111 protein-coding genes (1 of these 111 cut by a window edge) are annotated in these 109,735 nt (G+C 67.5%); 63 read left to right on the forward strand and 48 right to left on the reverse strand.

Going from position 1 to position 109,735, the window contains the following annotated elements:
• Positions 1–371: 371 nt before the first annotated feature.
• Positions 372–788: a MarR family winged helix-turn-helix transcriptional regulator gene (locus QRN13_RS12325; protein WP_284878124.1), complete on the forward strand. Its 417-nt coding sequence runs from the start codon at positions 372–374 to the stop codon at positions 786–788.
• Here QRN13_RS12325 and nth read toward each other — a convergent pair.
• Both nth and QRN13_RS12335 read right to left on the reverse strand, forming a co-directional pair.
• Positions 785–1,528 (reverse strand): endonuclease III, encoded by a 744-nt coding sequence (gene nth / locus QRN13_RS12330; RefSeq protein ID WP_284878125.1) that lies wholly within the window; start codon positions 1,526–1,528, stop codon positions 785–787. The genes QRN13_RS12325 and nth overlap by 4 nt on opposite strands.
• The gene (locus QRN13_RS12335) at positions 1,525–2,856 is read right to left on the reverse strand and encodes a flavin monoamine oxidase family protein (RefSeq protein ID WP_284878126.1); all 1,332 of its coding nucleotides are present in this window, start codon (positions 2,854–2,856) and stop codon (positions 1,525–1,527) included. Before QRN13_RS12335 ends, nth begins: the two co-directional genes overlap by 4 nt.
• 121 nt (positions 2,857–2,977) lie before the next feature.
• On the opposite strand from QRN13_RS12335, the gene QRN13_RS12340 reads away from it, so the two are divergent.
• The 5 genes from QRN13_RS12340 (at position 2,978) to QRN13_RS12360 (ending at position 7,575) form a co-directional block, all read left to right on the forward strand.
• A complete protein-coding gene (locus QRN13_RS12340; RefSeq protein ID WP_165113973.1) occupies positions 2,978–4,063 on the forward strand; it encodes an HlyD family secretion protein in 1,086 nt (361 codons plus the stop codon).
• Positions 4,060–5,670, forward strand: a complete 1,611-nt coding sequence (locus tag QRN13_RS12345) for a DHA2 family efflux MFS transporter permease subunit (protein WP_502868593.1) — start codon at positions 4,060–4,062, stop codon at positions 5,668–5,670. The genes QRN13_RS12340 and QRN13_RS12345 overlap by 4 nt, the downstream gene beginning before the upstream one ends.
• The gene (locus QRN13_RS12350) at positions 5,670–6,287 is read left to right on the forward strand and encodes a TetR/AcrR family transcriptional regulator (RefSeq protein ID WP_066554093.1); all 618 of its coding nucleotides are present in this window, start codon (positions 5,670–5,672) and stop codon (positions 6,285–6,287) included. The genes QRN13_RS12345 and QRN13_RS12350 overlap by 1 nt, the downstream gene beginning before the upstream one ends.
• Positions 6,288–6,334: 47 nt before the next feature.
• Positions 6,335–7,108 carry a creatininase family protein gene (locus tag QRN13_RS12355; RefSeq protein WP_284878127.1) on the forward strand — a complete coding sequence of 258 codons (774 nt, stop codon included), beginning with the start codon at positions 6,335–6,337 and terminating at the stop codon, positions 7,106–7,108.
• Between the two features lie 68 nt (positions 7,109–7,176).
• Complete coding sequence (locus QRN13_RS12360) at positions 7,177–7,575, forward strand: phasin family protein (protein ID WP_284878128.1); 399 nt, start codon at positions 7,177–7,179, stop codon at positions 7,573–7,575.
• Here the strand turns inward: QRN13_RS12360 and QRN13_RS12365 are convergent.
• The 3 genes from QRN13_RS12365 to ftsY form a co-directional block, all read right to left on the reverse strand.
• Entirely contained in the window at positions 7,572–8,186 is a 615-nt protein-coding gene (locus tag QRN13_RS12365; protein ID WP_284878129.1) for a MarR family winged helix-turn-helix transcriptional regulator, read from the reverse strand. The genes QRN13_RS12360 and QRN13_RS12365 overlap by 4 nt on opposite strands.
• Before the next feature lie 98 nt (positions 8,187–8,284).
• On the reverse strand, positions 8,285–8,905 hold the full coding sequence (locus QRN13_RS12370) for an inner membrane-spanning protein YciB (RefSeq protein WP_284878130.1): 621 nt from the start codon (positions 8,903–8,905) through the stop codon (positions 8,285–8,287).
• 1 nt (position 8,906) lies between these two features.
• Positions 8,907–9,842, reverse strand: a complete 936-nt coding sequence (ftsY, locus tag QRN13_RS12375; protein ID WP_055808927.1) for a signal recognition particle-docking protein FtsY — start codon at positions 9,840–9,842, stop codon at positions 8,907–8,909.
• A 393-nt stretch (positions 9,843–10,235) separates the two neighbouring features.
• Here ftsY and QRN13_RS12380 point away from each other — a divergent pair, with 393 nt between their 5' ends.
• The 6 genes from QRN13_RS12380 (at position 10,236) to QRN13_RS12405 (ending at position 15,440) form a co-directional block, all read left to right on the forward strand.
• Positions 10,236–10,448: a ParD-like family protein gene (locus QRN13_RS12380; protein WP_091751087.1), complete on the forward strand. Its 213-nt coding sequence runs from the start codon at positions 10,236–10,238 to the stop codon at positions 10,446–10,448.
• Positions 10,445–11,212, forward strand: a complete 768-nt coding sequence (map, locus tag QRN13_RS12385) for a type I methionyl aminopeptidase (protein ID WP_284878131.1) — start codon at positions 10,445–10,447, stop codon at positions 11,210–11,212. Before QRN13_RS12380 ends, map begins: the two co-directional genes overlap by 4 nt.
• An 88-nt stretch (positions 11,213–11,300) precedes the next feature.
• On the forward strand, positions 11,301–13,340 hold the full coding sequence (locus QRN13_RS12390) for an NAD(+) synthase (protein WP_284878132.1): 2,040 nt from the start codon (positions 11,301–11,303) through the stop codon (positions 13,338–13,340).
• A gap of 209 nt (positions 13,341–13,549) precedes the next feature.
• Positions 13,550–13,774 carry an alkylphosphonate utilization protein gene (locus QRN13_RS12395; protein WP_284878133.1) on the forward strand — a complete coding sequence of 75 codons (225 nt, stop codon included), beginning with the start codon at positions 13,550–13,552 and terminating at the stop codon, positions 13,772–13,774.
• Positions 13,775–13,815: 41 nt separating this feature from the next.
• Positions 13,816–14,952: a CobW family GTP-binding protein gene (locus QRN13_RS12400; RefSeq protein WP_284878134.1), complete on the forward strand. Its 1,137-nt coding sequence runs from the start codon at positions 13,816–13,818 to the stop codon at positions 14,950–14,952.
• A 152-nt stretch (positions 14,953–15,104) separates the two neighbouring features.
• Positions 15,105–15,440, forward strand: a complete 336-nt coding sequence (locus tag QRN13_RS12405; RefSeq protein WP_284878213.1) for an endonuclease domain-containing protein — start codon at positions 15,105–15,107, stop codon at positions 15,438–15,440.
• Here the strand turns inward: QRN13_RS12405 and QRN13_RS12410 are convergent, their stop codons facing one another.
• Both QRN13_RS12410 and QRN13_RS12415 read right to left on the reverse strand, forming a co-directional pair.
• Positions 15,441–16,493 (reverse strand): 1,9-bis(guanidino)-5-aza-nonane synthase, encoded by a 1,053-nt coding sequence (locus tag QRN13_RS12410; RefSeq protein ID WP_284878135.1) that lies wholly within the window; start codon positions 16,491–16,493, stop codon positions 15,441–15,443. It abuts the gene before it with no gap.
• Between the two features lie 214 nt (positions 16,494–16,707).
• The gene (locus QRN13_RS12415) at positions 16,708–17,973 is read right to left on the reverse strand and encodes a type III PLP-dependent enzyme (protein WP_284878136.1); all 1,266 of its coding nucleotides are present in this window, start codon (positions 17,971–17,973) and stop codon (positions 16,708–16,710) included.
• A gap of 229 nt (positions 17,974–18,202) precedes the next feature.
• On the opposite strand from QRN13_RS12415, the gene QRN13_RS12420 reads away from it, so the two are divergent.
• The 8 genes from QRN13_RS12420 (at position 18,203) to QRN13_RS12455 (ending at position 26,433) form a co-directional block, all read left to right on the forward strand.
• Positions 18,203–19,432: a DUF2254 domain-containing protein gene (locus QRN13_RS12420; RefSeq protein WP_284878137.1), complete on the forward strand. Its 1,230-nt coding sequence runs from the start codon at positions 18,203–18,205 to the stop codon at positions 19,430–19,432.
• Positions 19,433–19,538: 106 nt separating this feature from the next.
• Positions 19,539–20,348: a phosphonate ABC transporter ATP-binding protein gene (gene phnC, locus QRN13_RS12425; protein ID WP_055808912.1), complete on the forward strand. Its 810-nt coding sequence runs from the start codon at positions 19,539–19,541 to the stop codon at positions 20,346–20,348.
• Complete coding sequence (gene phnD, locus QRN13_RS12430) at positions 20,345–21,361, forward strand: phosphate/phosphite/phosphonate ABC transporter substrate-binding protein (protein WP_055754543.1); 1,017 nt, start codon at positions 20,345–20,347, stop codon at positions 21,359–21,361. Before phnC ends, phnD begins: the two co-directional genes overlap by 4 nt.
• The gene (phnE, locus tag QRN13_RS12435) at positions 21,358–22,170 is read left to right on the forward strand and encodes a phosphonate ABC transporter, permease protein PhnE (RefSeq protein WP_284878138.1); all 813 of its coding nucleotides are present in this window, start codon (positions 21,358–21,360) and stop codon (positions 22,168–22,170) included. Before phnD ends, phnE begins: the two co-directional genes overlap by 4 nt.
• Positions 22,171–22,261: 91 nt before the next feature.
• Positions 22,262–23,329, forward strand: a complete 1,068-nt coding sequence (locus tag QRN13_RS12440; protein ID WP_066629283.1) for a substrate-binding domain-containing protein — start codon at positions 22,262–22,264, stop codon at positions 23,327–23,329.
• A gap of 83 nt (positions 23,330–23,412) precedes the next feature.
• Positions 23,413–24,291 carry a UTP--glucose-1-phosphate uridylyltransferase GalU gene (gene galU, locus QRN13_RS12445; protein ID WP_165114072.1) on the forward strand — a complete coding sequence of 293 codons (879 nt, stop codon included), beginning with the start codon at positions 23,413–23,415 and terminating at the stop codon, positions 24,289–24,291.
• 101 nt (positions 24,292–24,392) lie between these two features.
• Positions 24,393–25,190, forward strand: a complete 798-nt coding sequence (locus QRN13_RS12450) for an enoyl-ACP reductase FabI (protein ID WP_169802112.1) — start codon at positions 24,393–24,395, stop codon at positions 25,188–25,190.
• A 58-nt stretch (positions 25,191–25,248) separates the two neighbouring features.
• On the forward strand, positions 25,249–26,433 hold the full coding sequence (locus tag QRN13_RS12455; RefSeq protein ID WP_284878139.1) for a benzoate/H(+) symporter BenE family transporter: 1,185 nt from the start codon (positions 25,249–25,251) through the stop codon (positions 26,431–26,433).
• A gap of 14 nt (positions 26,434–26,447) precedes the next feature.
• Here QRN13_RS12455 and QRN13_RS12460 read toward each other — a convergent pair whose 3' ends face one another.
• From QRN13_RS12460 to ffh, 5 genes are all read right to left on the reverse strand, one after another.
• Entirely contained in the window at positions 26,448–26,843 is a 396-nt protein-coding gene (locus QRN13_RS12460) for a DUF3597 domain-containing protein (protein WP_284878140.1), read from the reverse strand.
• A 56-nt stretch (positions 26,844–26,899) separates the two neighbouring features.
• The gene (locus QRN13_RS12465; protein WP_055754549.1) at positions 26,900–27,616 is read right to left on the reverse strand and encodes a glutathione S-transferase N-terminal domain-containing protein; all 717 of its coding nucleotides are present in this window, start codon (positions 27,614–27,616) and stop codon (positions 26,900–26,902) included.
• A gap of 83 nt (positions 27,617–27,699) precedes the next feature.
• Entirely contained in the window at positions 27,700–28,227 is a 528-nt protein-coding gene (rimM, locus tag QRN13_RS12470) for a ribosome maturation factor RimM (protein WP_055754550.1), read from the reverse strand.
• A 69-nt stretch (positions 28,228–28,296) separates the two neighbouring features.
• Positions 28,297–28,848, reverse strand: a complete 552-nt coding sequence (gene rpsP, locus QRN13_RS12475) for a 30S ribosomal protein S16 (protein WP_055754551.1) — start codon at positions 28,846–28,848, stop codon at positions 28,297–28,299.
• 24 nt (positions 28,849–28,872) lie between these two features.
• Positions 28,873–30,411: a signal recognition particle protein gene (gene ffh / locus QRN13_RS12480; protein WP_153924579.1), complete on the reverse strand. Its 1,539-nt coding sequence runs from the start codon at positions 30,409–30,411 to the stop codon at positions 28,873–28,875.
• Positions 30,412–30,725: 314 nt separating this feature from the next.
• On the opposite strand from ffh, the gene QRN13_RS12485 reads away from it, so the two are divergent.
• Together QRN13_RS12485 and QRN13_RS12490 are read left to right on the forward strand one after the other, a co-directional pair.
• A complete protein-coding gene (locus QRN13_RS12485; protein ID WP_284878141.1) occupies positions 30,726–31,931 on the forward strand; it encodes a saccharopine dehydrogenase family protein in 1,206 nt (401 codons plus the stop codon).
• Positions 31,932–31,944: 13 nt separating this feature from the next.
• Entirely contained in the window at positions 31,945–33,117 is a 1,173-nt protein-coding gene (locus QRN13_RS12490; protein ID WP_284878142.1) for a carboxynorspermidine decarboxylase, read from the forward strand.
• 39 nt (positions 33,118–33,156) lie between these two features.
• Here the strand turns inward: QRN13_RS12490 and QRN13_RS12495 are convergent, their stop codons facing one another.
• From QRN13_RS12495 to QRN13_RS12525, 7 genes are all read right to left on the reverse strand, one after another.
• Positions 33,157–34,533 carry a S41 family peptidase gene (locus QRN13_RS12495; protein ID WP_284878143.1) on the reverse strand — a complete coding sequence of 459 codons (1,377 nt, stop codon included), beginning with the start codon at positions 34,531–34,533 and terminating at the stop codon, positions 33,157–33,159.
• Positions 34,534–34,672: 139 nt separating this feature from the next.
• Entirely contained in the window at positions 34,673–35,752 is a 1,080-nt protein-coding gene (locus QRN13_RS12500; protein ID WP_066554033.1) for a murein hydrolase activator EnvC family protein, read from the reverse strand.
• A 1-nt stretch (position 35,753) separates the two neighbouring features.
• Positions 35,754–36,218 (reverse strand): 23S rRNA (pseudouridine(1915)-N(3))-methyltransferase RlmH, encoded by a 465-nt coding sequence (gene rlmH, locus QRN13_RS12505; RefSeq protein ID WP_055808890.1) that lies wholly within the window; start codon positions 36,216–36,218, stop codon positions 35,754–35,756.
• A 4-nt stretch (positions 36,219–36,222) separates the two neighbouring features.
• Complete coding sequence (gene rsfS / locus QRN13_RS12510; protein ID WP_082064315.1) at positions 36,223–36,657, reverse strand: ribosome silencing factor; 435 nt, start codon at positions 36,655–36,657, stop codon at positions 36,223–36,225.
• Between the two features lie 144 nt (positions 36,658–36,801).
• Positions 36,802–37,467 carry a nicotinate-nucleotide adenylyltransferase gene (locus tag QRN13_RS12515; RefSeq protein ID WP_350224848.1) on the reverse strand — a complete coding sequence of 222 codons (666 nt, stop codon included), beginning with the start codon at positions 37,465–37,467 and terminating at the stop codon, positions 36,802–36,804.
• Positions 37,468–37,546: 79 nt separating this feature from the next.
• Positions 37,547–38,437, reverse strand: coding sequence for an alpha/beta fold hydrolase (locus QRN13_RS12520; protein ID WP_502868595.1), 891 nt, complete (start codon positions 38,435–38,437; stop codon positions 37,547–37,549).
• Between the two features lie 2 nt (positions 38,438–38,439).
• Positions 38,440–38,928, reverse strand: a complete 489-nt coding sequence (locus tag QRN13_RS12525; protein ID WP_066625374.1) for a Fur family transcriptional regulator — start codon at positions 38,926–38,928, stop codon at positions 38,440–38,442.
• Positions 38,929–39,045: 117 nt separating this feature from the next.
• Here QRN13_RS12525 and QRN13_RS12530 point away from each other — a divergent pair, with 117 nt between their 5' ends.
• Entirely contained in the window at positions 39,046–39,828 is a 783-nt protein-coding gene (locus tag QRN13_RS12530) for a SapC family protein (protein WP_055754556.1), read from the forward strand.
• Between the two features lie 61 nt (positions 39,829–39,889).
• On the opposite strand, the gene QRN13_RS12535 is transcribed toward QRN13_RS12530, so the two are convergent.
• The 3 genes from QRN13_RS12535 to phyR form a co-directional block, all read right to left on the reverse strand.
• On the reverse strand, positions 39,890–40,297 hold the full coding sequence (locus QRN13_RS12535) for a hotdog family protein (protein ID WP_055808883.1): 408 nt from the start codon (positions 40,295–40,297) through the stop codon (positions 39,890–39,892).
• 15 nt (positions 40,298–40,312) lie between these two features.
• Complete coding sequence (locus QRN13_RS12540) at positions 40,313–41,344, reverse strand: NADP-dependent oxidoreductase (protein ID WP_284878145.1); 1,032 nt, start codon at positions 41,342–41,344, stop codon at positions 40,313–40,315.
• A 337-nt stretch (positions 41,345–41,681) separates the two neighbouring features.
• Positions 41,682–42,476: an anti-anti sigma factor/receiver protein PhyR gene (phyR, locus tag QRN13_RS12545; protein ID WP_026108480.1), complete on the reverse strand. Its 795-nt coding sequence runs from the start codon at positions 42,474–42,476 to the stop codon at positions 41,682–41,684.
• Positions 42,477–42,677: 201 nt separating this feature from the next.
• Here phyR and nepR point away from each other — a divergent pair, with 201 nt between their 5' ends.
• The 7 genes from nepR (at position 42,678) to obgE (ending at position 48,484) form a co-directional block, all read left to right on the forward strand.
• Positions 42,678–42,878, forward strand: a complete 201-nt coding sequence (gene nepR, locus QRN13_RS12550; RefSeq protein ID WP_045809524.1) for an anti-sigma T factor NepR — start codon at positions 42,678–42,680, stop codon at positions 42,876–42,878.
• Positions 42,875–43,486, forward strand: a complete 612-nt coding sequence (locus tag QRN13_RS12555) for a sigma-70 family RNA polymerase sigma factor (RefSeq protein WP_055754558.1) — start codon at positions 42,875–42,877, stop codon at positions 43,484–43,486. The genes nepR and QRN13_RS12555 overlap by 4 nt, the downstream gene beginning before the upstream one ends.
• A gap of 102 nt (positions 43,487–43,588) precedes the next feature.
• Entirely contained in the window at positions 43,589–45,283 is a 1,695-nt protein-coding gene (gene phyK / locus QRN13_RS12560; RefSeq protein ID WP_284878146.1) for a sensor histidine kinase PhyK, read from the forward strand.
• Between the two features lie 50 nt (positions 45,284–45,333).
• Entirely contained in the window at positions 45,334–45,471 is a 138-nt protein-coding gene (locus tag QRN13_RS12565) for an entericidin A/B family lipoprotein (protein ID WP_017505506.1), read from the forward strand.
• Between the two features lie 93 nt (positions 45,472–45,564).
• Positions 45,565–47,025, forward strand: a complete 1,461-nt coding sequence (locus QRN13_RS12570; RefSeq protein WP_284878147.1) for an NAD-dependent succinate-semialdehyde dehydrogenase — start codon at positions 45,565–45,567, stop codon at positions 47,023–47,025.
• 146 nt (positions 47,026–47,171) lie between these two features.
• Complete coding sequence (locus QRN13_RS14685) at positions 47,172–47,387, forward strand: TonB family protein (protein ID WP_502868596.1); 216 nt, start codon at positions 47,172–47,174, stop codon at positions 47,385–47,387.
• Positions 47,388–47,437: 50 nt separating this feature from the next.
• Positions 47,438–48,484 (forward strand): GTPase ObgE, encoded by a 1,047-nt coding sequence (gene obgE, locus QRN13_RS12580; protein WP_284878149.1) that lies wholly within the window; start codon positions 47,438–47,440, stop codon positions 48,482–48,484.
• On the opposite strand, the gene QRN13_RS12585 is transcribed toward obgE, so the two are convergent.
• Positions 48,485–49,618 (reverse strand): AI-2E family transporter, encoded by a 1,134-nt coding sequence (locus QRN13_RS12585; protein ID WP_284878150.1) that lies wholly within the window; start codon positions 49,616–49,618, stop codon positions 48,485–48,487. It abuts the gene before it with no gap.
• Positions 49,619–49,716: 98 nt separating this feature from the next.
• Between QRN13_RS12585 and QRN13_RS12590 the strand changes: the two genes are divergently transcribed.
• The 10 genes from QRN13_RS12590 to QRN13_RS12635 are packed head-to-tail and all read left to right on the forward strand — an operon-like array spanning position 49,717 to position 58,550.
• Entirely contained in the window at positions 49,717–51,285 is a 1,569-nt protein-coding gene (locus tag QRN13_RS12590) for a helicase HerA-like domain-containing protein (protein WP_284878151.1), read from the forward strand.
• A gap of 49 nt (positions 51,286–51,334) precedes the next feature.
• Positions 51,335–51,895, forward strand: a complete 561-nt coding sequence (locus QRN13_RS12595; protein WP_284878152.1) for a NifU family protein — start codon at positions 51,335–51,337, stop codon at positions 51,893–51,895.
• A gap of 46 nt (positions 51,896–51,941) precedes the next feature.
• On the forward strand, positions 51,942–52,622 hold the full coding sequence (tsaB, locus tag QRN13_RS12600) for a tRNA (adenosine(37)-N6)-threonylcarbamoyltransferase complex dimerization subunit type 1 TsaB (RefSeq protein ID WP_284878153.1): 681 nt from the start codon (positions 51,942–51,944) through the stop codon (positions 52,620–52,622).
• Positions 52,619–53,062 carry a GNAT family N-acetyltransferase gene (locus QRN13_RS12605; RefSeq protein WP_284878154.1) on the forward strand — a complete coding sequence of 148 codons (444 nt, stop codon included), beginning with the start codon at positions 52,619–52,621 and terminating at the stop codon, positions 53,060–53,062. The genes tsaB and QRN13_RS12605 overlap by 4 nt, the downstream gene beginning before the upstream one ends.
• Before the next feature lie 27 nt (positions 53,063–53,089).
• On the forward strand, positions 53,090–53,575 hold the full coding sequence (locus tag QRN13_RS12610; RefSeq protein WP_017505496.1) for a Fur family transcriptional regulator: 486 nt from the start codon (positions 53,090–53,092) through the stop codon (positions 53,573–53,575).
• A 43-nt stretch (positions 53,576–53,618) separates the two neighbouring features.
• Entirely contained in the window at positions 53,619–55,055 is a 1,437-nt protein-coding gene (gene miaB, locus QRN13_RS12615; RefSeq protein ID WP_284878155.1) for a tRNA (N6-isopentenyl adenosine(37)-C2)-methylthiotransferase MiaB, read from the forward strand.
• Positions 55,055–56,041: a PhoH family protein gene (locus QRN13_RS12620; protein ID WP_284878156.1), complete on the forward strand. Its 987-nt coding sequence runs from the start codon at positions 55,055–55,057 to the stop codon at positions 56,039–56,041. Before miaB ends, QRN13_RS12620 begins: the two co-directional genes overlap by 1 nt.
• Complete coding sequence (gene ybeY / locus QRN13_RS12625) at positions 56,038–56,484, forward strand: rRNA maturation RNase YbeY (protein WP_284878157.1); 447 nt, start codon at positions 56,038–56,040, stop codon at positions 56,482–56,484. Before QRN13_RS12620 ends, ybeY begins: the two co-directional genes overlap by 4 nt.
• A gap of 4 nt (positions 56,485–56,488) precedes the next feature.
• Positions 56,489–58,126, forward strand: coding sequence for an apolipoprotein N-acyltransferase (gene lnt / locus QRN13_RS12630; protein WP_284878158.1), 1,638 nt, complete (start codon positions 56,489–56,491; stop codon positions 58,124–58,126).
• Positions 58,127–58,142: 16 nt separating this feature from the next.
• Positions 58,143–58,550: a helix-turn-helix domain-containing protein gene (locus tag QRN13_RS12635; RefSeq protein ID WP_066625335.1), complete on the forward strand. Its 408-nt coding sequence runs from the start codon at positions 58,143–58,145 to the stop codon at positions 58,548–58,550.
• A 3-nt stretch (positions 58,551–58,553) separates the two neighbouring features.
• Here QRN13_RS12635 and greA read toward each other — a convergent pair whose 3' ends face one another.
• Complete coding sequence (greA, locus tag QRN13_RS12640) at positions 58,554–59,033, reverse strand: transcription elongation factor GreA (protein WP_026108478.1); 480 nt, start codon at positions 59,031–59,033, stop codon at positions 58,554–58,556.
• Between the two features lie 64 nt (positions 59,034–59,097).
• Here greA and QRN13_RS12645 point away from each other — a divergent pair, with 64 nt between their 5' ends.
• Positions 59,098–60,327, forward strand: coding sequence for a TIGR03862 family flavoprotein (locus QRN13_RS12645; protein ID WP_284878159.1), 1,230 nt, complete (start codon positions 59,098–59,100; stop codon positions 60,325–60,327).
• Positions 60,328–60,364: 37 nt separating this feature from the next.
• The gene (locus QRN13_RS12650) at positions 60,365–62,011 is read left to right on the forward strand and encodes a M28 family metallopeptidase (protein ID WP_284878160.1); all 1,647 of its coding nucleotides are present in this window, start codon (positions 60,365–60,367) and stop codon (positions 62,009–62,011) included.
• Here QRN13_RS12650 and QRN13_RS12655 read toward each other — a convergent pair.
• Positions 62,008–64,329 (reverse strand): sensor histidine kinase, encoded by a 2,322-nt coding sequence (locus QRN13_RS12655; protein WP_284878161.1) that lies wholly within the window; start codon positions 64,327–64,329, stop codon positions 62,008–62,010. The two genes, QRN13_RS12650 and QRN13_RS12655, sit on opposite strands and share 4 nt — an antisense overlap.
• A gap of 130 nt (positions 64,330–64,459) precedes the next feature.
• On the opposite strand from QRN13_RS12655, the gene QRN13_RS12660 reads away from it, so the two are divergent.
• Positions 64,460–64,858, forward strand: coding sequence for a metallopeptidase family protein (locus tag QRN13_RS12660; protein WP_055808848.1), 399 nt, complete (start codon positions 64,460–64,462; stop codon positions 64,856–64,858).
• A gap of 7 nt (positions 64,859–64,865) precedes the next feature.
• Here QRN13_RS12660 and QRN13_RS12665 read toward each other — a convergent pair whose 3' ends face one another.
• Positions 64,866–65,561 (reverse strand): MarC family protein, encoded by a 696-nt coding sequence (locus QRN13_RS12665; protein WP_066553965.1) that lies wholly within the window; start codon positions 65,559–65,561, stop codon positions 64,866–64,868.
• A gap of 83 nt (positions 65,562–65,644) precedes the next feature.
• Here QRN13_RS12665 and pyrF point away from each other — a divergent pair, with 83 nt between their 5' ends.
• Positions 65,645–66,373, forward strand: coding sequence for an orotidine-5'-phosphate decarboxylase (pyrF, locus tag QRN13_RS12670; protein ID WP_284878162.1), 729 nt, complete (start codon positions 65,645–65,647; stop codon positions 66,371–66,373).
• A gap of 48 nt (positions 66,374–66,421) precedes the next feature.
• Here the strand turns inward: pyrF and QRN13_RS12675 are convergent, their stop codons facing one another.
• Together QRN13_RS12675 and QRN13_RS12680 are read right to left on the reverse strand one after the other, a co-directional pair.
• Positions 66,422–67,564, reverse strand: coding sequence for a ribosomal eL19 family protein (locus QRN13_RS12675; protein WP_284878163.1), 1,143 nt, complete (start codon positions 67,562–67,564; stop codon positions 66,422–66,424).
• Between the two features lie 98 nt (positions 67,565–67,662).
• Positions 67,663–67,920: a DUF1674 domain-containing protein gene (locus QRN13_RS12680; protein WP_284878164.1), complete on the reverse strand. Its 258-nt coding sequence runs from the start codon at positions 67,918–67,920 to the stop codon at positions 67,663–67,665.
• Positions 67,921–68,006: 86 nt separating this feature from the next.
• Between QRN13_RS12680 and htpX the strand changes: the two genes are divergently transcribed.
• Together htpX and QRN13_RS12690 are read left to right on the forward strand one after the other, a co-directional pair.
• Positions 68,007–68,972, forward strand: a complete 966-nt coding sequence (htpX, locus tag QRN13_RS12685) for a zinc metalloprotease HtpX (protein ID WP_284878165.1) — start codon at positions 68,007–68,009, stop codon at positions 68,970–68,972.
• A 120-nt stretch (positions 68,973–69,092) separates the two neighbouring features.
• Complete coding sequence (locus QRN13_RS12690; RefSeq protein ID WP_284878166.1) at positions 69,093–70,700, forward strand: M20/M25/M40 family metallo-hydrolase; 1,608 nt, start codon at positions 69,093–69,095, stop codon at positions 70,698–70,700.
• Between the two features lie 46 nt (positions 70,701–70,746).
• Here the strand turns inward: QRN13_RS12690 and QRN13_RS12695 are convergent, their stop codons facing one another.
• Positions 70,747–71,922 carry an acetyl-CoA C-acetyltransferase gene (locus QRN13_RS12695; RefSeq protein WP_284878167.1) on the reverse strand — a complete coding sequence of 392 codons (1,176 nt, stop codon included), beginning with the start codon at positions 71,920–71,922 and terminating at the stop codon, positions 70,747–70,749.
• Between the two features lie 160 nt (positions 71,923–72,082).
• On the opposite strand from QRN13_RS12695, the gene trhA reads away from it, so the two are divergent.
• From trhA to QRN13_RS12710, 3 genes are all read left to right on the forward strand, one after another.
• Complete coding sequence (trhA, locus tag QRN13_RS12700) at positions 72,083–72,796, forward strand: PAQR family membrane homeostasis protein TrhA (protein ID WP_284878168.1); 714 nt, start codon at positions 72,083–72,085, stop codon at positions 72,794–72,796.
• Between the two features lie 91 nt (positions 72,797–72,887).
• The gene (phaR, locus tag QRN13_RS12705) at positions 72,888–73,517 is read left to right on the forward strand and encodes a polyhydroxyalkanoate synthesis repressor PhaR (protein WP_284878169.1); all 630 of its coding nucleotides are present in this window, start codon (positions 72,888–72,890) and stop codon (positions 73,515–73,517) included.
• Positions 73,514–73,867: a hypothetical protein gene (locus QRN13_RS12710; protein ID WP_055808834.1), complete on the forward strand. Its 354-nt coding sequence runs from the start codon at positions 73,514–73,516 to the stop codon at positions 73,865–73,867. The genes phaR and QRN13_RS12710 overlap by 4 nt, the downstream gene beginning before the upstream one ends.
• 200 nt (positions 73,868–74,067) lie before the next feature.
• Here QRN13_RS12710 and QRN13_RS12715 read toward each other — a convergent pair whose 3' ends face one another.
• The 3 genes from QRN13_RS12715 to QRN13_RS12725 form a co-directional block, all read right to left on the reverse strand.
• Positions 74,068–74,493 (reverse strand): hypothetical protein, encoded by a 426-nt coding sequence (locus QRN13_RS12715; RefSeq protein ID WP_284878170.1) that lies wholly within the window; start codon positions 74,491–74,493, stop codon positions 74,068–74,070.
• A gap of 84 nt (positions 74,494–74,577) precedes the next feature.
• The gene (locus tag QRN13_RS12720; protein WP_284878171.1) at positions 74,578–75,492 is read right to left on the reverse strand and encodes a hydroxymethylglutaryl-CoA lyase; all 915 of its coding nucleotides are present in this window, start codon (positions 75,490–75,492) and stop codon (positions 74,578–74,580) included.
• The gene (locus tag QRN13_RS12725; RefSeq protein WP_284878172.1) at positions 75,492–77,180 is read right to left on the reverse strand and encodes an ArnT family glycosyltransferase; all 1,689 of its coding nucleotides are present in this window, start codon (positions 77,178–77,180) and stop codon (positions 75,492–75,494) included. Before QRN13_RS12725 ends, QRN13_RS12720 begins: the two co-directional genes overlap by 1 nt.
• Positions 77,181–77,256: 76 nt before the next feature.
• Here QRN13_RS12725 and QRN13_RS12730 point away from each other — a divergent pair, with 76 nt between their 5' ends.
• Positions 77,257–77,985 carry a glycosyltransferase family 2 protein gene (locus QRN13_RS12730; protein ID WP_284878173.1) on the forward strand — a complete coding sequence of 243 codons (729 nt, stop codon included), beginning with the start codon at positions 77,257–77,259 and terminating at the stop codon, positions 77,983–77,985.
• Here the strand turns inward: QRN13_RS12730 and QRN13_RS14705 are convergent.
• The 3 genes from QRN13_RS14705 to groES form a co-directional block, all read right to left on the reverse strand.
• The gene (locus QRN13_RS14705; protein ID WP_502868594.1) at positions 77,933–78,097 is read right to left on the reverse strand and encodes a hypothetical protein; all 165 of its coding nucleotides are present in this window, start codon (positions 78,095–78,097) and stop codon (positions 77,933–77,935) included. The genes QRN13_RS12730 and QRN13_RS14705 overlap by 53 nt on opposite strands.
• 104 nt (positions 78,098–78,201) lie before the next feature.
• A complete protein-coding gene (gene groL / locus QRN13_RS12735) occupies positions 78,202–79,848 on the reverse strand; it encodes a chaperonin GroEL (RefSeq protein WP_055754584.1) in 1,647 nt (548 codons plus the stop codon).
• Positions 79,849–79,901: 53 nt separating this feature from the next.
• A complete protein-coding gene (gene groES / locus QRN13_RS12740; RefSeq protein WP_055808823.1) occupies positions 79,902–80,189 on the reverse strand; it encodes a co-chaperone GroES in 288 nt (95 codons plus the stop codon).
• Between the two features lie 298 nt (positions 80,190–80,487).
• Between groES and QRN13_RS12745 the strand changes: the two genes are divergently transcribed.
• On the forward strand, positions 80,488–80,910 hold the full coding sequence (locus tag QRN13_RS12745; protein ID WP_165114280.1) for a YMGG-like glycine zipper-containing protein: 423 nt from the start codon (positions 80,488–80,490) through the stop codon (positions 80,908–80,910).
• A gap of 60 nt (positions 80,911–80,970) precedes the next feature.
• Here QRN13_RS12745 and pgi read toward each other — a convergent pair whose 3' ends face one another.
• On the reverse strand, positions 80,971–82,578 hold the full coding sequence (pgi, locus tag QRN13_RS12750; protein ID WP_284878174.1) for a glucose-6-phosphate isomerase: 1,608 nt from the start codon (positions 82,576–82,578) through the stop codon (positions 80,971–80,973).
• Positions 82,579–82,677: 99 nt separating this feature from the next.
• On the opposite strand from pgi, the gene QRN13_RS12755 reads away from it, so the two are divergent.
• Positions 82,678–83,154 carry a hypothetical protein gene (locus QRN13_RS12755; RefSeq protein WP_055808821.1) on the forward strand — a complete coding sequence of 159 codons (477 nt, stop codon included), beginning with the start codon at positions 82,678–82,680 and terminating at the stop codon, positions 83,152–83,154.
• Positions 83,155–83,160: 6 nt separating this feature from the next.
• On the opposite strand, the gene recQ is transcribed toward QRN13_RS12755, so the two are convergent.
• Positions 83,161–85,038 carry a DNA helicase RecQ gene (recQ, locus tag QRN13_RS12760; protein ID WP_153923528.1) on the reverse strand — a complete coding sequence of 626 codons (1,878 nt, stop codon included), beginning with the start codon at positions 85,036–85,038 and terminating at the stop codon, positions 83,161–83,163.
• An 84-nt stretch (positions 85,039–85,122) separates the two neighbouring features.
• A complete protein-coding gene (locus QRN13_RS12765; RefSeq protein WP_284878175.1) occupies positions 85,123–86,100 on the reverse strand; it encodes a complex I NDUFA9 subunit family protein in 978 nt (325 codons plus the stop codon).
• Positions 86,101–86,215: 115 nt separating this feature from the next.
• On the opposite strand from QRN13_RS12765, the gene QRN13_RS12770 reads away from it, so the two are divergent.
• Positions 86,216–86,647, forward strand: a complete 432-nt coding sequence (locus tag QRN13_RS12770; RefSeq protein ID WP_284878176.1) for a DUF488 domain-containing protein — start codon at positions 86,216–86,218, stop codon at positions 86,645–86,647.
• On the opposite strand, the gene QRN13_RS12775 is transcribed toward QRN13_RS12770, so the two are convergent.
• Positions 86,644–88,602, reverse strand: coding sequence for a M1 family metallopeptidase (locus QRN13_RS12775; RefSeq protein WP_284878177.1), 1,959 nt, complete (start codon positions 88,600–88,602; stop codon positions 86,644–86,646). The two genes, QRN13_RS12770 and QRN13_RS12775, sit on opposite strands and share 4 nt — an antisense overlap.
• A gap of 63 nt (positions 88,603–88,665) precedes the next feature.
• Entirely contained in the window at positions 88,666–89,916 is a 1,251-nt protein-coding gene (locus QRN13_RS12780; RefSeq protein ID WP_284878178.1) for a multidrug effflux MFS transporter, read from the reverse strand.
• Between the two features lie 128 nt (positions 89,917–90,044).
• Here QRN13_RS12780 and QRN13_RS12785 point away from each other — a divergent pair, with 128 nt between their 5' ends.
• Positions 90,045–91,490 carry an AMP nucleosidase gene (locus QRN13_RS12785; protein ID WP_055754590.1) on the forward strand — a complete coding sequence of 482 codons (1,446 nt, stop codon included), beginning with the start codon at positions 90,045–90,047 and terminating at the stop codon, positions 91,488–91,490.
• A 168-nt stretch (positions 91,491–91,658) separates the two neighbouring features.
• On the opposite strand, the gene QRN13_RS12790 is transcribed toward QRN13_RS12785, so the two are convergent.
• Positions 91,659–92,510 (reverse strand): metallophosphoesterase family protein, encoded by an 852-nt coding sequence (locus tag QRN13_RS12790; protein WP_284878179.1) that lies wholly within the window; start codon positions 92,508–92,510, stop codon positions 91,659–91,661.
• Positions 92,510–93,445, reverse strand: a complete 936-nt coding sequence (locus QRN13_RS12795; RefSeq protein WP_153923523.1) for a diacylglycerol/lipid kinase family protein — start codon at positions 93,443–93,445, stop codon at positions 92,510–92,512. The genes QRN13_RS12790 and QRN13_RS12795 overlap by 1 nt, the downstream gene beginning before the upstream one ends.
• Positions 93,446–93,587: 142 nt before the next feature.
• On the opposite strand from QRN13_RS12795, the gene QRN13_RS12800 reads away from it, so the two are divergent.
• The 3 genes from QRN13_RS12800 to QRN13_RS12810 all read left to right on the forward strand — a co-directional run bounded on the left by QRN13_RS12800 (position 93,588) and on the right by QRN13_RS12810 (position 96,758).
• Positions 93,588–93,938, forward strand: coding sequence for a YMGG-like glycine zipper-containing protein (locus QRN13_RS12800; RefSeq protein WP_055754593.1), 351 nt, complete (start codon positions 93,588–93,590; stop codon positions 93,936–93,938).
• Between the two features lie 119 nt (positions 93,939–94,057).
• Positions 94,058–94,498 (forward strand): OmpA family protein, encoded by a 441-nt coding sequence (locus tag QRN13_RS12805; protein ID WP_284878181.1) that lies wholly within the window; start codon positions 94,058–94,060, stop codon positions 94,496–94,498.
• An 85-nt stretch (positions 94,499–94,583) separates the two neighbouring features.
• Positions 94,584–96,758, forward strand: a complete 2,175-nt coding sequence (locus tag QRN13_RS12810) for a protein-disulfide reductase DsbD family protein (RefSeq protein ID WP_284878182.1) — start codon at positions 94,584–94,586, stop codon at positions 96,756–96,758.
• A 3-nt stretch (positions 96,759–96,761) separates the two neighbouring features.
• Here the strand turns inward: QRN13_RS12810 and QRN13_RS12815 are convergent, their stop codons facing one another.
• The 5 genes from QRN13_RS12815 to mutM are packed head-to-tail and all read right to left on the reverse strand — an operon-like array spanning position 96,762 to position 100,416.
• Positions 96,762–97,661 (reverse strand): alpha/beta fold hydrolase, encoded by a 900-nt coding sequence (locus QRN13_RS12815; RefSeq protein WP_284878183.1) that lies wholly within the window; start codon positions 97,659–97,661, stop codon positions 96,762–96,764.
• A 52-nt stretch (positions 97,662–97,713) separates the two neighbouring features.
• Complete coding sequence (locus QRN13_RS12820; RefSeq protein WP_284878184.1) at positions 97,714–98,502, reverse strand: enoyl-CoA hydratase-related protein; 789 nt, start codon at positions 98,500–98,502, stop codon at positions 97,714–97,716.
• Positions 98,503–98,561: 59 nt separating this feature from the next.
• The gene (locus QRN13_RS12825) at positions 98,562–99,005 is read right to left on the reverse strand and encodes a hypothetical protein (RefSeq protein WP_284878185.1); all 444 of its coding nucleotides are present in this window, start codon (positions 99,003–99,005) and stop codon (positions 98,562–98,564) included.
• A 3-nt stretch (positions 99,006–99,008) separates the two neighbouring features.
• A complete protein-coding gene (locus QRN13_RS12830) occupies positions 99,009–99,548 on the reverse strand; it encodes a DUF1697 domain-containing protein (RefSeq protein ID WP_284878186.1) in 540 nt (179 codons plus the stop codon).
• A 4-nt stretch (positions 99,549–99,552) separates the two neighbouring features.
• The gene (gene mutM / locus QRN13_RS12835) at positions 99,553–100,416 is read right to left on the reverse strand and encodes a bifunctional DNA-formamidopyrimidine glycosylase/DNA-(apurinic or apyrimidinic site) lyase (RefSeq protein ID WP_284878187.1); all 864 of its coding nucleotides are present in this window, start codon (positions 100,414–100,416) and stop codon (positions 99,553–99,555) included.
• 122 nt (positions 100,417–100,538) lie between these two features.
• On the opposite strand from mutM, the gene QRN13_RS12840 reads away from it, so the two are divergent.
• A complete protein-coding gene (locus QRN13_RS12840) occupies positions 100,539–102,590 on the forward strand; it encodes an OPT family oligopeptide transporter (RefSeq protein ID WP_284878188.1) in 2,052 nt (683 codons plus the stop codon).
• A gap of 54 nt (positions 102,591–102,644) precedes the next feature.
• Here QRN13_RS12840 and ubiG read toward each other — a convergent pair whose 3' ends face one another.
• Positions 102,645–103,466, reverse strand: coding sequence for a bifunctional 2-polyprenyl-6-hydroxyphenol methylase/3-demethylubiquinol 3-O-methyltransferase UbiG (gene ubiG / locus QRN13_RS12845; protein WP_284878189.1), 822 nt, complete (start codon positions 103,464–103,466; stop codon positions 102,645–102,647).
• Positions 103,467–103,522: 56 nt separating this feature from the next.
• On the opposite strand from ubiG, the gene QRN13_RS12850 reads away from it, so the two are divergent.
• From QRN13_RS12850 to QRN13_RS12870, 5 genes are all read left to right on the forward strand, one after another.
• Positions 103,523–104,797: an aspartate kinase gene (locus tag QRN13_RS12850; RefSeq protein ID WP_017505449.1), complete on the forward strand. Its 1,275-nt coding sequence runs from the start codon at positions 103,523–103,525 to the stop codon at positions 104,795–104,797.
• A gap of 62 nt (positions 104,798–104,859) precedes the next feature.
• On the forward strand, positions 104,860–107,118 hold the full coding sequence (ptsP, locus tag QRN13_RS12855; protein ID WP_420197030.1) for a phosphoenolpyruvate--protein phosphotransferase: 2,259 nt from the start codon (positions 104,860–104,862) through the stop codon (positions 107,116–107,118).
• A gap of 112 nt (positions 107,119–107,230) precedes the next feature.
• Positions 107,231–108,346: a helix-turn-helix domain-containing protein gene (locus QRN13_RS12860; protein ID WP_284878190.1), complete on the forward strand. Its 1,116-nt coding sequence runs from the start codon at positions 107,231–107,233 to the stop codon at positions 108,344–108,346.
• 48 nt (positions 108,347–108,394) lie between these two features.
• Entirely contained in the window at positions 108,395–109,558 is a 1,164-nt protein-coding gene (ispG, locus tag QRN13_RS12865; RefSeq protein WP_284878191.1) for a flavodoxin-dependent (E)-4-hydroxy-3-methylbut-2-enyl-diphosphate synthase, read from the forward strand.
• 77 nt (positions 109,559–109,635) lie between these two features.
• A protein-coding gene (locus QRN13_RS12870) for a YajG family lipoprotein (RefSeq protein WP_284878192.1) crosses the window boundary here: on the forward strand, positions 109,636–109,735 show its 5' end (the start). 485 nt of this gene lie beyond the right edge of the window; the window shows 100 of its 585 coding nt (coding positions 1–100); the start codon lies at positions 109,636–109,638; the stop codon falls past the right edge of the window.

Consider the following 109,735-nt stretch of genomic DNA (forward strand, 5'->3'; position numbering starts at 1 on the left):
AGTTCTGGTTCGCGTCCCGGATCGTGCCGTCCAGATCGAACTGAATCACCGCCTGGGAGCGATCGACCGCCGCCAACATGCTGCGCAGTTCAATAAGCTTACTGTCGTCTCTCGGCTTACTAAAAATACGCATGGGCAGATAACCTCTCAGTTGAATCTGGGAGCTTAATGCCACCTAAGCCGTTTAAAATATTAGCGATCTTGGTTAGCACGCTAACGCTCAACCTAGACGTTTATTAGTTCGCGTCTCCACCCTCCCCATCGAACAGACCGTCTTTTAAATGGCGGAAGAGATCGTCTTGGCTCCGAACCAATCAAAATCAGCAGATGTCTCGCGCGAGACGTTGCAGCTCAAAGTCGCGATGCAGGTCATGCTGACCGCACGGCGATGGAAATCCTGGGTCGCGGAGAAGTTTCGCGACTCCGGCCACACCGGCGCGCCCACGCTCGTCCTCTATTATCTCGTTGACCAGCCCAAGGGCCTGACGCTGTCGGAACTGTCGAGCCGAATGGAGCTGTCCGGCGCGTCGCTGACCAGGCTGGTTCAACGGCTGGAGAAGGACGGCATGGTCAGTCGGCGACGGATGGTCGGCGACGGACGCTCTTGGCTGATCGTCATGGAGCCGGCCGGTCGCGCAGAGATGGAGGCGTTCGAGGTTCACGCCGCCGCCATGCGTCAGCGCGTGTTCGAGGGCGTGTCCGAAGACGACATGGCTGCCGCGCTCAGGGTGCTGGATGCCGTGGCGGCCAGACTGGCGGCCGGTCCGGACGCGCCCGCCCGCCCCTAGCCCGCCTCGCCCAGCGCCATCAGGCCCGCCCGCGACGGGCACAGGTCGGCGATGATGCAGGATAGGCATTTGGGTTTGCGCGCGGTGCAGGTGTAGCGGCCGTGCAGGATCAGCCAGTGGTGCGCCTTGGGCAGCCAGTCCTCCGGCACGACCTTGAACAGCTGGGCCTCGACCTTGTCCGGAGTCCCGGCATTGGCCAAGCCCAGCCGATGCGAGACGCGAAAGACGTGGGTGTCCACGGCGATGGCCGCCTCGATCCCCAGCTCGTTCAGCACCACCGAGGCCGTCTTGCGACCCACGCCGGGCAGGGCCTGAAGATCGGCGCGGTTGAGTGGGACCTCGCCGCCATGCTGCTCCAGCACGATGCGGCTCAGCGCGATGACGTTCCGCGCCTTGCCGCGATAAAGGCCGATGGAGGCGATGTAGGGGATCAGCCCCTCCTCGCCGAGGGCCAGCATCTTCTCCGGCGTGTCCGCGACCTTGAACAGCCGCTCGGTCGCCTTGTTGACCGAAACGTCCGTGGCCTGGGCCGACAGGGCGACGGCGACGACGAGGGTGAAAGGATTGGAGAAATCCAGCTCGGTCTTGGGCTCCGGCATGACGCTGGACAGGCGTTCGAAGATCGCCTCGACACGGTCCTCATTTGGCGGCCAGCGCAGCACGGGAATGGCCGCCCCGGTCATCACGGCCGGGCGTTTGACAGGCTTGGCGGCGGGCTTTTTGGCCTTGGCGGGCTTCATGCCTCGCTGTCGTCCCGGGGGCGACGCGGGTCAAGACCCAGGCCCTTGAGCGCTTGGGCAGTCAGGGCGGCGTCGGCGGCGCGCTCGCCCTCCATCCAGGCGCCGTGGGCTGTGCCGTAATAGACCGGCGCCGTGGCCTCGCCGGCCAGGAAAATGCGGTCCTCGACCGACGTGCGCAGCTTGGCCCGGTCCGCCGCATGGCCCGGCAAGGCGTGGGAATAGGCGCCGCGCGACCAGGGATCGACGCCCCAGCCGCTGACCGCGACCGCCTCCAGCCGCCGGCGCATGTCCGATCCCAGAGCCGCGACCAGTTCGGACACGGCGAAGTCGAACAGGGCGGCCGGCCCTTGCGCCTCCAGCCCCCATGCCAGGTCGGCGCCGAAATAGGCCTCGATCATCGGTCGCCCGAACGGCCGCAGGTGATAGCCGCCGGTCTCGGCCGTATCGGTGCGGGTCCACAACTGGGTGTCGGGCTGAAAATCGCCGGCGCCGCGCACCGTCATATGAACCTTGGACGCCAGCCCCAGCGGCACGCCCGCCGTCGCCTCAAGCAGAGCCGGAACCGGCGGATCGATGCGGATCGCCTCGCTGGCGATCAGGCTGTTGGGCACGGTCAGGATGACGATCCGCGCGGTCAACTCGCCGCGATTGGTCTCCAGGCGCAGCACAGGTCCGGAACGGTCGATGCGGCTGACGGCGCAGTCCGTGATCGTGATGGGCGACACAGCCTCGCCCAGCCGCGCGATCAGGCGGCCATAGCCCTCGCGCACCCGCCAGTTCACGCCGGTGTCGCCATAGGCGTCGTAATCCAGGCTGGACACCTCGGCGAACCGCGCGCCGTTCAGGGCGCCCGAGATGGCGTCCATGCGCGGGTTCCAGCGACAGTCGGGATCGAAGAAGTCCGACGCCGGACGATCCTCCCCCACACCCGCGCGGACGAGCGACGCCGCCTCGGTCACCCGCTGGTCGAAGGCGGCGAAGGCCTCGCCGAACTCGGCCTGATCCGCGCGGGTCATCTCGTGATCGAAGGCCTGGGTGCGCCAGGGCGGCGGGGTCTGGTCCAGCGTCAGCCCCTCGGCCTCGACCCGTCCCGCCAGCACATTGTCATCGGCGGAATGCAGCCAGCCGCAGCCCATGTCCAACCCTTCGCCCTCGGCCCGAACCGTCCAGGCGCGCCCGCCGATCCGGCCGCGGGCCTCCAGCACCAGAACCGACAGGCCGGGTCGCATCAGACGACGCGCGGCGGCGATGCCGGCGGCGCCTGCGCCGATCACCACGACATCGACCTGTGACGGCAGCGGCTGGGAGGCGGAGATGCGGGCGTTCATGGCGTCAGGACATACACGAAAACCGGTCGTGATCGGCGCCGTCCCGATCGCCTATTGATTTTTGGACGGCGGGGTCCATTTTAGCGCCGCTTCAAAACGCCGCACCTCCCCCGGATTTTCCATGTCGCCTGAACTCAAGAAACGTCTGCCGCTGTTCGCAGCCGCCCTCGTCGGCCTGGCCCTGATCGTGGGCGGCATCGTCTGGTGGGTGAACGGCCAGCGTTGGGAAAGCACCGACAACGCCTTCGTCCAGGCGGACACAACCCTGGTCAGCCCGCAACTGTCCGGTCGGGTCACCGAGGTTCTGGTGGGCGACAACCAGCGGGTCGCGGCAGGCCAGATCCTGGTCAAGCTGGACGATTCCGACCAGAAGGCCCAACTGGCACAGGCCGAGGCCAATCTGGCCGCCGCCATCGCCGCCGTCGGCCATGTCGACGCCCAGGCCGAGCAGGAACAGGCCACCATCGCCGCCCGAGCCGCCTCCGTCGCCCAGGCCAACGCCCAGGCCGGCCTGGCCCGCGCCGAGGTCGATCGTTACGGCAAGCTGGCCGAACAGGGCTGGGTCTCGCAACAGCGCATCCAGACCGAGCGCGCCTCGGCCGCCACCGCCGCCGCCAGCGTCCAGCAGGCCCAGGCCGCCCTGGTCGCCGAACAACGCACCGCCGGGGTTCTGGGCTCGACCCGCCAGCAGAGCGTCGCCGCTGTCGAACAGGCCCGCGCCGTCGTCGATCAGGCTCGCATCGCGCTGGAGCGCACCGTCATCCGCGCTCCGGTCGCCGGCGTCGTCGGCGCCCGCAGCGTGCGGCCCGGCCAGTATGTCAACGCCGGCACGCAACTGCTGTCGGTCGTGCCCCTGACCAACACCTACATCGTCGCCAACTTCAAGGAGACGCAGCTGGACAAGGTGCGCCTGGGCCAGACCGTCGAGATTTCCGCCGACGCCTTCCCCGGCCGCAAGATCGAGGGCCGCGTGGACAGCTTCGCCCCCGCCACCGGGTCCGAGTTCGCACTGATCCCGGTCGAGAACGCCACGGGCAACTTCACCAAGATCACCCAGCGCGTGCCCGTCCGCATCGTCGTCAGCGGCGCAGACCGCAGCCTGGCCCTGCGTCCGGGCCTGTCGGTGGACGTCAAGATCGACCTGAAGAGCCAGGGCGGCCAGAGCTTTGCCGAAGCCGCCACGACGACCGGAGCCGCAGGCCAGTGACCGCCGCCAACCCCGCCGCAGATGGCGGGGCCCCCGTCGCGCAAAAGGGCCCCGTCGCCGGCCATCCCGAGATCAACTGGACCATGCTGCTGCTGGGCTTCGCCGGCATGGTGGTGGGCCAGTTCATGGCCATTCTGGACATCCAGATCGTCGCCGCCTCCCTGCCCCAGATCCAGGCGGGGGTAGGCGCCTCGGCTGACGAGATCAGCTGGATCCAGACCGCCTATCTGATCCCCGAGGTGGTGATGATCCCTCTGTCGGGCTTCCTGTCGCGGCTGTGGGGGACGCAGCGGCTGTTTCTGGTCTCGTGCGCTGGCTTCGTGCTGATGAGCATCGCCACAGGTCTGTCGTCGTCGATCGACATGATGATCCTGTTCCGGGCCATCCAAGGTTTCGTGGGCGGGGCCATGATCCCGACCGTCTTCGCCGTCGCCTTCACCGCCTTTCCGCCCCACAAGCGGGTCACCGCCAGCGTGGTCATGGGCCTGATCGTCACCCTGGCGCCGACCGTCGGCCCCACGCTGGGCGGACACCTGACGGAGTGGCTGAGCTGGCGCTGGCTGTTCTTCATCAACGTCGGGCCGGGCCTGCTGGTGCTGTTCCTGGTCGGGCGGTACGGCAACTTCGACAAGGGCGATTCATCGCTGGCCAAGGGCTTCGATTGGTGGGGCCTGGGCCTGATGGCCGCCTTTCTGATGTCGATGCAGTTCGTGCTGGAAGAGGGCGCCAAGAACGACTGGTTCGACGACACCCACATCCTGTTGCTGACCGTCGTGGCGGCGGTCGCCGGACCGATCTTCATCTGGCGGTCCCTGACCTATCATCAGCCGATCGTGGAACTGCGCGCCTTTGGCAATCGCAACTTCCTGGTCGGGTTCATCATGACCTTCATCGTCGGTTTCGCCCTGTTCGGCGGCACCTTCCTTCTGCCGCTCTTCCTGGGCCGGGTGCTCGGCTATTCGTCGTCAGAGGTCGGCACCACCATGGTCGTGTCGGGCCTAGCCATGTTCGCCACCGGCCCCTTTGCTGGACGACTGGTGCGCAAGCTGGATGCGCGGGTGCTGATGTTCGGCGGCTTCATGCTGTGCGCCTGGGGCATGTGGGAGGCGCGCGTCGTCACCGATGACTGGGGCTTCTGGAACTTCGCCTCGGTCCAGGCTTTCCGCGGCGTCGGCGTTATGCTGGCCATGATCGCGTCCCAGCAGGTGACGATGGCGACCCTGCCGCCGCACATGGTCAAGAACGCCTCGGGGCTGGTGAACCTGTCGCGCAACGTCGGCGGGGCCTTCGGCCTGGCGATCCTGAACACCAGCCTGACGTCCAACACCGCCCTGCACATGAGCGAACTGACCAGCGCCATCGGTCAGGGCGACCAGGCGATGCGCAACATGATGGCCGGCATGGCCCAGCGGTTCGCCGGCTCCATCGATCCGGCCGCCTCGGCGATGAAGGCCATCTATGGGATGTTGCAGAAGCAGGCGACGACGATGGCGTTCGGCGACGCCTTCGCCCTGCTGGCCATCCTGTGCGCAGGCGCGGCCTTCGTCACGCTGGCCGCCCAGCCGGTGAAGGCCCAGGCTGGCGCACCGCCCTCGGACGTCCACTGATGGCGCGCCGTCGCGGACAGGTCGACGAACGAAAGAGCGAGGCGATCCTGGACGCCGCCGCGACCCTGTTCGCCGACAAGGGGCTGCAGGCCAAGATGGACGAGATCGCCAAACTGGCCGGCGTCTCCAAACAGACGGTCTATAACCGCTTCGCCTCCAAGCTGGAGATCGCCCAGGCCCTGGCGTCAAAGCGCGTCGAGGATATCGTCGCCCCCCTGCGCGGCGCCGGCGATCCGCAGACGGTGCTGGAGGCCCTGGCCCTGACGCTGCTGAACCGGGTGTGCAGCGGCGACAAGGTCGGCTCGATGCGCGGGGTCGCCCTGGTCTCGGTCGAAGCGCCTGACATCGCCCACGCCATCTATGAGGCCGGCCCGCGTCGCAGCCTGCGCGAACTGGGCGCCTGGCTGGCGGAACAGACGCGGTTGGGCCGGATGAACGTCGCCGATCCGGAAGAGGCGGCCGAGATGTTCGCCGGCCTCGTGCTGGGCCACGGCCATCTGCGCGCCATGCTGGACGTGCCGCAGCTGGAGGCTGACAAGCGCGCAGGCCGCGCCAGAGAGGCCGCCCGCATCTTCATGGCCGCCCATCCGCCCGCTACGGCCGCCAAGACTTCCTGAGCCCGGCGCGCTACAGTCGTCCCACCCTGTCGCTTGAGACCGCCTTCATGCTGATCCACCTGTCCTCCTGGCCCGAAATCGACGCCCGACTGAACGACGGCGGTCCGCTGTCCAGGACGGTGGTCGTGCCCATAGGCTCCAACGAGCAGCACGGACCGACAGGGCTTCTGGGCACCGACTGGCTGTGCCCGGAGATCATCGCCCACGCGGCCGAGAAGACCGACGCCAACCTGATGGTGGCCCCGACCTTCAACATCGGCATGGCCCAGCATCACCTGGCCTTCGCCGGCACCATCAGCTTGCGCCCCTCGACCTTCATGGCCGCGATCACGGACTGGGTGTCGTCCCTGAGCCGTCACGGGTTCGAGCGGATTTACTTCCTGAACGGTCACGGCGGGAACGTCGCGACCATCGAGACGACGATCTCGGAAATCTACGCCGAGTGGAGCTTCGTCGAGGACAGCCCGCCCTTCATCCTGAAGCTGAAGAACTGGTGGGACCTGCCCGGCGTCAATGGCCTGTGCAACCGCCTGTTTCCGACCGGTCACGGCATGCACGCCACCCCGTCCGAGATCGCGGTCACGCAAGCCGCCTATCCCGAGCGGATCAAGACCGCCGACTACAGCCCGCAGATCGCGCCAAACGGGCCGATCCGCGATGCCCTGGACTATCGCGCCCGCTTCCCCGACGGCCGGATCGGCTCGGACCCGGCCCAGGCCAGCCCCGAGAAGGGCCAACAGATCATCGACGCGGCGATCCCCGCCCTGCTCGGCGACATCGCGGCCTTCGCCGCAGAGACCCAACCTGGAGGTCCTCACTGACCCGCAAAACCCCCACAGCCGTCAGCGCAGCCGTCGTCGGCGCCGAGATCCTGGCCGCCTCGGCCGAGGTGATCGCGGCCCGCACCGGGCTGATGGCGCAGGGCCTGACCAGCGCCAAGGGGCAGGACTTCAAGGAGCTGTCGCTGATGAGTTCCGAGAAGACCGAGGCGATGTCCGCCTCCGCCGACGCCATGGCCGCCAGCGCCGGGGCCATCGGTCAGCGGCTTGGGCGTGTGGCGATGGACGAGAGCGCCCATGCCCTGCGAGCGGCGGCGGCTGTGGCCCAGGCCCGCACCCCGGCCAAGGCGGCCGAGGCCCAGTTCAGCTATGCCATGGGCTGGTGGAGCCGGGCGGCGGCCCAGGCCATGACCCTGAACGGCGAACTTTTGAAGGCCCAGGCCGAGGCGCTGGCCCCGATCCACAAGACGGCGACCGCCAACGCCAAACGGCTGCGCAAGACGCGCTAGGCCGGCTCCGCCAGCTTCAGCTTGGGCTTCTTGATCTTGGCGGGCTTGGCGGGACGGTCGGCCTTTTTGGCGGCCTTCTCGGCCTTGCGCGCTTCCTTCTCGACCGCCTTCAGCGCCTTCTTCGCGGCCTTGGCCTCGGCCTTGGCAGCGTCGGGAGCGGCGTCGGCGGCGGCGGCCAGATCGGCCAACTGATTGAGGAAGGTCTCGCGCTGGCCCTTGGGCAGCAAGGCCATGATCCGCTTGTCGGCGGCCTCGACCAGCGGACGGGCGGCCTCCAACCGGGCCGCGCCTTCAGCCGACAAACGAACGGCCTTGGCGCGGGCGTCCAGGGTCGAGCGTTCCCGCTCCAGAAGGCCCTTGCTGGTCATGCGCGTGACCAGATCCGCCAGGGTCGAGCGGTCGATGCCGGTCATCCGCACCAGTTCAGTCTGGGTCAGGCCGGCCTTGAGCGACACCGCCTCCAGCACCGCAAACTGGCGCTGGGTCAGGCCGTCGGCGCCGGTCTCCTCGGCATAGATGTCGAGCGCCAGTTGCAGGGCGCGGTGCATCAGGTGGCTGGGCGAGGTGGCCAGGGGGCCGACCTTCCTTGCCGCTTTTCCCGCCTTCACCATCGCGCCGCTCCCCTGAAGTTTCGTCCGAACACGTATCAGCTCTGCTTTACGATTTGACGGGGAAAGCGCGTCGGTTCCGTGACAGTTCCGCTTGGCGCCTAGAGCCCGGTATCGGGCGAGACGGGCGTCGGCTCGTCGTCCTTGATCAGGTGCTTCATGATGAAGAAGACCTGCCAGACGCCAAACACGGCCGAGGCGATCCACAGGCCGCCGCGGAAGGCGACCCACGCATCATCCGACTGGGTGCGCCAGACGATCTCGTTGATTATGCAGACGGCGGCGAAATACAGGCCGTAACGCAGGGTCAGGCCGCGCCAGCCCGCGTCGGTAATGCGGATCGCCTCGCCCAGCAGATATTTGAACGGATAGCGGTTCAGCGGCAGCGATCCCAACAGCACGACCGCCAGCAAGCCGTTCTGGATCGACAGCTTGATCTTCAACAGGTTCGGATCGTGGAAGACGATGGTCAGCACGCCGAAGATCAAGGCGAAGCCGCCGGTCAGCAGCGGCAGGGGCGCCAGACGACGCTCGACCACATAGCCGACGATCAGGGCGATCAGCGAGGCGCCGACCAGGACCCACGTCGCCTGAACCAGGGCTTCCTGCCCGTCCAGACCGCGCGCGAACCGGTTGACCGCATAGGCGGCCATGAAGGCCACAAGCGCGCCGAAATCGACGGCCTGGCGGATGTTGGAAGCCTTTTTCGGCGTCTCGGTCATGTCAGTCTTCCAGTCCCACCAGCGAGCGGGAGAAGGCGCGGGCGTCGAACGGTTGCAGGTCCTCGACCCCTTCGCCGACGCCGATCAGCATCAGGGGGGCGTCGGACGCCTGGGCCACCGGCACCAGCACGCCGCCGCGCGCCGTACCGTCCAGCTTGGTCATGACCACGCCGGTCACGAAGGCGGTGCGGCCGAAGATCTGTTCCTGAGCCAGGGCGTTGCGGCCGACGGTCGCGTCCAGCACCAGCAGGGTGTCGTGCGGCGCTTCGGGATCGACCTTCTTCAGCACGCGGACGATCTTGAGCAGTTCGTCCATCAGGGCGGACTTGTTTTGCAGTCGGCCGGCGGTGTCGATCAGGACGACGTCATAGCCTTCGGCTCGCGCCTTGGTATAGGCGTCAAAGGCGAGGCCCGCGGCATCGGCGCCGTCGCGACGGCTTTCGAAGTCGGCGCCCGCGCGCTCGGCCCAGACCTTCAGCTGTTCGCGCGCGGCGGCGCGGAAGGTGTCGCCGGCGACGATCATCACCTTGGCGCCCTTGCCCGTCAGATCGGCGGCGATCTTGCCGAGCGTCGTGGTCTTGCCCGAACCGTTCACCCCGACGAACAGGACGACATAGGGCTTGGGGCCGGACAGGGGGTCGAAGGTCGCTTGGCGCGGCGACAGTTCGGCGGCCACCGCCTCGGCCAGGGCCTCCTTGACCTCGCGCTCGGGCGCGTCCTTGCCGAACTTCAGCCCGCGAAAGCGTTCGACAATGCGGGCCGAGGCGGCAGGGCCGAGATCGCTCTCCAGCAGATGCTCTTCCAGCTGCTCCAGCGACGCCTCGGACAGGGGCTCCTTGACGAAGGTGGCGACGACCTGATCGGTCATCTGTTTGGAGGAGCGCGAGAGCCCAGCGGACAGGCGCTGGAACCAGCCCTTTTTCGGCGTATCGTTCATGCAGTGGCTTTAGCGGGGGCGAAGGCTAACGTCATCCGCATTCGCGAGGGTCGTCCCCGACGTTTCAGACGGTCGGCGACAAAAACACCGTCTAATTCGTCTAATTGATCTGAAATCGAGACCTCCCTGTTAGCGTCAGTGCGAAGGCGAGGATTATAGGCCCGCGCAAAATCGACGATGGCAGCAGGCCGTGAGAAATCGGCAAACCGTTGAAAGCGCGAGGGTTGGAGCCGCCAGTTTGGATGGCTGTCGATCATTTTCTTCCGTCATCCTGTGCAAGCCTCTGGCGGCGCAGACGGCAGCGGCGAAGATCATCGAGCGGCGCTTGCGCTTGTGGAGCGGATCAACAAAGAATATGCGCTGCGCATACGTTTCATATAGAGCGAGAGTATCATGGGCATCGTCAATATTGAGGACGAACTGCACGAGCAGCTGCGGCGCGCTGCGAAGGCGTCCTATCGGTCGATTAACGCTCAGGCGGCGTTCTGGATCAGGATCGGCATGTTGTGTGAGATGCATCCCGGCGTGACGTTCCAGGAACTGGTGGCGCGCGAGTTGCGGGCGGCGGGCGTCGATGCGTCCGTGCCGACGGGCGCCGCCGCATGATCAAGACGCCGGCCGAGATTGCGCTGATGGCCGAAGCGGGGCGACTGCTGGCCTCGGTCTTCACCCATCTGAATGCGATGACGCTGGAGGGGTTGAGCACGCTGGAAATCGACCGACGGGTCGAGGCCTTCATCGTCGACGAGCTGAAGGCGCGGCCGGCCAGCAAGGGTCAGTACGGCTACGGCTTCGTGCTGAACAGCTCGATCAACCAAGTCGTCTGCCACGGCGTGCCCTCGGCGAACGACATCCTGAAGAGCGGCGACATCGTCAATCTGGACATCACGCTGGAGAAGGACGGCTTCATCGCCGATTCCTCCAAGACCTATCTCATCGGCTCGGTGGGACCGCAGGCCCGACGGCTGGTCCGCACCACCTATGAGGCGATGTGGAAGGGCATTCAGGCGGTGCGCCCGGGCGCGAAACTGGGCGACATCGGTTTCGCCATCGAAAAACACGCCAAGCAGGCCGGCTATTCGGTGGTGCGCGACTATTGCGGGCACGGCATCGGGCGCGAGATGCATGAAGAGCCGCAGGTGCTGCATTTCGGCAAGGCCGGGACCGGCGTAACCCTGCGCGAAGGCATGACCTTCACCATCGAACCGATGCTGAACCAGGGCGTGCGCACAGTCCTGACCGAGGACGACGGCTGGACCGTGGTCACCTCCGACGGAAAACTGTCGGCCCAGTTCGAACATACGGTGGCGGTGACGAAGGACGGCGTGCGGGTCCTGACCCTGAGGCCGGACGAGAAGCGGGGCGCGTAGATGCGCGAAGGAGAGTTTCCGTCCCTTCATCATTCGCGCCTATATGAAGGCCGACGACCGGCGCGGGCCGGGTGATGCGGACGATCCGATGGCTGATGCTCTGTTCCATTCTCCCAAGACCCACGGCTTCGTGCGCGTAGCGGCGGCGACGCCGGTCAGCCATGTGGGCGACCCCAGGGCGAACGGGCAAGAGCACGTCGCGCTGATCCGTCAGGCGGGCGAGCAGGGTGTGGACCTGATGGTGTTCCCCGAGCTGTCGCTGTCGGCCTACGCCATCGACGATCTGCATATGCAGGCGGCGCTGCTGGACGAGGTCGAGCGGCAGATCGCCGTAGTGGCCGCAGCGACGGCCGAGGCGGATGTCGTGGCGGTGGTCGGGGCGCCGATCCGCAACGGCGACGCCCTGTATAATTGCGCGGTGGTGATCGGGTCCGGCGAGGTTCTGGGCGTCGTGCCCAAGACCTATCTGCCCAACTACCGGGAATATTACGAGAAACGCTGGTTCGCGCCGGCGACGGCGCGCGCCGAGGACGTGATCGCGCTGAACGGCGAGACGGTGGACTTCGCGCCGGGTCTGTTGTTTGAGGCGGTCAACCGGCCGGGCTTCGTCTTCTCGGTCGAGATCTGTGAGGACTATTGGGCGCCGCTGCCGCCCTCGACGAGGGCCGCCCTGGCGGGGGCGCGGATACTGCTGAACCTGTCGGCGTCCAACATCGTCATCGGCAAGGCGGACGAGCGGGCGATGCTGAGCGCCAGCCATTCGGCCCGCACCCTGTCGGCCTATGTCTTTGCCGCCTCGGGCTGGGGCGAGAGCACCACCGACCTGGCATGGGACGGTCAGGCGACGATCCACGAACTGGGGTCCAAGTTGACCGAGGGCGAGCGGTTCGCCTTGGAGAGCCATCTGACGATCGCAGACGTGGACGTGGACCGAATCGGACTGGACCGGTTGCGCAACGGCACATTCGCCGAGTGCGCCAGAAACGAAGGCGAGTCGGCGACGGTCGTGCCCTTTATGGCGCGCGAGGATCATGAGGCCAGCGAGCTGATCCGGCCGCTGGACCGGTTCCCGTTCGTACCGGACGACGCCGGGCGGCTGGATCAGGACTGCTATGAGGCGTTCAACATCCAGGTTCAGGGGCTGATGCGCCGGATGACGGCGACGGGGGCCAAGTCGCTGGTGATCGGGGTGTCGGGCGGGCTGGATTCGACCCAAGCCCTGCTGGTCGCCTGTCGCGCCTTCGACCGGCTGGATCTGCCGCGGACCAATATCCTGGGCTTCACCATGCCGGGCTTCGCGACCTCGGACGGGACCAAGTCCAACGCCTGGGCGCTGATGACCGCGTTGGGCGTCACGGGCGCAGAGATCGACATCCGCCCCGCCGCCGAACAGATGTTCAAGGACATCGGCCACCCCTACGCCGAAGGTCAGCCGGTGCACGACATCACCTTCGAGAACGTGCAGGCGGGTCTGAGGACTGACTATCTGTTCCGGCTGGCGAACCAGCACAGGGCCTTCGTGCTGGGGACCGGGGATCTGTCGGAACTGGCGCTGGGTTGGGCCACATACGGCGTCGGCGACCATATGAGCCACTACAACGTCAACGGCGGGGTGGCGAAGACGTTGATCCGGCACCTGATCCGCTGGGTGGCGGCGGGCGACCTGATCGGCGCGGGCGCGCGTGACACGCTGCACGCCATTCTGAACACCGAGATTTCGCCCGAGCTGGTGCCGGCCAAGGATGGGGTGATCCAATCGACGGAAGGCACCGTCGGCCCCTATGCGCTGAACGACTTCTTCCTGTTCTACATCAGCCGGTTCGGGATGACGCCGTCCAAGGTCGCCTTCCTGGCGCATCAGGCCTGGGGCGATGCGGGCGCAGGGCATTGGCCGGCGAATACGCCGGACGACGAGAAGGTCGAATACGATCTAGCGACGATCAAGGGCTGGCTGAGGAAGTTCCTGATCCGCTTCTTCCAGACCGCCCAGTTCAAGCGCTCGGCCCTGCCGAACGGGCCCAAGGTCGTCACCGGCGGATCGCTGTCGCCGCGCGGCGACTGGCGCGCGCCGTCGGACGGCAATGCGCGGGTGTGGCTGGACGAGCTTGAGGCGAACGTGCCGGACTGAACCGTCTCCTCCCCATTTTATGGGGAGGTGGCGCGGCGCTCTTGCGCCGTGACGGAGGGCTGTGTCCGCATCGCAAGCCTTAGTGGGACCTCAAAGAGCCCCTCCACCGCTTCGCGGTCCCCCTCCCCGCAAAGCGGGGAGGAGACGATGCGTGAATTCCCATAGGTTGAGTGTGGATATTCGCCGAACCAGTCGCTAGAAGCTTGGCCATGACCGGCGACGTGACCAAAGATTCCAACGGCAACATCTTGGCTGATGGCGACAGCGTGACCCTGATCAAGGATCTGAAGGTCAAGGGATCGGGCGGGGTTACGCTGAAGCGCGGGACGCTGGTCAAGAACATCCGCCTAACCGGCGATCCGGAGGAGATCGAGGCCAATGTGGAGAAGGTGCGCGGCCTGGTCCTTCGCACCGAGTTCGTGAAGAAAGTCTGACCCTCTTCCCTTCGCGCGATGCAGCCGCCATCTAGCGGCCTATGACCGACACCCTCGCCGCCCCCGCCTCGACCGCTTCCGCCAACAGCAAAATCCCCGTCACCGTCCTGACCGGCTATCTCGGCGCGGGCAAGACGACGCTGCTGAACCGGATCCTGACCGAGGATCACGGCAAGCGCTACGCCGTCATCGTCAACGAGTTCGGCGAGATCGGCATCGACAACGACCTGGTGGTCGGCGCCGACGAGGACGTGTTCGAGATGAACAACGGCTGCGTCTGCTGCACGGTGCGGGGCGACCTGATCCGCGTGGTCGCCGGCCTGATGAAGCGCCAGCGTCCCGGCAAGCCGGCCTTCGACGCCATCATCGTGGAGACGACGGGCCTGGCCGACCCCGGTCCGGTGGCCCAGACCTTCTTCGTGGACGAGGACGTCAAGGCCAAGACCCAACTGGACAGCGTCACGACCCTGGTCGACGCCAAACATGTGATGGCGCGCCTGGACGACTCCAGGGAGGCGCGCGAGCAGGTGGCCTTCGCCGACCGCATCATCCTGAACAAGGTCGATCTGGCGACCGCCGACGAACTGGACGCGGTCGAGGCGCGTCTGCGGGCGCTGAACCCGCTGGCGCCCATCGTGCGGGCCGAGCGGTCGAACGTGCCGCTGGATCAGGTGCTGGGCCTTCACGCCTTCGACCTGGATCGTATTCTGGAGGTCAAGCCGGACTTCGTGAACCCGCCCCACGGCGCCGACGGCCATGTCCACGACGAGCATTGCGGCCACGACCACCATCATCATGACCATGACCACAAGCATGACCATGATCATCACGACCACGCCCACGGCGCGCACTCCCATGGCGCGCGCGGTCACGCCCACCAGGACGACATCAAGGGCATCTCCCTGTCGCTGGATCGGCCGCTGGACGGGGCCAAGTTCACCGCTTGGCTGGACCGGCTGCTGGGCGAGCAGGGTCAGAACATCCTGCGCGCCAAGGGCATCATCGACGTCAAAGGCGAGAACCGCCGCCTGGTCTTCCAGGCCGTCCACATGATCCTGGAAGGCGACATGCAACGCGAATGGGGCGCCGCCGAACGCCGCTGGAGCCGCGCCGTCTTCATCGGCCGCGATCTGGACGAGGCCGCGCTGAAGGCCGGCTTCGAAGCCTGCGCGGCCTGAATTGACCCTTCTCCCCTCGGGGGAGAAGGTGGCCCGCAGCGCGGGTCGGATGAGGGGGCTGTTGGATACTGATGTGGCAGACGCCGCCGAGAACCCGACAGTCACGCCGTCTTCGCGCCGACATGACAGGCGCGGAAGCGATCCTGTGGGCGATGCTGCGGAACCGGCAACTGGATGGATTGAAGTTCAGGCGGCAGGCCCCAGTCGCTGGCGCCATCGCCGATTTCGCCTGTCATGAGATCAGACTGATCATAGAGCTGGATGGCGGGGTGCACGATCTGCACGAGGCGCGAGACGCCGTGCGGGATGAGCGGCTTCGCGTCGCGGGCTACACGGTCATGCGATTCAGGAACGCCGACTTTTCGAAAAATCCGGCGGTTGTGCTGGACGCGATACGGCGACATGCGGGCATACGGACACAGCCCCCTCATCCGACCGGCTCCGCCGGCCACCTTCTCCCCCGAGGGGAGAAGGCAAGCGACGGCTGACTACTTCTCGAACAACTTGTTCCAGCGGCGCTTGTCGCGGGCCTTCCAGGCGCCGCGGTGGTAGGCGTCGGAGCCGATCAGGGGGACGACCGTGGTGGCCTCGGCGAAGACCATCTGTTCGTGGGTCGTCTGGACCTTGCCCCAGGAGGCCGCCTCTTTCAGCGTCGAGGACGAGCAGGCGCCGTCGCGGACGTCGGCGACGGTGATCTGAACCGCATAGCGATGCATCTCGGCCTCGACGCCCAGGATTTCGGCGCAGACGACGGTGTCCTGGGCGAAGTTCTTGGGCACGCCGCCGCCGACCATGAACAGGCCGGTGACGCCGGCGGCGATCTTGATGTCGGTCAGTTCGCGGAAGTCGGCGATGGCGTCCAGCATCAGATAGGGCTGGCCGGCGGCGGCCCGTTCCTTCTGGTGTTTCACCAGACCAAAGCCGGCCGAGGAGTCGACGAAGGCCGGGCAGAAGATCGGCACGCCCTGTTCATAGGCGGTCTGGATCAGCGAGCCGGGCTTTTTCGCATTGCCCTCACTCAGCCACTTGCCCATCTCCCAGATGAACTCGCGGCTGGAATAGCCGCGCGGCTCCAGGCGGTTGGCGATCTCCAGGATGGTGTGGTCGCAGGCCTGGAGTTCTTCCTCGTCGATATAGGTGTCGTAGATCCGGTCGATGTAGTTGTCGCGCAGGACGTTGTCGTCCACCTCGCCGGCCGCCTGATAGTGTTTGAAACCCAGGGCCTCGAAGAAATCCATGTCGACGATCGAGGCGCCGGTGGCGACCACGGCGTCGACCATGCCGAACTTCACCATATCGCGGTAGACGTGCATGCAGCCGCCGGCCGAGGTCGAACCGGCCAGGATCAGCCAGGGCGAGCAGTCCTTGTCCTCGATGGCCATCGAGAAGATGTCCGCAGCGCGGGCGGTGTCGCGCGACGAGAAGGACATCTTGCGCATCGAGTCGATGATCGGGCGCGCGTCGAAGCTGGTGATGTCGACGTGCTCGACGACATTCTGCAGCAGTTGGGCCTTGGTGTTCGATTGAACGGGAGCGTTCATTTCGGCGGTTTCCCTGTGATTTGAGCGCCCGTCGAAGAAGCAGACGTGCCGGGACGGAGCGACCGACAGGACCGATAGACGCCCAACCATCGGCCGTCACCCTCGGACTTGATCCGAGGGTCGGACGTTCCGCCGCGCGTTCCTTGCAAGGAAGACGCAGAGGGGGCCGATCCTCGGGTCGAGCCCGAGGATGACGATTACAGGTGCGGGCGTCCTACTTCCGGCGCGACTTGCGCTGACCGGCCTTACCCTTGGGGCGTGACAGACGCACGACCTTGCGGGCGTTCTCTTCCGCCGTGGTGCGCACGGTGGGGATGGAACGCGGGGCCAGACCGTACAGCGAGGCCATCGGGGCGTCCTCGACAGCGGCGATGTCGTGTTCGCCATAGCCGTTGAAGCCCGTCGACATGGCCACGCCGTAAGCGCCCAGCATGCCGATCTCTATGAAGTCGCCTTCGCGCACATCGGCCGGCAGCCAGAAGGGGCCCGGCATATGGTCGATGGAATCGCAGGTCGGGCCGTAGAACTGGAACGCCTTCAGCTCACCCGCGCTTTCACCGACCCGCACCAGCTTGGTCGGGAAGGGCCAGCGCGAATGGGTCGCGTCGAACAGCGAACCGTAAGAGCCGTCGTTCAGATAAAGGGCGTCGCCCTTGCGCAGGTCGACACGGGCCAGGATCGACGAGCTTTCGGCGACCAGCGCCCGGCCAGGCTCGCACCACAGCTCGGTCGTTTCCGACACCGGCATCTCGTTGAAGCCGCGATGGATGGCGTCGGCGTATTCGCTCATGTCCGGCGGAACCATGCCCGGATAAACGGACGGGAAGCCGCCGCCGACATCGACGATATCGACGATCACGCCCGCACGGCTGATCGATCGGCCGACCTGGGCCATGGCGGCCTGATAGGCGGTCGGGCGCATGCACTGGCTGCCGACGTGGAAGGAGACGCCCATCAGGCCGTCCTTGACCGCCTGGCGCGTCGCCATCAGCAGGGCCGGCGCCTGATCCGACGAGACGCCGAACTTGCCCGACAGCGTATAGGCGGCGCCGTCGGCCGAGACGGCCATGCGCACGATCAGGTTCAGGTCGTCCGCGCCGCCGGTGGCGTCGAGAATCTTGTTCAGCTCGTCGATGCAGTCGAGCGAGAAGGTGCGCACGCCGTGATCGAAATAGGCCTTGGTGATCGCAGACCGGCTCTTGACCGGGTGCATGAAGGCCAGGCGCACGTCATGGCTGACAGAGCGAACCAGCTCGATCTCGGCGATGGACGCCACGTCGAAGCCGCGAACGCCGGCCTCGATCAGGGTTTCGACGACCCAGCGCGAAGGGTTGGCCTTCACAGCGTAGAAGACGTCGGCCTTTAGATTATCCTGGAACCAGCGCGCCGCTACGGAAACCGAACGCGGCCGCACGAGGGCGACGGGACGTTCAGGGGACCGCTCACGGACCAGGTCCAGGGGAAGCTGATACGTGCGCAATTCACGTAACCCCCTGCTAATTGTTAAACCCAGACCGGCGTTAGCGGCGCAGACAGGACCTACGGGGTCCGCCGGAGAGCGCGATATGGGGACGCGCGACTGTCATGTAAAGAGGTTTTTTCGTGGCGGGGCTTAGGTTTGACTGTCACAAATCCGCTCTGCGCCCTCCACGACACGATCCAGCGGCAACCTTGACCGTTCTGCGCCGTTGCGATGATCGGAGGGTTTCATGAACCGATGGCTGTTCTTTTGGCGCAAGATGCGGCGTCAGCTGTGGGTGCGCGCCACGGCCTATGCCGTCGCGGGCGTCGCCGCAGCCTTGCTGGCCGCCGCCCTGGCCCCCTGGGTGCCGCAGGAGATGGCCGAGCGTCTGGGCGGAGAGTCTGTAGAATCAATCCTGACGATCCTGGCGTCCAGCCTGCTGGGCGTGGCGACCTTTTCGGTCGGCGCCATGGTCACGGCCTATACGTCGGTGTCGTCGGCGGCCAGTCCGCGCGTCGCGGCCCTGGTCACCAGCGATGACGAGACCCAGAAGTCACTGGCGACCTTCGTCGGCGCCTTTCTCTACGCCATCGTCGCCGTCACCGCGATCAACGCCCATTATTACGGCCAGAACGGCAGGGCGATCCTGTTCCTGGTCAGCCTCGTCATGGTGGGTCTGGTGGCGTTTCGCCTCCTGGCCTGGATCAATCGTCTGTCCAGCCTGGCGCGGGTCGGTCACATGATCGATCTGGTCGAGGCCCGGGCCCGCGAGGCGTTGGAGCAGCGACGCGACAATCCGTTTCTGGGCGGGCGGGCAGGCCGTCTTGAAAACGGCGCGGACGTGACAGCGCCGGAAACCGGCTACGTCCAGAACGTCGATCCCGATCGCCTGCAGGCCATGGCCGAGAAACGAGACTGCCAGGTCGAGGTGGTCGCTGCGCCCGGCGCTTTCGTGCAACGCGGCGAGGTCCTCGCCCGGATCAGCCTGCCGGCCTGCGACAAAGAGGCCCAGGACGCCTTCTGCTCCGCCTTCGCGATCGGAGACTCGCGCTCCTATGATCAAGACCCCCGCTTTGGCCTGATCGTTTTGGGCGAGATCGCCGCCAAGGCCCTGTCGCCTGGTATCAACGATCCCGGAACGGCCATTCAGGTGGTGTCGACCGGCGTGAGGCTGATGGACATCTGGGCCCGCGAGCGCGAGGAAGACGAGAAGCGGACCCTGCGCGATCGCCTGATGATGCCGGGCGTCTCCGAAGACGATCTGCTCGACGATCTGTTCGGCCCGATCGCCCGTTATGGGGCCGGCGACGTAGCGGTCGCCATCAGACTGCAAAAGGGGCTGAGGGCGCTGGCCTCGATCCCTTGTCTGGCCGCGCCGGTCCGGACAATGGCCGATCAGGCGCTGGAGCGATCGCGCGCCGCCTTGCCGATTCCGGCGGACTACGCCCGGGTGAAGGGTGCGGCAGAAGGCTCCTGAACGGCTCGGGTCTGGACGAGATTGCGCCCGACGTGCGATTAGGACTTGCCCGAGCGCGATTTCAGCTTATTGCGGCGCCCCTTCGCCATAGCCTCCTAGCGAGTTCATGAGTTCATCCGCAGCCGCCGCCGCCCCTGGGCTAGTCCTGGCGCGTGACGTGTCGAAGACCTTCGGATCGCGAAAGGCGCTGGACGGCGTCTCGATTTCCGTGGCCTCCGGCGAAATGGTCGCCCTGATCGGTCCGTCCGGTTCGGGCAAGTCCACCCTGCTCCGCTCCATCACCGGTCTGCAGTCGATCGACGCCGGCGCCGGCACGATCCAGGTGTTCGGCGAGACCGTGCAGAAGGACGGCCGGGTCACCGGCGCCGTGCGCAAGGCGCGCGGCAAGCTGGGCATGATCTTCCAGCAGTTCAATCTGGTCGGGCGACTGAGCCTGTTCTCCAACGTCATGCTGGGCGCGCTGGGCCGTCTGCCCGGATGGAAGGGCCTGCTGGGCCTGTGGCCCCAGGCGGACAAGGACAAGGCCATGGCGGCCCTGCACCGCGTCGGCGTCAGCGACTACGCCGCCCAGCGCGCCAACACCCTGTCCGGCGGTCAGCAACAGCGCGGCGCCATCGCCCGCGCCATCGTGCAGGGCGCCAAGGCCATTCTGGCCGACGAACCTGTCGCCTCGCTGGACCCTGTGTCAGCCCGCAAGGTGATGGAACTGCTGGTCGAGTTGAACAAACGCGACGGCATGGGTGTGATCGTCACCCTGCACCAGGTCGACTACGCCATCCGCTACTGTGACCGCGTCATCGCCCTGCAAGGCGGCAAGATCGTCTATGACGGCCCGTCCACGGCGCTGGACCAAAAGCGCCTGATCGAAATCTACGGTCCCGAGTTCGAGGACGCGTTCTGGGAGACCAAGGCATGAGCCTGTCGCGCATTTCCCCCACCCGCCGTCTAATCGCTGCGGCCGGCGCCGCCGTCATGATCCTGGGCCTGGCGGCCTGCGGCGGCGGCGAGGACAAGAAGGCTGCGGGCGGCGCGCCCAGCGAGATCACTTTCTCGATCCTGTCCGCCGAAGGCCAAGCCTCGGCCGGCCCGCTGTGGCAGCCGCTGCTGGACGACATGTCCAAGGCCATCGGCGTGCCGGTGAAGCCCTATTTCGGTTCGAACTACACCGTCCTGGTCGAGGCCATGCGCGGCAACCACACCCAGGTGGGCTGGTTCTCGGCCAAGCCTGAGGTCGAGGCCATCGACCGCGCCAAAGCCGAAGTCATCGCCCGCACCGTCAACCGCGAAGGTCTGGACAGCTATCAGTCCACGCTGATCGTCAAGAAGGGATCGGGCATCACGCTGGATCAGGTCATGGCGTGCGGCAAGAAGTACAACTTCGGCATCGGCGACGCCCAGTCGACGTCGGGCACCCTGGCCCCGCTGACCTTCCTGTTCAATCCGCGCGGCGTGGTCCCCAGCCAGTGCTTCAAGACCGTGCGCTCGGCGAACCACCAGGCCAACGCCTTCGGCGTGGCGACCGGCGTGATCGACGTGGCGACCTCCAACAGCGTGAACACCATCTTCATGCGCAAGGAGAACCCGCAGCTGGCCGGCCAGATCGAGGAAATCTGGACCTCGCCGCCGATCCCCGAGAGCGGCATCGTCGTGCGCGAGGATCTGGATCCGGCGCTGAAGGAAAAGATCCGCAGCTTCTTCCTGACCTATGGCCAGGGCGAAGGCGCCGAGGCCGAGCGGCAGCGCAAGGTTCTGGCGGACCTGGAATATTCCCGCTTCACCGCCGCCGACGACAGCTATCTGGACCCGATCCGCGAAATGATCGCCGACCAGAAACTGGGCGAGGCCCGCGCCAAGGGCGATACGGCCGCCGCCGCCGCCGCCGAGCGCGAGCTTCAACGCCTGCGCAGCCTGCGTGAGGTCCGGCCTTGACCGCAGTCGCGTCTTCCGCCGTCGCGATTCCGGCGGCCCCCAAGAAGTCCGCCCTCGCCTGGGTCGCCGACGTCCTGGTCTGGGGCGGCGTCGCCGCCGTCCTGCTGTACAGCATTGACGCCGTCGATCTGGGCAACATCTCGCGTCTGTTCGCCGGCAACGACAGCACCCAGCTGTTCGTCCACGACCTGCTGCGTCCCGACTTCAGCGACTGGAAGATGTTCGTCGCCAAGATGTGGGAGACGGTGCAGATCGCCCTGTGGGGCACCTTCCTGGCCGTGATTCTGGGTATCCCGCTGGGTCTGGCGGCGGCGCGCAACATCGCGCCCGTCTGGGTCGTGACGCCGGTGCGCTGGATCATGAACCTGCTGCGTTCTGTGCCGGATTTGGTGATCGGCCTGCTATTCGTCACCGCCGTGGGCCTGGGGCCTCTGGCGGGCGTCCTGGCCATCACCCTGAATACGGCCGGGGTTCTGGCCAAGCTGTTCTCGGAAGCGGTCGAGTCGATCGACAAGGGTCCGGTCGAGGGCGTGCGCGCCACCGGCGCCGGCAAGCTGCACGAGATCGTCTGGGGCGTCCTGCCTCAGGTCGCGCCGCTGTGGACCTCGTTCGCCCTGTACCGTTTCGAATCCAACAGCCGGTCCGCGACCGTGCTGGGTCTGATCGGCGCGGGCGGCATCGGCCAGGTGCTGTTCGACAGCATGAACGCCTTCGATTTCCGCGCCGTCTCGGCCATCGTCATCGTCGTCGTGGTCGCCGTGACCCTGATCGACACCCTGTCGCAGGTCATGCGCCGCCGCCTGCTGTAGCGGCGGCGGTCCCTTTCGCGGGCCCATTCTCGGGACTGTCATAATCCTCTGCTCTAAGCATCGCGAAATCGATGCTCAGGGAGAGCCTTGGATGATCCGCACACTGAAACTGGCGGCTTCGGCCGCCGCCCTTCTGGCCCTGGCGGCCTGTGGCGACAACGGCGGCGGCGGCTCCGCCTCCGGCGCGCGCTCCGGCATCTGGGCGGCCGGTTCGTCGACCGTCTTCCCCTTCGCCACGCGGGTCGCCGAGACTTTCGCGCGCGGTTCGGGCGGCGCGGCGCCGCGCGTCGAATCGCTGGGCACCGGCGGCGGCATTCAGGCCTTCTGCCAGGGCGTCGGCCCGACCACCCCGGACATCGCCAACGCCTCGCGTCAGATGAAACAGTCCGAGTTCGACCTGTGCGCCAAGAACGGCGTCACCGACATCGTCGAGATCAAGATCGGCTTCGACGGCATCGTCATCGCCACTGCCCGTAACGGCAACGGCTTCAACTTCGAACTGAACGACCTGTACGAGGGCCTGGCCAAGGAAGTGCCGGGCGCCAACGGTCAATTCGTCGCCAATCCGGCCAAGACCTGGAACCAGGTCAACGCCGGCCTGCCGAACCAGCGAATCCAGGTCTATGGCCCGCCGCCCACCTCGGGCACGCGCGACGCCTTCCTGGAGCTGGGCATGACGCCGGGCGCCAAGCTGGTGCCGGCGGTCAAGGCGATCGAAGGCGACAAGGACCGGTTTGAAGGCATCGCCCACACCCTGCGCGAGGACGGCGCCTGGATCGATTCCGGCGAGAACGACAACGCCATCGTCCAGACCCTGACCCGCACGCCGGGTTCGCTGGGCGTGTTCGGCTATTCGTTCCTGGAACAGAACCTGGACACGGTGAAGGCCGAGACCATCGACGGCGTGGCCCCGACCGCCGACACCATCGCCAGCGGTGAATACCCGCTGTCGCGCAGCCTCTACATCTATGTGAAGAAGGCCCATATCGGCGTCATTCCGGGCCTGCAGCAGTTCGTGCAGGAGTTCCTGTCGGAAGGCGCCGCCGGCAAGGGCGGCTATCTGGCCGACCGCGGCCTGATCCCGCTGCCGGAAGACCAATTGCTGGCCCAGCGCGCGACCATCGCCGCCATGACGCCTATGGCCCGCCCCGCCAAGTAAGGGGGAACCCGACCGCCGTTCCGCCCCTTCTTTCGCCGGTCCGCACCGGTTAGAAGGGGCGGGATAGCTGTCAGGATGATTTGATGACCACCACGCCCGCGCGCCTGCGCAAGGCCGTACTGCCCGTCGCGGGCCTCGGCACCCGGGTCCTGCCCGGCACCAAGACGACCCCCAAGGAACTGCTGAACGTCGTCGACCGGCCAATCCTGTCCTACATCGTCGAAGAGGCGCGCGAGGCCGGGATCGAGCACATCGTCTTCGTCACCGGCCGCTCCAAGGGCGCCATCGAGGACTATTTCGATCACCAGATCGAGCTGGAAGCCCAGCTTCTGGCCAAGGGCAAGACCGACATCCTGGAGATGATGAACGCCGAACTGGCCTCGGCCGGGGAGATGAGCTTCACCCGCCAGATGCAGCCCAAGGGCCTGGGCCACGCCGTCTGGTGCGCGCGCGACATCATCGGCCACGAGCCGTTCGCCGTCATCCTGCCCGACGTCATCGTGGATTCTCAGCCCGGCGCCCTGAAGCAGTTGGCCGAGGTCTATGCCGAAACCGGCGGCAACATCATCGGCGTGGAATCCGTCCCGGAAGATCAGACCCACAAATACGGCATCGTCGATCCGGTCAGCCGCGACGGTTCGCGCATCGTCATGAAGGGCATGGTCGAAAAGCCCGCCGCCGGAACCGCGCCGTCCAACCTGTCGATCTCGGGCCGTTACATCCTGCAGCCGGAAATCTTCGACCTGTTGGCGACGCAGGAAAAGGGCGCGGGCGGCGAAATCCAGCTGACCGACGCCATGGCGCGACTGATGGCGGACCAGAGCTTCACCGCCGTCGAATACGCGGGCGTGACCCACGACTGCGGCGACAAGATCGGCCTGTTGCGCGCCAACGTCGCCCTGGCCCTGAAACGCCCCGACCTGGGCGACGCGGCGCGCCAGGCGATCGCGGGCCTGCTGTAACGCAAGGGAAGGCGGCGGGGGTTCCGGTTTACGCCCGCCCCTGCTAACCCTCCGCGCAAATCATCAGGAGACGAACCATGGCGACTTCCGAAGGCTGGAACATGCCGACCGGCGACCTCATGAAGGGCAAGAAGGGCCTGATCATGGGCGTGGCCAACTCCAGCTCCATCGCCTGGGGCATCGCCTCGCAGCTGGCCGCCCAGGGCGCCGAGCTGGCCTTCACCTATCTGGGCGAGAGCCTGGAGCGCCGCGTGCGTCCGCTGGCGGAAAGCGTCGGCGCCAAGCTGCTGATCCCGGCCGACGTCACTGACGACGCCTCGATGGATGCGGCCTTCGCCGAACTGGAAAAGACCTTCGGCACGATCGACTTCGTCGTCCATTCGGTGGCCTTCGCCAACAAGGATGAGTTGAAGGGCAGCTTCGTGGACAACACCACGCGCGACAGCTTCCTGCTGGCCATGAACATCTCGGCCTTCAGCTTCGTGGACGTGTCCAAGCGCGCCGCCAAGCTGATGCCGAACGGCGGCAGCCTGATCACCCTGACCTATCTGGGGTCCGAGCGGGTCATTCCGAACTACAACACCATGGGCGTGGCCAAGGCCGCACTGGAAGCGGCGACTCGCTATATCGCGCGCGACCTGGGTCCCAAGAACATCCGCGTCAACGCCATCTCGGCCGGGGCAATGCGCACCCTGTCGCTGGCCGGCATTTCGGGCGGGCGCGGCCTGCACTCCAAGTCGGCGCAGTTCTCGCTGATCAAGGAAGAGACCTCGATGGAGGGCGTCGCGGGCGCGGCCCTGTGGCTGTGTTCGGACCTGGGGCGTTCGACCACTGGCGAAGTCGTCCACGTCGATGCCGGCTTCCACGCCGTGGGCCTGCCGGAAGACATCGAGGGCTGATCAAGGAGGGCTGGATCCCAGCCTTCCGCCATCCAAGACGACGGTTTAAGGCCGGGGCATGACTGCTCCGGCCTTTGCCATGCGCGCCCTGCCCGCCTCGGCCTTTTCGTCCGCCGCCGTGGCGACGGTGATCGGATTTGGCGGGACGGTCGCCCTGGTGGTTCAGGCGGGCCAGGCCTTGGGCGCGGACGCGGGCCAGATCGGGTCGATGGTGACGGCTTTGTGCCTCGGCATCGGGGCGCCGGGCGCCTTTCTGAGCTGGCGGCTGAAGATCCCCGTCGTGCTGGCCTGGTCCACGCCGGGGGCGGCCCTGCTGGCGGCCTCGACCCTGGGCCTGTCGTGGCCGACGGCGATTGGCGCCTTCGTCTTCGCCGCTCTGCTGATGATCCTGACCGGCTTGATCCCGGTGCTGGGGCGGCTGGCGGCGCGGATCCCGGCGGCCATCGCCTCGGCCATGCTGGCCGGGGTGCTGCTGCCCTTTGTGCTGAGACTGTTCAAGGTCGTGCCGGACGAGACGGCCTTGGTCGTAGGGCTGATCGCAGTGTTCCTAATTTTCCGACGTCTGTGGCCGACCTGGACCTTGCCCGCCGTGCTGGCGGCGGCTTTTGCGGTGCTGGCGATGCGGGGGCAGTTGGCCCTGCCCGCCGGCACCGGCCTGTTCGGCCACCTGGAGCCGGTCGCGCCCGTCTTCGACTGGAAGGCGGCGGTCAGCCTGGGCTTTCCGTTGTTTCTGGTGACGCTGGCGGCGCAGAACCTGCCCGGGCTGGTGGTGCTGCAGAGCGCCGGCTATCCGCCGCCCGCCAACCGACTGATCCTGTCGACCGGCGTCGCCAGCCTGCTGATCGCGCCGTTCGGCGGGCATGGGGTCAATCTGGCGGCGATCACGGCGGCGATCTGCACGGGGCCGGACGCCCATCCCGACCCCGCCAGGCGCTGGATCGTGGGCGTGATCTACGGCGGTCTTTATCTGGTCGTGGCTCTGTTCGCCGCGCCGCTGGCCGGGCTGTTCATCGCCATGCCGCCAGCCGTGCTCGCGGCGGTGACGGGTCTGGCGCTGATCGCGCCGCTGACCGGCGCGCTGCACAACATGATTATGGATGTCGGATCGCGCGAGGCGGCCGTGCTGACGTTTGCGGGGACGGCTTCGGGCCTGCCCCTGTTCGGCGTCGGATCGGCCTTCTGGGGTCTGGTTGTGGGATTTGCCGCGCTGGCCGCGATGCGCTGGATCAGACCGCCGGCCTGATCTAGCTGAGGGGGCTAGTCGCGCAGCGAAGCCGGGACCTGACCACCGTTTTCGGCCAGCTTCTTCCAGACGGCCTTGGACAGGGCGATGTTCTGTTCGGCCGAGCCGTGCTCGCCGGCGTGGACGTTCAGTTCCTCGGCCAGCTCCTTACGGGCGGCCAAGCCGGAATCCAAGTCCAGCAGCTTCAGCAGGTCGACGATCGAGGTGCGCCAGTTGCCGCCGCCGCCCTTGGACGCCGCCAGATCGCTGAGGACCGCCTCGACATCGACGGGCGGCAAGGCCGGCGCGGCGGTCGGGGCAGGCGCAGCGCTGGGCGCAGGAATTCCGGCCGTCGAGGTTGGCGGCGGAACGGGGGCCGCCTTCGGCTTGTGGCCCGTGATCTTGTTCCAGATAGAAGAGAAGATGCCCATCGGTCGCGCTCCTGTTGGTGTGAGCAGACAACGCGACCGACGGGGCGAGGTTCAGATCAGTCGCGCGCCGGGATGTTGAGGCCGCGCTGGACCGCGGGGCGGGCCAAGCCGCGCTCCAGCCAGGCGGCGACGCGCGGGAAGTCGGCGAAGCCGACGATTTCGCCCGCTTCGTAGAAGCCGATCAGGTTGCGGACCCAGCCCAGGGTGGCGACATCGGCGATGGAATAGTCGCCGACAAGCCAGTCGCGGGGCTCTCCCCCGTCGTTGGCGAGCCGCGTCTCCAGCACGCCCAGCAGGCGGCGGCTTTCGGCGACGTAGCGGTCGCGCGGGCGCTTGTCCTCGTATTCCTTGCCCGCGAAGCGGTGGAAGAAACCCAGCTGGCCGAACATCGGGCCGATCGCGCCCATCTGGAACATGACCCACTGGATCGTCTCGTAGCGGGTCGCCGGGTCGGCCGAGAGCAGTTTGCCGGTCTTTTCCGCCAGATAAATCAGGATGGCGCCGGATTCGAACAGGGCCAGCGGCTGTCCGTTCGGGCCGTTGGGATCGAGGATGGCGGGGATCTTGCCGTTGGGGTTCAGCGACAGAAACTCCGGCCCCCAGGTCTCGTTTTTGGTGATGTCGATCAGGTGCGGCTCATAGGCCAGGCCGACCTCCTCCAGCATGATCGAGACCTTCACCCCATTGGGCGTCGGCAGGGAATACAACTGGATGCGATCGGGGTGCTGGGCCGGCCAGCGTTGCGTGATCGGGAAGGCGGACAAGTCGGTCATGGGTGCGGCCTCGGCTATTGCGATAGGCCTATGTCGGCGCCGTTCGGCCCATCCGCAACACCGACGGGAGCGGTGACGAGACTTCAGTCCGGCTCGCGCTCGCCCACCTCGGTCGGCGGCACGGCCAGAAGCCAGCCGTCGGCCAGGTGCAGTTCCGGCGTCGCTTCCTTGGTGAACGGCAGATACCAGGTCGGGCCGCCGGCGGCGGGCGCGATCTCCAGCATGTCGTCGGCGCCGAAGTTCTGGACCGACTTCACCGTGCCCATGACCGCGCCCCCCATATCGCGAACCTGAACGCCCAAGAGGTCGGCGAGGTAGAATTCGTCCTCGTCCGGCTCGGGGAACCGAGCGCGAGGGACGTGCAGCTTCAGGCCGCGCAGTGCGTCGGCCTGTTCCTTGGACGTGATCTCCTTGGCCCGGCCAACGACGCCGTTCTTGTCGGGCCGCGTCGAGGTCAGGGTCAGGGCCACGGTCCCGTCGGCGCGCAGCAGAGGGCCATAGGCGGTCAGGGCCAGGGGGTCGGCGGTGAAGGCGGTCACCCGCACCTCGCCCCGCACGCCAAAGCCGCCGCCGACCTGGCCGACGAGGATCAATCTGCTGTCCGTGGTCATGCGTGTTCTTAACCCATGAAAAAGGCGGCGTCGAAAGACGCCGCCCTGATCATCGTCAAACCGAAAGGCTTAGCCTTCGGCCTTTTCCTCGGTCGCTTCAGCAGCCGGGGCTTCCTCGGCGGCGGCGTCAGCGGCCGGAGCCTCTTCGGCAGGCGCTTCTTCAGCAGCGGGAGCGTTCTTGGCGGCTTCGGCGGCGGCGGCGGCCTCTTCCTTGGCGCGGGCGGCGGCTTCAGCGGCCTCGACCTTGGCGGCGGCTTCGGCTTCCAGGCGGTCGGCTTCGCGCTGGGCGCGTTCAGCGGCGCGCTCTTGCGCCTTCTTGCCCGGAGCGCCCTTGTTCGGGTTGTTCGATTGCGTCCACTTGACCTTCTGACCCAGGGTCTCGTCCTGCGACAGGAAGCGGGCGACGCGGTCGGTCGGCTGGGCGCCCTTGCCGAGCCATTCGGCGATGCGCTCGACCTTCAGGGCGACGCGCGGGGTGGCGCCGTCCTTGGGCAGCATCGGGTTGTAGCTGCCGACCTTCTCGATGAACTTGCCGTCGCGGGGCGAGTGCGAGTCGGCGATGACGATGTGGTAGTAGGGGCGCTTCTTGGCGCCGCCGCGGGCCAGACGAATCTTCAGCATTTCAGGTCTCTTTCTAGGAAGTCGTTATTTCTTGGGAGGGAAGCCCGGCAGGCCAGGAAGACCTCCCGGAAGTTGTCCGCCGCCCAGTCCGGCGAGCCGGTCCTGGATGGCTTTCAGATCGTCGGCGGAGGGTTCGGCCATCTTGCCGCCGCCCAACGCCTTGAGGCGGGCCATGTCGGGGCCGCCGCCGCCCATTCCGGGCATGCCGCCGCCGCCAAGGCCGCCCAGCATGGCGGCCATCTGCTGCATCTTCTTGGGTCCGCCGCGCGCCATCGACTTAACCACGTCGGCCATCTGGCGGTGCTGTTTCAGAACCCGATTCACGTCCTGCACATCGACGCCGGCGCCGGCGGCGATGCGCTTCTTGCGCGAGGCGTTCAGCAGGTCGGGCTTCTTGCGCTCGGCCTTGGTCATCGAGGAGATGATCGCTTCCTGACGCAGGATCATGCGGTCGTCGATGCCGCTCTCGGCCATCTGACCCTTCATCTTGGCCACGCCGGGCAGCATGCCCATGATGCCCTGAAGCCCGCCCATCCGCTTCATCTGCTGAAGCTGGCCGGCCAGATCATCCAGATCGAACTGACCCTTGGCCAGTTTGCGGGCCATCTTCTCGGCCTTGGCCTGGTCCAGATCCTGGCTGGCCTTTTCGACCAGGGCGACGATATCGCCCTGACCCAGAATGCGGCCGGCGACGCGGCGGGCGTCGAACACGTCCAGCGCATCGACCTTTTCGCCGGCGCCCAGATATTTGATCGGCAGGCCGGTGACGGCCCGCATCGACAGCATGGCGCCGCCACGACCGTCGCCGTCGGCGCGGGTCAAGACCAGGCCGGTCAGGGGCAGGCGCTCGTGGAAGGCCTTGGCGGTGCGAACGGCGTCCTGGCCGGTCAGGCTGTCGGCGACCAGCAGGGTCTCGACGGGCTTGGCGATGTCGGCGACCTCGGCGACCTCGTTCATCAGCCCTTCGTCCAGGGTGATGCGGCCGGCGGTGTCGAGGATCAGGACGTCGAAACCCTGAAGCTTGGCCGATTGCAGCGCCCGGCGCGTGATCTGGACGGCGCTTTCGCCCGCCACGATCGGCAGAGTGGCGACCTCGATCTGCTTGCCCAGGGTGGCCAGTTGCTCCATCGCGGCCGGACGACGCGTGTCCAGCGAGGCCATCATGACCTTCTTGCGATCGAACTTGGTCAGGCGCAGCGCCAGCTTGGCCGAGGTCGTGGTCTTGCCCGAGCCCTGGAGGCCGGCCATCAGCACCACGGCGGGCGGATTGGCGTTGGTGTTCAGCGGGACCGGCTCTTCGCCGCCCAGCATCTCGATCAGGCCGTCATAGACGATCTTGACCACCTGATCGGCCGGCTTGACCGAACGGATGACCTCTTCACCGGTCGCGCGCTCGGTGGCGAAAGCGATGAATTCCTTGACGACCGGCAGGGCGACGTCGGCCTCGAGCAGGGCCACGCGCACTTCGCGCATCGCCTCGGCGACATCCTTTTCGGACAGGGCGCCGCGCCCGGTGATCCGGTCAAAGACGCCTGTCAGCCGCTCGTTCAGAGCCTCGAACATTCACTACCTCATAGCGACGGGTGAAACGGCTCCATACGACAACGGCCCCCGGCGACGATCACGTCGGCGGAGGGTTCTCGCCGGGCTCGTCTCATCGAAATGAGGGTCGTCCCGGTGGAGACGCAGGTTCACTTGCGTCGGAAGCGGCGGCTTATGGCGGAAAAACCTTACAAAGGCAACCGGAGCGATCCGGTCACGCTATAAGAGCCAATATCGGCGCAGGGATTTAGCGGATTGTCATCATCGTGCTAAGAGCCGCGCCCTTTATAGGGGCGGCGCTGTCGCCAGGGTTTCAGACTTCGGGAGAAGCACAGATGAGCAAGGTGCTGGTTATCGGCGCGGGCGGCGTCAGTTCGGTGGCCGTCCACAAGATGGCGATGAACGCGGACATCTTCTCGCATATCACCCTGGCGAGCCGCACCAAGTCCAAGTGCGATGCGATCGCCCAGTCCGTGAAATCGCGCTTCGGCGTCGACATCGACACGGCGGCCATCGACGCCGACGACGTGGCGGCGACCACGGCGCTGATCCAGAAGGTGCAGCCCGAACTGGTCGTGAACCTGGCCCTGCCCTATCAGGACCTGTCGATCATGGACGCCTGCCTGGCCGCCGGCGTCGACTATCTGGACACCGCCAACTACGAGCCGCGCGACGAGGCCAAGTTCGAATACAAGTGGCAGTGGGCCTATCAGGACCGCTTCAAGGACGCCGGTCTGATGGCGCTGCTGGGTTCGGGCTTCGACCCCGGCGTGACCTCGGTCTTCACAACCTACGTCAAGAAGCACCTGCTGGATTCCATCGAGACGCTGGACATCCTGGACTGCAACGGCGGCGACACCGGCTTGCCCTTCGCGACCAACTTCAATCCCGAGATCAACCTGCGCGAAGTGACGGCGAACTCGCGTCACTGGGAGAACGGCCAGTGGGTCGAGGGCCCGGCGCTGAGCCACAAACAGACCTTCGACTTCGAGGGCGTGGGTCCGAAGAACATGTACCTCATGTACCATGAGGAGCTGGAATCGCTGGCGAAATTCTATCCCGAGATCAAGCGCATCCGCTTCTGGATGACGTTCGGCGACAGCTATCTGAAGCACCTCGAAGTGCTGGAAAACATCGGCATGACCTCGATCGAGCCGATGCAGTTCCAGGGCCGCGAGATCATTCCGATCGAGTTCCTGAAGGCCCTGCTGCCCGAGCCGGCCTCGCTGGGTCCGATCACCAAGGGCAAGACCAACATCGGCGTCATCGCCACCGGCCTCAAGGACGGGGTCAAGAAGACGGTCTACGTCAACAACATCTGCGACCACGAAGAGGCCTATGCCGAGACCGGCAATCAAGCCGTCAGCTACACCACCGGCGTGCCGGCCATGATCGGCGCGGCCCTGATGGTGACCTGCCAGTGGAAGGGCGACGGCGTGTTCAACATGGAGCAGCTGGACCCCGATCCCTTCATGGACATGCTGAACAAGCACGGCCTGCCGTGGAAGGTTCAGGACCTGGACGCCCCTCTGGACTTCTGATCGGACCGACTAAATGCAGACCCAGGCCGGCGATCCGGGCGCCTTTGCGCATTTCGACCTGAACCGCGTCGCGTCGCCCGCCTTCGTGGTGGACGAGGCGGCCATCCGCCGCAATCTGTCCGTGCTGAAAGGCGTGCGCGACGGAGCGGAGGCGCGTGTTCTTCTGGCGTTGAAGGCGTTTTCGATGTGGTCGCTGGCCGATGTGGTGGGCGAATACCTCGACGGGGTCTGCGCCTCGGGCCTGTGGGAGGCGCGGCTGGCGCGCGAGTTCTACAAGGGCGAGCTGACCACCTATTCGCCGGCCTATACGGCCAAGGACCTGCCCGAGATCCTGCGTCTGTCGGATCACGTCATCTTCAACAACCCGGCCCAGATCGCCCGTTTCGCGGACCTGATCGCCAAAGCGCGGGCTGAAGGGCAGGTGTTCGAGATCGGCCTGCGGCTCAACCCCGAACATTCCGAAGGGGAGGTCGCCAAATACGACCCGGCCCAGCCCTGTTCGCGCCTGGGCTTTCCGGTGTCGCAACTGACCGCCGAACATCTGATCGGCGTCGACGGTTTGCATATCCATGCGCTGTGCGAGCAGGATTTCCAGCCCCTGTCGCGCATCTGGGCGGCGGTGGAGCCCAAGCTTTCGCCGCTGCTGGGCGGGATCAAATGGCTGAACCTGGGCGGGGGGCACCACATCACCCGCGCCGACTATCAGACCGACGATCTGATCGCCTTCGTACGCGATCTGCAGGCCCGGCACGGGGTTCAGGTCTATCTGGAGCCGGGCGAGGCCGTGGCGCTGGACGCCGGCATCCTGATCGGCGAGGTGCTGGACGTCTTCCACAACGGCATGCCCATCGGCATCACCGACATCTCCGCCACCTGCCATATGCCCGATGTGATCGAGGCGCCCTATCGCCCCGCGCTGCTGAAAGAGCCTGAGCATGGGGTGACGGTGCGGCTGGGCGGGCCGTCGTGCCTGGCCGGAGACATCATCGGCGACTACGTCTTCGCCGAGCGGCCGACGCCGGGGACGCGCATCGCGTTTCTGGACCAGGCCCACTATTCGATGGTGAAGACCAACACCTTCAACGGCGTGCCGCTGCCGTCCATCGTGCTGTGGAACTCCCAGACGGATGCGCTGAGAACGGTGCGCGCGTTCGACTATTCGGCCTTCCGCGACCGCCTGTCCTGATCGCAAAGAAAAGGGCGGCTCGCGCCGCCCTTCCCTGACCTATTCGTCTTTCGGTTCGTCCGCCGTCAGTTCGGCGTCGGGCTTGGGCGTCGAGCCCGGCTCGGTGACGACGATGCCTTCGGGCGGGGCCGACAGTTTCGACAGGTCGCCGCCGGCGCGCAGGACGTCCAGCGCGCGCTGAAGCTGATAGTCCTTGTCCTTGTCGAACTTTTCGCCCGGGGCTTCGCGCGGGGTGTGCGGACCCTTGCGCTCGGCGCCGATGGAGGCGTCCAGGGCCGTGGCGTAGGCGGCCTCGGAATAGATGAAGCTGGAGCGCGAGACGATGCGGGCCTCGGCCTCGTTGCGGGCGACTTCCAGATCCGGCTCGATGCCGATCTTCTGAATCGAGGCGCCCGAGGGAGTGTAGTAGCGCGCGGTCGTGATCGACAAGGCGCCGTCCTGGCCCTGACGCAGCGGGATCACGGTCTGGACCGAACCCTTGCCGAAGCTGGTCAGGCCCACGATGGTCGCGCGCTGGTGATCCTTCAGGGCGCCGGCGACGATTTCCGACGCCGAGGCCGAGCCGTAGTTGACCAGAACGACCAGCGGAAGGCCGCCGGTGATGTCGCCGGGCTTGGCGGAATAACGCTGGATCTGCTCGGGCTTCCGGCCCCGCTGGCTGACGATCTCGCCGCGTTCCAGGAAGGCGTCGGACACGTCGATGGCGGCGTTCAGCAGGCCGCCGCCGTTGTTGCGCAGGTCCAAGACATAGCCCTTCACGCCTGGCTTCTCGGCCTTGATCTTGGCGATGGCCTCGTTCAGCTCGCGGCCGGTGTTCTCGTTGAAGGTCGAGACGCGCAGATAACCAAAGTCGCCCTCGACACGGCCGGTGACCGACTGAACCTTGATGACCTCGCGGGTCAGGGTCACTTCCAGCGGGTCTGAACCGTCGCGCAGGAAGGTCACCTTCACGCTGGTGCCCACGGCGCCGCGCAGCTTTTCGGACACCTGGCTGACCGTCAGGCCCGCCGCGTTCTGGCCCTCGATCGAAGAGATCACGTCGCCCGCCTGGACCCCGGCCTTGGCGGCGGGGCTGTCGTCCATTGGCGAGATGACCTTCACCATGCCGCCGTCGGCGCTGATGGTCAGGCCGACGCCCGAATACTGGCCCTCGGTGCGCTCGCGCAGGTCGTCGTAGTTGGAGGGCGGCAGATAGTTGGAGTGCGGGTCCAGCGCCGTCATCATGCCGGCCAGCGCGGCCTCGATCAGCTTCTTGTTGTCGACCGGGACGACGTAGGCCTGCTCGACGATGCCGACCACGTCGCCGAACAGCTCCAGCATGCGGAAGGTTTCGTTTCGCGGGGTCTGGCTGCTGACAGCAGCGGCGGATCCGCCGAGCACCAGAGCGGCGCAGCCGACGAGGAGCAGTTTACGCATTCGGTCTCTTTCGGTCGGGCCGATCACTGTGGGCGCCCGTGGGAAGGTTAAGGCCCCGTCCTCACGACCAAATCGTGGCGACGCGGCGTCCCGCCGATAAAATCAGCGTCAGACGAGAATGCAAAGGACTATTGCGGGTTCAACGCAACCACGGTCCCGGATCGATCGGCCGTTCGTCACGGCGCAGTTCGAAATAGACATCGCCGTCCGGGCCGCTGCGCCCCAGAGTCTGGCCGTCCGAGACCCGGGCGTCCGGGCCCACATCAACGCTTTCCAACCCGGCGATGACGGCGCGCCAGCCGGGACCGAGGTCCAGCACCACCACATTGCCCCACCCCGTCAGCGGCCCGGCATAGGCGACCTTGGCGTCGGCGGGCGCGGTGACGGCCGCGCGGTCGGCCCGCCAGCGCCAGCCGGAGGTTCCGGCGCCCCAGGTCTGGCTTGGCGCGCCGGCGACGGGCGAACTGAGGCGGCCGCGCCCGGCCGGAAGGCGAGCGGTCGGCGTCTCTTCGGCCTGGGTGGTCGGGACCGCGCCGCCCAGTTCGCGAATGCGGCGCTCCAGCACGGCGGCGGCGCGTTCGGCGGCGCGGGCCTCAGCGTTCAGAACGGCGGTCAAGGCGGTCTTGCGCGCCGTCAGCCCCTCGATCTCGCCGCGCCGGTCGCCTTGCTCGCTCTCGGTCGTCAGCAGTCGCTCCGAGGACAGGACGGCGAGGCGGCGGATGCGCATGATCTCGGCTTGACGGGCGGCCAGCACCTTGGCGCGGCTTTCCAGATCCGGCGTCATGGCTTTGAGCAGGATGGAGGCGCGCACCGTGTCGATGGCCTTGTCGGCGGGCACCAGCAAGGGCGGCGGCGGCCGGCGGCTCATCATCTGCAGCGCGCTGAGCAGACGGCCCTGGGCGCCGCGCTCACGCGCCAGGTCCGTGACCAGTTCGGCCTCGCGTTCGGTCAGTTGCTGGAGGCGGGCGCGCTGATCGTCGATCTGACGGTCGCCGGTCTGTTCGTCGGCCCGCAGCGAGGCCAGGCGGCGCTCCAATTGGGCTAGTTCGGTCTTGGCGGCGTCGGCGTCGGCGCGCAGACGACGGGCGCGCACCGTCTCGTCACGGTATTCGGCCTGGATGCGCGACAGTTCGCTCTCGGGCGCCTGGTTGCTCATCGCCGGGGCAGCGCAGACGAAACCCGTCAGCAGGGCCAGCGATAAGGGTATGGCGCGACGCATGTCAGTCGCGATGATAGGGCGATCCGGCCAGGATGGTCACGGCCCGATACAGTTGTTCGGCCAGCATGGCGCGCGCCAGGGCGTGGGGCCAGGTCTGGGGACCGAAGGCCAGGGTCGAAGACGCGGCGTCGCGCACGCTGGCGTCCAGCCCGTCCGCCCCGCCGATGGCGAAGACCAGACGGCGCTCGCCCTGATCCCTCAGTTTGGCGATGTGGTCGGCGAAGGCGCGCGACGAATAGGTCTTGCCGCGTTCGTCGCAGGCGATCAGGTGCGACCCTTCCGCGGCGGCCAGAATCAGCTCGGCCTCCGGCGCCTTGCCGGGTCTGCGGGCTTCCAGATCGATCAGTTCAAGGGGACCGAGGCCAAGCGCGCGTCCCGACAGGGTGGCGCGCTTGGCGTAGTCGTCAGCGAGCGTCGCTTCAGGCCCTCGGCCCGGTCGGCCGATGGCGACGATGCTCAGCTTCATGGTGTCAGTCGCGGACCATGCGGTGGGCGGAATCGACCGCCCAGATTTTTTCGATGTTGTAGAAGGTGCGCACTTCCGGACGGAACAGGTGCACGATCACATCGCCGGCGTCGATAAGAACCCAGTCGCAGTGCGGCAGGCCCTCGACCTTGGCCTTGCCGAGGCCCTGTTCCTTGAGCGTGCGCAGCAGGTGATCGGCGATGGCGCCGACGTGACGGTGCGAACGACCGGACGCCACGATCATGGTGTCGGCCATGGCGCTTTTGCCCTTAAGGTCGATCAGAACCATGTCCTGGGCCTTGTCCTCGTCGAGGCGGCTCAGCAGGGCTTCTTCCAGCGGCGTGGAGCCGACGGGGCGGGGAGCGGAATCGTCGAAGCCGCGCGGGGAGGCGTCGGATTCAAAGCCGTCTTCGGAATGGAGAGGTTCGATAGGGTCCATCTCGTGCGCCGTATTCGAGACGGCGGCGTCTTGCGTATCATACGCGGGCGAGGGGGTCAGCGGAGGGCTCCGGGAGCGTTGACTAAAGAAGCCCTCTAGCACGGATGGGCCGCAACGTGAACCGCCGCCCGAATCATCCGGCGATCACGAGGTCGCGCGCACGCCTGCGCCGGTCCTGATCGCCGTGGACGACAGGGGGTTGAGCGGCGCCGTCAGATAGGTCCAGGCGGGCGCCTGAAGCGTCGGCAGAAGCCCCGCCTGCTGAGCCGGAATGCGGAAACCGGCGAAGCGGGCGGCGGCCGGCGCCGTGCGGCTGTCCAGCAGCGAACCCGGCCGGGCGATGACCGCCACCGGCATCAGCCGCATAATGTCGGTCCAGCCGCGCCAGCGGTGGAAGCTGGCCAGATTGTCCGACCCCATCAGCCAGACGAAATGCACGCCCGGATGCCGCGCGACCAGAAGGCGCAAGGTATCGACGGTCCAGGCGACGCCGGCCCGGCTCTCGAAATCCGAGACGATCATCGACGGTCCGCGCGCATGCTGACGCGCCGAGGCCATGCGGTCCGCCAGCGGCGCGCTGTGACGGGCGTCCTTCAACGGGTTCTGCGGCGACACCAGCCAGACGACCCGGTCGAGATCCAGACGGCGCATGGCGGTCTCGGCGACATGGGCGTGACCGTCGTGGGCGGGATTGAAGGAGCCGCCGAACAGACCAACCTTCATGCCCGGAGCGAGGATCAAACCGTCGCGCAGCGCCCCGGAGCGGGGGCCGGCGCCTCTGGGCGCGGGACCGGCGTGGAAGAAGGACAAGCGGCGTCTCGGGCGGCGGGCGTTATGCTCAGCGGCGCCCTTATAGCGCGCGCCCATGCTCCGCCTACAGAATTCGTTCTCAGACGGCGGCGTCGAACAGGGCGTCGCGCGCCACGTCAGCATGGGTCATGGGAAACAGATGCCCGCCGCCGAACACGACCTCGACCGAAACATTGGGCAGCCCTGGGGGCTGAACCGGCACATGGGTCAGGGCGCCGTGTTCGGCCTTCAGGATGCGGACCGGGCCGGGATAGCGTTTCATGGCCCGCCACGGATCGTGCGCCTGGGCCGCGTAGTTGGCCGCCTCCCAGGCCGGCGCGGCGGTCAGGCTGAACCCGCCGTCGCCTTCGTTCAGGCCTTCGGACAGATAGTCGGCCAGAACCATGTCGGGCCAACCCTTGAAGGCGCCGCGCCCGCGATAGGCGGCCATGGCCTGTTCGCGGCTGTCGAACTGGCTGCGACGGCGCAGGGTGGCCTTGGCGATGGGGATCGCCTTCATCAGCTTGTGGGCGAAGGGCAGGTTGAAGGCGAAGACCGCCGAGCGTTTCCAGATCACCGGATCGAACAGCACCAGGCTGGACACCCGATCCGGCCGAACGGCAGCCGCCAGAAGCGAGGCCGTGCCGCCCATCGAATGGCCGGCCATGACCACGGGCGGGCCGTCGATGGCCTCCAGCAGCGCCAGCAGGTCGTCGCGGTGGTCCAGCCAGCTGGTCTTGGGCCGCGCGAAGGTCGGCAGGGCCGATCGGCCATGGCCGCGCAGATCCGGCGCCCAGATCCGCAAGGACGACGACAGCGGCGACAACAGGCTGCGATAGGTGGCGGCGTTGAAGCCGTTGGCGTGAGAGAATATCAGGTCGACAGGCCGGTTCGGATCGCCGAAGTCCAGCACGGCCATCTTGCCGGCGCCCCAGCGATTGTCGATCGGCACGGACAGGCGACGCGGTGGGGACATCAACGCCGCATCCATGGTCATGCGACGTCGCGACAGGCGGCGCAGCGACCGTGCGCCTCGATCGTCGTGCGGACGATGGCGTAACCGGCGGCTGAGGCGGCGGCGTTCATGGCGCTCTGGTCCGGGCCGCTGACCTCGCGCGTCGCGCCGCAGCAGTCGCAGATCAAGAAGGCGGCCGCGTGGGCGGCCTCGCCATCGTCGGTGCAGGCGACATAGGCGCTGATGGAAGCGATGCGGTGGACCATGCCCAGCCGTTCCAGAAACTCCAGCGCCCGATAGACGGTCGGCGGCTTGGCGGCCTGGCCGTCTTCGCCGAAGCGCGCGATCAGATCGTAGGCCTTCACCGGCTCGCCGCTTTCCAGCAGCAGGGCCAGGACTCGCCGGCGCTGGGCGGTCATCCGCTCGCCCTGCTGGACCGCGCGCGCCTCGGCCGCAGCCAGCGCGCGGTCCAGCGCCCCGCCATTCAGGCCGGAGTGGTCATGGTCGTGATCGCAGGCGGAACCCATACGCCACAGCTAATGGCTGGCGACCCCCACTGCAACCGACGCATCGCGGGTTTGCCGGTTGCGCGGCGTTGGGCTAGAAGGCGCGCCTCCGATCTTTAACCAGAGCGTCCTCGCTTCATGACCGACACGAACAATTCGCCGCTTGAAGGCAACGTCCTCTTCTACACCAACCCCGAACCGCTGGATCAGAGCGTCCACGGCGGCCTGGGCGTGAACCCGAGCGACAAGCCCTACGCCTTCGTGGCCCAGACCAATATCGTGCCGCTGACTGTCACCGAATTCTCGGCCGCCGCCCTGTCCTATCCGATCATCTTCACCGGCGATAACCGCCAGCCGGTCGCCGTGATGGGCCTGAGCTCCAACGAGAACCTGTTCGTCGCGCCCGACGGCGAGTTCCGCGCCGACGCCTATGTGCCAGCCTATGTGCGCCGCTATCCGTTCGTCTTCGCCGACGACAAGCAGAACCAGCGCCTGATCCTGTGCATCGACCGCGGCGCGTCGATCGTCGCCGAAGGCGGCCAGAACCCGCTGTTCGTCGACGGCCAGCCCAGCGACTACACGAACATGGCGATGGAGTTCTGCAACAACTTCGAACAGGAGCGCCAGCGCACCGAGGGCTTCGTCGCCCTGGTCAAGGATCTGGACCTGCTGGACATCCGCGAAGCCCACTTCACGCCGCGCAATCCCGACGGCACGCCGGGTCAGCCGCAGAAGCTGGCCGAATACTATGCGGTGTCGGAAGACAAGCTGCGCGCCCTGCCCGCCGAGAAGCTGGTCGAGCTGCGCGACAACGGCGCCCTGGGCCAGATCTATGCCCACCTGGTGTCGCTGGTCGGTTGGGATCGCCTGATCGCGATGGCCGTGATGCGTCAGGCTCAGGCCCCGACCTCGGTCAACTAAAACCTCATCTGTCGACGATCGATCAACGCCCCGCCGGTTCGCCGGCGGGGCGTTTTTCGTTTCAGCGGCGCGAGAACAGCGCCCGGGTCAGGCAGGAAAAAACCAGACGCCCGGCCTCGTCCAGCAGGTCATGCGAGGCGATGACGATGCCCTTGTCGTCGCCGACCGGATCCTTGCCCATCACCGTCATGCGACCCCGCAGCAGTTCGCCCGCCGGGGGATTGCGCATGTAACGCAGCCCATCGACGGCCAGGACCTTGGTCTGGGCCCAGCCGCCGGACTTGTCGGCCGCCAGTCGACTCCACAGCACATAGACCATGGCGTCCGGCGCGCCGTAGGCCACGTCCCAGCCCGGCGAGAACCGCTCGATGAAGACGTCCAGCGCCCCCTGATCGACCGCACAGGCGCCCAGCGGCACGACTTGCCCCACCTCCAGGTCTTCGAAATGGATGTGCAGCGGATCGCTCATGCGCAGACCTTGGGTTCAGGCGGGTTCTTCGGAAACGCGAACCAGCAGCTTGCCGTCGTGATCGCCGGTGAACAAGCGATTCAACGATCCCACCGCGCCTTCCAGCCCATCGTCGACATGAACCTTCCATTTCACCCGGCCGTCCGCCAGCCACGGGCCCATTTCCGCGACCATCTCGCGAGCGCGCGGGGCGTAGTCCAGGACCAGGAAGCCCTGGACGTGCAGGCGATGGGTGATGATGCGCGCGAAGTTCGGCGACGGCGGCGCCTTGGTCGCATTGTAGGAGGACACCAGGCCGCAGACCGCCATCCGGCCGTGGACCTTCAGCCGGTTGAACACCGCGATCATGATGTCGCCGCCGACGTTCTCGAAGTTCAGATCGACGCCGTCGGGGGCCAGACGGTCCAGCGCCTCGCCGACATCCTCGTTCTTGTAATCAATGGCCGCGTCGAAGCCGAGTTCGTCGGTCAGCCAGGCGCACTTCTGCGGGCCGCCCGCGATGCCGAGGACGCGACACCCGCGCTGTTTGGCGATCTGCCCCGCGATAGAGCCGACCGCACCGGCGGCGGCCGAGATGACGATGGTCTCGCCTTCCTTGGCCTTCAACACATCGGTGACGCCGAAATAGGCGGTCAGGCCGGTCATGCCGAGCACGGACATATTGGCCGTCAACGGCAGGCCGGGCGCACGGTGAACCGGGCGAAGACCGCCTTCCGGCACGACCGCATAGTCGGCCCAGCCGCCCGACGTCGGCATGACGACATCGCCGGCCTTGAAGCGGCTGGATCGCGAGGCTTCGACCACGCCCAGCGTCAGGCCGCGCATGACCTCGCCCAGGCCGACCGGCGGCAGATAGCCCTCGGAATCGTTCATCCAGGTGCGATTGGTCGGGTCCAGCGACAGATAGACGGTGCGGACCAGCACCTCGTTCTCCTTCAGATCAGGGATGGCCGTCTCGACCAGTTCCAGATCGCCGGGCTGGATCAGGCCCTTGGGGCGCTGGCGCAGCACCCATTGACGGTTCGTCTTGCCGCTTGTCGAAGCCATTGGCGTCTCTCCGTGCGTTTTCTTTGGCCACCATCTTGGCCGCGACGGCGGCCTCGGTCGAGGTGTGCGCCAAGAAAAAAGCGACCCTTGCGGATCGCTTTGAAGTGGCATCATCGAGAATGAGGCGCGGAGGCGGCATGATCAGCTTTCGCAGATCAAGTCGGGGGGCGTCGCCGCCTCCACGGACCGATAACGACGGCGCCTGAAGCCGGTTCCCGACCTCGATCGCTTTTTTTGCGCCTTCGTACTTTCGCCCATCGATGCTGGCGTAAAACAAAGAAAAGGCCTCGATCCCGAAGGACCGAGGCCAATCTTGTCGCCGGCGAACGACCGCGTTTTAAGCGGCTTCCTTCTGGCGGGACGGATGGAAGAACAGCGCCTGGCTGATCGCCGCCTTCACCGTTTCCGGCTGGAAGGGCTTGGTGATCAGGAAGGTCGGCTCAGGACGCTCGCCGGTCAGCAGGCGTTCCGGGAAGGCGGTGATGAAGATCACCGGCACATCCATGGTCTTCAAGATATCCTTGACCGCATCAATGCCCGACGAGCCGTCGGCCAGTTGGATGTCGGCCAAAACCAGACCCGGCTTGTGGCGGGCGACGGCGTCGATCGCCTCGTCGTGCGTCGTGGCGGTGCCGGTGACGCGGTGACCCAGTTCCGTGACGAGGCTCTGGATATCGGCAGAGATGATGGCCTCGTCTTCGATGACCAGAACATCGGTGGCCAGTTCGGCGTCGATGTCGGCCTGGGCGTCGGCGATCAGACGCTCCACGTCGCGCGGATCGGCGGACAGGATTTGTGCGGCTTCCGAAGGGGTGAAGCCTTCAAGGGCGGTCAGCAGGAAGGCCTGACGCGAGCGCGGTGCAATACGCAGCAGACGCTGCGAGGCGTCGCTGCCCGTGGTTTCCAGCGTACCGGTTTCCAGTTGCGCGCCGGTCGAGGACCAGATGGCGTGGAAAACATGATAGAGGGCGACCCGAGGCGTCATATCGGCCGACAGCTGCTGCTCGCCGGCCGCCAGGGCCTCCAGAGCGACACGGACATAGTTGTCGCCCGTGGATTGATCGCCGGTCAGGGCGCGTGCGTAACGGCGCACATAAGGAAGATGCGGCGCGAGTCTGGCCAGAAGGCTCATTCAGATAGTCCCCGACAAATCACAGCCCGACCGGCAAGGCAGGGCGTTATAGCCAGCTTAAACGTCACATTCGCATCACGGTTCCGCCGCCGCGAACAAGCTTTAGCATTAAAAGCCGTTCATGCAGGAACCCCGCCGGTCTGATGACGTTTGAGACCGACATCTCTTCGCGATGACAGTTGGGTGGGCTTGGCTCTGTCTATGATCGATTCTCCGGACTCCTCTCGTCCCAAAGGCGACCAGAAGGGGGAGGCAGGGCTTGAAGAAGCTCGCCTTCGCCAGCAGGCCATTGGCGTGAAGCTGCGGCACATGTTCGACGAGGTCGTCAACGAACCCGTGCCCGATGAGTTTCTCGATATCCTGAAACGCGCCGACGCCAAGTCTTCGGACAGCGCCGCATGAGCACCTCACGCCTGGGGGCAGCCCCCAAACCCGCGTCGGCCGACGACGAGGGCTTCAAGCGCGAACTGGTGCTGTTGATCCCGCATCTGCGCGCCTTCGCCCGGACCCTGACCGGCGACCCGACCGCCGCCGACGATCTGGCGCAGGACGCCATGATGAAGGCATGGGACGCGCGCGCCAGCTATCAGATGGGCACGAACATGAAGGCCTGGACCTTCATGATCCTGCGCAATCAGTTCTATTCCGAAAAGCGCCGCTCGTGGCGTCAGTCGCAGCTGGATCAGGAAGCCGCCGAGCGGACTTTGGTCGCCGTGGATGATCCCGAGGCGCCCGTCGCCTTGGACGAACTGCGTCAAGCTTTGAAGACATTGCCCGAAGAACAACGCGAGGCCTTGATCCTGGTTGGCGCTGGCGGCTTCGCCTATGAAGAAGCGGCCGAAATCTGCGGCTGCGCCGTCGGCACGGTGAAGAGCCGCGTCAGCCGCGCGCGGCGTGCGCTGCAAGCCACGCTGGAACGGGGCGGCTACGGACGCGACGGCAAGGCGGCGGGTGACGCCATGCGCTCGATTCTCGGCGAGGCCGACAGGCTGGCCGGCGCCCGGAGCTGATCTGCGGTGAATGAGACGACCAGGGAGGCGTCAAGGTCGCGGCTCGGTCGCACTTGGAAATCGGATCGCTTTCAGGGCATCCGGTTTCGACTGGGCGCGGCCATGGCCATGGCCCTCTTGCCGATCTTTGTCCTCAGCCTGATCCAGACCCAGGCGGACTTCCAAAGACAGGCCGACGACCGACAGGTGGATCTGCAACTGGCGGCCGAACGCAGCGCCTCCAGCGCCAAGGCCCAGCTGGACAGCGCCCAGGTGCTGTTGCGCGCGCTCAGCCCCGATGCGGTCGGCCCCTATTGCGCACCGCGCCTGACGGCGCTTGTCGGACGTCTGGAAGGCTATGAGGGCCTCTATCGCATCAGCCCGACGGGCGAGGCGGTCTGCGCCTCGGGTCGGGCGGACGGCGTCAGATCCGGCGTGGCGCCCGCCGCCCAGGCGACGTGGTTCCAGCGACTGCGCAATGGCGAAGAACTGGTCGTGATGCGCGCGCCCGACGGTGCGGGCTATGAAGGCGCGCTGATCGTGGCCACCCGCGCCGAGCGGCCGATGGGCCGGTTCGACGGCGCCATGGTCGCCGTGATCCCCTTCTCCGCCCTGCAACCCGATGTGGCCGACCCCGCCCTGCCCTCGGGCGCGGAAGCGGCATTGACCGACGGCGCAGGCCGCATTCTGACGGCCAGCAACGCCGACGTCTTCAAACTGTCGGCCGGCGACGACATCGCCGGTTGGGTTGGCCGTGCGCGCGACCAGGGGTCCGCCGTGTTTGAAGCAAAGGATGCGCAGAACCAGCGTCGCGACTATGCGGGCGCGGCCTTGGCCGGCGGCGATCTTTACGCCCTGCTGTCGGCCCCGGCGCCGGGGTGGCTGTCGTGGGCGCGGCTCAATCCGATCGGCACGCTGCTGTTGCCGCTGGGCGCGTGGCTGACGGCATTCGCGGCGGTGATGCTGCTATCCGAGCGCATCTTCATCCGCTGGCTGGATTATCTGGAGCGGGTCGCGGCCATCTACGCCAAGGGCCGTTTCTCGGTGCGTCCGCTGCAGGCGATGAACGCCCCGTCCGAAATCCGCACCATGGCGCGCACCCTGGATGAGATGGCCGAGGCCATCACCCTGCGCGACCGCGAGCTGACAGATGCCTTGGTGGAAAAGGATGCGCTGATGCGCGAGATCCACCACCGGGTGAAGAACAACCTTCAGATCATCTCGTCGCTGCTGTCGATGCAGCAGCGCGCTCTGACCGATGCGCCGGCCAAGGCGGCGCTGGGCGATACGCGGCAACGCATCTCGGCCTTGGCCCTGATCTACCGCACCCTGTATCAGAGCAACGACATTCGCCACGCTGATGCGCGCGAGTTCCTGAACGAACTGGTGGGGCAACTGGTCGCCAGCGAAGCCGGGCGCGGACCGGTGGTCATCAGTTCGGTGGACGCCGACTCCCTACACGTCGATCCGGACAAGCTGGCGCCCCTGGCGCTGTGGCTGGTCGAGGCGGTCAGCAATGCGCAGAAGCACGCCTTCGCCCACAGCGGGGGGGAGCTGAAGGTGCGCTTCCGCGTCCAGGGCGAAAAATCGGTTTTGGAAGTCGAGGACAATGGCCCGGGCGCCCAGGCCGGCGCCGAGGTCGGAGTGGGTCGCACCCTGATGAGCGCCTTCGCCAAACAGTTGCGCGGCGAGACCGAGTTCGCCACTCCGCGCGGCGGCGGCACCATCGCCCGCATGATCTTCGCCACGCCGGAAGCCCTCGCGCCCGTCGATCCGGCGGACAAGACGCCCGGAACCGCAGCGCTGGCGTCGCGTTGATGAGGCGAGACCGGCGGAGTTTCACCCCGGCCAACCCTGGAGCTTCCCCTATGCGCAAGATTTTCGTTCTGGTCGCCGCCGCCGCCGCCCTGACCACCGCCGCCTGCAACACCGTCGAAGGCGTGGGCCGCGACACCCAGGCCGCCGGCCAGGCCGTGACCGGCGCCGCCCAAGACGCCAAGAACTAATCGACGACCGCAGCCCAGGCTGCAGCATTCGACCGGCAAGGCCCCGCATCGTCGGGGCCTTGTTCGTTTCAGGACCGCGATAGGAGCCATCCCGTGAACCACACCGCCCGCGACGCCGGCCTCAAACTCTTGCGCCAGCACGCCCTGATCGCCGGCAAGGCCATTCCGGCCAACGGCGGCGGCATCGCCGTCGATGATCCGGCGACAGGTGATGTGATCGGCCATGTCCCCGATCTCGGCGCCGCCGAGACCGAACAGGCCATCGCGGCGGCGAGCGAGACGTTCAAGACCTGGTCGCGATCCGATCCGCACGCGCGTGCGGCCTTCCTGCGCAAATGGGCGGCGCTGATCGACGACAATCTGGAGGGTCTGGGCGCCCTGATGGCGCTGGAGAACGGCAAACCCTTCGAGGAGGCCAAGGGCGAGGTCACCTACGCCAACGGTTTCCTGAAATGGTTCGCGGGCCAGGCCGAACGGTTGATCGGCGAGACCCAGGACAGTCCGCTGGGTCATCTGATTCTGACCTATCGCGAGGCGGTTGGGCCATGCGCCCTGATCACGCCTTGGAACTTCCCCGCCGCCATGCTGACCCGCAAGCTGGGTCCCGCCTTCGCCGCCGGCTGCACCGCCGTGGTCAAGCCGGCCAGCCAGACCCCCTTCACCGCCATCGCCCTGGCCGAACTGGCCTATCAGGCGGGTCTGCCCAAGGGCGCCCTGTCCATCGTGACGGGCGACGCGGCCACCATCGGCAAGGTGCTGACCGACAGCCCGGCGATCCGCAAACTGTCCTTCACCGGCTCGACCGGCGTGGGCCGCAAACTGGCGGAACAATGCGCCCCGACGCTGAAGCGGGTGTCGATGGAACTGGGCGGGGCCGCGCCGCTGATCGTCTTCGCCGACGCCGATCTGGATATGGCCGTCGCCGAGACCATCAAGGGCAAGTTCAGGAACTCGGGCCAGACCTGCGTCTGTCCCAACCGCGTCTATGTCGAACGGTCGGTCGCCGAGACCTATGCCGAAAAGCTGGCCGCCGAGGTGGCCAAGATCTTGGTCGGCAACGCCTTCGAAGACGGCGTGAAGGTCGGTCCGCTGATCGAGGACAAGGCCATCGACAAGGTCGAGAAACATGTGGCGGCGGTCAAGGCCGACGGCGGCCGGGTCCTGACCGGCGGATCGCGCCACGAGCTGGGCGGCCGCTTCTTCCAGCCGACCGTGACCCTGGGCGGCGACGACGCCCTGTTCCGCGAGGAAGAGACCTTCGGCCCGATGATCCCGGTCTTCGCGTTCGACACCGAGGACGAGGCGCTGGAGAAGGCCAACGCCAGCGACTATGGCCTGGCCTCCTATCTGTTTACCCGCGACCTGGACCGCGCCATGCGGTTTTCGCGTCGGATCGAGGCGGGCATGTGCGGGGTCAACACCGGCCTGATCTCGACCGCCGTCGCGCCGTTCGGCGGGGTCAAACAGTCGGGCTATGGCCGCGAGGGGTCGATCCACGGCATCGACGAATATGTGGACATCAAGACGGTGACCCTGGCGCTGAAGCCGGCTTGACGGAGGCGCTTGGGCTTGGTTGCAGGCCGACCGAAGGTTGCTAAGATGCGCTCATGTTGACCGCCTTGCTCGCCGCCGCCCTTGTCCAGACCGCGCCCGCGCCGTCGCTTCCGCCGGTCGTATGGGCCGAGCCACCCAGGATGGAAATGCCGCCCAAGGCGCTTGAAGCCGGCGCTTCCGGATCGGTAGTGTTGCGGTGCGACTTCATGGAAAACGGCGCGGCGACGAACTGTGTCGTGGTTTCCGAGACGCCGGCGGGTCTGGGATTCGGTCGCGAGGCCATCCGCGGAGTCAGGATGGCGCGCGCTCGACCCGGCCAGACCGGACCTCACGAAGTCAGGCTGAACTTCTCCACACGCTGATCCTGAGGTCACGCCTGTAATTCGCCGCGCTTCTGCGGCATAAGCCCGCGATGAAGTTCCTCGACCAGGCCAAGATCTATATCCGCTCCGGCAACGGCGGCGCGGGCTCCGTGTCGTTTCGACGCGAGAAATTCATTCCCAACGGCGGCCCGGACGGCGGCGACGGCGGCAAGGGCGGCGACGTCTGGATCGAGGCGGTCGACGGGCTGAACACCCTGATCGACTATCGCTACCAGCAGCATTTCAAGGCTCAAACCGGCCACCACGGCCAGGGCCGCCAGATGCACGGCGGCAAGGGCGAGGACGTCCATCTGAAGGTGCCGGTCGGCACCCAGGTGCTGGACGAGGACAAGGAAACGGTCCTGCTGGACATGGACACGGCCGGCAAGATCGAGCTGTTGCTGAAGGGCGGCAACGGCGGCTGGGGCAATGTGCGCTTCAAGGGCCCGACCAACCAGGCGCCGACCTACGCCAACCCCGGCCAGGAGGGCCAGGAACGCTGGATCTGGCTGCGGCTGAAGCTGATCGCCGACATCGGCCTGGCGGGCTTGCCGAACGCGGGCAAGTCGACCTTCCTGTCGGCCGCCAGCGCCGCCAAGCCCAAGATCGCCGACTATCCCTTCACCACCCTGGCGCCGAACCTGGGGATGGTGGACCTGTCGCCGTCCGAGCGGTTCGTCATCGCCGACATTCCCGGCCTGATCGAGGGCGCCAGCGAGGGCGCAGGGCTGGGCACGCGGTTCCTGGGCCATGTCGAACGCTCGGCCAGCCTGATCCATCTGATCGACGGGACCCAGGACGACGTGGTCGAGGCCTACCGCATCATTCGGGGGGAGCTTGAAGCCTATGGCGAGGGTCTGGCGGACAAGGCCGAGATCCTGGCCCTGAACAAGATCGACGCCCTGACGCCCGAGGCGCGCGAGGAGAAGGCCGCTGAACTGGAGGCCGTCGCCGGTCGCCGTCCCATGCTGGTGTCCGGCGTGTCGGGCGAGGGCGTGCCCGCCCTGCTTCGCGCCGCCTGGGCCGAGGTGAAGAAGACGCGCGGCGCCCTGGCCGGCGACAGCGACGCGGACCAGATCAGCGGCTGGCAGCCCTGATCAGGCCTCCGCTGCGGGTTCCGGTTTGGGTTTGCGGCGAGTCGATTTGGGCCTGTCGGTCGTCTTGCCGTCGTTCGCATAGGGCTCGCCGTCGCCCGACAGCAGGATCGCCATCCACCGCGAGCCCTTGAACTCGGCCAGGATCGCCATGGCCATGACCGCCAGCGGCGTCGACAGGAACATGCCGACCACGCCCCACAGCTTGCCCCAGAAGGCCAGGGCAAGCAGCACCACGACCGGGTCGATGTTCTGGTTGTCGCCCTGCATGCGCGGCTGGATGAAGTTGCCGACGACGAACAGGATCACCTGCAACCCGACCAGCAGGATGGCGGCGGGCCAGTAACTTTCGAACTGGACCAAGGCGAACAGCGGCGGGGCCAGACCGGCCACCGCCCCGCCCAGCACGGGGATGAAGCCGACAATGAAGATGACGAAGGTCCAGAACTCGGCGTTCTGAAGCCCGACGGCCCGCATCAGGATCCAGGCGACGACGCAGATCATCGCGCCGGTCACCGACTGCACCCAGATATAGCCCTCGACCCCGCCGCGCACGCGCTGGAACACCGCGACCGCCTCGTCGCGCTGGGCTTCTGATGGGAACATGGCGACGATCTTGCGCCGGAAGCCGACCTGGGAGGCCAGCAGAAAGCCCAGATAGATCAGGACGAAGAAGGCGCCCGAGGCGATGCCCTGCACCTGGAAAGCCATGGAGGTCAGCCAGCCGCGCACATCGACGCCGTTGATCAGGTCCTGCGCCGTGGGCGGATTGGCCAGGCGCACCAGCCCATAGGCGTCGCGAATGATCTGATCGATGCGCGGGCCGATGTTCTGGGACACGCCGGACGCTTCGCCGAAGAAGCCCGCCGCCCCGTTTACGATGATGGCGATGGAGGCGAAGAAGGCCAGCACCACCAGCGTCAGGGCCGCGATTCCGGCCATGCGGCTGTTCAATGGCGTGCGCGCCTCGACCGACCGCTTCACCCCATCGATCATGATCAGCAGGAAGATGGCCATCGCCAGCGGCGTCAGGATGTCCCGCAGCCAGTAGATCGCCGCCCCGGCCGCGACCGTGGCGATGACGCCGAGGGCGTTGCGAGCGGCGACCGAAGAGGGCGTGGCGATGGGGTTTTTCATGACCGTGTTGTCGAACCGCCCGCCGTCGCCGTCAATCGCTGTTCCGAGCGCGCAGGGAACGCGCTAGACCTTTGCCGGAGACGCCATCGGAGACCCCAATGCCCGACGCCATGCCCGGCCTGTTCCTCGGCCAGTCCGACGCCGCCCAGCCTGAAAACCTGCTGTTCAACCGCGCCAACCGTCACGGCGTCGTCGCCGGCGCGACCGGGACAGGCAAGACGGTCACGCTGCAGATCATGGCCCAGGGCTTTTCCGACGCCGGGGTGCCGGTCTTCTGCGCCGATGTGAAGGGCGACCTGTCGGGCATCTCCCAGGTCGGTGCGCCCAACGAGAAGCTGGTCGCCCGCGCCACCGAGATGGGCCTGACCCTGACACCGCGCGCCGCGCCAACGGTCTTCTGGGACCTGTACGGCCAGAAGGGCCACCCGATCCGCACCACCGTGTCGGAAATCGGTCCGGTGCTGATGGCGCGGATGCTGAACCTGAACGACGTGCAGGAAGGCGTGCTGACCGTCGTCTTCCACGTCGCGGACAAGGAGGGCCTGCTGCTGCTGGACCTCGACGATCTGAGAAGCCTGCTGGTCTATGTCGGTGAGAACGCCGAGCGGATCGGGCGCGAGGTCGGCAACGTCGCCCCCGCCTCCATCGCCGCCATCCAGCGTGCACTGTTGCAGGTCGAGCAACAGGGCGGCGACGCCTTCTTCGGCGAACCGGCGCTGAAGCTGGAGGACATGATCCGCGTCGGCCTGGACGGCCGGGGCCAGGTCAATGTGCTGGATTCGACCCGGCTGATGAACAGTCCGCGCCTGTATGCGGCCTTCCTGCTGTGGCTGCTGTCTGAGCTGTTCGAACAGCTCCCAGAGGTGGGCGATCCGGAAAAGCCGCGCCTGGTCTTCTTCTTCGACGAGGCGCACCTGCTGTTCAACGACGCCCCGCGCGCCCTGCTGGAAAAGGTCGAGCAGGTCGTCCGCCTGATCCGATCCAAGGGGGTCGGGGTCTATTTCGTGACACAAAACCCGGCCGATATTCCCGACAGCGTTCTGGCCCAGCTGGGCAACCGCATTCAGCACGCGCTTCGCGCCTATACGCCGTCGGAACAGAAGGGGCTGAAGGCCGCCTCGCAGAGCTTCCGCGCCAACGCCGCCTTCGACACGGCCGAGGCCATTCAAGGCTTGGGCGTGGGCGAGGCCCTGGTGTCCGTGCTGGACGAAAAGGGCGCGCCGACCATCGTGGCCCGCACGAAGATCCGCCCGCCGGCCTCGCGCCTGGGTCCGGCGACCGACGCCGAGCGTGCGACGATCATGGCCGCCAGCCCGGTGCGGGGCCTTTACGAGCAGGTACTGAACCGCGAATCCGCCGCCGAAATCCTGGCCAATCGCCACAGCGCCGCCGATCAGGCTGAAGTTCAGGCCAAGGCGCAGGCCGAGGCCGACAAGGCCGCCGCCATCCAAGCCAAGGCCGATCAGAAGGCCGCCGAAGCGCGGGCGAGGGCTCAGGCTCAGGCTCAGGCCGAGGCGCGGGCGTCGCGCGAGGCCGCGAAGCCTGCGCGCCGGTCCACCCGCGAAACGCCGGTCGAGGCGCTGACCAAGTCGGTCCTGCGCACCGCTGGGTCGACTCTGACCCGCGAGCTGATGCGCGGTCTGCTGGGCGGGTTGAAGCGGCGCTAGGCTCTGCTCGGGTCTTGCAACGGGGCGGGGGCGAGCGCATCTCCCGCCCATGTTCATCCAGACCGAACCCACGCCCAATCCGAACGTGCTGAAGTTCCTGCCCGGCCGCGACGTGTCGCCGACCGCCGCGCTGGAATATCGCACCATTGACGAGGCGACGGCCTCTCCGCTTGCGGAGGCGCTGTTCGAAGTTGAAGGCGTCGACGGCGTCTTCTTCGGCGCCGACTATGTGTCCGTGACCCGCCAGCCCCAAGGGCCGGAGTGGTCCGAGATGAAGGCGCCGATCCTGGGCGTCGTCATGGATCACTTCGTCTCGGGTCAGGCGCTGACGCGCGGCGTTGGCGGCGAAACCGACGGCCATGCCGAGGACGACAGCGAGATCGTCGCCGAGATCAAGGCCCTGCTGGACAGCCGCATTCGCCCCGCCGTGGCCCAGGACGGCGGCGACATCCTGTTCGATTCCTTTGACGAGGCGACCGGCGTTCTGAACCTGCGGATGCGCGGCGCCTGCGCCGGCTGTCCGTCGTCGTCGGCGACCTTGAAGGCCGGGGTCGAGCAGATGATGCGCCACTATGTGCCCGAGGTGACGCGGGTCGAGCAGACCCTCTGATCCGGACGCGGTGGCGGTTCTGCGACGCGCCGCCTAGAAGACTCCCATGAGACTTCTGGTGATCGATACGGCGCTCGGCGCCTGCACGGCGGCGGTGTTCGAGGACGATCGCGCGCTCGCCGTGCGCTTTGAGCCGATGACCAAGGGACATCAGGAACGGATCGGCGGCTTGGTGCGCGACGTCATGGTTGAGGCGGGCGGTGGTTTCGACAGCTTGGACCGGATCGGCGTCACGGTTGGACCGGGCTCGTTCACCGGTCTGCGCGTCGGTCTGGCCTTTGCTCAGGGTCTGGGCGCGGCGCTGGATCGGCCGGTCGTCGGTCTGTCGGCGCTGGACGCGCTCGCCGCCTCGCTCGCCAATCACGACGGCCCCATCGCGGCCCTGATCGATGCGCGGCGCGGTCAGGTCTATGCGCGGCTCTTCGCCGACGGTGGGCCGCTTGGCCCCGAGGAAGCGTTGTCGCTGGAAGAGGCCGGGCGGCGGATCGCCGACATCGGACCGGGCGTCGCCCTGGTCGGCAATGGCGCGGCGGTCGTGACTCAGGCCTTCCCCGATCTGCCCTTCGGCCATCTGGACGACCGGGTCGCACCGTCGCCGGAGGCGCTGGCGCGCCTGGCCGCCGTCGCCGATCCGGCGATCCAGCCGCCCCGTCCGCTCTATCTGCGCGCGCCCGACGCCACGCCGCCCAGCCGCCTGCCGGGCCAGCCGCGCCAGCCTGCATCATGACGGCGGCGGACCCCGCCTTACTCGCCGCCCTGCACGCCCAGGCCTTTGCCGCGCCGTGGAGCGCCGACACTTTCGCCGATCTGCTGTCGCAACCGGGCGTGCTGGCGGTCAGCGAGCCCGACGGCTTCACCCTGATCCGGACCGTCGTCGACGAGGCGGAAATCCTGACCCTGGCCGTGGTCCCGTCCGCGCGCCGCCACGGACTGGGGCGACGTCTGGTCGAGGAGGCGGCCGTCGCTGCAGTCCAGGCCGGCGCGACGCGGCTGTTTCTGGAGGTCGCCGACGATAATACCGCCGCGCGCAGCCTGTATGAGGGCGCCGGGTTCGACCCGATCGGTCGCCGCAAAGCCTATTATGCGGGCGCCGACGGATCGCGGACCGATGCGCTGGTGATGAGCCGCGACCTCTGTGCGCCTGACGCCAACCTGACGCTTCCCTGATGCGATCCAAGCCCCTATTCTAGGCGCATGGACCGGATCGAAAAACTCTGCGCCGAGCGCGGCATGCGTATGACCGAACAGCGCCGGGTGATCGCCCGCGTGCTGTCCAACGCCGCGGACCACCCGGATGTCGAGGAGCTGTATCGCCGCGCCTCGGCCATCGATCCGCACATCTCCATCGCCACCGTCTATCGCACCGTGCGCCTGTTCGAAGAGGCGGGCGTGGTCGAGAAGCATGATTTCGGCGACGGCCGCAGCCGCTATGAAGAGGCCGGCGACGACCACCACGACCACCTGATCGACACCAAGTCGGGCGAGGTGATCGAATTCTTCGATGCCGAGATCGAGCGGCTGAAGAACGAGATCGCGGAACGGCTGGGCTTCCAGCTGATCGGCCACAAGTTGGAGCTCTATGGCGTTGCTATCGAAGGCGCAGAGCCGTCCAAGCGCGAAGGCCTGATCTTCACCCGCCATGCGGCGCGCGTCGATCCCGCCGATGTGGATGCAGGCTGACGCTCGGCTTGTCGCGGCGCTTGCGGGCGATCATAAGCCCACGATGACCGAGACCCTGGTTCCTCAAGTCGAGACGGCGCCCCAAAAGCGTCTGTTCATCAAGACCTACGGCTGTCAGATGAACGTCTATGACTCCGAGCGCATGGCCGATGTGCTGCGCCCGTTGGGATATGGCGTCACCGACGACGTGAAGGCCGCCGACTTCGTCATTCTGAACACCTGCCACATCCGCGAGAAGGCGGCCGAGAAGATCTATTCCGAGCTCGGCAAGCTGCGCGAGATGCGCGACATCCGGCGCGAGACCGGCGGGGACCTGACCATCGCCGTCGCCGGCTGCGTCGCCCAGGCCGAGGGCGAAGAGATCATGCGGCGTCAGCCGGCGGTCGATATCGTCGTCGGTCCCCAGGCCTACCACCAACTGCCCGAACTGCTGACCCGCACGGCGCGGGCGCGGGGCGAGCGGATCGGCGCCGACTTCGCTCCTGACGACAAGTTCGACGCCCTGCCCGCAGCCCGCCTCACCGAGGGGCCGACCGCCTTCCTGACTGTGCAGGAGGGTTGCGACAAGTTCTGCACCTTCTGCGTGGTGCCCTATACGCGCGGCGCCGAATGGTCGCGGCCGATGGCGGCGGTGCTGGAAGAGGCGCGGCAGTTGGCGGATCGGGGCGTGCGCGAGGTCACCCTGCTGGGCCAGAACGTCAACGCCTATGACGGCGAGCGGCCGGACGGGCGAAAGGCGACCCTGGCCGAACTGGCCTATGCCCTGGCCGAGATCCCCGGCCTGGACCGCATCCGCTATACCACCAGCCATCCCAACGACATGGCCGATGAGTTGATCGCCGCGCATGGCGATCTGGACGCCTTGATGCCCTATCTGCACCTTCCGGTTCAGGCGGGGTCGGATCGCATTTTGCGGGCGATGAACCGCAAGCACGGGCGTCAGAAATATTTCGACCTGATCGACCGGATCCGTGCGGCACGGCCGGATATAGCCATCGCGGGCGACTTCATCGTCGGCTTCCCCGGTGAGACGGATCGGGAGTTCGAGGACACGCTCGATCTGGTGCGGCGCGTGAACTACGCCGGGGCCTTCGCCTTCGCCTATTCGCCGCGACCGGGCACGCCGGCGGCGGGCATGGGCAAACAGGTGGAGCCGGAAATCGTCAAGGACCGACTGCATCGACTGATCGCCCTGCTGACGGAACAGCAGACCGCCTTCAACGCGGCGCAGGCCGGCCGGACGCTGAACGTGCTGTTCGACAAGCCGGGGCGGCACGGCCACCGTCGCCAAGCGATCGGTCGATCCCCATATCTTCAATCGGTCCACGTCGATAACGCGGATCATCTGATCGGGCAGATCGTTCCGGTCGAGATCATCGCCGGCCAGCAGAACAGTCTGTCAGGCCGGCTCATAGCAGACGGGCTCAGGCAGCCGGGTCCCGCGGGCTCAGCGCTAGCCCAAGCAGAAAAGGCCGCTTGATGGCGCGTGAGTCTGAATTCGTCCCCTTGAACGATGCCGAACTGCGGGCGGTCATCGGGCCGAACAGTCGCCACGTCGCCCTGATCGAGGACGCGTTCAAGGTGCTGGTCGAGGCCCCGGGCGGCGGGGTCTCCGTCAACGGCGGCGCACGCGACCGCACGGACGCCCGCCAGGTGATCGAGGACTTGGCCAAGCGCGCGGCCCTGGGCGCCGAAGTCACCGAGGCCGACGTGCGCGCAGCCCTGGGCCAGGCGCGCGGCGGTCGCGGCACGCCGGGCATGGCGGCGGCGGGCGTGTCGCTGCCGGGCGGCAAGCGCGGCGCCATCGTGCCCAAGACCAAGGCGCAGGCCGCCTATCTGGACATGCTGGGCCGGTGCGAACTGAGCTTCGGCGTTGGCCCGGCGGGCACCGGCAAGACCTTTCTGGCGGCGGCCTATGGCGCATCGCTGCTGCGGCGGGGGCAGGTGGACCGGCTGGTTATCACCCGCCCGGCGGTCGAGGCGGGCGAGAAGCTGGGCTTCCTGCCCGGCGACCTGAACGAAAAGGTCGATCCCTATCTGGCGCCGATCTGGGAGGCGCTGAACGACATTCTGGGCGCCGAGGACGTGCAGCGTCGCCGCGACAAGGGCGAGATCGAGGCCGCCCCGATCGCCTTCATGCGCGGCCGCACGCTCAGCCACGCCTTCTTCATCGTCGATGAGGCCCAGAACACCAGTCGTCTGCAGATGAAGATGGTGCTGACGCGCCTGGGCGAGGGCGCACGGATGGTGGTGACGGGCGACCCGTCGCAGATCGACCTGCTGAACCCGCGCGACTCCGGCCTGGCCCACGCCCTGCGTATCCTGGACGGGGTCCAGGGTGTCGGCATCCTGAAGTTCGAGGCGTCCGACGTGGTGCGTCACGCCATGGTGGAGCGGATCGTGCGCGCCTATGACGCCGACGCCGCGCGCGGACGCCCCGCCCCCGACCTCGAAGACCCCGCATGATCGAGATTGAAGTCGAGGCCGAGGCCTGGACCGTCGCCCTGCCGGCCGCCGAGGCCGTCGTCGAACGCGCGGCGCAAGCGTCGCTGGGCACGGTGGAGGGCGACATCGTCGTCCTGCTGACCGACAACGCCGCCGTGCGCGAGCTGAACGGCCGGTTTCGCGACAAGGACAGGCCGACCAATGTCCTTTCCTTCCCGGCGCCGGAAAACGCGTTTCCGCATCTGGGCGACCTCGTCCTGGCCTACGGCGTCTGCGCGACCGAGGCCGAGGCGCAGGGTAAGACTCTGGCCGATCATCTGAGCCATCTGGTCGTCCACGGCGTGCTGCACCTCTTGGGCCGCGACCACGAAGACGACGCCGAGGCCGAGGAGATGGAGGCCGAGGAGCGCGAAATCCTGGCCCAGATCGGCGTCGCCGACCCCTATATCGCCGAGCAGGACTGACCCGATGTTCCCCGACGCCCTGCTGGACCGTTTCGCGGCCCCGATCCGCGCCCTGCCCGACAGGAAACGCGCCCTGACGTGGCGGCTGATCCGCATCGTTCTGGCGCTGCTGGCCGGCGCCGGGACGGCCTTCGCTCATCCGCCGTTCGGAGTGCTGATCGGGCTTTTGGGCTATCCGCTGCTGATGATCCTGTCGGAGCGGTCCGACACGACGCGCGGCGCCTTCTGGATGGGCTGGCTGGCGGGGTTCGCCTATTTCTTCGTCGGCTGCTGGTGGGTGGCCGAGGCGTTTTTCGTCAATCCTGAACAGGCGTGGATGGCGCCGTTTGCGGCCAGCCTGCTGCCGGCGGGCCTGGGGCTGTTTTGGGGGACGGCCTGCGCCCTCTATCGCAGGTTCGCGCCGCTAGGCGCCGTGCGAGTGCTGTTGTTCGCCGCCCTGTTCTGCGCTGCCGAATGGTTGCGCGGTCATGTGCTGACGGGCTTTCCTTGGAATCCGGCCGGCGCGACCTGGCGCGCGGGCGGCGGCATGTCTCAATTCGCCTCGGTCGTCGGCGTCTATGGGCTGAGCCTCGTGACGGTCGCGGCGACGGCGGCTTTCGCGCCTGTGATCGGGCCTGGCGACAGGCGGAGCCGGTTGATCTCGGCGGGCTTGGGCGCCCTGGCCCTGATCGCCGTCGGCGGCTTCGGCGCTGTCAGATTGGCGCAGTCGGATCTTCAGTTCACCGACACAGTCGTGCGGCTGGTTCAGGCTGATGTGAAGCAGGAAACCAAATGGTCGCCCGAGGCCTATCGTTCCATCGTCGATCGCTATGTCGCCCTGACCGGTCAGGCGGCGGCGCGGACGCCCAACGTCGTGGTCTGGCCCGAAGGCGCCCTGCCCGCCTCGGCCAACGACGTTTTCGCCTCAGCCGACGCCCAGGCCATTGCGGGGGCCCTGCGTCCCGGACAGACCTTGCTGATGGGCCTGGCGCGCGGCGAGCCGGACCTGACTGCGCCCGAGGGCGCGCGCTATTACAACAGCCTGTTCGCCCTGGCCGACGAAGGCGGGGCGGGACTAAGGGTCGCCGCCGTCTATGACAAGCACCGACTGGTGCCGTTCGGCGAGTACCTGCCCTTGGGGTCGATCATGACCTCCATCGGCCTGCGCAGCCTGGTGCACATGCCCAGCGACTTTTCCGCCGGACCGACGCCGGCCCCTATTTCGGTTCCAGGGGCCCCGCCGGCGCAGGTGCTGATCTGCTATGAGAGCCTGTATCCCGGCTTCACGCCCGGCGCGACCGGGCGGCCCGAGTGGATCGTCAATGCGTCAAACGACGCCTGGTTCGGCGCGACCTCGGGCCCGCGCCAGCACCTGAACCTGGCAAGCTATCGCGCCATAGAGACCGGCCTGCCCATCGCGCGGGCCACCCCGACCGGGATTTCGGCCATGATCGACCCGTGGGGCCGGATCGTCGAGGGCCAACGGCTGGAGCCGGGCGTCATGGGCGTCATCGACGCCCCCCTGCCCCGTCCGACGGGCGTCACGCCCTACGGTCGATTTGGCGATTTCCTGTTCTTTTTCTCAGTGCTAACAGCGTTCATCCTGTCCTTGTGGCCGTCGAGCCGGCGATCTAGGGTCCAGGGGAATCAAGCAGCAATCTAGGTGAAGGGTGACGGCGATGGCGCGTGAAAAGGACGAGGATCCGCATCCCGTCGATCGCCATGTCGGCCGTCGCGTTCAGGAAAAGCGTCTCGACCTTGGCCTGACCCAGACCGCCCTCGCCAAAGCCGTCGGCGTCAGCTTCCAGCAGGTGCAAAAGTACGAGAAGGGCACGAACCGCGTCTCGGCCTCGAAACTGTTCGAAATGGCCGAGTTCATGAAGGTCGGCATCCCCTTCTTCTTCGACGGCTACAGCAGCGCGACGGTCGGCGTCGCCGAAGAGGCGCCCGCCTTCGACCACGAGCATCGCCCCACCAAGACCAGCGTTGAGATCACCCGCCTGGCGCCACGCCTGCCCGCGCGCAAGCAGAAGCTGATCCTGGACATGATGCGGGATATGCTGGGCGACGACGACGCCCAGAACTGAGGTCTAGCCGACCGCGACGATCTCGGCCGACTGACCGGCCACCGTCACCTCGTCGCCGACCCTTTTGCCCATGACGGCGCGGGCGAGGGGCGAGACATGGCTGACCGAGCCTGCGGCCGGATCGGCCTCGTCTTCGCCGACGATGCGCCAGGTCTGGGCGCGCCCATCCTCGCGCTCGATGGAGACCGAACCCCCGAACCGCACGGCCCCATCATCCTCGGTCGGCGCGATCAGTTGGGCCGAAGCGCGCCGTGCGGACCAGTAGCGGAGGTCCCGCGTCGCGCGCGCCATGGCGGTGCGGTCGCTCTCGATCGAGCCTTGCACCTGGGCGGCCGTATAGGCGGCGCGGGCCGAGGCCAGTTCGGCCTCGATCGCGGCCAGCCCTTCGGGCGTGACCAGATTGGGATGGGGCGAGATCGGGCGGTCCGCCAGGTCGGCGGCGGTGGCTTCCAGATCTTCTTCGCGGGTGAAGGCAACGCTCATGGTAGGGAACATAGCGATGACGACGCCTATAGCCAGCGCGGCCGCAAGCGCGCAAAGCCACGCCATGCAACAGTCCCCCAGTCTTACGACCTCCCGCACCGTCCATGTGATCGGCGCCGGTCCCGCCGGATTGATGGCGGCCGAACGGCTGGCGCAGGCGGGGACGACGGTCGTGGTGCACGACCGGATGCCGTCCGTGGCCCGCAAGCTGCTGATGGCCGGGCGCGGCGGGCTGAACCTGACGCATTCGGAACCGCTGGACCGGTTCATGACGCGCTATGGTCCCGCCCAGCCGACGGCCGCCGCCTGGATCGACCGGTTCACGCCTGCCGACCTGACCGCCTGGGTCGAGGCCCTGGGGCAGGAAACCTTCGTCGGCTCAAGCGGGCGGGTGTTTCCGAGGGCCATGAAGGCGTCCCCCCTGGTGCGGGCCTGGCTGGCGCGGCTGGAGGCGCAGGGCGTCGACGTCCGCACGCGCTCGCGCTGGACCGGTTGGCGCGACGGGGCGCTGGCGTTCGAGACGCCGGAGGGCGAGCGGCTGGAACGGCCCGACGCCGTGGTTCTGGCTCTGGGCGGCGCCAGCTGGCCGCGTCTGGGTTCGGACGGGGCCTGGGCGCCTTGGCTGGAAGCGCAGGGCGCGTCAGTGTCGCCGTTCCGACCGGCCAATGTCGGCTTCGATGTGACCTGGTCGGCGCTGTTCCGTGATCGGTTCGCGGGCCAGCCGCTGAAAGGCGTCTCTGTCACCCATGGCGAGCGGACGGCGCGGGGCGAGGCGATGATCGCCCGTTACGGCATCGAGGGCGGCGCCATCTATGCGCTGTCCGCCGCGCTCAGGACGACGGTCGAGACGGAGGGGCGCGCCGAGATCCAGATCGACCTGAAGCCGGATGTGGCGGTCGGAAAACTGACCGACCGTCTGTCGAAGCCGCGCGGCAAAGCCAGCCTGTCGAACCATCTGCGCAAGGTGGTCGGACTGGAGTCGGCCGCCGTCGCCCTGCTGTATGAGGCCGGTCCCCTGCCCGCCTCGCCTCGGGCCCTGGCCGAGCGGATCAAGGCCATGCCGCTGACCCTGACCGGCGTTCAGGGACTGGAACGGGCGATCTCCTCGGCGGGCGGCGTCGTATTGGACGGCGTGGACGAGCGGCTGATGCTGGTCGCGCGACCGGGTGTCTTCGTCGCCGGCGAGATGCTGGATTGGGAGGCGCCGACCGGCGGCTATCTGCTTCAGGCCAGCTTCGCCTCCGCCGTCGTCGCGGCCCAGGGCGTCATCGACTGGCTCGACAGCCGGGACTGAGAAAGGCAGGGTCGCGCGGTTCGATCAGGAGTATCCGATGCGCCACGCACTCCCCGCTGTTTCCATCCTGGCCCTGATGATGGCCTGCTCGCCGGCCCTGGCGCAGGAGACGGCGCCGAACATCGACGCCGCGCGGATGAATGAGTCGGTTCGGGTTCTGGCGTCGGACGAATTCGAAGGCCGCGCCCCCGCCTCGGCCGGCGAGGAAAAGACCGTCGCCTGGTTGGTCGAACAGTTCAAGGCCGCAGGGGCCGAGGGCGGCGGGCCGGACGGCGCCTTCGTCCAGGTCGCTCATCTTTCGCGCACGCGCCAGGACGGTCCGGCGACCGTCGCCGCGACCGTTGGCGGCAAGACCATCAGCCTGGAGCGCGGTCCCGACGTTCTGGTGTCCAGCGACCGGCCGACCAACCACATCACGGTGACCGACGCGCCTGTGGTCTTCGTCGGCTACGGCGCGACGGCGCCCGAGCGCCAGTGGGACGATTTCAAGGACGTGGACGTGCGCGGCAAGGTCATCGTCGTCCTGGTCAACGATCCCGACTTCCAGGCGCCCGACGGCGACCCGGTCGCAGGCAAGTTCGACGGAAACGCCATGACCTTCTATGGCCGCTGGACCTACAAGTTCCAGGAGGCGGGTCGTCGTGGCGCGGCGGGCGTGCTGGTGGTGCATGAGACGGCCGGCGCCGGCTATCCCTGGTCCACGCTACAGAACTCATCGGCCGCGCCCAAGTTCGACATCGTGCGCGCCAACCCCGACGCCGAACGCGCAGCGTTCCAGGGCTGGATCCAGCGCGCCAAGGCGGAAGAGCTGTTCAGCGCCGCCGGCCTGGACTTCGCCGCCCTGAAGGACAGAGCGCGCAGCGCCGATTTCAAGCCCGTCGTCCTGCCCGGCCTGACGATGAGCGTCGATTTCGGCCAGATCGCAGACAAGGTGGAGACCAGGAACGTCATCGCCCGCATTCCCGGTTCGGAACGCCCGGACGAGACCGTCATGTATGGCGCCCATTGGGACGGCTACGGCGTCGGCACGCCGAACGCCCAAGGCGACAAGATCTATAATGCGGCGGTGGACAATGCGACCGGCGTCGCGGCCCTGCTGGAACTGGCCCACGCCTTCGCCGACGGTCCGCCTCCGAAACGATCGGTCGTCTTCGCCGCCTGGTCGGGAGAAGAGGCGGGCCTTCTGGGCTCGACCTATTACGCCGCCAATCCGGTCTGGCCGCTGGAGACAACGGTCGCCAACATCAACGTCGACAGCCTGCTGCCGGGCACGGAGATCGACCCCAACGTCGTCGTCATCGGCAAGGGCAAGAACCAGCTGGACGAGATTCTGGCGCGCCACGCGACCGAGACGGGCCGCACCCTGATCGCCGATCCGGCGCCCCAGGCCGGGGCCTTCTATCGTTCGGACCACTTCCCGCTGGCGCTGAAGGGCGTACCGGCCCTGTTCCCGGCGGCGGGCTTCACCGGCGCCAGCGCGGCCAGCCGCGACTACGTCCAGAACCGCTATCATCAGCCCACGGACGAATGGGATTCGACTTGGACGATGGACGCCGCCGCCGCCGATGTCGCCCTCATCTACGCGGTCGGTTGCGAGCTGGCGGACGGCGACCAATGGCCGGAATGGAACGCAGGCGCCGAGTTCGGCCCGGCGCGCGATACCTCGAAAGCGTCGCGGCGCTAGAGTTCCAGCTGAAGCTCGGGCGCGGCGGCGGTGGTCGCGGCGCCCAGCGGCAGATGCAGGATGAAGGCGGCGCCCTTGCCCGGCTCGCTTTCGACCTCGGCCCAGCCGCCGTGCAGTTCGACCAGGGCCTTGACCAGAGCCAGACCCACGCCGGGACCGCCGCGCTCGCGCCGCACGAAGCGGTCGAAGACGTGGGCCTGCAGGTGATAGGGGATTCCGCGCCCGGTGTCGGACACCGTCAGGCGGATTTCGGACGGGCCCGTCTCCGCCTTCAGCTCCACCGCCCCGCCTTCGGACACGGCGCGCGCCGCGTTCTCCAGCAGATGATCCAGCGCCTGGCCGATGCGGTGTTCGTCGGCGCGGATGGGTTTGAGATCGGCGGGACAGGACACGGTCAGGGTGGCGCCGCGTCCCTCGACCCGCGCCCGTACCTTTTCGGCCGCCTGGCTCAACAGGTCGCAGACCCTGAGGTCGCCCAGCGAAAGCTCCATCTCGCCGGCGTCGATCTGGGCCATGTCCAGCACGTCGTCGATGGAGCGAGCCAGTTGGCTGGCGGCGATGCGGATGGCGCCCGCGTGCTGGCGGCTGCGCTCGGGCAGATCGCCCATCGTCTCCAGCAGTTCGGAATAGCCGACGATGGTCGTCAGCGGCGTGCGCAGCTCATAGGAGACGCTACCCACGAACTCGCGCTTTAGCGCCTGGCTTTCGGCCAGGGCTTGTTCGCGCTGCACCAGCGCCTGCTCCAGCCCGCGTCGGGCCGTCACGTCCGAGAAGGCGACCAGGGTGGCGCCGTCCGGCAGGGGGCGGGTCTGCCAGGCGGCGACGCGACCGTCTACCGTCCGGCCCTCGCCGGAAATGGCGACGCGGCTTTCGGGGTCGGGATCGGCGACGCGCGCCTTCAGCCCCAGCCACAGGGCGGGATCGGGCAGCACGGCCTTGCACAGTTCGGCCAGGGCGTCGAAGTCCGAGGCCGTCGCGATCTTGTCCGTCGACAGGTTCCAGAAGGTCTCGAACGCCTCATTGTGCAACCGCAGTCGGCCGTCCGAACCGAACACCGCGACCGCGTCGTTCAGCTTGTCCAGCGTGGCGCGCTGGACCTGGATCTGGGCGTTGAAGCGGCTGCGCAGCTTCAGCTCGTCGGTGATGTCCGAGAAGATCAGCAGAATGCCGCCAAGCGGGTGCGGCTGGCGTACCACGCGCAAGGTGCGCCCGTCCGGCAGAGACCAGCTGTCGTCCGGCGAGGCCTCCGACGCGCCATAGAACTCAAGCTCGCGCGCCTTCCAGCCGGCGTAATCGACGACCTCGGGCAGGCTGCGACGCTGGCGCAGGCGATCCAGCAGCTCGGCATGGGTCGGACGTTCGTCCAGCCAGGCCGCGTCGATGTCGAACAGGGTCTGGAAGGCGGTGTTGTGGAAGGCCAGCCGCTTTTGCGGGCCGAAGATCGCCACGGCGTCGGCCAGGTGATTCAGGGTCTCGTCATGGGCATCGACGTGGCGGCGCAGGGTGTCGCGCGTCTCTTCCGCCTCGGTCACCTCGATGGCGAAGGCGGTGACGGCGCCGCCGCCCGCCGGCTCGGCGATGATGCGCCAAGCGCGCCGTGCGCCGCCGCCGGTCGTCCAGCGGAAGCCCTCCTGGCGCACGCCCAGCCGCGCGGCCTCGGCGACCAGGGCGTCGGCGCCGCGGTCGAATGACACGCCCTTTTCGACGGCGTCGTCGATGCTCTCGGCACTGGTCTCGTTCAGCCAGGCGCGGTTGGCCCAGGCCAGCTTGCCGGTCCCGTCCACGACCCAGGTCGGGGTCGGCGAGGCGTCGCCCAACAGGGCCAGGCCGCTTTCGGTCGCATCCGCCCCGGTCAGGGTGAAGCGCGAGGCGGGGGACAGCCGTAGCCAGGCGGAACCGCCCGCAACCCGGCCCTCGATTCGCCAGGGCTCCACATCGTCCAGCGCGACCAGACCTTCGAACGCCTGACCTTCGTGAACCAGAGCGTCGATCAAGGCGCCGTGGGTGATCCGGAGCTTGTTCAGGACGGCGGCCCCGGCCTCGGCGTCTTCACTCGCCAGCCGCGCGATCAGTTCGGCCGAACCGATCGGCAGACCGGCGGCCTGCCCGTCCGGCGTCAGGGCCAGGCTGACATCGTCGAAGGCGCGCAACATGGCGTCATGGCGGCTGAGGTCGGCCAAGGCCTCGACCCGCTCGCGCTCGGCGGCGACGGCGGTCTCATGCAACCGCCCACGCAGCAGCAAGGCCCAGGCGCTGACGGCCATGGCCAGTCCGGCTGCGCCCGCTGTGGCGACATAGGCGATGTCGGCCTCGGCCATTCGTGTCCCTGGAGAAGAGTCTCAGCCCCGATTCGCTAACCATACTCCAAGCGCGCGAAAAAGCGGCAGTCTCGTAATCGCGGCATCGCGCCCCGTTGCGGCAGAGCGTCGGGGCGGCGATATCGCGGGCATGACCGACCCGATCGCCCCCTCCCTCGACGACTTCGCCCGCCTGGCGCAAGAGGCGTTCGACGCCCTGCCCGGACCGTTCAAACAGGCGGCGGGCGAGGTGGTCATCCGCATCGACGACTTCGCCGACGAGGCGACTCTGGCGGAGATGGAGATCGAGGATCCGTTCGAGCTGACGGGCCTGTACCATGGCGTGGACATCGGCCGGCGCGACAGCCTGGGCCCGGCGGCCGAGCCGTCGCGCGTCTTCCTCTATCGCCGCCCTATCCTGGATGAATGGTGCGAACGCGGCGACGTGGGGATCGGCGAACTTATCGCCCACGTCCTGATCCACGAGATCGGCCACCACCTCGGCCTGACCGATGACGACATCCACGCCATCGAGGACGACGCCGACTGAACCCGGCCTATTTCGCCGCCGGATAAGGCGTCGTCACTGCGCCGGAGATCATGCCGGGGATGGCCTCGCCCAGGCCCAGCAGGATGAACTGGATCGCCAGGGCGCACAGGATCAGGCCCAGCACCTTAACGATGATCGCCATGCCGACCTCGCCCAGCAGGCGGCTGAGCGACCCGGTCAGGGCGAAACAGACGAAGGAGACGGCGCAGGCCGCCGCGATCGCGACCAGCGAGCCCATGGTCCCAGCGTAGCCCAGCTTGGCCGCCTCCCCCGCCTGGATGATGACCGCCGAAATGGCGCCGGGGCCGATCATCAACGGAATGGCGAAGGGCACGACCAGACGCTGGAAACGCCTGCGGGCATAGCCGCGCACGTCCTTGGAATCGGCCAGCGCATCCTTGTCGGCGAACATGGCCAGGAAGTCGCCGCGCGCCATGTCCAGACCCAGGAACAGCAGCAATATGCCGCCCGCGATGCGAAACGCCGCCAGCGAAATGCCAAAGAACTGCAACAGGCCCAGGCCCGTGAACAGGAAGAAGGCCAGAAAGACGGCGGCGAAGGCGCAGATCAGGGCCGAGACCGAAATCCGCTGGCGCAAAGTCGCCCCGGCCGTCGCGGCGGCGAAGATCGGCAGATTGCCGATCGGGTCCAGCAGGGCGAACAGGGTCACGAACAGGTTGACACCCAAATCGACTGCGTTCATCGCCTGCCCTCGCCCTCAATCCATCACGCCGCCCTGCCGACGCGCCCTCGTGTCCGGCATAGCCGCTCAGCGCGAGTCCGTCGATGACCGATCCCCAAACCTCCTCCGATCGCGCGCCCGACGAGCGGATCATCTGCGCCCTGGATGTGCCGACGACGGCTGAGGCGGCCGCTCTGGCCGAGCGGATCGGCGATGCGATCGGCTTCTACAAGGTTGGACTGCAACTGTTCGCGGTCGACGGCATGGCGCTGGCGCGGGAACTGAAGGCGCAGGGGCGAAAAATCTTTCTGGACTGGAAGCTGCACGACATCGGCGCGACCGTGGAGAAGGCGACGGCCAATCTGGCGGGCACCGACTGCGACCTGCTGACGGTCCATGCGCGGCCCCAGGTCATGGCGGCGGCGGCGCGCGGCGCGGCGGGATCGAAGATGAAGGTGCTGGGGGTTACGGTCCTGACCAGCCTGACGGCCGACGATTTGGCCGCCGACGACCACAGCCTGTCGCCGGCCGATCTGGTCGAACGGCGCGTGCGGCAGGCGCTGGAGGCCGGGATCGACGGCGTCGTCTCCAGCCCGCATGAGGCGGCGCGTGCCCGGGCTCTGGCGGTCGAGGCGGGCCGGCCCGACTTTCTGATCGTCACGCCCGGCGTACGACCGGTCGGCGCCGCGCTGGACGACCAGGCGCGAGCGGCGACGCCACAGGCGGCCCTTCAGGCCGGCGCGACCCATCTAGTCATCGGTCGGCCGATCACGGCTTCGAGCGATCCGCGCGCGGCGGCGCAAGAGATCGCACAGCAGATCGCCCTGATCTGAGACAGACCAGGGCGACCGTTCGTCTTCAGTTATTCCAGCGCGAAGCGATCAGCCGCGCTCGCCCGGCTCCTGGGCGTAGCCGTGACGCGGCGGGGCGTGCGGCGCAGGCGCCTCGGGCGGCGGCAGATCGCCGTAGTAGCCCGACGGCGGCGGGGGGGGCGGAGGCGGCGGGGCGGTGTTCACTTCCGGCGGCGCGACATAGACCTGGGCCGGGGCCACATTGACCGGTGCGGACTGCACATATACCGGCGACTGATCGACATAGACCGGGCCGCCGACCTCGACCTGGGCGGGCGCGACATTGACCTGGGCCGGGGCGACCTGGATGTGTTGCGGGCCGATGTTGACGGGCGCCGACTGCACATAGACCGGGGCCTGATCGACGTAGACGGGCGGGCCGACATCGACCTGGGCCGGGGCCAGGTTCACCTGCGACGGAGCCACCTGAACGCGCTGCGGCCCGATGTTCACCGGCGGCGCCTGCACATAGATGGGCGGCTGTTCGATATAGGTGGGCGGTCCCATCTCGATCTGGGGCGGGGCCATGCTGACCTGCGAAGGCGCGACATAGATGCGCTGCGGCGCGATCTGGACGGGCGGCGCCTGGACATAGACCGGCGGCTGATCGACGTAGCTCTGCTCGTAACGGTGTTCGTAGCGTTGTTCGTAGCGAACCGGCGGGCGAACGGGCGGACGGCAGTTGCAGTCGACCGGACGTCCCGGATACGGACGCCAGCCGATGTAGTCACGGCCGAACCCATAGACCGGATAGCCGACTGGAGCGCTGACCGGCGGGCGACCGACCAGAACCGAGGTCGCACTGACGCCGCCGACATAGCCGCCGCCGTAATAGCCGTCCGAATAGCCGCCGCTTCCGACGTAGGTCGTGCCGCCGCCGACATAGCCGCGCTGGAAGCTGGACGAACTGGAATAGGACCGGGCGCTGCTCGCCGAATAGCTGGAGGCGCTCGCATAGGCGTTGGCGTTGGCATTGGCGTAAGCGCCGCCGTTCACATTCACATTAACGTTGTGATTGGCGTTGTAATTGCCGCCGCCGCCGCATCCCCCGCCGCAGCCGCCGCCGGGATGGCCGCCACCATAACCCCCGTGACCGGGACCACCGGCCAGAGCGGGCGCTGCGGAGAGCAGCAGAGCCGCCGACGCGGCGGTAAGTATCGACTGTATCGTCACGGGACAGACTCCTCTGAGTTGTCCCGTGACTGGCAAGTCCGGCGCCTGTTTCTTAAGGCGTGGTTAACCTTTGCGCCCGTCGCAGCAGGCTCGGCGGGTCAGAAATCGACCGCCAGCCCCTTCTTCTCCCAGTCGCCGAAACGGGTCGGTTCGGGACCGGTCGGACCGCCGTATTCCGTGTCCGCCTGAACGGTCGTTTCCGCCGCGCGACGATCCGCCGCTTCCTGAAGCGCGCGGCGCGCGGCCTCGCTGAGCGGCCGTTCAGGCGTGGCGTGGGGCACGTCGGCATTGAAAACCGGCGCCGCAACCGGCGTTTCTTCAGCGTCATTCGGCGTGAGGGTGGGATGTTCGGTCACAGGGCGGCTCCCTTGAGGCTTGATGCGCCTTCTCTCAAATAGAGGTTCAAGCCCGTGACGCCAGACGGATCGGGAATGGAACCGCGATGAACCATCTGAAGACCTTCATTCTGTTGGCGGCGATGACGGCCCTGTTCGCAGGGGTCGGCTATCTGATCGGCGGCGCGACCGGCATGGCGATCGCACTGCTGTTCGCGGGCGGGATGAATCTGTTCAGCTACTGGAACGCCGACAAGATCGTGCTGAAGATGTACCGGGCCCAGCCGGTCGATGAGCAGCACCCCAACGCCGTGGTCAGGAATTATGTCGCCGACGTGCGTCAGATGGCCCGCGACGCCGGCCTGCCCCAGCCGCAGGTCGCCATCATCCCCAATGATCAGCCCAACGCCTTCGCCACGGGCCGAAACCCCGAGAACGCCGCCGTCTGCGCCACCACCGGCCTGCTGGACATGCTGACGCGCGAGGAGGTGCGCGGGGTGATGGCGCATGAGCTGGCCCATGTGAAGAACCGCGACACCCTGATCATGACGGTGACCGCGACCATCGCCGGCGCCATCGCGGCGCTCGCCAACTTCGCCCTGTTCTTCGGCGGCAACGACCGCGAGCGGCCGGGCGGCATCATCGGCACGATCGCCCTGATGCTGCTGGCGCCGATGGCCGCCGGTCTGGTGCAGATGGCCATCAGCCGGGGCCGCGAATATGAGGCCGACCGCGTCGGCGCCGAGATTGCCGGCGATCCCCAGGCCCTGGCTTCGGCCCTGCAGAAGATCGACGCCTACGCGAGGCGGATCACCAATCAGACGGCCGAGCGCAATCCGGCCTCGGGTCAGATGTTCATCATCAATCCGCTGGCGGGCCGCGGCGCGGACAATCTGTTTTCGACCCATCCGGCGACGGGAAACCGCGTCCGGGCCTTGATGGAGCTGGGCGCGAAGATGGGCATGCAGCCGCGGGCCCGAACGCCGGACCTGACCCAGCCGCGACCGGCCGCTGGTTTCACGACCACCGGCGTCCCGACTACCCCGACGGAGCCGCGCGGCCCCTGGGGGTGACGATGCGGGTGAACATGGGGCTGATCGTCGCGGCCTGAACGCCGTTTGCGGTTTGCACTCCGCGACCGGATCACATCAGATGCGCCCCTGTTCAGCCATCGGGCTTTCTTGGGGAAATCCATGTCGCGTCTGCTCGCCTTCGTCTCCGCCGCCGCTCTTCTCGCCACGCCGGTCGCCGCCCAGTCGGTGGACCGCGTCGCCGTCAACGGCATCATCGATCAGGGGCTGAACCACAGCCAGGTGATGCAGACCGCCGCCTATCTGACCGACCGGATCGGTGGGCGAATGACCAACTCGCCCCAGATGCGCGAAGCCGAACGCTGGGCGCAGCAGCAGTTCCGCGACTACGGTCTGTCCGACGTGCGCGCCGAAGGGTTCGAGTTCGGCCGGGGCTGGTCCATCGTCCGCTCCAGCGCCCGCATGACCGCGCCGCGCCCGCTGGATCTGCGCGCCATCCCGGTGGCCTGGACGCCCTCGACCAATGGCGTGATCAGCGGCGGCGTGATCGTGGCCCCGATCTCCAAGGTCGAGGATTTCGACAAATGGCGCGGTAAGCTGTCGGGCAAGATCGTCATGCTGTCCCAGCCGGGCACGGGATCGGAGCCGACCGAGCCGGCCTTCCGCCGCTGGACCAGCGCCGAACTGGCCGAGCGCAACACCTATAATCAGCCTCAACATTCGCCGGCCGCCATCGAACGCTCGCTGAAGACCGTCAACTTCGCCAATCAGCTGGACGCCTTCCTGGCTGAACAAGGCGCCCTGGCCTGGGTGCGGATTTCCCAGCGTGACGGCGGCCTGCTGCACGGCACGGGCTACACCTATCAGGTGGGCGCCACGCCCAAGCTGGCGGGGATGGAGCTGGCGGCCGAGGACTATCGCCGTCTGGCGCGCCTCGCACTGACCGACGCGCCGCCGACGCTGGAGCTGATGAGCGAGGTCCGGTTCCACGACGAGGACGTCAACGCCTACAACATCCTGGCCGACATCCCCGGCACGGCGCGCGGAACCGAATACGTCATGGCGGGCGCCCATCTGGACAGTTGGGTCGCCTCGGACGGGGCTGTCGACAACGCCGCCGGCAGCGCGGTGGTCATGGAGGCCGCCCGCATCCTGAAGGCCCTGAACGTCAAGCCCAAGCGCACCATCCGTTTCGCCCTGTGGAACGGCGAAGAGCAAGGCATCCTGGGCTCGCTGGCCTATGTGGACCGGCATCTGGCGACGCGGGCTGCGTCGAACGATCCGGCGCTGGCGGGCCTGCCGGACAACCGCACCTGGCGCAGCCGCTGGCCGATCGAGCCGCGCGCCGGCTATCGCGATCTGGTCGCCTATTTCAATCTGGACAACGGCTCGGGCAAGATCCGCGGCATCAACGCCGAGGGCAATGTCGCCGCCGCCCCGATCTTCCAGGAATGGCTGGCGCCCTTCGCCAGCATGGGGGCGACGACGGTGTCGCTGCGCAACTCTGGCGGCACCGACCACGTCTATATGCAGACCGTCGGCGTGCCGGGATATCAGTTCATCCAGGACCCGCTCGACTATTCCAGCCGCCTGCACCACACCAGCATCGACAGCTATGACCACCTGAAGGCCGAGGACCTGCGTCAGGCGGCCGTCATCCTGGCCAGTTTCCTGCTGAACGCCGCCAACCGCGACGAACCCCTGCCCCGCATGCCGCTGCCGACCCAGCCCACGCCGAGCGATCCGTTCGAATATCCCGCGGCGGATTAAGATTTGAGGGGGCGAGGGAGACCTCGCCCCTTTTCTTCTTATCGGATCACGCGCGCTCGACGCACATCGCCACGCCCATGCCGCCGCCGATGCACAGGGTCGCCAGACCCTTCTTCGCGCCCGAGCGCTTCATCTCGAACAGAAGCGTCGTCAGGATGCGCGCGCCCGAGGCGCCGATGGGATGGCCGATGGCGATGGCGCCGCCGTTGACGTTGACCTTGGCTGGGTCGAGACCCAGTTCCTTGACCACGCACAGGCTCTGGGCGGCGAAGGCCTCGTTGGACTCTACCAGATCCAGATCGGAAACGTCCCAGCCCGCCTTCTCCAGCGCTTTCCTGGACGCCGGGATCGGGCCGGTCCCCATGATCGACGGATCGACGCCGGCGGTGGCGTAGGAGGCGATGCGGGCCAGAGGCTCCAGCCCGCGCGCCTTGGCCTCGTCGGCGCTCATCAGCACCAGGGCGGCGGCGCCGTCGTTCAGCCCGGATGCATTGGCGGCGGTGACGCTGCCGTCCTTGGTGAAGGCCGGTTTGAGCTTCTGCATCAGCTCCAGCGTCGCGCCGTGGCGGATGTATTCGTCCTTGTCGACCGTCACATCGCCCTTGCGGCCGGGGATGACGACCGGCGTGATCTCGTCATCGAACTTGCCGGCGTTCTGGGCCGCCTCGGCCTTGTGTTGGCTGGCCAGCCCGAACTCGTCCTGCGCCTCGCGGCTGATGGACCATTTTTCGGCGATGTTCTCGGCCGTCTGACCCATGTGATAGCCGTTGAAGGCGTCCCACAGACCGTCCTTGACCATGGTGTCGACCAGGGCGACGTCGCCCATCTTGTATCCGTTGCGAAGCTGTTGGGCATGCGGCGCCTGGCTCATGCTCTCCTGTCCGCCGGCGACAACGATCCTGGCGTCGCCCAAAGCGATCTGCTGGGCGGCGATGGCGACGGCGCGAAGGCCCGAGCCGCAGATCTGGTTCAGGCTCCAGGCGGCCGCTTCCTTTCGAACGCCCGCGCCAACGGCGGCTTGGCGCGCAGGGCCCTGACCCGCAGCGGCCTGCAGCACATGACCCAGGATCACCTCATCGACCTCGTCGCCGGAGACACCGGCCCGCTCCAGCGCCGCCTTGATGGCGATCTCGCCCAGCTTGGACGCCGGAAGCGACGACAGGGCGCCCAGGAAGGAGCCGACCGGGGTGCGCGCGGCGGAAACGATGACGACGTCGGTCATGGGATTTCACTCTTTGGAGAATAACTCGGCGTGACCGTTTTGCCGCATTGCAGCGCGTTCGTCACCTGCGACGACATGGACAGGGCGCGATTCAGCCAATCGTCACCCTGTCGGCGCATTGTCGGGGAACGATAGAGGCGATCGACGGATTGGAAGGTCCATGCTGCGCACGCTGAAACGTCTTGTCGCCCACGTCTGCACGCCGGACGAGCTGGACATGGTCGAGCACTATCCGACGCGCGCGGAAAAGCTGGCGGATCTGTGGGTCCATGTCGTCGGCCTGATGCTGGCGGCGGTCGGCGGCATCATCCTGGCGGGTCTGGCCGGGGTCTATGCGGGGATCGGCGGCGTGATGGCCACCGCCATCTACGCCCTGTGCCTCGTCGGCATGCTAACCGCCTCGACCATCTACAACTGGACCAACCCCTGCGCTGCGCGCCCGGTGCTACGGCGGCTGGACGAGGCGGCGATCTTCCTGATGATCGCTGGCAGCTATACCCCTTTCACGACCCAACGGTTCGAGGGTCTGTGGGCCATCGGCTTCACCACCCTGATCTGGACCCTGGCCTTCCTCGGCGCCGGGGTGAAGCTGTTCGCGCCGCGCATCTCGGACAAGTTCTGGAGCGGCGTCTATGTCGTCTTCGGCTGGCTGGCGGTCGCGGCCCTGAAGCCGATGGTCGAGACCGTCCATCCCGTCGCCCTGGCCCTGCTGGTCATCGGCGGCCTGATCTACACCGCCGGCGTCTTCGTCTTCATCAGCCCGCGCGTGAAGTTCCGTCGCGCCATCTGGCACGGGTTCGTCGTCACCGGAGCGACCGTGCATTGGACAGCCGTGTTGGTCGGCGTCGTGCTGGCCCCGGCCATGAGCCACTGATCGACCGTCCGTTCCCCGCGGTTTTCTCCCCCTCTGGCGCATCGCGTCGCAACGGAGGATAGTGACGCGTTGCAACATCGCGAGAACAAGCGTGGCTGACGAAAAGACCAAGGGTGGAAAGACCGGCGACAGCGCTCAGGTCGTCATCAAGAAGTATGCGAACCGCAGGCTCTACAACACGCGGACCAGCGCCTATGTGACGCTGGAAGATCTGGCGACCATGGTGCGCGAGGGCACGGAGTTCGTCGTCTATGACGCCAAGACCAACGACGACCTGACCCGCCAGATCCTGACCCAGATCATTTTCGAGGAAGAGAGCCGGGGCGAGGCCTTGCTGCCGGTTCAGTTCCTGCGCCAGCTGATCGGCTTCTACGGCGGTCAGATGCAGGGCGTCCTGCCCTCCTATCTGGAGATGTCCTTGGCCAACTTCGGTCGCCAGCAGGAGCAGTTCGCCAGTCAGATGGGCCGCGCCTTCGGCACTGGCGCGGGCGCGACGCTGATGGAGGACGCCGCGCGCGCCAATATGGCGATGTTCGAGCGCGCCATGCAGATGTTCCCGGCCTTCACCTACCCCCGCGCCGAGCCGACGCCCTCCGCCTCGGATGACAAGGCCGAGCCGGCCCCGCCGCCCGAGGCGCCTGACGCCTTGGACGAGATGCGTCGGCAGATGGACGAGATGCGTCGTCAGATCGAAAAGCTGGCGGGCGGCAAGAGCAAATGACCGACCGGATCCAGGCCGTCGGCGGACCGGACCGGGTGGATCGCCGCGAAGGCGAACGCCGCGAGCGCGAGCGGCGCGCCCGATCCGCCTCGCGCGCCCTGGTCCCCGTCGATGCGCCTGAGATCGTCGAGCCGCAACCAACCCCGGCAAGAGCTGCCGTCCTGCCGACGCCCGAGCCCGGCGCCGCCGCCTTCGTCGCCCAGCAGATGGGCCAGAGCGGGCAGAAACGCGGCCTGCGCGGAGGGCCGCCGGTGCTGGATGCAGCCCGATCCGCCTACCTTGGAGCCGAATATTCCGGCGCGGCCGAGCGTCGTCCGAAAACGGGCAAGACCGCCAAGACCGACATCTGAGCTGACGCCGCTCGGGCGGCACGGGGTTTGCTGGGGAGCAAGGCATAACGCTCTCAGCCGGACTCGCCCATGCCCGCCGTCTTCGCCCTCGCCGCCAAAGCCTTCGACGTCGCCGTCGTCGCCCTGATCTTCACGGCTTTTTCTTAAGGGCTATCGCGCTTCGCGCTACTTGAGCCCGTTGTTGGGGAGAGCCGTTCGGCTTACGCCCCGCCGAAATCGAAATCCTTGCGCGACGCGATGATGGTCACGATAAACCCGGCCAGGACATCCAGCAGGATCATGATCACGATCAGGAAGAAGGTCGAGGTCGCGAATCCCGGCAGCAGCAGGAACTCCACCAGCACGCCTACGAAAAGGATCATCGACAGGGCGTGATTGATGATGGCGATGCGCTGGCTGGAGGTGGACTTCACCAGCTCGAAGAACAGCAGGATCAAGCCGAGAAACAGGATCAGGTCGCCGGATCCGATCGTCCATTGCGCGCCCGAGGTCATCGTGACGGAAAACAGCGGGTCGCGCAGCAGCACGTCCGCCTGCACCATCCCCGCCCCGCTCGGCGCGCCGAACAGCACTACGATATTGTAGAACACTACCGGGATCAGCAGCAGCGGAATGGCGAGCAGCATGGACGGTCCTCTTCGCAGCCGGTCCAAACGGCTACGCCTGTTCACCTCGATTTAGCGCCGTTTGCGAAACGCCGCCACAAAGGTTCAGCGCTTGGGAAATCCGCCTGCCCGGCTGAGCGCCGACGGCGCCGGCCGGCCGATGGCCTCGCCGATCCAGCGCGCCGTCGCGATCAGGGCGTCCAGATCATAGCCGGTCTCATATCCGCCCCGCGCCAGCATATAGACCAGATCCTCGGTGGCGATGTTTCCCGTGGCGCCCGGCGCGAACGGACAGCCGCCGATCCCTCCGACCGAGGCGTCCAGCACGTCGATCCCGGCCTCGACGCCGGCATAGGCGTTGGCCAGGCCGGTATTGCGGGTGTCGTGGAAATGCAGGCGCAGGGTCGCATTCGGCGCGGCCGCCTTGGCCGCCTCGACCTTTCTCGTCACCGCCCAGGGATCGCCCGCGCCGATGGTGTCGGCCAGACCGATTTCGCCCACGCCCATATCGGCGATGGCGCCGACCATGTCCGCGACCTGATCGACCGACACCTCGCCGTCGAATGGACAACCCCAGACGCAAGAGATCATGGCCGACAGCGACGGCGCGCACTCGCTGGCCTCGGCGTTGTGGCGGCGGGCGACGATCTCGCCCAGCATGGCCAGTTGATCCTTCACCGCCAGGCCCTGGTTCTTCAGGCCAAAGCCGTCGGTGGCGGCGACCGAGACATTGACCTCGTCCACCCCGGTCGCCAGCGCCCGGTCATAGCCCTTGCCGTTCAACACCAGGCCGATGCGGCTGCGGCCCGCCTCGTGAGCCAGGGCGGCCATGACCTCCTCGGCGCCGGCCATCTGCGGCACATATTTGGGGTGGACGAAGGAGACGGCCTCGATCCGCTTCGCCCCCGCCTGCTCGAGCCGCCGCACCAGATCGGCGCGGACGGCGGGCTCAAGCACCGCCTTTTCGTTCTGCAGCCCGTCACGCGGCCCGACTTCGACGATCTGGATGAAGCGGCCCATTACTCGGCTCCCGCTGCGGCGTTCCCGTTCCCGCTTCGGGGCGGCGGCGCATAGACGGTCAGGCTGACCGGATCGCCCGCCGAATAGTTGTAGCCGTTGACCGTCCCGACCGCGCGACCGGACACGCCCAGACGCGCCGCCGCCGCACGGAAGGCGTCGGCGTCGCGTCCCTCGACGATGGCGGGCCGCCCCTCGGCCAGGGCCTCAGCCGCGCCTTGGGCGTCGGTCAGGTCGGTGTCGCGTCCGGTCAGGAAGACGAAGCTGGGTTCATGGAAGCCGGTGATCGCCACGGGCCCCGGCGTGCGCCCCTGACGCGGGTGCAGGTCCGCCGCCTCCAGCGCCTTTTCCAGCTGAGGCGCGATGGCCAGGGGCCGCAGTTGGCGGATGGTGCCCGACAGAGCCGCGTGCGCCACGATCCCGAAGGCCAGCGAAGCGACCAGCGCTGCGACCGGCGCGCGGTTCAGCAGCAGGAAGCCCCCCATCGCCCCTGCCGCCAGCGCCATGACCACCGTCAGCGCCGCCCAGGTCTGGGCCGTCGAGGTGCCATAGACCGTCAGCCCATAGACGGTGATGCCGATGATCAGCAGAGCCGCGAACGCGCCCAGCACCGCGCCGGTGATGCGCGAGACCTTGCCGATGGGTTGGGCCAGGGCCGCGGCCGCCAACAGGGCCAGCGCTCCGAAGGTCGGCAGGGTGTAGTGCCACAGCTTGGTCGGCGCCAGTTCGAACATCAGCCAGCCTGGGACCAGCCAGCAGACCAGGAACCGGATCGCCGGCTCGGCGCGCCGGCTCCAGCCCGTCGAGACGGCGGCGGGCAAGAGCAGGGTCGAAGGGAAGAACAGCAGGGGCGCCAGCAGCAGATACATGCCGGGGAAGCCCGAATGGCTTTCGTGCGCGCCGGCGATCTTGGGCGCCAGGTCCCCGCCGATGGCCTCGCGCCAGAAACCGCCGTCGGTGGCGATGGTGATGGCGATCGCCCACGGTCCGACCATCAGGGCGACCAGCGGCAGGCCCCAACCCCAGCCGAGGCGATACAGCCATTTTATGTTCCGATCCCAGATCGACAGGGCGATGATCGCCAAGGCCACGACCAGGAACCCGATCGGTCCCTTGATCAGGATCGACAGACCGATCCCGATCCAGAACAGCAGCTTATGCGGCCGTATCGGTCGTTCGCCCGCCTTCGTCGCCATATAGATGCGCGCCAGCGCCGCCATGGCCAGGGTCGTCGCGCCGCACAGCATGGCGTCGGTCTTGGCGATCCCCGCCTCGGTCGACAGCAGGAAGGTCGCCCCCATGATGGCCCCGCCGAAGAAGCCGACCCGCCCGCCCAGCATGGCCGAGCCGGCCCAGGCCACGGCCCAGGCCGCCAGCATGGCGCCCAGCAGGGAGGGGATGCGATAGGGCGCGATTTCGCGGTCCTCGACATCCGAGGTCAGACCCACGGCGAGCGCCTGCATCCAGTAGATGCCGACCGGCTTCTTCCAACGCGGCTCGTCCTGATAGCGGATGTCGACATAGTCGCCGCTTTCCAGCATCTGGGACGTGGCCTGGGCGAACCGGCTCTCGTCGCGATCCAGCGGCGGCAGCAGCAGCAGGCCCGGCAGGCCGGCGATCAGCGTCAGCAGGGCCGCGAGAACCGGCCCGCGCCAGCCGGCGATGCGGCCATCCAGATCGAAAGTCTTCATTCCAGACTCCTTACACGGCGACCACGCCTGCGTCAGCCGTCTCCCCTAAGCTCTCGTTATCCTCTATGGAGCGCCGATGACCCCCGAAACGCCCGAAATCTCCGTCGTCGTTCCCGTCCATGACGAGGCGGGCGCCGCCGTGCCACTGGCGCGCGAGATCGCCGCCGCCTTCGCCGGCCGTTCGTACGAGATGATCTTCGTGGACGATGCGTCCAAAGACGCGACCCTGGCCGAGCTGAAGGCCGCCATGGCCGAACTGCCGGCGCTCCGCGTGCTGGCTCACGGGACCAATGCGGGCCAGAGCCGGGCGGTTCGAACCGGCGTCCTGGCCGCGCGCGCGCCGGTCGTGGTGACGATGGACGGCGACGGCCAGAACCCGCCCGCCGATGCGCCTCGCCTGGTCGATGCGCTTCTGTCCGCCCCCGGCGACGTGGGCCTGGTCGGCGGCCGTCGCGCCAAACGCCAGGATACCGAGGCCAAGCGCCAGGCCTCGATCTGGGCCAACCGCATCCGCCGCAAACTGCTGGGTGACGACGCCGACGACACCGGCTGCGGGCTGAAGGCTTTCCGCCGCGACGTCTTCCTGCGCCTGCCCTACTTCGATCACATCCACCGCTACCTGCCGGCCCTGATGATCCGCGAAGGGTTCAAGAACCAGTACCTCGACGTGGACCACCGCCACCGCGAGGTCGGTCGGTCGAAATACACCAATTGGGGCCGCCTGCGCGCGTCGGTCTCGGATCTGCTGGGCGTCATGTGGCTGAAGACGCGGTCCCGCAAGCCGGGCGCGATTTCGGAGTTCTAGAACGCTGTCTCCTCCCCACCTCGTGGGGAGGTGGCGCGACGCCTCTTGGCGTCGTGACGGAGGGGCTGGCGCCGCACCTCCGACATCGGTGGGCCTTCAACAGCCCGCCCACCGCTACGCGGTCCCCCTCCCCGCTTCGCAGAGAGGATAGGCAAACAAAAAGAGCGGGACCTTGCGGCCCCGCCCTTCTGCATTTCAGCGTCGGTCAGCTTGGACTTAGAAGTCCATGCCGCCCATGCCGCCCATGCCGCCCATGTCGGGGGCCGAGGCGCCGCCCGACTTCTTGGGGGCGTCGGCGACGGCGGCTTCCGTCGTGATCAGGATGCCGGCCACCGAAGCGGCGTCTTGCAGAGCCGTGCGGACGACCTTGGCCGGGTCGATGACGCCCATCTGCACCAGGTCGCCGTACTCTTCGGTCTGGGCGTTGAAGCCGAACGAAGCGTCGCCGTTTTCCAGCACCTTGCCGACCACGATCGAGCCTTCGACGCCGGAGTTTTCGGCGATCTGACGGATCGGAGCCTGCAGGGCGCGACGGATGATCGCGATGCCGGCGTTCTGGTCGGCGTTGTCGCCCTTGACGTCGGCCAGGATCTTGGAGGCCTTCAGCAGGGCGATGCCGCCGCCCGGAACGATGCCTTCGTCAGCCGCGGCGCGCGTGGCGTTCAGGGCGTCGTCGACGCGGTCCTTCTTTTCCTTCACTTCGACTTCGGTCGAACCGCCGACGCGGAGAACCGCGACGCCGCCGGCCAGCTTGGCCAGACGTTCCTGCAGCTTTTCCTTGTCGTAGTCGGAGGTGGTGTCTTCGATCTGGCGCTTGATCTGGGCCACGCGGGCTTCGATCTCGTCCTTGCCGCCGACGCCTTCGACGATGGTGGTGTCGTCCTTGGTGATCGTGACCTTCTTGGCCTTGCCGAGCATGTCGATGGTGACGCTCTCAAGCTTGATGCCGAGGTCTTCCGAGATGACCTGGCCGCCCGTCAGGATGGCGATGTCTTCCAGCATGGCCTTGCGGCGATCGCCGAAGCCCGGAGCCTTGACGGCGGCGACGCGCAGGCCGCCACGCAGCTTGTTGACGACCAGGGTCGCCAGGGCTTCGCCTTCGATGTCCTCGGCGATGATCAGCAGCGGACGGCCCGACTGCACCACGGCTTCCAGGATCGGCAGCATGGCTTGCAGCGAGGTCAGCTTCTTCTCGAACAGCAGGATGAGCGGCTCTTCGAGTTGGGCCTCCATCTTGTCGGCGTTGGTGATGAAGTAAGGCGACAGGTAACCGCGGTCGAACTGCATGCCTTCGACGACGTCGACGGTCGTGTCGGCGGTCTTGGCTTCCTCGACGGTGATGACGCCTTCGTTGCCGACCTTGGCCATCGCCTGGGCGATCAGCTCACCGATTTCCGAGTCGCCGTTGGCCGAGATGGTGCCGACCTGGGCGATTTCCGAGTTGTTGGAGACCGGCTTGGAGTTCGACTTGATCTCTTCCAGCACCAGGCCGACAGCCTTGTCGATGCCGCGCTTCAGATCCATCGGGTTCATGCCGGCGGCGACGGCCTTCAGGCCCTCTTGCACGATGGCTTGAGCCAGAACGGTTGCGGTGGTGGTGCCGTCGCCCGCCTTGTCGTTCGTTTTCGAAGCGACTTCGCGGATCATCTGGGCGCCCATGTTCTCGAAGGCGTCTTCCAGCTCGATCTCTTTGGCGACCGACACGCCGTCCTTGGTCGAGCGCGGAGCGCCGAAGGACTTCTGGATCACGACGTTGCGGCCCTTGGGACCCAGCGTCACCTTGACGGCGTTGGCAAGCACGTTGACGCCGCGCAGCATCTTGTCGCGCGCGTCGGTGTTGAAGTGTACGATTTTAGCGGCCATGCGGGCAGCTCCTATCTATATGGATTGATTGAAGAACGTCGGACGTCGGGTGCTTAGGACAGCACGCCCAGGACGTCGGATTCCTTCATGATGATCAGGTCTTCGCCGTCGATCTTCACTTCCGTGCCCGACCACTTGCCGAACAGGATGCGGTCGCCGGCCTTCAGCTCCAGAGCATTGACCTTGCCGGTGTCGTCGCGGGCGCCAGGGCCGACAGAGACGACTTCGCCTTCCTGCGGCTTTTCCTTGGCGGTGTCGGGGATGATGATGCCACCCTTGGTCTTGGATTCTTCTTCAACGCGCTTGACCAGCACGCGGTCGCCGAGCGGACGGAACGCCATCGGACTTCTCCCTGTAAAACCCCCGGATCGGGGCGTTTCTGAAACGGTGTGCGGCGCTCTCGCAATCGCCGTTTTGGCAGCCGACCAGCGAGAGTGCTAACGCGAGCGGGAGTTAGGCAGAGGCAGGGTCATCGTCAAGCGGCGGCGATGGATCGCCGCGCGAATTCTCTGAGACAAATGAACCGAAAATGAATGCCGACCTCCGGGGTCGTTCAAACTGGGAGCGATAGAACGGCCTCAACGCTGGATGCCTTCCCGCCCCGGAAACGCAGATCGGCAAGCAAACAAGGAGACCAAAATGTCCAAGCTGCTGAAGATCACTGCGGTCGCCGCCGCCCCCGTCGTGGCCCTGAGCCTGATGGCCGCTCCGGCTTCCGCGCAATCGCGCGACCGCGACAACACCGGCCGCAACGCCCTGATCGGCGCCGCTGTGGGCGGTCTGGCGGGCGCCATCTATGGCAACGGCGACGGCAGCTATATCGCAGGCGGTGCGCTTGCCGGCGCGGCGCTGGGCGCGGTGGCCTCCAACCGCGGCTCGGGCTGCGAGTATTATCGCGGCGGCCAATGCTACCGTAACCAGGGCCACTGGGAGCGCGAGCACGGCATCGACCGCAGCCGCTCGGGCTACGACTACCGCTACGACGGCCGCCGTTACGACTCGCGCTATGACCGTCGCGACTATCGCAACGATCGCGACTACCGCTACGACCGCCGCTGGTAAGTATTTGACAGTGTGAATGACCGGGGAGGGCCCGTCCGGCAAGGACGGGCCCTTTTCGCGTCAGACCATCAAACGCGTCATCAGGGCCGCCGTGGACGGATCAAGGTCCGCCGAGGGGCCGCCCGCGTCCACGTCCTTCAGGATCGCCTTGGCCAGGACCTTGCCCAGTTCGACGCCCCATTGGTCGAAGCTGTTGATGTCCCAGATCACGCCCTCGACGAAGGTTTTGTGCTCATAGAGGGCCAGAAGCGCGCCCAGGGTCTCGGGCGTCAGCCGCTCCATGACGATGGCCGTCGACGGACGGTTGCCGGTGAAGGTGCGGTGGGACGCCAGGCGCGTCGCCTCTTGCTCCGACAATCCTTGCGCCAACCCCTCGACCTTGGCGGCCTCGGTCGTCTTGCCCAGCATCAGGGCCTGGCCCTGGGCCAAGGCGTTGGACCAGAGCGGCGATTCCGGCGCATCCGCATGCGTTTTGGCGACGATCACGAACTCCGCCGGCACCACCTCCGGCCCCTGGTGGATCTGCTGGAAGAAGGCGTGCTGGCCGTTGGTGCCCGGCTCGCCGAAGACGACGGGGCAGGTCTGGCGCGTCACCGGCGTGCCGTCGCGATGCACCCGCTTGCCGTTCGACTCCATCTCCAGCTGCTGCAGGAAGGACGGCAGGCGGCGCAGGGCGTGGGCATAGGGGGCGACGGTGCGGGCGGGCCGGTCAAGACCGTCGACGTTGAACACCTGGGCCAGGGCCAGCAGGATCGGCGCGTTTCGCTCCAGCGGCGCCGAGACGAAATGCGCATCCATCTCCGCGGCGCCCGCCAGCATATCCTCGAATACGTCCCAGCCCAGGGCGATGCCGCACGACAGGCTGACCGCCGACCACAGGGAATAGCGCCCGCCGACCCAGTCCCGGAAAGCGAACGTCCGGCCGCAGCCAAAGGCCGCCGCCTTGTCCGGCGCCGCCGTCACCCCGATGAAGTGTTTGGTCATCCCCTCGGCCGGCAGCGACGCAGCCAGCCAAGCCTTGGCCGCCTCTGCATTGGCCAGGGTTTCCTGGGTGGTGAAGGTCTTGGACACGACCACGACCAGGGTGGTTTCGGGATCGAGGCCGGTCAACGCCTCGGCCATGTCGCGCGGGTCGATATTGGCGACGAAGCGCAGATCGATGGCCGGATCGAGTGGGCGCAGGGCGTCCCAGACCACGCGCGGCCCCAGGTCCGACCCGCCGATGCCGACATGGACGATCGCCTCGAACTTGCGCCCCGTCGCGCCCGCCTCGGCGCCCGACCGCACGGCGTCGGCATAGGCCTTCATGTCCGCCCGCACGGCGTCCACCTCAGCCGAGACCGGCTCACCCAGGGCCTTGAAGTCGGCACCCGACGCGGCGCGCAGGGCCGGGTGCAGCACCGCCCGCCCTTCGGTCAGATTGACGGCCTCGCCGGCGAAAAGGGCCGCGCGACGTCCCTCCACGTCGCTGGCGCGCGCCAGATTCAGACAGGCGTCGAAGGCGGCCCCGGTCCAGCTCTGTTTCGACAGGTCCAGATAAAGCCCCGCCGCTTCGACCGACATCCGCGCCAGCCGGTCGGGATCGGCGGCGAACTGATCCACGATCCGCGCGGAGGCGGCCTCGGCGGCGGCTTGGTCGAAGGCGGTCCAGGCGGCGTCGCGGGTCATCGTCGTCTCCATCGGGAATGACAGGGTAAACACTCGTTTACGGCTGGGGCGTATTCAGGTTCAACGTCCCAGCGGACGCTGAAACAGGAAGTCACCTCCATGTCCTGCGGCCTTGCTCTCACGATCGCCCTGGCGATGTCCAATCCCTCGGTGGCCCTGGCCGCCGAACAGCCGGCCGCCGCGCCCGGCGCGCCGATCTCGGTGGCGGGCGAGCCGCTGTTCGCCGACATCATCTCGCGCTCAGCCAGCCTGAAGGCTGTCGTCGATGGCTGGGCCGCCGCCAAGGCCGCCGACGACGCCGCCTTCTTCACCAGCCAGGCCTTCACCGGCTTCAAAGCCCAGGCGGAACAGTTGGCCGCCTTGGACATGCAGGGTCACCTGATCCTGAAGGAACGCGGCACCGACGGCGACCTGAAATGCATCCTGCGCGGCATTTCCGAGGACATGCCCAAGAAGGTTCAGGCCGTTCAGGCCGCCGCCAACCCGGCCGAGCGCGCCACAGCCCTGTCGGAACTGTCCTATCTGCTGAACGACAACGTCGAAGTCATCACCGCCCCGCCCAAGCCGGAAGTCTGACGCCTTCTAGAGGGCGGCCAGCGCCTCCAGCACGCCCTTGCCGTAGCGATCCAGCTTCGACTGACCGACGCCGGAAATGGCGCCCAGACTGTTCAGGTCGCCCGGCTCGGCGTGGGCGATCTCCAGCAGCGTCCGGTCCTGGAAGATGACATAGGGCGGGACGTGCTGTTCCGAGGCGCGGTCGCGGCGCCAGGCGCGCAAAGCCTCGAACCGAGCGCGGACGTCCGCGTCCATCGTCTCCAGCGCCGCATTGCGCCCTTCGCCCGATCGGTCACGACGGCGCGGGGCCGTATCGGCCCTCAGAGGCGCACGACGCACCTCGATCTGGCGCTCGCCGCGATAGACGGCGCGCACCGCCTCGGGATCGCCCAGCCCGACCAGCGGCTTGCCGTCATTAGGATCCTCGGCCAGCAGACCTTCGAACAGCAGGTGATCGACGATCTCGCGCCAGCTGTTCAGCGAAATCTCGCGCCCTATGCCCCAGGTGGACAGTTGCTGCTCCCACGGCTGCACATCCTTGGTGCGGGCGGTCAGGTGATCGACGACGCGATTGCGCCCGAACCGGCCGCCCAAGCGCTGCACCGCCGCCAGCGCCTTCTGGGCCGGGACGGTCGCGTCGTAAAGCTGGGGCGGGTCGCCGCAGATGTCACAGACGCCGCAAGGCTGGGCGTCATGCTCGCCGAAGTATCGCCGCACGGCCTGGGCGCGACAGACGGCGCCGTCCAGCATGGCGAACAGCTGGCGGGTCTTCCTGACCTGGACCTGTTTGACCTCCTCGGCCATCGGGCGGCTGTCCAGCCGACGCAAGGACCAGGCGATGTCTGATGGGCCATACAGGGTGATGCCCTCGGCCGGCTCGCCGTCGCGCCCGCCCCGGCCGATCTCCTGCCAATAGGCCTCCAGGCTGCCCGGCGGATCGGCGTGGATGACGAAGCGCACGTCGGCCTTGTCGACGCCCATGCCGAAGGCGATGGTCGCGACCATGACGGCGCCCTCCTCGGCCAAGAAGCGTTCCAGCCGGCGGTCGCGCTCTTTCGTGTCCATGCCGGCGTGATAGGCGATGGCGTTGGTCCCGGCGTCGCGCAGGGCCTGCGCCACGCGGTCGCAACCGTCGCGGCTGCCGCAATAGACCACGCCCGACTTGCCCCGCCGTTCGCGCACCAGTTCAATAACCCGCGCATCGGTCTTGGCCCGAGACGCGCTCTCCTTGCGCTCGGCCGACAGTTGCAGGTTCGGACGCGCGAAACTGTCGACGAAGACCGTCGCCTCTTCCAGCCGCAGCGAGCGCAGGATGTCGTCGCGCGTGCGGGCGTCGGCGGTCGCCGTCACCGCGATGCGCGGCACATCGGGAAACCGCTCGGCCAGCAGACCCAGGTTGCGATAGTCGGGCCGGAAGTCGTGACCCCATTGCGAGACGCAGTGCGCCTCGTCGATGGCGATCAGGCTCAGCGGCAGTTCCGCCAGCCGGCCCATCATGGCGCCCGCCGCCAGGCCTTCCGGCGAGACATAGAGCAGGTCCAGTTCCCCCGACCGCGCCGCCGCCCAGATGGCCGAGCGCTCGTCCAGCGACACCCCGGAATCCAGCCGCGCCGCCGCGACGCCCTGCTGCTTCAACGCCTCGACCTGATCGGTCATCAGGGCGATCAGCGGCGACACCACCAGCCCCAGTCCGGGACGCAGGATGGCCGGGATCTGATAGCAGACACTCTTGCCGCCGCCGGTCGGCAGGACCGCCAGCACATCGCCGCCCGACAGGATTTGCTCGACCACCCGCCCCTGCAGCCCCCGGAAGTCGGCGTGACCCCAGACGCGCGCCAACAACGCCCGCGCGTCGTTCAGGTCAGGCGTATCGGTCGAGGAGAACTGGAGGCGCGTGGCCGGCATCCTTAAGCTGTGCACTCTTTGTTCCCGAACAGAAGACGCCGCCGGGCGCGAAGGCGACCGGCGGCGGCATCAGATGGGGAGGGTTCAGTGGGCGGGCGCTTCGGCGAACTGGCCGCCGACGCGGTAGCGCCACAGATAGGACGGGGCGATCGCCGCCATGCCGGCCGGATGGTCGATGCCCAGATCGCTGAGGCCGAACGCGTCGGCGGCAACCACATTGTCCTTTTCCAGCATCAGCACCTGATCGCGCGTCAGCGGCGGGGTCAGGCCGACGAACCGGCTCAGTTGCAGCAGCGAACCCAGGGGCTTGGCGACGATGAAGGGCACCGAAACCAGCATCCGGTCACGGCCCGTCTCACGACGCACCAACTCCAGCACCTCGCGGAAGGTATAGAGGCTCGGCCCGCCCAGTTCATAGGTGCGGCCGGCGGCGTCCGCGCGGGTCACGCCGCGCGCGATGGCCTCGGCGACATCGCCGACATAGACCGGCTGGAACCGGGTTTCGCCGCCGCCGATCAGCGGCAGGGCCGGCGCCATCGTCGCCATGGCGGCGAAGCGATTGAGGAAGCTGTCGCCCGCGCCGAACACCAGCGACGGACGCAGGATCACCGCGTCCGGATAGACGTCGCGAACGGCCGCCTCGGCCTGGGCCTTGGTGCGACCATAGGCCGAAGGGCTGGCGGCGTCGGCGCCGATGGCCGAGATCTGGACCAGGCGCTCAACGCCCGCCGCCTTGGCGGCCTCGGCGATGGTCTTGGCCGCCTCGGTGTGAACGGCGTCGAAGCCGCGCTTGCCGCCTGCGTCATGCAGGACGCCGACCAGATTGACGACGGCGTCCGCGCCGCGCACGGCCTGCGCCACGTCCGCGGGGTTGGTGATGTCGCAGCGCATGAACTGGATCTGCCCGGGATCGCCCAGCGGCTGGATTTCGATCGCCAGGACCGGGTTGCGCACGGCGACCCGAATGCGCCAGCCGCGACGCGCCAGGGCGCGCACCGCCTGCGACCCGATAAAGCCCGAACCTCCGAAGAGGGTCACGACGCCGGGGGCGAGGTCAGCCATGGGGAAAGCTCCAGTCGAAATCCGTTTCGGCGGGATAGACGATAGGGCGCCGCACCGCAACGCGGGCCTTCACGGTCACGCTGGCGTTCGACGCGCGGCCGCCCATCTGAGGCGGATGAAGCTTTTCACCATTGGCTACGAGGGCGCGACCCAGGCCGACGTCATCGCGCGGCTGAAGACGGCCGGTGTGCAGACCCTGATCGATGTCCGCGCGGTCGCCGCGTCCCGCCGCGCCGGCTTTTCCAAGACGATCCTGGGCGAGAGCCTGAAGGCCGAAGGGATCGACTATGTCCACCTGCGCGGGCTGGGCACGCCCAAGGCCGGACGTGACGCGGCGCGCAAGGGCCGCGTGGACGAGATGCGCGCCATCTTCGCCGATCACCTGGCCGAGCCCCAGGCGCAGATCGAGTACGAGCGGCTGAAGGCGCTGGCGGCCGACAAACCCGTCGCCCTGCTGTGCTTCGAGGCCGACCACGCCGGCTGCCACCGGGCCGTCCTGGCGGAACGGCTGTCGGCGGAAACTGGCGTGGCGGTCGTGGACCTCTAGCCTAACGGCCGTCCGACCAGCTGATCGACCGAACCGCTGGTGACCGGGTGATAGAGCGGCCGGGCCTCGGCGTAGATGCGCCGCGCGTTGCTGCGACCCCAGTCGCCCTCGTTCCACAGGGTCTGGAACAGCGGCAGGACGAACTTCCGACGGCCCTGGCTGGTCAGGAATTTTTCGGCCGTGGCGACCGACGGCTGATACCGATGGGCCAGGGCGATCTGCAGCCAGGCGAAGGTCAGTTCGGCGTTGCCTTCGTTCGCCAGGTTCAGCGTCCGCTCCAGATCGGCCAGCTGCGCATTTGTCAGCCAGGCGGCGCCCGTCCGCAGACCCTCGGGCCGCCAGCCCAGGAAACGCTGGCGCTGCTGAGTGTTCCAGTCCGCCCACGGAATGGCCGAGGCCGGTCCCTTGTCCTTGAAGAAGGCGACGGCGGCCGCATCCACCGGCTCGAACGCATGGGACACCGGCGCCACGGCGTTGGACGGCAGGCCGGGCTGATAGACCCAGGCGTCCATCTGCAACTGGCTTTCCAGCGCCGCGTCGCCCTTGATCAGATTGTCGCGGATGTCTTGCAGGAACATGGCCGTGGTCATCGGGCGATAGGCGTTGCGATCAAAATAGCCGCGCAGCCAGGCGTCGAACCGATCCCGCCCGACGGTGCGTTCGATGGTCCGCAGGAACAGGGCGCCCTTCTCATAGGCGATATCGTTCATGCCGTCGTCGGGATCGCGGCCCTTCAGGTCCAGATGCAGGCGGGTGTCCGCCGCCGGCAGGGACTTCAGCGTATCCTGAAGGCTGTCCCAGCCCAGCACCTGCTCCTGCATGGCGCGGTCATGACCATAGACCGACTCCATGATCCGGTTCTCGAAATAGACGGTGAAGCCCTCGTTCAGCCAGAAGTCGTTCCAGGTCGCGTTGGTGACCAGATTGCCCGACCAGGAGTGCGCCAGTTCGTGCGCGACCAGCGACACCAGCGAGCGATCGCCGGCGATGATAGTCGGGGTGGCGAAGGTCAGCTTCGGGTTTTCCATCCCGCCGAACGGGAAGGACGGCGGCAGGACCAGCAGGTCGTAGCGGCCCCACCGATAGGGGCCGTACAGCTTCTCGGCCGCCGTCACCATCTGGGCGGTCGGCTCCAGCTCCCACTGGGCGGCACGCAGGCGGCTGGGCTCGGTCCAGACCCCGGTGCGGCCGTCGAACGGCGCAAAGGCGATGTCGCCGACGCCCAGCGCGATGAGATAGGGCGGGATCGGATTGTCCATCCGGAAGCGCCAGGTCTTCATGCCGTTTGCGGCTCGCTCGCCGTTGGGCGTCAGGTGGTCGGCGCTCATGACCACCGTCAGGTCTTCGGGCGCGGTGATGCGGGCCGAATAGGTCTGACGGATGCCGGGGCTGTCCTGGGTCGGCACCCAGGTGCGGGTCAGGATCGCCTGGCCCTGGCTGAACAGATAGGGCTTCTGTCCGCCGGCCGTCTGGCTGGGGTTCAACCATTGCAGCGCCGCCGCATTCGGGCGGGTGGAATAGCGGATGGTGATCTTTCGTCGCTCATTGGCGGCGAAGGCCGGGAAATAGACCGTCAGCGGCTGGCCCAGAACGGCGTCATTGTCGCCGACGACATAGCGCAGCGGCTGACCCGCCGCGTCGCGCACGTCCTGAATGTCCAGGTCGCGGATATCCAGCACGATCTCGTTGGCGCCCGGGATCGCCAGGATATCCAGAGTCGCCGTGCCCGCCAGGGTCTTGGCGTTGAAGTCGGCGGTCAGATCCAAGGCGACATCGACGACGCGGGCGATCTCGGGCCGGGCGTGGGTGTGGACGTCCACCGCTTCTGGACCGGGCGCCGGGGCGATGGCGGGCGGGGTCATGGCCGACCCTCCCGTCGTGGTGGAGCAGGCGCTCAGACCCATGGCGGCGGCCAGGGCGAGGGCGGAGACGAGACCGATCGCTTTGCGCGTCATCGAGGTTTTTCCTGGGCTGATCTTGACGATTGGCCCGGAGAACGCGCGGAAACGCGAAAAAGATCAAGCCTTGGCGGCGACCGGCGCGTGATGGGCCCGGAACAGCCGCCCCCGCTCGGCGAACAGCACCCAACCCAGGGCGATCAAACCAAAGACGGTGAAGCCGACCGACATCGGAATGGTCGTGCCATTGAACTGTTGGCCCACCGCAAAGCCCAGCAGCGAGCCGACGATGGTGGAGATGAACCCCTGGATCGAGGCGGCCGTGCCCGCGATCTTGCCCATCGTCTCCATCGCCATCGATCCGAAATTGCCCGCGATCAGGCCAAAACAGAACATGGTCAGGGTCTGCAGCACCGCAAAGGTCCAGATCGATTCATGACCGCTGATCGCCACCACCGCATGGATGGCCGCGATACTGGTGAAGCCGATCAGGGCGGTGTGCGAAATCTTGCGGGAGCCCAGCCTCACCACCAGCCGCGCATTGACGATCGAGGCCACGGCGATGCCGCCCGCGATCAGCGCGAACACCGCCGGAAACGCCGCCTCGGCGTGAAAGACGTCGGCGAAAATCTGCTGCGACGAGTTGATGAAGCCGAACAGGGCCCCGGTGATCGCCGTCATGGCCAGGGTGTAGCCGACGGCCGTACGATCGGTCAGGGCGATCTTGTAGGCCGCCGTCAGACGCTTAACCTGAATGGGCAGCCGATCCTCGGGCTTCAGCGTCTCGGGCAGGCGCAACGACGCCCAGACGATCAGGCCGACCCCGATCAGGCCCAGCCCGGCGAAAATCCAGCGCCACGGTCCGACCAGCATGATCAGTTGTCCCAGCGACGGCGCCAGGATTGGCACGCCCAGGAAGACCAGGAAGCTGAACGACATGACCCGCGCCATGGTGCGTCCCTCATACCGGTCGCGCACGATGGAGACGGCCAGCACGCGGGTGCAGGCGCTACCCAGACCCTGGCCGATGCGGGCCATGATCAGCGTCTCGAAGGTGGGCGCCAGGGTCGCCAGCAGGCTGAACATCACATAGACGCCGACGCCGAACAGCAGGACAGGCTTTCGCCCGAACCGATCCGCCAATGGGCCGTAGAACAGCTGCGCCCCGCCGAAGCCCAGCAGGTAGGCCGTCACCACCCATTGTCGGTCGTTGTCGGTCGCCACGTTCAGGTCGGCGCCGATGTGCGGCAGGGCCGGCAGCATCGAATCGATCGCCAGCGCATTCAGCGCCATCATCAGGGCGATGAGGCAGACGAACTCGACGAAGCCGAGCTCCTTCTTGGCGGGCGCTGACGCAAGGGAAGAAGACATCCGGGCCAGATGCGCCGTCACGCCCCGATCCGCAACCGCACGCCCGTCATAAATTGCTGCAATGCAGCGAAATCGGGTTTGAACGGGCGGCGCCTCGCCAAAGCCGCGAAGCTTCGCTAGAGGAAGTCATGACAGAACAGATGACAGCACAGGCGGCGCTGGACCGCCTCGAAACCCTCTACACCCAATCCGTGACCAACCTGCGCGACGCCGTGCGGGATTTCGTCAATACCGGCGCGCGGCCCGATCCGGTCAAACGCGCCGAAGGGGTGTTCGCCTATCCCGAACTTCGCATCCGCTGGGACGGGGATCGCCCCCAGGACCTGGAGCCGCGCGCCTACGCCCGGCTGTCAAGACAGGGTAGCTATTCGACCACGATCACGCGACCGGACCTGTTCCGCCCCTATCTGACCGAACAGCTGGGCCTGCTGGAGCAGGAATATAATGCGACCTTCGAGGTTGGCCTGTCTCGCCAGGAAATCCCCTTCCCCTATGTGACCGACGGGCTTGAGGTCGCGCTGGACCGGTCGATGACGGCGGCTCTTGCGCGCTGGTTCCCCACTACGGACCTGGCCCATATCGGCGACGAGATCGCCGATGGCCTGTTCGAAATGGGCGGCGACTTCCCCCTGTCGCACTTCGACGGCCTGCGAACCGACTTCTCGCTGGCGCGGCTGAAACACTACACTGGCACGCCGGTGGACGACGTTCAGTCCTATGTCCTGTTCACCAACTACAATCGCTACGTCGATGAGTTTGTGCGTTGGGCCATCGAGCAACTTCGGACGCCCGGCTCGCCGTATCAGACCCTGTCCTGCGCCGGCGGCGTGGTGATCACGCGTGACACCCCCAACCCCGAGGCGGCGATCAGCGACACGGCCTGGAAGAAGCACCAGATGCCGGCCTATCACCTGACCGCGCCGGGCCATAAGGGCGTGACCCTGGTCAACATCGGCGTCGGCCCGTCCAACGCCAAGACGATCACGGATCACCTGGCGGTCACCCGTCCGCACGTCTGGCTGATGATCGGTCACTGCGGCGGCCTGCGCGCCAGCCAGACCATCGGCGACTATGTGCTGGCCCACGCCTATCTGCGCGACGATCACGTTCTGGACGCGGTGCTGCCGCCCGACATTCCGATCCCCTCGATCGCCGAGGTCCAGCGCGCGCTCTATGACGCCACCAAGTCGGTCAGCGGCATGCCGGGCGACGAGGTCAAGCTGCGCCTGCGCACCGGCACCGTCGTCACCACCGACGACCGGAACTGGGAGCTGCGCTATTCCAAGTCGGCGCTGCGCTTCAACCAGTCCAGAGCCGTCGCAATCGACATGGAAAGCGCCACCATCGCGGCCCAGGGCTACCGGTTCCGCGTGCCCTACGGGACGTTGCTGTGCGTCTCGGACAAGCCGCTGCACGGCGAGATCAAACTGCCGGGCCAGGCCAACCGTTTCTACGAAGGCTCGATCTCTGAACACCTGCAGATCGGCATCCAGGCGGTCGACCTGATGCGCAGCGAAGGCTCCAAGCTGCACTCGCGCAAGCTACGCGCCTTCGACGAGCCGCCGTTCCGTTGATCCCAGCCTTCTCCTCCCCACAGCGTGGGGAGGGGGACCGCGCGTAGCGTGGTGGAGGGGCTCTTGAAGTCCCACCGGCGCCTGCAATGCGGCAAAGAACCCCTCCGTCTCTCCGCTACTCTTCGAGCCACCTCCTCGCTTCGCAGGGAGGGGACGGATCTGAAGTCTTCAGACCGCCGCCTTCTCCAAGGCGCCCGGCTCGACCGGGCTGGGCGCGGTGGTCGCCTTGCGGGTGTCCTGCCGGCGGGGAAGTCGCCAGACCTGGTGCGAGCGATAGCTCGTTCCATCCCAGGCCAGGGCCGTCACGGTGATGGTCTTGGCGTCCCAGTCGATCTGATTGAAGCCGGGCGGCGCGCCGCGCTCGCGGTGCGACAGCGTCCCGCAGCCGACGGCGTAGGAGCAACGATCCGCCAGCGGGATCGGCATGGCGAACGGCACATGGACGTGGCCGGTCATGATCAGATCGACGCCTGCCTCGGCGAAGATCAGGGCCGCCTCGTCGCCGCGCTTGACGTCCCCGGTCATCGGCGTGCCGACCATCTCGATTAGCGGATGGTGGCAGGCCAGGATCCGCAGCGCGCCGATCGGCGCCTGACGCAGGGCCTCGGCCGCACGCCGTGTCTGGTCCAGATCGATGACGCCCTTCGACCAGTTGGGCCGCGCCTGCCAGCCGCGCGCGGTGACGACGCCGCGCACCATGACCGCATCGCTGCAGAACTGGCCGTCGTGGGCCGGAAAGCCGGTCGCCGTCTCGAACGCCCGCCAGGGATGGAAGACCCGCGCGATAGCGTCCCAATAGGGCACGTCATGATTGCCGACGATGACGAAGCGTGGCTCTGGCATGGCCCGCATCCATTCCCCCGCGGCCGTGAACTCGTCGGGGAACCCCTTCTGGGTGATGTCGCCGGTGATCAGCACCAGATCGTTCGGCGTGGCGTGGGCGTAGTCCAGAGCCGCGGCGCAGGCGCGTTTGTGCTCGCAGCCGAAATGGACGTCGGAGAACTGAAGAACGCGTCCCACTAGATGCTGTCCTCGGCTGAGGGCGGCTTGGGCGCCAGCGCCTTGAAGGCCTTGGGCACGAAGCGGATCACGGCCTCGGGCTTGAGCAGCAGCGGCTCGCCGTCGATCACGGCCGGAATTTTCGAGCGGGCGCGCACCTCGATTCGTTTCGCCGGACGGGTCGAGACGGCCGGATCCTGGCGCCAATCGCTGAACAAGGCGGTCGCGGCCAGACGGAAGGCCTGGGTCGTGTCGCTGGGGTCCATGGCGGCGGCCTCCAGTCCGATGGGATCCTCCATCGCCTTGGAGATCATCGGGCTGATCAGCACCAAAGCCTCGGTCCGGCGTTTCTCGCCGCCATCAAGAGTGAAGCGCAGACGGCCGGAGAAGGCGCGTTTCAGGGCGCGCCGGCCGTACTGCCAGGCCAGCTTGATCTTGCCGGTCCGCATCGCCTCGCGCGCCGGCGCCCACAGCGCCGGCGATCCCAGAATGGCGGCGCAATAGAAGTATTCGCCCTGAACCTCGCCGCCCGAAACGGCCTGAGGCTCGCCCTCCTCCAGCGCCCGCTTCAGCGCCAGCTTCCAGTCCGCGGTGCCATAAAGCGCCTTGGGCAACATGTTCATCGTGCCGCCGGGCAGGGGCGCGATCATCGGACCGTCAGGCTTGGCCTTCGACGCCACCGAGCGCGCCGTGCCGTCGCCGGCAAGAACGAAGATCACGTCCGGCTTGGCGGCGAAGGCGTCGGCGATGATCTGGTCGAAGTTGCCCCCTTCGAACGACACGACCTCGGCCTTGAGGTCATACTGCCCCAACAGGGCTTCGGCTTCGCCGGCGGCGCGTGGCCCCACGCTTCCGGACAGCGGATTGACCAGCATCACGGCGTGCCGGATCTGGGCATGGGGCGTCAACGCAGTTTTGTCGTCTGCATCGGAGGGGGGGTGGGCGACATCGGTCATGGCGGCCGAACGCCCCGCAGGCGCCGTCGTTCCGCCCAAGCGTCACCATAGTTGCCGATGCAGTCTGACAACGCGGAACCTATGCCGCGAGGACACGTTTGCTGCCCACAGGGGCCAACACCCAGGGACAAAGGAATTCATCATGAAAAAGGCGATTATCGCGATTGCCGGCGCCGGCCTGCTGGCTTCGGCCTGCGCCAGCGACCCGTACGGCTATAACAACGGCTCGAACGAAACCGTCCGCCAAGGCGCCATCGGCGCCGGCCTGGGCGCCGTCGCCGGCGCCATCATCGGTAACAACGTCGGCGGCGGCAACGCTGCGACCGGCGCTCTGATCGGCGGCGCCCTGGGCGGCACGGCCGGCGCCATCCGCGGCTCCAACCAGGACCGCAACAACCAGCAGCGCTACCGCGACAATCAAGGCCGCTACTACTACTGCTACGATAATCGTCAGGACGAGTGCTACTGGGACAACGGTCAGCGCCGTTATTGATCAGTGATCAAATGCCGGTCGCGAAGGTCCGCGACCGGCGTTAGGTTGAAGAGGCGGCCTGTCGGACGACGGGCCGCCTCTTTTGCGTAATGGGCCGGCCGAGCCGGAGGAGGGCTGAGATGAAGCGATCGATGGGTCTGGCTGTGGCGGCCGTGGGAATGCTGGCGGCGTGCGCGCCGATGCCCAAGCGCGAGGCGCTGGTGGTGGGCGAATCGCTGTGCGCGCCGGGGCGTTTCGATATCTACTTCCTGGAGAATCAGGCGCGGCTGACCGAGCCGGCGGCGATGGTGCTGAAGGCGGCGGCGACCAAGGCCAAGGATTGCGACGTGCGCAAGGTGCGCGTGGTGGGCCTAGCCGACGCCACGGGAACGCCCGAAGCCAATCTGAACCTGTCGCAGCGGCGCGCCCGGACGGTGGTCGAGGCGCTGACCCAGGCGGGCATGCCCGCGCCGATCTTCGAGCTGAACGCCGCGGGCGATGCGGGCGCCACAACGGCAGCCGGCAATGACGAACCGCTGCGGCGCCGTGCGGAAGTGATCTACGAGGCCTATCCGCGCTGATCGACGCGGGGGCGGGCGCAGCGATGGCGCGGGGACGCGTGACGCATTAGGTTGCGGCGCTCCCCTCGCCTGCCGGAACACGCGTTTGCGCCTCTTCGCTCTTCTCCTCGGCCTGCTGTTCAGTTTGACGGGCGTTTCGGCGGCCGTCGCCCAGCCGGTGCAGAGCCAGCCCACGGGCGTCGTCGCCTTCGGGCCGCAGCGGACCGAGCGGATCGAGGCCGAACTGGTCCCGATGTCGCAATGGGTCGCGCCCGGTTCGACGACCGTGGTGGCGGTGCGCCAGAAGATCGCGCCCGGCTGGCACACCTATTGGCGCAATCCGGGCGACAGCGGCGGTGCGACCAGCCTGATCTGGACCCTGCCCGCCGGGGTGACCGCCGATCCGATCCTGTGGCCCCTGCCCAGCCGCCAGCGGCTGATGAGCCTGATGAACTATGGCTATTCGGGCGCGGTGCTCTTGCCCGTGCCGATCCATGTGCCGCCGACGGCGCGGCCGGGCGAAGTGCTGACTCTGACGACGGATGTGCTGTTTCTGGTGTGCAGCGATCAGATGTGCGTGCCCGAGCCGATGACCCTGTCGCTGGCCCTGCCGGTGCGCGAGGGCGCAGCGCCCCTGGCCAAACCCTGGGGCGAGGAGATTGAGCGGCTGGTCGAAACCGCGCCGCGACCGGCCGGGATCGAGGCGCGCGTCACGCGTCAGGGCGGCCAGCTGATCCTGACCGCGACCGGCGGCCCCCTATCTGGTGACCAGGCGGGCGCCGACATCAGCAAAGTCTATTTCTATCCTTTCGACGGCGGGCGCATCGACCATGCGGCGGCCCAGTCGGGTCAGCGGGGGCCCAATGGCCTGACCCTGACGCTGACGGCCGGCAAGGATGCCACGCAGACGGCGCTGAGCGGGGTCTTGGCGACCGACAAGGGCGCGTGGGAGATCACGGCGGAGCCGGGCGCGCCTCTGGCGGGCGCCCAAGGCGGCGCGGCGCTGAAGCCGCTGGACGAGACCTCGGCGGCGCCGACGAAGACCGGCGCTTGGGTCTTTCTTCAGGCGCTGGGACTAGCGCTGCTGGGCGGGCTGGTGCTGAACCTGATGCCGTGCGTCTTCCCGGTCCTGGCGATGAAGGCGGCGTCGCTGTCGGCGGCGGCGCATGATCCGGCGCGGGCGCGGCGCGACGGCCTGGCCTTCACCGCCGGGGTGCTGGTCAGCTTCCTGGTTCTGGCCGGTGTTCTGCTGGCGCTCAGGGCGGCGGGTCAGGCGATCGGCTGGGGCTTCCAGCTTCAGTCGCCGGGCGTGGTCGCAGCCCTGGCCCTGGTCATGCTGCTGGTCGGTCTGAACCTGTCGGGTGTCTTCCATGTGGGCGCCGGATTGCAGAAAGCGGGGTCTGGCCCCCTGTCGCGCCTGCCCGGCTCGGCGGGCGCCTTCTTCACCGGCGTTCTGGCCGTGGTCGTTGCGGCGCCCTGCACCGCGCCCTTCATGGCCGCAGCGCTCGGGGCGGCCCTGGTCCTGTCCTGGCCGATGGCGCTGGCCGTGTTCTTGATGCTGGGGCTGGGTCTGGCCCTGCCCTATCTGGCGATCAGCCTGTCGCCCGGCCTGCTGGCGCGCCTGCCGCGACCGGGCGTCTGGATGGAGCGGCTGAAGGGTGTGCTGGCCTTTCCCATGTACGGGGCGGCGCTGTGGCTGCTGTGGGTGTTCACGCGACAGGGCGGCGTCGACGCCTTGGGGCTGCTGCTGACGGCGGCGCTGCTGCTGGCCCTGGCGGCCTGGCTGACGGGTCTGGCGCAAGCGGCGCGTCAGCGTGATGAACGACCAATCCTGACCACGATCTGCGCGATCGTCGTCGGCGTTCTGGCGCTAGGCCTGGCAGGCGTTGCGGCCGGTGCAGCGCGGAGTGCGGACGCCACGCCCCAAGGCGACAGCGGCCCCTTGGCGGCCCAGCCCTGGTCAGCGGCGGCGGTGAATGCAGCGACCGCGTCGGGACGCCCCGTGCTGGTCAATCTGACCGCCGACTGGTGCGTGACGTGCAAGATCAACGAACGCGCGGCCCTGTCTTCGCCCCGTGTCGCCAAGGCCATGCGCGAGGCGAACGCCGCCTATCTGGTCGGCGACTGGACCCGGCGCGACGACGTCATCACGCGTGAGCTTCAGGCGCACGGGCGATCGGGCGTGCCGCTGTATCTGCTGTATCGCCCGGGTCGGGCCGAGCCGGAAATCCTGCCGCAGCTACTGACCGAGGGCGTGGTCGTGGATGCGCTGAAGGATTGAGCTTCAGCTCAGGAACCGCTGCACCGCCGCCAGGAACCGCTGCGGCTGTTCGATCATCACCTGGTGCTCGGCGCCTTCGATCCGCTCGAACCTGGCGGTGCGCGCCAGGCCTTGGAATCCGTAGCGATACAGACCCTCGAGTCTGTGGCGGGGCGCGTCGGGATCGCGGGTCCAGCCATAGACGACAGTGACCGGGGCGGTGATCTGCGACAGGCGGGGCCGCAGATCGACGGTCAGGGCCTCATACAGACCCTGGGCCAGGACGCGCCGGTCGCCGCCCTGAAGCCCCAGCCCCTGGAACACCATGTCGCCGGCCAGACCCATGTCCACGCCGAAGGCCGCGACCTGGGACTTCAGCGCCTGATCGCCGAACAGGAGCAGGGCCTGATAGCCCAGCCGGGCCAGGGGCTCGACCTGATCCGATGTGGTGCGCGCGTCGATCAGGGACGGGAAGAAGGGGGAGGAATCGACCACCATGACGCGCCCGATCCGGTCGCCCATATCGGCGGCGACGCGCAGGGCGATCTGGCCGCCCAGCGAATGGCCGATCACCGCGGGACGGTCGATGCGCTGCTCGCGGATGTAGCGTTCGATCTCGCTGGCGGCGGGGCCGGCCAGACCGCCGCTGACATTGTCGCCGATCTGGGTCTCGCCAAAGCCGCGCAGGGTGACGAGATGCACCCGATAGCGGTCATCCAGCCGATCCGCCGTCGATCGCCAGGCCGAGCCGGTGGAGCCCAGGCCGGGGATGAAGATGATGTCCGGCCCCCGACCGCGCGTCTCGACAATGATGCGGCTGGAACTGAAGGCCGGAGCCTGAGCTTGGGTCTGGGATTGGGCCTGGACGGCGACAGGGGCGAGAACGAACAGGGTCGCAAGGAGCGAGGCGAGGAGGCGGATCATCATTCGCCCCTAACGCCCGATCACGGCGATCGGTTGACGCGTGCGTTGCGACCTATCGCCCCTTGAACTCGGGTTTGCGCTTTTCGACGAAGGCGGACATGCCTTCCTTCTGATCCTCGAAGGCGAACAGGGAGTGGAACAGGCGGCGTTCGAACTGGACGCCCTGGGTCAGGGTCGTCTCCAGCGCGGCGTTGACCATCTCCTTGTTGGCCATGATCGCCAGCGGACTTTGCGAGGCGATCTTGGCGGCGATCTTGCGGGTTTCATCCAGCAGGGTGTCGTGCGGGAAGACGCGCGAGGCGAGGCCGGCGCGTTCGGCTTCCGCCGCATCCATCATCCGGGCGGTCAGGACCATGTCCATGGCCTTGGACTTGCCCACCAGACGGGTCAGGCGCTGGGACCCGCCGATGCCCGGCGCGACGCCCAAGTTGATCTCGGGCTGACCGAACTTCGCCTTGTCCGAAGCGACGATGAAGTCGCACAGCATGGCCAGTTCGCAGCCGCCGCCGAGAGCGAAGCCGTTGACCGCGGCGATGATCGGCTTTCTGAACCGGGTGATCCTGTCGTGGCCGAGGGCGAAATAGTTGCCCGCGTACATCTGGGCATAGGTCTGGTCCGCCATCTCCTTGATGTCGGCGCCGGCGGCGAAGGCCTTTTCGCCCGAGCCGGTCAGGATCAGGCAGCGCACGCTGTCGTCCTGTTCGACGCTGTCGAGGAAGTCGGCCAGGTCCTTAAACAGGGCCGCGTTCAGGGCGTTCAGCGCCTCGGGCCGGTTCAGGGTCACCACCGCATAGCCGTCGGCGTGGCGTTCGATCAGCAGATTGGAATAGGTGTCGGCCATGGTCGGTCTCCTTTGACGGCGGTCATACAGGCGCGAGGCGGGGCCCGCTAGCGCAGCCGCTATCGTCGGGGCATCAGCGCCAAGGTCAGGGCGGCGCGCGCCAGTTCGACCACGACCACCATGCCCAGCAGAAGATTAGCCGCGATGACCTGACCCCGCGCGCCGGACAGGTCCAGCGTCCAGCCGAAGACGGACGACAGGGCCAGGATCAGCGCCGAGATCAAGACCAGGCCGACCAGCAGCATCAGGGCGACGTGACCCGCCTTCAGCGCCGCCTGAAGCGTAGGCCCCTCGTCCAGCACGCGGGCGCGGCGGCGGAACAGCCGGGCGATCAGGCCGGTGGCGGCGCCCTCGGCGACGGCGGCGACGACCAGGGCGGCGACGAACCACCAGATAAGGTCGCCAAGGTCGCCGGCGCGCAAGCCCTGGACGAAGTGGACAAAATAGGCGCCCCACACCAGGACGCCGACGATCAGACTGATCCACAGGTGGATTTTGCGCATCGCTCAGTCCTCCAAGCCGACCATGGCGGCCAGTTTCTGCACCGTGTTCCAGTTGCGGCCGGTGCCGACGCCGATCAGGCGCGGCTGGGCCTTCTCCGCCATCTTCGAGCGACCCAGGCCGTCAGGATGCCAGAAGAACAGGTCGCCGCCGGACGGCTCGACCCGCTCGTCCCCCGCCGCGAAACCACGCAAGGCCTCGACCGCCCCATCCTTGATCCCGGCCTTCATCACCATGACCAGCAGTTTGGAGCCGTCGATCCCGGCCTGATCGGCGAACGGATTGGCGGCCATCAGCGCCGCCCATTGCGCGGGCGTGCGCACCATCACCCCAATGGGGCGACCGAAGTGGGCGGCGATTCCCCGATCCAGCCGCGTCTCGACATCGGCCGGTTCGGCGTCGCTCTCGACGACCAGATTGCCGCTGGCCAAGAGGGTGCGCGGGTTGGCGAAACCGGCCTCGACGGCGATAGCCTTCAGCTCGGCCATCGGGACCTTGACCCCGCCCACATTGACGCCGCGCAACAGGCAGATGCGGTCGCTCATAGGCTTACCTCTTCTGGCAGGAGGGGCAGTAGAAGGTGGAGCGGCCGCCCTGGACGATGCGGGCGACGACGCCGGTGCATGTCTCACCCCGACACGGCTCGCCCTCGCGGCCATAGACGTCGAACCGGTGCTGGAAATAACCTTGGCCGCCCTCGGCGTTGGCGAAGTCGCGCAGGGTCGAGCCGCCCGCCGCGATGGCGTCATTCAGGACGTTTCGAACCTCGGTCGCCAGACGCTCCAGCCGCGCCTTCGACACCGATCCGGCCGCGACCAGGGGCGAGATGCGGGCGCGGTACAGGGCCTCGCAGACATAGATATTGCCCAGGCCGGCGACGATCCGCTGGTCCAGCAGACTGACCTTGATGTTCTGTTTCTTTCCCGCAAAGGCCTCAACCAGATGGGCGCCGGAGAAGCCGTTGCCCAGCGGCTCGGGCCCCAGGCCGGCGAACCAGGGATGGGTCTCGATCTGGTCGCTGGAGATCAGGCCCATGAAGCCGAACCGGCGCGCGTCGGCGTAGCCGATGCGGGTCGCCGCTCCATCGCGGATGGCGCAGCCGCTGAAATGTTCGTGCTTGCCGGCGATGGGCGCGGCCTCCTCGAACTCGCCAAGCAGGGTTCCGTCCAGGGTGAAGCGGCCGGTCATGCCCAGGTGGGTGATCCAGGTCTCGCCGGTCGAAAGCGGCGCCAGCAGATATTTGGCCCGCCGGTCGATCCGCAGGACCGTCGCCCCCTCCAGCCGTTCGACGAAAAGCTCGGGGAAGGGAAATCGCAGGTCGGGCCGGTTAATCCGGACCCGTGACAGCCGCGCGCCCTCCAGCACCGGCGTCAGGCCGCGTCGGACGGTTTCGACCTCGGGAAGTTCGGGCATGGCCCGGTCCTAGCCCGTCCGGCTCGCGGGGCCAAGCGGCGGGGGCGCCCGCATCTGACCGCGACCAGTTGCCGCCTGCGACAGAATGCGCTTACGTCCGCGCAAACGTGGGACCTTCGCATATGACAGACGCCGCCGCCGCCCCCAAAGGTCGGCTAGAACTGACGCTCCGCGCCCTGGTGCTGGGCTGCCTGCTGGCGGTGATCTTCACCGCCGCCAACACCTATCTGGGCCTGCTGGTCGGCCTGACCTTCGCCTCGGCCATTCCGGCGGCGGTGATCTCGATGGCGGTGCTGCGGGCGTTCCGCACCTCGACCATCTGGGAGAATATGACCGTCCAGACCGTGGCCTCGGTCGGCGGGGCCATGAGTTCGATCATCTTCGTCCTGCCGGGCCTGGTGATGATCGGCTGGTGGCTGGAGTTTCCGTTCTGGCAGTCGGTGGCGATCTGCATCCTGGGCGGCGTGCTGGGCGTGACCTTCTCGATCCCGCTGCGCCGGGCGCTGGTCGTCAACGGCGGCCTGCCCTACCCCGAAGGCGTCGCCGCCGCCGAGGTGCTGAAGGTCGGGTCGCGCGGCGCCGAACAAACCGAAAGCGCGGTACGCGAGAACAAGTCCGGCCTGTGGGTCGTGGTCGCCGGCGCCGTGGTGTCGTCAGGCTATGCTCTGCTGGTCGCGGGTCGGGTCTTTGCGGGCGAAGCGGCCAAGTTCTTCAAGCTGCCGGCCGCGCTGGGCGGCGGGGCGACGGGCATGGGCTTCGGCATGCAGTTCGCCTTGCTGGGCGCCGGTCACCTGATCGGCCTGACGGTCGGTCTGGCGCAGTTGTTCGGCCTGGTGCTGGCCTGGGCCATCGCCGTGCCGATCCTGACCAGCCCGGACACCATCGCCTGGCTGACGGCGCACGGCATTCCGTCGATCGCCTCGACCCTGCCCGCCGGCGCGCCGGCCGAGGAGCTGGCGACCACCGTCTGGGCGCGCGAAGTGCGGTTCATGGGCGCGGGCGTCATCGGCGTCGCCGCCATCTGGACCCTGATCAAACTGGCCGGTCCGCTGATCGGCGGCCTGACCTCGGCGCTGGCCGCCAACGCCAAACGCGCCCACGGCGAAGTGCTTGAGCGCACCGAACAAGATTTGCCCATCAAACTGGTGGGCGGCGTTTCGGTCGCCTGCTTGGTCGGCATCGCCGGCCTCCTGACCTGGTTCGCCCAGAGCGCCCCGGCCCTGGCGGGATCGACGCCGCTCCTGGTGATCGGCGGCTTGGTCTATGTGGTGCTGATCGGCTTCGCCGTGGCGGCCATCTGCGGCTATATGGCCGGTCTGATCGGTTCGTCGAACAGCCCCGTGTCGGGCGTCGGCATCCTGGCCATCGTCATCGCCTCGCTGCTGATGCTGGGCGTCATGGCCATCGCCGGCGTGCCGGCCGATCCGTCGATCATCGCCTTCGCCCTGATCGTGACGGCGGTGGTCTTCGCCGTCGCCGTCATCGCCAATGACAACCTTCAGGATCTGAAGACCGGCCAACTGGTCGAGGCCACGCCGTGGCGTCAGCAGGTGGCGCTGATCGTCGGCGTCGGCGCCGGCGCTCTGGTGATCCCCTTCATCCTGAACCTGCTGAACCAGGCCTTCGGCTTCGAAGGCGGCCCGCCCGCCATCGTGGAAGGCGCCAAGACCCTAGCGGCGCCCCAGGCGACCCTGATCTCGGCCCTGGCGCGCGGCGTCATCGGCGGCGACCTGCGCTGGGACCTGATCGGTCTGGGCGCGGCGATCGGCGTGGTCATCATCGTGCTGGACGCGGTCGTGTCGAAGGCGACCAAGGGCAAGGTCAAGCTGCCGCCGCTGGCCGTCGGCATCGGCTTCTATCTGCCGGCTGCGGTCACCACCATGCTGGTCATCGGCGCCGTCGCCGGCTGGATCTACGACAAGGCGGTCTCATCCACCCGCTACGCCGACGTGGCGCGCCGGATGGGCGTGCTGCTGGCCTCGGGCCTGATCGTCGGCGAAAGCCTGTTCGGCGTCTTCACCGCCGGCGTCATCGTGGCGACCCGGGACGACGCGCCCTTCGCCATGCTGCCCGAGGGCTCGGCCTGGCCGGCCATGCTGGCGGGCATCGTCGGCTTCGCTGTCGCGGTGTTTGGCTTGTACGCCTGGACGCGCAGCCGGGCTTCGAAGGTCTAGCGACGAGGTTCGGTCAGAAAGAAAGGCCGCCCTTCGGGGCGGCCTTTTTGCATTTCAGGCGGCGTTGCGCGTCGCGACCATCATATAGTTGATGCCCGCATCGTCGGTCTGGCTCCATCGGTCGTGAAGCGGGTCGTAGTTCAGACCGTAGGGCCCCTCAACCGCCACCGGCTCGGCGGCCAGCATCGCGCGGATTTCGTCGGGCTTCAGAAACTGGCGCCAGTCGTGTGTGCCGGCCGGAACCCAGCGCAGGATGTATTCCGCCGCCACCTTGCCCAGGGCCAGCGACTTCAGCGTGCGGTTAAGGGTGGCGACCATCATCACCCCGCCCGGCCGGACTAGGTGCGAACAGGCACGCACGAAGCTTTCGGGATCGGCGACGTGTTCGATCACCTCCATCGTCAGGACCACGTCGAACGGCCCTGCCCCTTCCGCCTCGATCTGTTCGACCGTGGCGGCGCGGTAGGCGATATCCAGGCCGACCATGTCGGCATGGGCGCGGGCCGTGCCGATGTTCTCGGACGAGGCGTCGATGGCGGTGACGTCAAAGCCCATCCGCCGCATCGGCTCGGCGATCAGTCCGCCGCCGCACCCCACGTCCAGCAGGGTCAGACCTTCGAAGGGCGCCCGCGCCCTGGGATCGCGGCCCAGCCGGGTGCAAAGCTGGTCGCGGATCAAGGCCAGCCGCGCCGGGTTGAAGCGGTGCAGCGGCGCGAACGGCCCGTGCGCATCCCACCATTCGGCCGCCTGGGCCGAGAAGCGCGCCACGTCGGCGGGGTCGATCGATGCGCCGAACGCCGTTTCGGACGATTTTTGCGAAAAACCATGCCCCTGTTGGGGTAGGCGAGACGGAGCGGCGCCGTTAGAAGCGGTCATGACGCGAGGGATGAACCTTCGCGCCCTTTCACGCAAGCAGGGGGCGGAACGCCACGATGACGCGGCCCGATACGACACGACTGGTGATGAAGTTCGGCGGCACCTCGATGGGCGACCTCGAACGCATTCGCCGTGCGGCGCGGATCGTCGCGGCCGAAGTGTCGGCGGGCAAACAGGTCGCCGTCGTCGTCTCCGCCATGGCGGGCAAGACCAACGAACTGGTCGCCTGGACCGACGGCGCCGGACCGGCCGCCGCGGGCCTGCCGCTCAGCGACGACGAATATGACGTGGTGGTCGCCTCGGGCGAGCAGGTGACCTCGGGCTTGTTGGCCGCGACCCTGCGCAACATGGGCTTCAACGCGCGCTCGTGGATGGGCTGGCAGGTGCCGATCCTGACCGATGACGCCCACGCCCGCGCCCGCATCATCGACATCCCCGGCGAAAAACTGGGTGCCGCCGTCGACGCTGGCGAGATCGCCATCGTGCCCGGCTTCCAAGGCGTGACGGCGGACGGCAAGATCACGACCCTGGGGCGCGGCGGTTCGGACACCTCGGCGGTCGCCGTGGCGGCGGCCCTGGGCTGCCCCTGCGACATCTATACCGATGTGGACGGCGTCTATACGACCGACCCGCGCATTGAGAACCGCGCGCGCCGCCTGGCCAAGGTGTCCTACGAAGAGATGCTGGAAATGGCGTCCCTGGGCGCCAAGGTGCTGCAGACCCGCTCGGTCGAGCTGGCCATGGCCAAACAGGTCCCGGTCCGCGTTCTTTCAAGCTTTATCGAACCCGACGCGAATGGCGTCATGCCCGACAAGGGTGGAACCCTGATCTGCGACGAGGAGGAGATCGTGGAAAAACGTATCGTGTCCGGTGTGACCATGAGCCGTGACGAGGCCCGCATCACCCTGCTGGGCCTCTCCGACCGGGTGGACGCGCCCGCCGACGTCTTCACGCGCCTGGCCGAGGCCAACGTTAACGTCGACATGATCGTACAGAGCCAGTCGCGCACCGCCGGAACGGTCAACCTGACCTTCACGACCGGCCGTCGCGACGCCGTGCGCGCCGCCGACCTGATGACCGCCGCCAAGGAGCAGCTCGGCTTCGAGGAAATCCGCGTCGACGAGGACGTGGCCAAGGTCTCGGTCGTCGGCGTCGGCATGCGCAGCCATGCGGGCGTCGCCCAGACCATGTTCAAGGCCCTGGCCGACAAGGGCGTGAAGTTCCAGGCGATCTCGACCTCCGAGATCAAGATCAGCGTGCTGATCGACGCCGCCTACGCCGAGCTGGCCGTTCGCGCCCTGCATTCGGCATATGGGCTGGACGCGGTATAGGGTGATTTCAGAAGGCGCCTAGGCGCCGGGGCGCGGGAGACATGATGCCGGCAGGCGGCGCGATGACCAGAGGACCCCGGATCCTCCTGCGCCAGATCCGCGAGGCTCTGGGCGGGGCCGGCGCGGGCGCGACGCCGGCGCAGGACCGGCTGAACATGGTCGTCAAGATCATCGCCCGGTCGATGGTCGCCGAAGTCTGCTCCATCTATCTGCGCCGCGCGTCGGGCGAGCTCGAACTGTTCGCCACCGAGGGTCTGAACCCCGACGCCGTGCACAACACCCGGCTGCGGCCCGGCGAGGGCCTGGTCGGCGAAGTGGCGCGGATGGCCCAGCCCATCAGCCTGTCCGATGCCCCGTCGCACCCGTCCTTCTCCTATCGCCCCGAGACGGGCGAAGACCCCTATCACGCCTTCCTGGGCGCCCCGCTGCTGCGCGGCGGTCGGGCCATCGGCGTCCTGGTCGTCCAGAACCGCACCGAGCGGCGCTATGACGAGGAAGAGGTCGAGGACATCCAGACCATCGCCATGGTCCTGTCCGAAACGGTGTCGTCGGGCGAGCTGCTGGCGCTGGACGAACTGCGCGATGTGGAGCTGGCGCCGCACCGGCCCGAACGGCTGAAGGGCCAGAAGTTCGCCGACGGCCTGGCTTTCGGCCATGTGGTTCTGCACGAGGCGCCGCTGGCGCCCGAGAAGTTGCTTTCCGATGACCCGGCGATGGAGGAGGCGCGGCTGAAGCTGGCGCTGGCCACGCTGAAGAGCGGCCTGGACGTCATGCTGGACAAAGGCCAGGGCTTGGCTGGGCCGTCGTTCGAGGTTCTGGAAACCTACCGGATGTTCGCCGACGACCGGGGCTGGAACCGGTCGCTGGAAGAGGCGGTGAGGAACGGCCTGACGGCCGAGGCGGCGGTGGACCGGGTCAGGAACGAACACCGCGCCCGCTTCGCCCAGGCGCGCGACCCCTATATCCGCGAACGGCTGCACGACTTCGAGGATCTGGCCAACCGCCTGTTGCGGGTGCTGGCGGGCGACAAGCCGGGCGAGCGCGAACTGCCCGACGACGCCATCCTGGTGGCGCGCAACCTGGGCCCCGCCGACCTCCTGGAATATCCGCGCGACAAGCTGAAGGGGCTGTTGCTGGAAGAGGGCTCGGCCGCCAGCCACGCCGCCATCGTCGCGCGCGCGCTGCAGATCCCGTGCGTCGGCCGTCTGATGGGCCTGCGCGACCGACTGTCGGAAGGCGACATGGTCATCGCCGACGGCGAGACCGGCGAGACCTATCTGCGCCCCCGCCCCGACATGCTGGAGGCGGTGCAGTCGCGCATGGCCGTGCGCGAACAGCGCCAGGCCGAGTTCGCCCAGCTGCGCGACGTGCCGGCCGTGACGCTGGACGGTCAGCGGATTACGGTCCTGACCAATGCCGGCCTGGCGGTCGATCTGGAAAACATGATCGAGACGGGCGCCGAGGGCATCGGCCTGTTCCGCACCGAGTTCCAGTTCATGGTCTCGGACGAACTGCCCCGGCTGGACGCCCAGACGGCGCTCTACAAGCTGGTGCTGGATGCGGCGGGCGACAAACCCGTCACCTTCCGCACGCTGGACATCGGCGGCGACAAGGTCCTGCCCTATCTGGAGGCCGAGCGCGAAGAGAACCCCGCGCTGGGCCGCCGCGCCATCCGTTTGGGCCTGGACCGGCCGTCGCTGTTGCGGATGCAGCTTCGGGCGCTGCTGGCGGCGGGTGCCGGGCGCGAACTGCGCGTCATGTTCCCGATGATCGCCACGGTGGACGAGTTCCGGGCCGCGCGCGAACTGGTCGATATCGAATGCGCCTGGGCGCGGCGTCGCGGGCGCGCCTTGCCCGCCCTGTTGCGCGTCGGGGCGATGGTTGAATGCCCGTCGCTGCTGTGGCATCTGGACGCCCTGCTGCCGCTGACGGATTTCGTCTCCATCGGCACCAACGACCTGTTCCAGTACATGTACGCGGCCGACCGGACCAATCCGCTGGTGTCGGATCGCTATGACCCGCTGTCGCCGCCGACCTTGCGGGCGCTCCAGACCATCCAGAAGGCCTGCGCCGACACCGGCACGCCGGTGTCGATCTGCGGCGAACTGGCGGGGCGGCCGCTAGAAGCCTTCGCCCTGATCGTGCTGGGCTTCACCCGACTGTCGGCGCCGGCGGGCGGTGTCGGGCCGGTCAAGCGGATGATCCTGTCGGCGGACCTGAATGCGGCCCGGCGCGGCATGGCCAATCTGCTGAACCTATCCACCGGCTCGGTTCGAAACGAGATCGAATCCCTGGCGCGCAAGCTGAACGTCGCCGTCTGATCGCAGGCGTCTGGACGCAAGGGCGGCGTTGCTGGTCGGCGCGCAATCGTCTATCTCGGGCCCTGTGAACGGCGCGTCGGCGCTGTGTTTCCCGGACATGGGGTCAGGCGTCATGACGCTGAATGCGGGGGTCGCCCCCGAGGCGATCGAAAGCATTGCGGACCGGCCGGATCCGACGGCCGCCTTCGTCGACGCCGCGACCCTGGGCGATGGCTTTCGGGCCGCCCGAGAGCGGTCGGGCAAGTCGCCGGCCGAACTGGCCGCCGAGACCAAGGTCCATCGCCGATTCCTGACCGCCCTGGAGCAGAACGACTGGTCGTCCCTGCCCTCGCGCGTCTTCGCCCTGGGCTATGTCCGGGCCTACGCCTCAGCCCTGGCGCTGGACGAACAGACCGCCGTCGAGCGGTTCAAGCGCGAGAGCCCGGACACCTCCGTGCCGTTGAAGGCGCCCATCGGCATCGCCTTCGAGGACGTGAAACGCCATTCGCCGCGCATCGTCGCCGGCATCGCCGCCGTGGTGGTCGCCGTCATCGGCTGGAACGTGTTCCAGCGCGCCAGCCTGCATCAGACCGCCCATCCGTCCGATATCGCCGCCGTGCCAAAGACTTGGACCGGGGCGGCCGATCCGGATCCGCAGGTCGCGCTCAGCGCGCCCATGTCCGCCCCGCCCGACCAGACGACGCCGGCCCTCTACATCACCCCGGGGCTGGAGGCCGAGCTGACCGGGGTCGATCCGACCGATCCGGCCGTGATCGCCGCCGCCGCCAATCCCGAGCCGGTGCAGAAGGCGTTCAACCCGCGCGGGGCCGTCTATGGCGCCTCGGCCAACGCCTCGATGGTGGTGATCCAGGCCAAGACGGCCGGCGCCCTGGTTGTGCGGTTGGGCGACGGTCAGGCCCTGTTCGCGCGGCAGATGGCGCCGGGCGAAGCCTGGCGCGCGCCCATCGGCGTGGCGGCGACGGTGGACGTGTCCGACCCGGCCGCCTTCGACGTCTTCCTGAACGGCGAGTACGGCGGCCCCCTGGCCGGCGTGCTGACGCCGCTGGCCCAGTTGAACAGCCGCGCGGATCAGGCGGCCAAGGCGCTGGCCGCCAGCCAGGCGCGCGCCCAGGTCCAGGCTCAGGTCCAAGCTCAGGCCGCCCAGGCCCGGACCCAGGCGGCCGCGACGCTAGGGGCGACGCCTTCCCCCGCGCCAGCGCCCTCTTCACCCGCCCCCGCGCCGAACTGATGCGTCGGCCGTGGTCCCGCCGTCATCATCGGCCTATATGATGCTCCCATGAGCGACCACACCCACGTCCGACCCTGGCGCCACATCGAGCGTCGCAAGAGCCGCCAGATCCGCGTCGGCTCCGTCCTGGTGGGCGGCGACGCCCCGATCAGCGTCCAGTCGATGACCAATACGCCGACGACGGACGCGGCGGCGACCATCGACCAGATCCGTCAGTTGGAAGAGGCCGGCGCCGACATCGTGCGCGTCTCCTGCCCCGACGTGGAATCGACCGCCGCCTTCAGGACCATCGTGCGCGAGGCCAAGGTGCCCTTGGTCGCCGACATCCACTTCCACTACAAGCGCGGCATCGAGGCGGCCGAGGCGGGCGCCGCCTGCCTGCGCATCAACCCGGGCAACATCGGTTCGGCCGACCGCGTCCGCGACGTGATCCAGGCGGCCAAGGACAATGGCTGTTCGATGCGGATCGGCGTCAACGCCGGTTCGCTGGAAAAGGAACTGCTGGAAAAATACGGCGAGCCCTGCCCCGACGCCATGGTCGAGAGCGCGCTGAACCACGCCCGCATCCTGCAGGACCACGACTTCCACGAGTTCAAGATTTCGGTGAAGGCGTCCGACCCGTTCCTGACCGTCGCTGCCTATCAGCAGCTGGCCGAGGCGATCGACTGCCCGCTTCATCTGGGCGTGACCGAGGCGGGGCCGTTGCGCACCGGCACCATCAAGTCCGCCATCGGCCTGGGGTCGATGCTGTGGGCCGGGATCGGCGACACCATCCGCGTCTCGTTGGCCGCCGATCCGGTCGAGGAGATCAAGGTCGGCTTCGACATCCTGAAGTCGCTGGGTCTGCGCCACAGGGGGGTCAACATCATCGCCTGCCCGTCCTGCGCGCGTCAGGGCTTCAACGTCATCGAGACGGTGGCGGTGCTGGAAGAGAAGCTGGCCCATATTTCGACGCCGATGAGCCTGTCGGTGATCGGCTGCGTCGTGAACGGACCGGGCGAGGCCCTCTATACCGACATCGGCTTCACCGGCGGCGGCAAGGGCGCGGGCATGATCTATCTGAACGGCAAGATCGCCCACAAAAAGGCCAACGACGGCATGATCGACCACATCGTCGACCTGGTTGAACAGAAGGCCGCCGAACTGGACGCCGCACGCGCGGCGGAGCTTCAGGCGGCGGAGTGGCCTGCGACATCTCGCAGCGCCGGGTAGCGCCCTTCACATTCCTCGCGCTAGAAACGCGAATCGGCGTCTGGCCGATTCGCGTTCTTTCCTTGGGGGAAAACTCTATGAAATCGAACCTCTTAGCAGGTCTGGCTCTGGCTGGCCTCGTGGGACTTAGCGCCTGCGCCACGTCGGAAGACATCGTTCCGGTGCCCTATGCCGTCA

It is taken from the genome of Brevundimonas sp. MEB006b, assembly GCF_030209705.1.
Taxonomy (GTDB): Bacteria; Pseudomonadota; Alphaproteobacteria; order Caulobacterales; family Caulobacteraceae; genus Brevundimonas.

What these genes read in the sequence shown, in the direction of transcription:
- QRN13_RS12720 (WP_284878171.1), bottom strand. Translation starts at nt 75,492, where the DNA reads ATGGGCCGCTTCATCCAGATCGTCGAAGTCGGGCCGCGTGACGGGCTG.
- QRN13_RS12335 (WP_284878126.1), bottom strand. Translation starts at nt 2,856, where the DNA reads ATGAACGCCCGCATCTCCGCCTCCCAGCCGCTGCCGTCACAGGTCGAT.
- QRN13_RS12325 (WP_284878124.1), top strand. Translation starts at nt 372, where the DNA reads ATGCTGACCGCACGGCGATGGAAATCCTGGGTCGCGGAGAAGTTTCGC.
- nepR (WP_045809524.1), top strand. Translation starts at nt 42,678, where the DNA reads ATGATCGATTCTCCGGACTCCTCTCGTCCCAAAGGCGACCAGAAGGGG.
- QRN13_RS12610 (WP_017505496.1), top strand. Translation starts at nt 53,090, where the DNA reads ATGGACCGGATCGAAAAACTCTGCGCCGAGCGCGGCATGCGTATGACC.
- QRN13_RS12605 (WP_284878154.1), top strand. Translation starts at nt 52,619, where the DNA reads ATGACGGCGGCGGACCCCGCCTTACTCGCCGCCCTGCACGCCCAGGCC.
- QRN13_RS12800 (WP_055754593.1), top strand. Translation starts at nt 93,588, where the DNA reads ATGAAAAAGGCGATTATCGCGATTGCCGGCGCCGGCCTGCTGGCTTCG.
- QRN13_RS12465 (WP_055754549.1), bottom strand. Translation starts at nt 27,616, where the DNA reads ATGACCGACTTGTCCGCCTTCCCGATCACGCAACGCTGGCCGGCCCAG.
- QRN13_RS12460 (WP_284878140.1), bottom strand. Translation starts at nt 26,843, where the DNA reads ATGGGCATCTTCTCTTCTATCTGGAACAAGATCACGGGCCACAAGCCG.
- QRN13_RS12725 (WP_284878172.1), bottom strand. Translation starts at nt 77,180, where the DNA reads ATGAAGACTTTCGATCTGGATGGCCGCATCGCCGGCTGGCGCGGGCCG.
- map (WP_284878131.1), top strand. Translation starts at nt 10,445, where the DNA reads ATGATCAAGACGCCGGCCGAGATTGCGCTGATGGCCGAAGCGGGGCGA.
- mutM (WP_284878187.1), bottom strand. Translation starts at nt 100,416, where the DNA reads ATGCCCGAACTTCCCGAGGTCGAAACCGTCCGACGCGGCCTGACGCCG.
- QRN13_RS12520 (WP_502868595.1), bottom strand. Translation starts at nt 38,437, where the DNA reads ATGGATGCGGCGTTGATGTCCCCACCGCGTCGCCTGTCCGTGCCGATC.
- QRN13_RS12340 (WP_165113973.1), top strand. Translation starts at nt 2,978, where the DNA reads ATGTCGCCTGAACTCAAGAAACGTCTGCCGCTGTTCGCAGCCGCCCTC.
- ubiG (WP_284878189.1), bottom strand. Translation starts at nt 103,466, where the DNA reads ATGACCGCTTCTAACGGCGCCGCTCCGTCTCGCCTACCCCAACAGGGG.
- groL (WP_055754584.1), bottom strand. Translation starts at nt 79,848, where the DNA reads ATGGCCGCTAAAATCGTACACTTCAACACCGACGCGCGCGACAAGATG.
- QRN13_RS12775 (WP_284878177.1), bottom strand. Translation starts at nt 88,602, where the DNA reads ATGACGCGCAAAGCGATCGGTCTCGTCTCCGCCCTCGCCCTGGCCGCC.
- phnC (WP_055808912.1), top strand. Translation starts at nt 19,539, where the DNA reads ATGAGTTCATCCGCAGCCGCCGCCGCCCCTGGGCTAGTCCTGGCGCGT.
- ffh (WP_153924579.1), bottom strand. Translation starts at nt 30,411, where the DNA reads ATGTTCGAGGCTCTGAACGAGCGGCTGACAGGCGTCTTTGACCGGATC.
- QRN13_RS12780 (WP_284878178.1), bottom strand. Translation starts at nt 89,916, where the DNA reads ATGTCTTCTTCCCTTGCGTCAGCGCCCGCCAAGAAGGAGCTCGGCTTC.
- nth (WP_284878125.1), bottom strand. Translation starts at nt 1,528, where the DNA reads ATGAAGCCCGCCAAGGCCAAAAAGCCCGCCGCCAAGCCTGTCAAACGC.
- QRN13_RS12820 (WP_284878184.1), bottom strand. Translation starts at nt 98,502, where the DNA reads ATGGCCGACACCTATTCCAATCTGCTGATCGAACGCCACGCCGACGGC.
- QRN13_RS12525 (WP_066625374.1), bottom strand. Translation starts at nt 38,928, where the DNA reads ATGGGTTCCGCCTGCGATCACGACCATGACCACTCCGGCCTGAATGGC.
- QRN13_RS12755 (WP_055808821.1), top strand. Translation starts at nt 82,678, where the DNA reads ATGTCCTGCGGCCTTGCTCTCACGATCGCCCTGGCGATGTCCAATCCC.
- QRN13_RS12410 (WP_284878135.1), bottom strand. Translation starts at nt 16,493, where the DNA reads ATGAACGCTCCCGTTCAATCGAACACCAAGGCCCAACTGCTGCAGAAT.
- QRN13_RS12590 (WP_284878151.1), top strand. Translation starts at nt 49,717, where the DNA reads ATGCCCGACGCCATGCCCGGCCTGTTCCTCGGCCAGTCCGACGCCGCC.
- galU (WP_165114072.1), top strand. Translation starts at nt 23,413, where the DNA reads ATGACCACCACGCCCGCGCGCCTGCGCAAGGCCGTACTGCCCGTCGCG.
- QRN13_RS12805 (WP_284878181.1), top strand. Translation starts at nt 94,058, where the DNA reads ATGAAGCGATCGATGGGTCTGGCTGTGGCGGCCGTGGGAATGCTGGCG.
- QRN13_RS12825 (WP_284878185.1), bottom strand. Translation starts at nt 99,005, where the DNA reads ATGCGCAAAATCCACCTGTGGATCAGTCTGATCGTCGGCGTCCTGGTG.
- QRN13_RS12850 (WP_017505449.1), top strand. Translation starts at nt 103,523, where the DNA reads ATGACGCGGCCCGATACGACACGACTGGTGATGAAGTTCGGCGGCACC.
- QRN13_RS12830 (WP_284878186.1), bottom strand. Translation starts at nt 99,548, where the DNA reads ATGAGCGACCGCATCTGCCTGTTGCGCGGCGTCAATGTGGGCGGGGTC.
- rlmH (WP_055808890.1), bottom strand. Translation starts at nt 36,218, where the DNA reads ATGAAGCTGAGCATCGTCGCCATCGGCCGACCGGGCCGAGGGCCTGAA.
- QRN13_RS12730 (WP_284878173.1), top strand. Translation starts at nt 77,257, where the DNA reads ATGACCCCCGAAACGCCCGAAATCTCCGTCGTCGTTCCCGTCCATGAC.
- QRN13_RS12535 (WP_055808883.1), bottom strand. Translation starts at nt 40,297, where the DNA reads ATGAGCGATCCGCTGCACATCCATTTCGAAGACCTGGAGGTGGGGCAA.
- QRN13_RS12655 (WP_284878161.1), bottom strand. Translation starts at nt 64,329, where the DNA reads ATGGCCGAGGCCGACATCGCCTATGTCGCCACAGCGGGCGCAGCCGGA.
- recQ (WP_153923528.1), bottom strand. Translation starts at nt 85,038, where the DNA reads ATGCCGGCCACGCGCCTCCAGTTCTCCTCGACCGATACGCCTGACCTG.
- QRN13_RS12585 (WP_284878150.1), bottom strand. Translation starts at nt 49,618, where the DNA reads ATGAAAAACCCCATCGCCACGCCCTCTTCGGTCGCCGCTCGCAACGCC.
- QRN13_RS12695 (WP_284878167.1), bottom strand. Translation starts at nt 71,922, where the DNA reads ATGACCGACGTCGTCATCGTTTCCGCCGCGCGCACCCCGGTCGGCTCC.
- QRN13_RS12455 (WP_284878139.1), top strand. Translation starts at nt 25,249, where the DNA reads ATGACTGCTCCGGCCTTTGCCATGCGCGCCCTGCCCGCCTCGGCCTTT.
- QRN13_RS12495 (WP_284878143.1), bottom strand. Translation starts at nt 34,533, where the DNA reads ATGCGTAAACTGCTCCTCGTCGGCTGCGCCGCTCTGGTGCTCGGCGGA.
- QRN13_RS12840 (WP_284878188.1), top strand. Translation starts at nt 100,539, where the DNA reads ATGACAGACGCCGCCGCCGCCCCCAAAGGTCGGCTAGAACTGACGCTC.
- phyK (WP_284878146.1), top strand. Translation starts at nt 43,589, where the DNA reads ATGGCCATGGCCCTCTTGCCGATCTTTGTCCTCAGCCTGATCCAGACC.
- QRN13_RS12350 (WP_066554093.1), top strand. Translation starts at nt 5,670, where the DNA reads ATGGCGCGCCGTCGCGGACAGGTCGACGAACGAAAGAGCGAGGCGATC.
- QRN13_RS12565 (WP_017505506.1), top strand. Translation starts at nt 45,334, where the DNA reads ATGCGCAAGATTTTCGTTCTGGTCGCCGCCGCCGCCGCCCTGACCACC.
- ftsY (WP_055808927.1), bottom strand. Translation starts at nt 9,842, where the DNA reads ATGAACGATACGCCGAAAAAGGGCTGGTTCCAGCGCCTGTCCGCTGGG.
- QRN13_RS12620 (WP_284878156.1), top strand. Translation starts at nt 55,055, where the DNA reads ATGGCGCGTGAGTCTGAATTCGTCCCCTTGAACGATGCCGAACTGCGG.
- QRN13_RS12540 (WP_284878145.1), bottom strand. Translation starts at nt 41,344, where the DNA reads ATGGCTTCGACAAGCGGCAAGACGAACCGTCAATGGGTGCTGCGCCAG.
- QRN13_RS12395 (WP_284878133.1), top strand. Translation starts at nt 13,550, where the DNA reads ATGACCGGCGACGTGACCAAAGATTCCAACGGCAACATCTTGGCTGAT.
- QRN13_RS14685 (WP_502868596.1), top strand. Translation starts at nt 47,172, where the DNA reads ATGCCGCCCAAGGCGCTTGAAGCCGGCGCTTCCGGATCGGTAGTGTTG.
- greA (WP_026108478.1), bottom strand. Translation starts at nt 59,033, where the DNA reads ATGAGCGTTGCCTTCACCCGCGAAGAAGATCTGGAAGCCACCGCCGCC.
- QRN13_RS12795 (WP_153923523.1), bottom strand. Translation starts at nt 93,445, where the DNA reads ATGACCGATGTCGCCCACCCCCCCTCCGATGCAGACGACAAAACTGCG.
- QRN13_RS12765 (WP_284878175.1), bottom strand. Translation starts at nt 86,100, where the DNA reads ATGGCTGACCTCGCCCCCGGCGTCGTGACCCTCTTCGGAGGTTCGGGC.
- pgi (WP_284878174.1), bottom strand. Translation starts at nt 82,578, where the DNA reads ATGACCCGCGACGCCGCCTGGACCGCCTTCGACCAAGCCGCCGCCGAG.
- tsaB (WP_284878153.1), top strand. Translation starts at nt 51,942, where the DNA reads ATGAGACTTCTGGTGATCGATACGGCGCTCGGCGCCTGCACGGCGGCG.
- ispG (WP_284878191.1), top strand. Translation starts at nt 108,395, where the DNA reads ATGAGCGACCACACCCACGTCCGACCCTGGCGCCACATCGAGCGTCGC.
- lnt (WP_284878158.1), top strand. Translation starts at nt 56,489, where the DNA reads ATGTTCCCCGACGCCCTGCTGGACCGTTTCGCGGCCCCGATCCGCGCC.
- QRN13_RS12595 (WP_284878152.1), top strand. Translation starts at nt 51,335, where the DNA reads ATGTTCATCCAGACCGAACCCACGCCCAATCCGAACGTGCTGAAGTTC.
- QRN13_RS12745 (WP_165114280.1), top strand. Translation starts at nt 80,488, where the DNA reads ATGTCCAAGCTGCTGAAGATCACTGCGGTCGCCGCCGCCCCCGTCGTG.
- QRN13_RS12665 (WP_066553965.1), bottom strand. Translation starts at nt 65,561, where the DNA reads ATGAACGCAGTCGATTTGGGTGTCAACCTGTTCGTGACCCTGTTCGCC.
- QRN13_RS12785 (WP_055754590.1), top strand. Translation starts at nt 90,045, where the DNA reads ATGACAGAACAGATGACAGCACAGGCGGCGCTGGACCGCCTCGAAACC.
- trhA (WP_284878168.1), top strand. Translation starts at nt 72,083, where the DNA reads ATGCTGCGCACGCTGAAACGTCTTGTCGCCCACGTCTGCACGCCGGAC.
- QRN13_RS12555 (WP_055754558.1), top strand. Translation starts at nt 42,875, where the DNA reads ATGAGCACCTCACGCCTGGGGGCAGCCCCCAAACCCGCGTCGGCCGAC.
- groES (WP_055808823.1), bottom strand. Translation starts at nt 80,189, where the DNA reads ATGGCGTTCCGTCCGCTCGGCGACCGCGTGCTGGTCAAGCGCGTTGAA.
- QRN13_RS12390 (WP_284878132.1), top strand. Translation starts at nt 11,301, where the DNA reads ATGGCTGATGCTCTGTTCCATTCTCCCAAGACCCACGGCTTCGTGCGC.
- QRN13_RS12860 (WP_284878190.1), top strand. Translation starts at nt 107,231, where the DNA reads ATGACGCTGAATGCGGGGGTCGCCCCCGAGGCGATCGAAAGCATTGCG.
- QRN13_RS12440 (WP_066629283.1), top strand. Translation starts at nt 22,262, where the DNA reads ATGATCCGCACACTGAAACTGGCGGCTTCGGCCGCCGCCCTTCTGGCC.
- rpsP (WP_055754551.1), bottom strand. Translation starts at nt 28,848, where the DNA reads ATGCTGAAGATTCGTCTGGCCCGCGGCGGCGCCAAGAAGCGCCCCTAC.
- QRN13_RS12690 (WP_284878166.1), top strand. Translation starts at nt 69,093, where the DNA reads ATGTCGCGTCTGCTCGCCTTCGTCTCCGCCGCCGCTCTTCTCGCCACG.
- QRN13_RS12645 (WP_284878159.1), top strand. Translation starts at nt 59,098, where the DNA reads ATGCAACAGTCCCCCAGTCTTACGACCTCCCGCACCGTCCATGTGATC.
- htpX (WP_284878165.1), top strand. Translation starts at nt 68,007, where the DNA reads ATGAACCATCTGAAGACCTTCATTCTGTTGGCGGCGATGACGGCCCTG.
- ybeY (WP_284878157.1), top strand. Translation starts at nt 56,038, where the DNA reads ATGATCGAGATTGAAGTCGAGGCCGAGGCCTGGACCGTCGCCCTGCCG.
- QRN13_RS12635 (WP_066625335.1), top strand. Translation starts at nt 58,143, where the DNA reads ATGGCGCGTGAAAAGGACGAGGATCCGCATCCCGTCGATCGCCATGTC.
- QRN13_RS12770 (WP_284878176.1), top strand. Translation starts at nt 86,216, where the DNA reads ATGAAGCTTTTCACCATTGGCTACGAGGGCGCGACCCAGGCCGACGTC.
- QRN13_RS12660 (WP_055808848.1), top strand. Translation starts at nt 64,460, where the DNA reads ATGACCGACCCGATCGCCCCCTCCCTCGACGACTTCGCCCGCCTGGCG.
- QRN13_RS12815 (WP_284878183.1), bottom strand. Translation starts at nt 97,661, where the DNA reads ATGATCCGCCTCCTCGCCTCGCTCCTTGCGACCCTGTTCGTTCTCGCC.
- QRN13_RS12380 (WP_091751087.1), top strand. Translation starts at nt 10,236, where the DNA reads ATGGGCATCGTCAATATTGAGGACGAACTGCACGAGCAGCTGCGGCGC.
- obgE (WP_284878149.1), top strand. Translation starts at nt 47,438, where the DNA reads ATGAAGTTCCTCGACCAGGCCAAGATCTATATCCGCTCCGGCAACGGC.
- phyR (WP_026108480.1), bottom strand. Translation starts at nt 42,476, where the DNA reads ATGAGCCTTCTGGCCAGACTCGCGCCGCATCTTCCTTATGTGCGCCGT.
- QRN13_RS12365 (WP_284878129.1), bottom strand. Translation starts at nt 8,186, where the DNA reads ATGGTGAAGGCGGGAAAAGCGGCAAGGAAGGTCGGCCCCCTGGCCACC.
- QRN13_RS12370 (WP_284878130.1), bottom strand. Translation starts at nt 8,905, where the DNA reads ATGACCGAGACGCCGAAAAAGGCTTCCAACATCCGCCAGGCCGTCGAT.
- QRN13_RS12405 (WP_284878213.1), top strand. Translation starts at nt 15,105, where the DNA reads ATGCTGCGGAACCGGCAACTGGATGGATTGAAGTTCAGGCGGCAGGCC.
- QRN13_RS12400 (WP_284878134.1), top strand. Translation starts at nt 13,816, where the DNA reads ATGACCGACACCCTCGCCGCCCCCGCCTCGACCGCTTCCGCCAACAGC.
- QRN13_RS12650 (WP_284878160.1), top strand. Translation starts at nt 60,365, where the DNA reads ATGCGCCACGCACTCCCCGCTGTTTCCATCCTGGCCCTGATGATGGCC.
- miaB (WP_284878155.1), top strand. Translation starts at nt 53,619, where the DNA reads ATGACCGAGACCCTGGTTCCTCAAGTCGAGACGGCGCCCCAAAAGCGT.
- rsfS (WP_082064315.1), bottom strand. Translation starts at nt 36,657, where the DNA reads ATGGACCCTATCGAACCTCTCCATTCCGAAGACGGCTTTGAATCCGAC.
- QRN13_RS12450 (WP_169802112.1), top strand. Translation starts at nt 24,393, where the DNA reads ATGCCGACCGGCGACCTCATGAAGGGCAAGAAGGGCCTGATCATGGGC.
- QRN13_RS12500 (WP_066554033.1), bottom strand. Translation starts at nt 35,752, where the DNA reads ATGCGTCGCGCCATACCCTTATCGCTGGCCCTGCTGACGGGTTTCGTC.
- phnD (WP_055754543.1), top strand. Translation starts at nt 20,345, where the DNA reads ATGAGCCTGTCGCGCATTTCCCCCACCCGCCGTCTAATCGCTGCGGCC.
- pyrF (WP_284878162.1), top strand. Translation starts at nt 65,645, where the DNA reads ATGACCGATCCCCAAACCTCCTCCGATCGCGCGCCCGACGAGCGGATC.
- QRN13_RS12710 (WP_055808834.1), top strand. Translation starts at nt 73,514, where the DNA reads ATGACCGACCGGATCCAGGCCGTCGGCGGACCGGACCGGGTGGATCGC.
- QRN13_RS12490 (WP_284878142.1), top strand. Translation starts at nt 31,945, where the DNA reads ATGCAGACCCAGGCCGGCGATCCGGGCGCCTTTGCGCATTTCGACCTG.
- QRN13_RS12715 (WP_284878170.1), bottom strand. Translation starts at nt 74,493, where the DNA reads ATGCTGCTCGCCATTCCGCTGCTGCTGATCCCGGTAGTGTTCTACAAT.
- QRN13_RS12530 (WP_055754556.1), top strand. Translation starts at nt 39,046, where the DNA reads ATGACCGACACGAACAATTCGCCGCTTGAAGGCAACGTCCTCTTCTAC.
- rimM (WP_055754550.1), bottom strand. Translation starts at nt 28,227, where the DNA reads ATGACCACGGACAGCAGATTGATCCTCGTCGGCCAGGTCGGCGGCGGC.
- QRN13_RS12485 (WP_284878141.1), top strand. Translation starts at nt 30,726, where the DNA reads ATGAGCAAGGTGCTGGTTATCGGCGCGGGCGGCGTCAGTTCGGTGGCC.
- ptsP (WP_420197030.1), top strand. Translation starts at nt 104,860, where the DNA reads ATGACCAGAGGACCCCGGATCCTCCTGCGCCAGATCCGCGAGGCTCTG.
- QRN13_RS12420 (WP_284878137.1), top strand. Translation starts at nt 18,203, where the DNA reads ATGAACCGATGGCTGTTCTTTTGGCGCAAGATGCGGCGTCAGCTGTGG.
- QRN13_RS12355 (WP_284878127.1), top strand. Translation starts at nt 6,335, where the DNA reads ATGCTGATCCACCTGTCCTCCTGGCCCGAAATCGACGCCCGACTGAAC.